This is a genomic window from Nostoc sp. ChiQUE02 (assembly GCF_034531305.2).
Classification (GTDB): Bacteria; Cyanobacteriota; Cyanobacteriia; order Cyanobacteriales; family Nostocaceae; genus Nostoc.
Genome location: NZ_JAVRBN020000006.1, coordinates 173,015 through 287,710, shown reverse-complemented (window position 1 = coordinate 287,710; position 114,696 = coordinate 173,015). Strand labels below are relative to the sequence as shown.

The 114,696-nt window shown below is 41.8% G+C and carries 123 protein-coding genes, 1 tRNA gene and 2 pseudogenes (2 of these 126 only partly in view); 71 read left to right on the top strand and 55 right to left on the bottom strand.

The window, feature by feature from the left end:
- A protein-coding gene (locus RM347_RS09250; protein WP_322719810.1) for a VOC family protein crosses the window boundary here: on the top strand, positions 1-68 show its final stretch. Its footprint begins 400 nt before the window's first position; 68 of the gene's 468 nt are visible here — the last part of the coding sequence; the start codon falls outside the window, past its left edge; its stop codon occupies positions 66-68.
- A gap of 28 nt (positions 69-96) precedes the next feature.
- The gene (locus RM347_RS09245) at positions 97-393 is read left to right on the top strand and encodes a hypothetical protein (RefSeq protein WP_322719811.1); all 297 of its coding nucleotides are present in this window, start codon (positions 97-99) and stop codon (positions 391-393) included.
- A gap of 92 nt (positions 394-485) precedes the next feature.
- Here the strand turns inward: RM347_RS09245 and RM347_RS09240 are convergent, their stop codons facing one another.
- Together RM347_RS09240 and RM347_RS09235 are read right to left on the bottom strand one after the other, a co-directional pair.
- Positions 486-1,166, bottom strand: coding sequence for a Uma2 family endonuclease (locus RM347_RS09240; RefSeq protein ID WP_322719812.1), 681 nt, complete (start codon positions 1,164-1,166; stop codon positions 486-488).
- Positions 1,167-1,230: 64 nt separating this feature from the next.
- On the bottom strand, positions 1,231-1,977 hold the full coding sequence (locus tag RM347_RS09235; RefSeq protein ID WP_322719813.1) for a class I SAM-dependent methyltransferase: 747 nt from the start codon (positions 1,975-1,977) through the stop codon (positions 1,231-1,233).
- Positions 1,978-1,983: 6 nt separating this feature from the next.
- Between RM347_RS09235 and RM347_RS09230 the strand changes: the two genes are divergently transcribed.
- On the top strand, positions 1,984-2,802 hold the full coding sequence (locus RM347_RS09230) for a class I SAM-dependent methyltransferase (protein ID WP_322719814.1): 819 nt from the start codon (positions 1,984-1,986) through the stop codon (positions 2,800-2,802).
- Positions 2,803-2,974: 172 nt separating this feature from the next.
- Positions 2,975-5,239 (top strand): cation:proton antiporter, encoded by a 2,265-nt coding sequence (locus tag RM347_RS09225; protein WP_322719815.1) that lies wholly within the window; start codon positions 2,975-2,977, stop codon positions 5,237-5,239.
- Positions 5,240-5,488: 249 nt separating this feature from the next.
- Here the strand turns inward: RM347_RS09225 and RM347_RS09220 are convergent, their stop codons facing one another.
- The 6 genes from RM347_RS09220 to RM347_RS09195 form a co-directional block, all read right to left on the bottom strand.
- Positions 5,489-6,925 carry a TolC family protein gene (locus tag RM347_RS09220; RefSeq protein WP_322719816.1) on the bottom strand — a complete coding sequence of 479 codons (1,437 nt, stop codon included), beginning with the start codon at positions 6,923-6,925 and terminating at the stop codon, positions 5,489-5,491.
- A gap of 117 nt (positions 6,926-7,042) precedes the next feature.
- Entirely contained in the window at positions 7,043-7,714 is a 672-nt protein-coding gene (locus RM347_RS09215) for an ABC transporter ATP-binding protein (RefSeq protein WP_322719817.1), read from the bottom strand.
- A gap of 30 nt (positions 7,715-7,744) precedes the next feature.
- Complete coding sequence (locus RM347_RS09210; protein ID WP_322720061.1) at positions 7,745-9,016, bottom strand: ABC transporter permease; 1,272 nt, start codon at positions 9,014-9,016, stop codon at positions 7,745-7,747.
- 31 nt (positions 9,017-9,047) lie between these two features.
- Positions 9,048-10,634, bottom strand: a complete 1,587-nt coding sequence (locus RM347_RS09205) for an efflux RND transporter periplasmic adaptor subunit (protein WP_322719818.1) — start codon at positions 10,632-10,634, stop codon at positions 9,048-9,050.
- A gap of 97 nt (positions 10,635-10,731) precedes the next feature.
- Entirely contained in the window at positions 10,732-11,280 is a 549-nt protein-coding gene (locus RM347_RS09200) for a hypothetical protein (protein WP_322719819.1), read from the bottom strand.
- Positions 11,281-11,793: 513 nt separating this feature from the next.
- Positions 11,794-12,420: a TetR/AcrR family transcriptional regulator gene (locus tag RM347_RS09195; protein ID WP_322719820.1), complete on the bottom strand. Its 627-nt coding sequence runs from the start codon at positions 12,418-12,420 to the stop codon at positions 11,794-11,796.
- Between the two features lie 145 nt (positions 12,421-12,565).
- Here RM347_RS09195 and RM347_RS09190 point away from each other — a divergent pair, with 145 nt between their 5' ends.
- Positions 12,566-13,474, top strand: coding sequence for a tetratricopeptide repeat protein (locus RM347_RS09190; protein WP_322719821.1), 909 nt, complete (start codon positions 12,566-12,568; stop codon positions 13,472-13,474).
- A gap of 325 nt (positions 13,475-13,799) precedes the next feature.
- On the opposite strand, the gene RM347_RS09185 is transcribed toward RM347_RS09190, so the two are convergent.
- Positions 13,800-14,198 (bottom strand): response regulator, encoded by a 399-nt coding sequence (locus tag RM347_RS09185; protein ID WP_069073372.1) that lies wholly within the window; start codon positions 14,196-14,198, stop codon positions 13,800-13,802.
- Between the two features lie 282 nt (positions 14,199-14,480).
- On the opposite strand from RM347_RS09185, the gene gyrA reads away from it, so the two are divergent.
- The 4 genes from gyrA (at position 14,481) to RM347_RS09165 (ending at position 18,143) form a co-directional block, all read left to right on the top strand.
- Positions 14,481-17,033 (top strand): DNA gyrase subunit A, encoded by a 2,553-nt coding sequence (gene gyrA / locus RM347_RS09180; RefSeq protein WP_322719822.1) that lies wholly within the window; start codon positions 14,481-14,483, stop codon positions 17,031-17,033.
- A gap of 17 nt (positions 17,034-17,050) precedes the next feature.
- On the top strand, positions 17,051-17,317 hold the full coding sequence (locus RM347_RS09175) for a hypothetical protein (protein ID WP_428850534.1): 267 nt from the start codon (positions 17,051-17,053) through the stop codon (positions 17,315-17,317).
- Between the two features lie 154 nt (positions 17,318-17,471).
- Complete coding sequence (locus RM347_RS09170) at positions 17,472-17,624, top strand: hypothetical protein (protein ID WP_416211920.1); 153 nt, start codon at positions 17,472-17,474, stop codon at positions 17,622-17,624.
- A gap of 333 nt (positions 17,625-17,957) precedes the next feature.
- The gene (locus tag RM347_RS09165; protein WP_322719824.1) at positions 17,958-18,143 is read left to right on the top strand and encodes a chlorophyll a/b-binding protein; all 186 of its coding nucleotides are present in this window, start codon (positions 17,958-17,960) and stop codon (positions 18,141-18,143) included.
- 137 nt (positions 18,144-18,280) lie between these two features.
- On the opposite strand, the gene rpoD is transcribed toward RM347_RS09165, so the two are convergent.
- The gene (gene rpoD / locus RM347_RS09160) at positions 18,281-19,450 is read right to left on the bottom strand and encodes an RNA polymerase sigma factor RpoD (protein WP_322719825.1); all 1,170 of its coding nucleotides are present in this window, start codon (positions 19,448-19,450) and stop codon (positions 18,281-18,283) included.
- An 837-nt stretch (positions 19,451-20,287) separates the two neighbouring features.
- Between rpoD and RM347_RS09155 the strand changes: the two genes are divergently transcribed.
- Positions 20,288-20,524, top strand: coding sequence for a hypothetical protein (locus RM347_RS09155; protein WP_322719826.1), 237 nt, complete (start codon positions 20,288-20,290; stop codon positions 20,522-20,524).
- A 566-nt stretch (positions 20,525-21,090) separates the two neighbouring features.
- Here RM347_RS09155 and RM347_RS09150 read toward each other — a convergent pair.
- Positions 21,091-21,738: a fasciclin domain-containing protein gene (locus tag RM347_RS09150; RefSeq protein ID WP_322719827.1), complete on the bottom strand. Its 648-nt coding sequence runs from the start codon at positions 21,736-21,738 to the stop codon at positions 21,091-21,093.
- A 290-nt stretch (positions 21,739-22,028) separates the two neighbouring features.
- Positions 22,029-23,966 (bottom strand): DNA topoisomerase (ATP-hydrolyzing) subunit B, encoded by a 1,938-nt coding sequence (gyrB, locus tag RM347_RS09145; protein ID WP_322719828.1) that lies wholly within the window; start codon positions 23,964-23,966, stop codon positions 22,029-22,031.
- A gap of 250 nt (positions 23,967-24,216) precedes the next feature.
- On the opposite strand from gyrB, the gene miaA reads away from it, so the two are divergent.
- Positions 24,217-25,119 carry a tRNA (adenosine(37)-N6)-dimethylallyltransferase MiaA gene (gene miaA / locus RM347_RS09140; RefSeq protein ID WP_322719829.1) on the top strand — a complete coding sequence of 301 codons (903 nt, stop codon included), beginning with the start codon at positions 24,217-24,219 and terminating at the stop codon, positions 25,117-25,119.
- 59 nt (positions 25,120-25,178) lie between these two features.
- On the opposite strand, the pseudogene RM347_RS09135 reads toward miaA, so the two are convergent.
- A pseudogene (locus RM347_RS09135) lies at positions 25,179-25,646 on the bottom strand (Uma2 family endonuclease); the annotation flags it as partial.
- A gap of 514 nt (positions 25,647-26,160) precedes the next feature.
- On the opposite strand from RM347_RS09135, the gene glcD reads away from it, so the two are divergent.
- The 6 genes from glcD to RM347_RS09105 all read left to right on the top strand — a co-directional run bounded on the left by glcD (position 26,161) and on the right by RM347_RS09105 (position 32,930).
- The gene (gene glcD, locus RM347_RS09130) at positions 26,161-27,633 is read left to right on the top strand and encodes a glycolate oxidase subunit GlcD (RefSeq protein WP_322719830.1); all 1,473 of its coding nucleotides are present in this window, start codon (positions 26,161-26,163) and stop codon (positions 27,631-27,633) included.
- A 333-nt stretch (positions 27,634-27,966) separates the two neighbouring features.
- The gene (locus tag RM347_RS09125; RefSeq protein ID WP_322719831.1) at positions 27,967-29,205 is read left to right on the top strand and encodes a glycoside hydrolase family 10 protein; all 1,239 of its coding nucleotides are present in this window, start codon (positions 27,967-27,969) and stop codon (positions 29,203-29,205) included.
- Entirely contained in the window at positions 29,205-29,768 is a 564-nt protein-coding gene (locus RM347_RS09120) for a hypothetical protein (protein ID WP_322719832.1), read from the top strand. Before RM347_RS09125 ends, RM347_RS09120 begins: the two co-directional genes overlap by 1 nt.
- 334 nt (positions 29,769-30,102) lie before the next feature.
- Positions 30,103-32,352, top strand: a complete 2,250-nt coding sequence (locus RM347_RS09115; RefSeq protein WP_322719833.1) for a sensor histidine kinase — start codon at positions 30,103-30,105, stop codon at positions 32,350-32,352.
- A gap of 63 nt (positions 32,353-32,415) precedes the next feature.
- Positions 32,416-32,487 (top strand) — tRNA-Lys (locus RM347_RS09110).
- Positions 32,488-32,702: 215 nt separating this feature from the next.
- Entirely contained in the window at positions 32,703-32,930 is a 228-nt protein-coding gene (locus RM347_RS09105; protein WP_322719834.1) for a hypothetical protein, read from the top strand.
- 92 nt (positions 32,931-33,022) lie between these two features.
- On the opposite strand, the gene RM347_RS09100 is transcribed toward RM347_RS09105, so the two are convergent.
- From RM347_RS09100 to RM347_RS09045, 12 genes are all read right to left on the bottom strand, one after another.
- Positions 33,023-33,187, bottom strand: a complete 165-nt coding sequence (locus tag RM347_RS09100; protein WP_322719835.1) for a hypothetical protein — start codon at positions 33,185-33,187, stop codon at positions 33,023-33,025.
- A gap of 94 nt (positions 33,188-33,281) precedes the next feature.
- On the bottom strand, positions 33,282-33,716 hold the full coding sequence (locus RM347_RS09095) for a hypothetical protein (RefSeq protein WP_322719836.1): 435 nt from the start codon (positions 33,714-33,716) through the stop codon (positions 33,282-33,284).
- A complete protein-coding gene (locus RM347_RS09090) occupies positions 33,717-34,082 on the bottom strand; it encodes a hypothetical protein (protein WP_322719837.1) in 366 nt (121 codons plus the stop codon).
- Positions 34,075-34,437, bottom strand: a complete 363-nt coding sequence (locus tag RM347_RS09085; RefSeq protein ID WP_322719838.1) for a hypothetical protein — start codon at positions 34,435-34,437, stop codon at positions 34,075-34,077. Before RM347_RS09085 ends, RM347_RS09090 begins: the two co-directional genes overlap by 8 nt.
- A gap of 1 nt (position 34,438) precedes the next feature.
- Positions 34,439-34,801, bottom strand: coding sequence for a hypothetical protein (locus RM347_RS09080; protein WP_322719839.1), 363 nt, complete (start codon positions 34,799-34,801; stop codon positions 34,439-34,441).
- A 3-nt stretch (positions 34,802-34,804) separates the two neighbouring features.
- Positions 34,805-35,164 carry a hypothetical protein gene (locus tag RM347_RS09075; RefSeq protein ID WP_322719840.1) on the bottom strand — a complete coding sequence of 120 codons (360 nt, stop codon included), beginning with the start codon at positions 35,162-35,164 and terminating at the stop codon, positions 34,805-34,807.
- A gap of 127 nt (positions 35,165-35,291) precedes the next feature.
- Positions 35,292-36,152, bottom strand: coding sequence for a hypothetical protein (locus RM347_RS09070; RefSeq protein ID WP_322719841.1), 861 nt, complete (start codon positions 36,150-36,152; stop codon positions 35,292-35,294).
- A 5-nt stretch (positions 36,153-36,157) separates the two neighbouring features.
- A complete protein-coding gene (locus RM347_RS09065) occupies positions 36,158-38,704 on the bottom strand; it encodes a hypothetical protein (RefSeq protein ID WP_322719842.1) in 2,547 nt (848 codons plus the stop codon).
- Positions 38,694-39,278 carry a hypothetical protein gene (locus RM347_RS09060; RefSeq protein WP_322719843.1) on the bottom strand — a complete coding sequence of 195 codons (585 nt, stop codon included), beginning with the start codon at positions 39,276-39,278 and terminating at the stop codon, positions 38,694-38,696. The genes RM347_RS09065 and RM347_RS09060 overlap by 11 nt, the downstream gene beginning before the upstream one ends.
- Positions 39,279-39,287: 9 nt before the next feature.
- Complete coding sequence (locus RM347_RS09055; RefSeq protein WP_322719844.1) at positions 39,288-40,091, bottom strand: LamG-like jellyroll fold domain-containing protein; 804 nt, start codon at positions 40,089-40,091, stop codon at positions 39,288-39,290.
- Complete coding sequence (locus RM347_RS09050; protein WP_322719845.1) at positions 40,075-40,440, bottom strand: hypothetical protein; 366 nt, start codon at positions 40,438-40,440, stop codon at positions 40,075-40,077. The genes RM347_RS09055 and RM347_RS09050 overlap by 17 nt, the downstream gene beginning before the upstream one ends.
- Positions 40,440-40,772 carry a hypothetical protein gene (locus RM347_RS09045; protein WP_322719846.1) on the bottom strand — a complete coding sequence of 111 codons (333 nt, stop codon included), beginning with the start codon at positions 40,770-40,772 and terminating at the stop codon, positions 40,440-40,442. The genes RM347_RS09050 and RM347_RS09045 overlap by 1 nt, the downstream gene beginning before the upstream one ends.
- 214 nt (positions 40,773-40,986) lie before the next feature.
- On the opposite strand from RM347_RS09045, the gene RM347_RS09040 reads away from it, so the two are divergent.
- The 3 genes from RM347_RS09040 (at position 40,987) to RM347_RS09030 (ending at position 42,581) form a co-directional block, all read left to right on the top strand.
- The gene (locus tag RM347_RS09040; RefSeq protein WP_322719847.1) at positions 40,987-41,592 is read left to right on the top strand and encodes a tyrosine-type recombinase/integrase; all 606 of its coding nucleotides are present in this window, start codon (positions 40,987-40,989) and stop codon (positions 41,590-41,592) included.
- A 294-nt stretch (positions 41,593-41,886) separates the two neighbouring features.
- Positions 41,887-42,246, top strand: a complete 360-nt coding sequence (locus RM347_RS09035) for a hypothetical protein (RefSeq protein ID WP_322719848.1) — start codon at positions 41,887-41,889, stop codon at positions 42,244-42,246.
- On the top strand, positions 42,246-42,581 hold the full coding sequence (locus tag RM347_RS09030; protein ID WP_322719849.1) for a hypothetical protein: 336 nt from the start codon (positions 42,246-42,248) through the stop codon (positions 42,579-42,581). The genes RM347_RS09035 and RM347_RS09030 overlap by 1 nt, the downstream gene beginning before the upstream one ends.
- 284 nt (positions 42,582-42,865) lie before the next feature.
- Here RM347_RS09030 and RM347_RS09025 read toward each other — a convergent pair whose 3' ends face one another.
- The 3 genes from RM347_RS09025 to RM347_RS09015 all read right to left on the bottom strand — a co-directional run bounded on the left by RM347_RS09025 (position 42,866) and on the right by RM347_RS09015 (position 45,377).
- Entirely contained in the window at positions 42,866-44,530 is a 1,665-nt protein-coding gene (locus RM347_RS09025; protein ID WP_428850533.1) for a DnaB-like helicase N-terminal domain-containing protein, read from the bottom strand.
- Positions 44,531-44,745: 215 nt separating this feature from the next.
- Complete coding sequence (locus RM347_RS09020) at positions 44,746-45,060, bottom strand: hypothetical protein (protein WP_322719851.1); 315 nt, start codon at positions 45,058-45,060, stop codon at positions 44,746-44,748.
- A gap of 92 nt (positions 45,061-45,152) precedes the next feature.
- Complete coding sequence (locus RM347_RS09015; RefSeq protein WP_322719852.1) at positions 45,153-45,377, bottom strand: hypothetical protein; 225 nt, start codon at positions 45,375-45,377, stop codon at positions 45,153-45,155.
- 51 nt (positions 45,378-45,428) lie between these two features.
- On the opposite strand from RM347_RS09015, the gene RM347_RS09010 reads away from it, so the two are divergent.
- Positions 45,429-45,791: a KGK domain-containing protein gene (locus tag RM347_RS09010; RefSeq protein ID WP_322719853.1), complete on the top strand. Its 363-nt coding sequence runs from the start codon at positions 45,429-45,431 to the stop codon at positions 45,789-45,791.
- Positions 45,792-45,877: 86 nt separating this feature from the next.
- Here the strand turns inward: RM347_RS09010 and RM347_RS09005 are convergent, their stop codons facing one another.
- A complete protein-coding gene (locus RM347_RS09005; protein WP_322719854.1) occupies positions 45,878-46,267 on the bottom strand; it encodes a hypothetical protein in 390 nt (129 codons plus the stop codon).
- Between the two features lie 237 nt (positions 46,268-46,504).
- On the opposite strand from RM347_RS09005, the gene RM347_RS09000 reads away from it, so the two are divergent.
- The 12 genes from RM347_RS09000 to RM347_RS08945 all read left to right on the top strand — a co-directional run bounded on the left by RM347_RS09000 (position 46,505) and on the right by RM347_RS08945 (position 51,830).
- The gene (locus tag RM347_RS09000; protein ID WP_322719855.1) at positions 46,505-46,690 is read left to right on the top strand and encodes a peptide ABC transporter substrate-binding protein; all 186 of its coding nucleotides are present in this window, start codon (positions 46,505-46,507) and stop codon (positions 46,688-46,690) included.
- Between the two features lie 193 nt (positions 46,691-46,883).
- Positions 46,884-47,144 carry a hypothetical protein gene (locus RM347_RS08995; protein WP_322719856.1) on the top strand — a complete coding sequence of 87 codons (261 nt, stop codon included), beginning with the start codon at positions 46,884-46,886 and terminating at the stop codon, positions 47,142-47,144.
- Complete coding sequence (locus tag RM347_RS08990; RefSeq protein ID WP_322719857.1) at positions 47,119-47,589, top strand: hypothetical protein; 471 nt, start codon at positions 47,119-47,121, stop codon at positions 47,587-47,589. The genes RM347_RS08995 and RM347_RS08990 overlap by 26 nt, the downstream gene beginning before the upstream one ends.
- On the top strand, positions 47,576-47,827 hold the full coding sequence (locus RM347_RS08985; protein ID WP_322719858.1) for a hypothetical protein: 252 nt from the start codon (positions 47,576-47,578) through the stop codon (positions 47,825-47,827). The genes RM347_RS08990 and RM347_RS08985 overlap by 14 nt, the downstream gene beginning before the upstream one ends.
- A 9-nt stretch (positions 47,828-47,836) precedes the next feature.
- Positions 47,837-48,349, top strand: a complete 513-nt coding sequence (locus RM347_RS08980) for a hypothetical protein (protein WP_322719859.1) — start codon at positions 47,837-47,839, stop codon at positions 48,347-48,349.
- Positions 48,349-48,621, top strand: coding sequence for a hypothetical protein (locus RM347_RS08975; RefSeq protein ID WP_322719860.1), 273 nt, complete (start codon positions 48,349-48,351; stop codon positions 48,619-48,621). The genes RM347_RS08980 and RM347_RS08975 overlap by 1 nt, the downstream gene beginning before the upstream one ends.
- Positions 48,603-49,142: a hypothetical protein gene (locus RM347_RS08970; protein ID WP_322719861.1), complete on the top strand. Its 540-nt coding sequence runs from the start codon at positions 48,603-48,605 to the stop codon at positions 49,140-49,142. The genes RM347_RS08975 and RM347_RS08970 overlap by 19 nt, the downstream gene beginning before the upstream one ends.
- Positions 49,132-49,335 carry a hypothetical protein gene (locus RM347_RS08965; RefSeq protein ID WP_322719862.1) on the top strand — a complete coding sequence of 68 codons (204 nt, stop codon included), beginning with the start codon at positions 49,132-49,134 and terminating at the stop codon, positions 49,333-49,335. The genes RM347_RS08970 and RM347_RS08965 overlap by 11 nt, the downstream gene beginning before the upstream one ends.
- A gap of 76 nt (positions 49,336-49,411) precedes the next feature.
- Positions 49,412-49,867, top strand: a complete 456-nt coding sequence (locus tag RM347_RS08960) for a hypothetical protein (RefSeq protein ID WP_322719863.1) — start codon at positions 49,412-49,414, stop codon at positions 49,865-49,867.
- Positions 49,864-50,364 carry a hypothetical protein gene (locus tag RM347_RS08955; protein ID WP_322719864.1) on the top strand — a complete coding sequence of 167 codons (501 nt, stop codon included), beginning with the start codon at positions 49,864-49,866 and terminating at the stop codon, positions 50,362-50,364. Before RM347_RS08960 ends, RM347_RS08955 begins: the two co-directional genes overlap by 4 nt.
- Positions 50,365-50,371: 7 nt before the next feature.
- On the top strand, positions 50,372-50,584 hold the full coding sequence (locus RM347_RS08950) for a hypothetical protein (protein WP_322719865.1): 213 nt from the start codon (positions 50,372-50,374) through the stop codon (positions 50,582-50,584).
- A 136-nt stretch (positions 50,585-50,720) separates the two neighbouring features.
- A complete protein-coding gene (locus RM347_RS08945; protein WP_322719866.1) occupies positions 50,721-51,830 on the top strand; it encodes a site-specific integrase in 1,110 nt (369 codons plus the stop codon).
- Positions 51,831-52,286: 456 nt separating this feature from the next.
- Here the strand turns inward: RM347_RS08945 and RM347_RS08940 are convergent, their stop codons facing one another.
- Entirely contained in the window at positions 52,287-52,481 is a 195-nt protein-coding gene (locus RM347_RS08940; RefSeq protein ID WP_322719867.1) for a DUF2795 domain-containing protein, read from the bottom strand.
- A gap of 831 nt (positions 52,482-53,312) precedes the next feature.
- On the opposite strand from RM347_RS08940, the gene RM347_RS08935 reads away from it, so the two are divergent.
- Entirely contained in the window at positions 53,313-53,762 is a 450-nt protein-coding gene (locus RM347_RS08935; RefSeq protein ID WP_322719868.1) for a hypothetical protein, read from the top strand.
- A 218-nt stretch (positions 53,763-53,980) separates the two neighbouring features.
- On the opposite strand, the gene RM347_RS08930 is transcribed toward RM347_RS08935, so the two are convergent.
- The 3 genes from RM347_RS08930 to RM347_RS08920 form a co-directional block, all read right to left on the bottom strand.
- Positions 53,981-54,169 carry a hypothetical protein gene (locus RM347_RS08930; protein ID WP_322719869.1) on the bottom strand — a complete coding sequence of 63 codons (189 nt, stop codon included), beginning with the start codon at positions 54,167-54,169 and terminating at the stop codon, positions 53,981-53,983.
- A gap of 76 nt (positions 54,170-54,245) precedes the next feature.
- Positions 54,246-54,740 carry a hypothetical protein gene (locus RM347_RS08925; protein WP_322719870.1) on the bottom strand — a complete coding sequence of 165 codons (495 nt, stop codon included), beginning with the start codon at positions 54,738-54,740 and terminating at the stop codon, positions 54,246-54,248.
- Between the two features lie 4 nt (positions 54,741-54,744).
- Positions 54,745-55,098, bottom strand: coding sequence for a PadR family transcriptional regulator (locus RM347_RS08920; RefSeq protein ID WP_322719871.1), 354 nt, complete (start codon positions 55,096-55,098; stop codon positions 54,745-54,747).
- Positions 55,099-55,337: 239 nt separating this feature from the next.
- Here RM347_RS08920 and RM347_RS08915 point away from each other — a divergent pair, with 239 nt between their 5' ends.
- On the top strand, positions 55,338-55,475 hold the full coding sequence (locus tag RM347_RS08915) for a hypothetical protein (protein ID WP_322719872.1): 138 nt from the start codon (positions 55,338-55,340) through the stop codon (positions 55,473-55,475).
- A gap of 299 nt (positions 55,476-55,774) precedes the next feature.
- Here RM347_RS08915 and RM347_RS08910 read toward each other — a convergent pair whose 3' ends face one another.
- The 3 genes from RM347_RS08910 to RM347_RS08900 all read right to left on the bottom strand — a co-directional run bounded on the left by RM347_RS08910 (position 55,775) and on the right by RM347_RS08900 (position 60,433).
- Positions 55,775-57,664, bottom strand: coding sequence for a transketolase (locus RM347_RS08910; protein WP_322719873.1), 1,890 nt, complete (start codon positions 57,662-57,664; stop codon positions 55,775-55,777).
- A gap of 557 nt (positions 57,665-58,221) precedes the next feature.
- Positions 58,222-58,692: a GNAT family N-acetyltransferase gene (locus RM347_RS08905; protein ID WP_322720062.1), complete on the bottom strand. Its 471-nt coding sequence runs from the start codon at positions 58,690-58,692 to the stop codon at positions 58,222-58,224.
- Positions 58,693-59,086: 394 nt separating this feature from the next.
- Positions 59,087-60,433, bottom strand: a complete 1,347-nt coding sequence (locus tag RM347_RS08900; protein WP_322719874.1) for an erythromycin esterase family protein — start codon at positions 60,431-60,433, stop codon at positions 59,087-59,089.
- 604 nt (positions 60,434-61,037) lie between these two features.
- On the opposite strand from RM347_RS08900, the gene RM347_RS08895 reads away from it, so the two are divergent.
- The 7 genes from RM347_RS08895 (at position 61,038) to RM347_RS08865 (ending at position 67,133) form a co-directional block, all read left to right on the top strand.
- Positions 61,038-61,544 carry a hypothetical protein gene (locus tag RM347_RS08895; RefSeq protein ID WP_322719875.1) on the top strand — a complete coding sequence of 169 codons (507 nt, stop codon included), beginning with the start codon at positions 61,038-61,040 and terminating at the stop codon, positions 61,542-61,544.
- A 227-nt stretch (positions 61,545-61,771) separates the two neighbouring features.
- On the top strand, positions 61,772-62,098 hold the full coding sequence (locus tag RM347_RS08890) for a DUF6464 family protein (RefSeq protein ID WP_322719876.1): 327 nt from the start codon (positions 61,772-61,774) through the stop codon (positions 62,096-62,098).
- Between the two features lie 248 nt (positions 62,099-62,346).
- Positions 62,347-63,603: an ABC transporter substrate-binding protein gene (locus tag RM347_RS08885; protein WP_322719877.1), complete on the top strand. Its 1,257-nt coding sequence runs from the start codon at positions 62,347-62,349 to the stop codon at positions 63,601-63,603.
- 7 nt (positions 63,604-63,610) lie between these two features.
- Entirely contained in the window at positions 63,611-64,561 is a 951-nt protein-coding gene (locus RM347_RS08880) for a branched-chain amino acid ABC transporter permease (protein WP_322719878.1), read from the top strand.
- 14 nt (positions 64,562-64,575) lie between these two features.
- Positions 64,576-65,178, top strand: coding sequence for a Uma2 family endonuclease (locus tag RM347_RS08875; RefSeq protein ID WP_322719879.1), 603 nt, complete (start codon positions 64,576-64,578; stop codon positions 65,176-65,178).
- 49 nt (positions 65,179-65,227) lie between these two features.
- Positions 65,228-66,151, top strand: coding sequence for a branched-chain amino acid ABC transporter permease (locus tag RM347_RS08870; protein ID WP_322719880.1), 924 nt, complete (start codon positions 65,228-65,230; stop codon positions 66,149-66,151).
- 187 nt (positions 66,152-66,338) lie between these two features.
- Positions 66,339-67,133 (top strand): ABC transporter ATP-binding protein, encoded by a 795-nt coding sequence (locus RM347_RS08865; protein ID WP_322719881.1) that lies wholly within the window; start codon positions 66,339-66,341, stop codon positions 67,131-67,133.
- A gap of 2 nt (positions 67,134-67,135) precedes the next feature.
- Here RM347_RS08865 and RM347_RS08860 read toward each other — a convergent pair whose 3' ends face one another.
- Complete coding sequence (locus tag RM347_RS08860) at positions 67,136-67,975, bottom strand: Rpn family recombination-promoting nuclease/putative transposase (RefSeq protein ID WP_322719882.1); 840 nt, start codon at positions 67,973-67,975, stop codon at positions 67,136-67,138.
- 176 nt (positions 67,976-68,151) lie between these two features.
- Here RM347_RS08860 and RM347_RS08855 point away from each other — a divergent pair, with 176 nt between their 5' ends.
- From RM347_RS08855 to RM347_RS08805, 11 genes are all read left to right on the top strand, one after another.
- Positions 68,152-68,883 carry an ABC transporter ATP-binding protein gene (locus RM347_RS08855; protein ID WP_118169733.1) on the top strand — a complete coding sequence of 244 codons (732 nt, stop codon included), beginning with the start codon at positions 68,152-68,154 and terminating at the stop codon, positions 68,881-68,883.
- A gap of 33 nt (positions 68,884-68,916) precedes the next feature.
- On the top strand, positions 68,917-69,480 hold the full coding sequence (locus RM347_RS08850; RefSeq protein WP_322719883.1) for a Uma2 family endonuclease: 564 nt from the start codon (positions 68,917-68,919) through the stop codon (positions 69,478-69,480).
- Positions 69,481-69,786: 306 nt separating this feature from the next.
- On the top strand, positions 69,787-70,134 hold the full coding sequence (locus RM347_RS08845) for a DUF1493 family protein (protein WP_322719884.1): 348 nt from the start codon (positions 69,787-69,789) through the stop codon (positions 70,132-70,134).
- 165 nt (positions 70,135-70,299) lie between these two features.
- Positions 70,300-70,947: a histidine phosphatase family protein gene (locus RM347_RS08840; protein WP_322719885.1), complete on the top strand. Its 648-nt coding sequence runs from the start codon at positions 70,300-70,302 to the stop codon at positions 70,945-70,947.
- Between the two features lie 84 nt (positions 70,948-71,031).
- Positions 71,032-72,057 carry a glucokinase gene (locus RM347_RS08835; RefSeq protein ID WP_322719886.1) on the top strand — a complete coding sequence of 342 codons (1,026 nt, stop codon included), beginning with the start codon at positions 71,032-71,034 and terminating at the stop codon, positions 72,055-72,057.
- A 45-nt stretch (positions 72,058-72,102) separates the two neighbouring features.
- Positions 72,103-72,705 carry a hypothetical protein gene (locus tag RM347_RS08830; protein ID WP_322719887.1) on the top strand — a complete coding sequence of 201 codons (603 nt, stop codon included), beginning with the start codon at positions 72,103-72,105 and terminating at the stop codon, positions 72,703-72,705.
- Between the two features lie 180 nt (positions 72,706-72,885).
- Complete coding sequence (locus RM347_RS08825) at positions 72,886-73,527, top strand: Uma2 family endonuclease (protein WP_322719888.1); 642 nt, start codon at positions 72,886-72,888, stop codon at positions 73,525-73,527.
- Positions 73,528-73,923: 396 nt separating this feature from the next.
- Positions 73,924-75,393 (top strand): efflux RND transporter periplasmic adaptor subunit, encoded by a 1,470-nt coding sequence (locus RM347_RS08820; RefSeq protein ID WP_322719889.1) that lies wholly within the window; start codon positions 73,924-73,926, stop codon positions 75,391-75,393.
- Positions 75,394-75,403: 10 nt separating this feature from the next.
- Positions 75,404-76,621, top strand: coding sequence for an ABC transporter permease (locus tag RM347_RS08815; protein WP_322719890.1), 1,218 nt, complete (start codon positions 75,404-75,406; stop codon positions 76,619-76,621).
- Between the two features lie 354 nt (positions 76,622-76,975).
- The gene (locus RM347_RS08810; RefSeq protein WP_322719891.1) at positions 76,976-77,239 is read left to right on the top strand and encodes a hypothetical protein; all 264 of its coding nucleotides are present in this window, start codon (positions 76,976-76,978) and stop codon (positions 77,237-77,239) included.
- 91 nt (positions 77,240-77,330) lie between these two features.
- Entirely contained in the window at positions 77,331-78,095 is a 765-nt protein-coding gene (locus tag RM347_RS08805; RefSeq protein ID WP_322719892.1) for an ABC transporter ATP-binding protein, read from the top strand.
- Between the two features lie 64 nt (positions 78,096-78,159).
- Here RM347_RS08805 and RM347_RS08800 read toward each other — a convergent pair whose 3' ends face one another.
- A complete protein-coding gene (locus tag RM347_RS08800) occupies positions 78,160-78,690 on the bottom strand; it encodes an orange carotenoid protein N-terminal domain-containing protein (RefSeq protein WP_322719893.1) in 531 nt (176 codons plus the stop codon).
- A gap of 222 nt (positions 78,691-78,912) precedes the next feature.
- Between RM347_RS08800 and RM347_RS08795 the strand changes: the two genes are divergently transcribed.
- Positions 78,913-79,287: a hypothetical protein gene (locus RM347_RS08795; protein WP_322719894.1), complete on the top strand. Its 375-nt coding sequence runs from the start codon at positions 78,913-78,915 to the stop codon at positions 79,285-79,287.
- Positions 79,288-79,404: 117 nt separating this feature from the next.
- Here the strand turns inward: RM347_RS08795 and RM347_RS08790 are convergent, their stop codons facing one another.
- A complete protein-coding gene (locus RM347_RS08790) occupies positions 79,405-80,040 on the bottom strand; it encodes an HAD-IA family hydrolase (protein ID WP_322719895.1) in 636 nt (211 codons plus the stop codon).
- Positions 80,015-80,988 (bottom strand): annotated as a pseudogene (gene queG, locus RM347_RS08785) (tRNA epoxyqueuosine(34) reductase QueG). The gene RM347_RS08790 and the pseudogene queG overlap by 26 nt, the downstream one beginning before the upstream one ends.
- Positions 80,989-81,451: 463 nt before the next feature.
- Between queG and RM347_RS08780 the strand changes: the two are divergent.
- Entirely contained in the window at positions 81,452-81,883 is a 432-nt protein-coding gene (locus RM347_RS08780; RefSeq protein ID WP_322719896.1) for a ketosteroid isomerase family protein, read from the top strand.
- A 102-nt stretch (positions 81,884-81,985) separates the two neighbouring features.
- On the opposite strand, the gene RM347_RS08775 is transcribed toward RM347_RS08780, so the two are convergent.
- The 3 genes from RM347_RS08775 to RM347_RS08765 all read right to left on the bottom strand — a co-directional run bounded on the left by RM347_RS08775 (position 81,986) and on the right by RM347_RS08765 (position 84,971).
- Entirely contained in the window at positions 81,986-82,411 is a 426-nt protein-coding gene (locus tag RM347_RS08775) for an ATP-binding protein (RefSeq protein ID WP_322719897.1), read from the bottom strand.
- 3 nt (positions 82,412-82,414) lie between these two features.
- Positions 82,415-84,088: a SpoIIE family protein phosphatase gene (locus RM347_RS08770; RefSeq protein WP_322719898.1), complete on the bottom strand. Its 1,674-nt coding sequence runs from the start codon at positions 84,086-84,088 to the stop codon at positions 82,415-82,417.
- Positions 84,089-84,251: 163 nt separating this feature from the next.
- A complete protein-coding gene (locus RM347_RS08765; RefSeq protein ID WP_322719899.1) occupies positions 84,252-84,971 on the bottom strand; it encodes a response regulator transcription factor in 720 nt (239 codons plus the stop codon).
- 330 nt (positions 84,972-85,301) lie between these two features.
- Here RM347_RS08765 and RM347_RS08760 point away from each other — a divergent pair, with 330 nt between their 5' ends.
- Positions 85,302-86,057, top strand: coding sequence for a WecB/TagA/CpsF family glycosyltransferase (locus tag RM347_RS08760; RefSeq protein ID WP_322719900.1), 756 nt, complete (start codon positions 85,302-85,304; stop codon positions 86,055-86,057).
- A 193-nt stretch (positions 86,058-86,250) separates the two neighbouring features.
- The gene (gene ftsE, locus RM347_RS08755) at positions 86,251-86,997 is read left to right on the top strand and encodes a cell division ATP-binding protein FtsE (protein WP_322719901.1); all 747 of its coding nucleotides are present in this window, start codon (positions 86,251-86,253) and stop codon (positions 86,995-86,997) included.
- 119 nt (positions 86,998-87,116) lie between these two features.
- Here the strand turns inward: ftsE and RM347_RS08750 are convergent, their stop codons facing one another.
- The 3 genes from RM347_RS08750 to RM347_RS08740 all read right to left on the bottom strand — a co-directional run bounded on the left by RM347_RS08750 (position 87,117) and on the right by RM347_RS08740 (position 89,944).
- Positions 87,117-88,277: an acyltransferase family protein gene (locus RM347_RS08750; RefSeq protein WP_322719902.1), complete on the bottom strand. Its 1,161-nt coding sequence runs from the start codon at positions 88,275-88,277 to the stop codon at positions 87,117-87,119.
- A 122-nt stretch (positions 88,278-88,399) separates the two neighbouring features.
- Positions 88,400-89,173 carry an armadillo-type fold-containing protein gene (locus RM347_RS08745; protein WP_322719903.1) on the bottom strand — a complete coding sequence of 258 codons (774 nt, stop codon included), beginning with the start codon at positions 89,171-89,173 and terminating at the stop codon, positions 88,400-88,402.
- A 186-nt stretch (positions 89,174-89,359) separates the two neighbouring features.
- Entirely contained in the window at positions 89,360-89,944 is a 585-nt protein-coding gene (locus RM347_RS08740) for a hypothetical protein (RefSeq protein ID WP_322719904.1), read from the bottom strand.
- A gap of 510 nt (positions 89,945-90,454) precedes the next feature.
- Here RM347_RS08740 and RM347_RS08735 point away from each other — a divergent pair.
- Positions 90,455-91,351, top strand: coding sequence for an alpha/beta fold hydrolase (locus tag RM347_RS08735; protein WP_322719905.1), 897 nt, complete (start codon positions 90,455-90,457; stop codon positions 91,349-91,351).
- A 174-nt stretch (positions 91,352-91,525) separates the two neighbouring features.
- On the opposite strand, the gene RM347_RS08730 is transcribed toward RM347_RS08735, so the two are convergent.
- On the bottom strand, positions 91,526-92,059 hold the full coding sequence (locus RM347_RS08730; protein ID WP_322719906.1) for a DUF4330 domain-containing protein: 534 nt from the start codon (positions 92,057-92,059) through the stop codon (positions 91,526-91,528).
- Between the two features lie 393 nt (positions 92,060-92,452).
- Here RM347_RS08730 and RM347_RS08725 point away from each other — a divergent pair, with 393 nt between their 5' ends.
- The gene (locus tag RM347_RS08725) at positions 92,453-93,316 is read left to right on the top strand and encodes a M48 family metallopeptidase (protein ID WP_322719907.1); all 864 of its coding nucleotides are present in this window, start codon (positions 92,453-92,455) and stop codon (positions 93,314-93,316) included.
- Positions 93,317-93,410: 94 nt separating this feature from the next.
- On the opposite strand, the gene RM347_RS08720 is transcribed toward RM347_RS08725, so the two are convergent.
- Positions 93,411-94,166 carry a metallophosphoesterase family protein gene (locus RM347_RS08720; RefSeq protein ID WP_322719908.1) on the bottom strand — a complete coding sequence of 252 codons (756 nt, stop codon included), beginning with the start codon at positions 94,164-94,166 and terminating at the stop codon, positions 93,411-93,413.
- 295 nt (positions 94,167-94,461) lie between these two features.
- Between RM347_RS08720 and RM347_RS08715 the strand changes: the two genes are divergently transcribed.
- On the top strand, positions 94,462-94,746 hold the full coding sequence (locus RM347_RS08715) for a DUF2470 domain-containing protein (RefSeq protein ID WP_322719909.1): 285 nt from the start codon (positions 94,462-94,464) through the stop codon (positions 94,744-94,746).
- A 428-nt stretch (positions 94,747-95,174) separates the two neighbouring features.
- Here RM347_RS08715 and RM347_RS08710 read toward each other — a convergent pair whose 3' ends face one another.
- The 5 genes from RM347_RS08710 to pheT form a co-directional block, all read right to left on the bottom strand.
- Positions 95,175-95,534 (bottom strand): type II toxin-antitoxin system PemK/MazF family toxin, encoded by a 360-nt coding sequence (locus RM347_RS08710; protein WP_322719910.1) that lies wholly within the window; start codon positions 95,532-95,534, stop codon positions 95,175-95,177.
- Positions 95,521-95,751, bottom strand: coding sequence for a type II toxin-antitoxin system MazE family antitoxin (mazE, locus tag RM347_RS08705; protein ID WP_322719911.1), 231 nt, complete (start codon positions 95,749-95,751; stop codon positions 95,521-95,523). Before mazE ends, RM347_RS08710 begins: the two co-directional genes overlap by 14 nt.
- Before the next feature lie 194 nt (positions 95,752-95,945).
- On the bottom strand, positions 95,946-96,740 hold the full coding sequence (locus RM347_RS08700; RefSeq protein WP_322719912.1) for a Tab2/Atab2 family RNA-binding protein: 795 nt from the start codon (positions 96,738-96,740) through the stop codon (positions 95,946-95,948).
- 68 nt (positions 96,741-96,808) lie between these two features.
- A complete protein-coding gene (locus RM347_RS08695) occupies positions 96,809-97,078 on the bottom strand; it encodes a YciI family protein (RefSeq protein ID WP_322719913.1) in 270 nt (89 codons plus the stop codon).
- A gap of 114 nt (positions 97,079-97,192) precedes the next feature.
- Positions 97,193-99,655 carry a phenylalanine--tRNA ligase subunit beta gene (gene pheT / locus RM347_RS08690; protein WP_322719914.1) on the bottom strand — a complete coding sequence of 821 codons (2,463 nt, stop codon included), beginning with the start codon at positions 99,653-99,655 and terminating at the stop codon, positions 97,193-97,195.
- 261 nt (positions 99,656-99,916) lie between these two features.
- Here pheT and RM347_RS08685 point away from each other — a divergent pair, with 261 nt between their 5' ends.
- Positions 99,917-100,594, top strand: coding sequence for a leucine-rich repeat domain-containing protein (locus tag RM347_RS08685; protein WP_322719915.1), 678 nt, complete (start codon positions 99,917-99,919; stop codon positions 100,592-100,594).
- A 238-nt stretch (positions 100,595-100,832) separates the two neighbouring features.
- Here the strand turns inward: RM347_RS08685 and RM347_RS08680 are convergent, their stop codons facing one another.
- Positions 100,833-102,239: a response regulator gene (locus RM347_RS08680; protein ID WP_322719916.1), complete on the bottom strand. Its 1,407-nt coding sequence runs from the start codon at positions 102,237-102,239 to the stop codon at positions 100,833-100,835.
- A 756-nt stretch (positions 102,240-102,995) separates the two neighbouring features.
- On the opposite strand from RM347_RS08680, the gene RM347_RS08675 reads away from it, so the two are divergent.
- Genes RM347_RS08675 through RM347_RS08665 form a run of 3 tightly spaced genes read left to right on the top strand, consistent with a single transcriptional unit; the run spans position 102,996 to position 106,728 of the window.
- Positions 102,996-103,670, top strand: coding sequence for a vWA domain-containing protein (locus RM347_RS08675; protein ID WP_322719917.1), 675 nt, complete (start codon positions 102,996-102,998; stop codon positions 103,668-103,670).
- 49 nt (positions 103,671-103,719) lie between these two features.
- The gene (locus tag RM347_RS08670; RefSeq protein WP_322719918.1) at positions 103,720-104,502 is read left to right on the top strand and encodes a PP2C family serine/threonine-protein phosphatase; all 783 of its coding nucleotides are present in this window, start codon (positions 103,720-103,722) and stop codon (positions 104,500-104,502) included.
- Positions 104,503-104,559: 57 nt separating this feature from the next.
- Positions 104,560-106,728, top strand: a complete 2,169-nt coding sequence (locus RM347_RS08665; protein ID WP_322719919.1) for a tetratricopeptide repeat protein — start codon at positions 104,560-104,562, stop codon at positions 106,726-106,728.
- A gap of 175 nt (positions 106,729-106,903) precedes the next feature.
- Here the strand turns inward: RM347_RS08665 and RM347_RS08660 are convergent, their stop codons facing one another.
- Positions 106,904-107,128: a hypothetical protein gene (locus RM347_RS08660; protein WP_322719920.1), complete on the bottom strand. Its 225-nt coding sequence runs from the start codon at positions 107,126-107,128 to the stop codon at positions 106,904-106,906.
- A 122-nt stretch (positions 107,129-107,250) separates the two neighbouring features.
- Between RM347_RS08660 and rfbF the strand changes: the two genes are divergently transcribed.
- The 7 genes from rfbF to RM347_RS08625 all read left to right on the top strand — a co-directional run.
- On the top strand, positions 107,251-108,024 hold the full coding sequence (gene rfbF / locus RM347_RS08655; RefSeq protein WP_069071195.1) for a glucose-1-phosphate cytidylyltransferase: 774 nt from the start codon (positions 107,251-107,253) through the stop codon (positions 108,022-108,024).
- 88 nt (positions 108,025-108,112) lie between these two features.
- A complete protein-coding gene (lhgO, locus tag RM347_RS08650; protein WP_322719921.1) occupies positions 108,113-109,327 on the top strand; it encodes an L-2-hydroxyglutarate oxidase in 1,215 nt (404 codons plus the stop codon).
- Between the two features lie 446 nt (positions 109,328-109,773).
- Positions 109,774-110,802 carry an NAD-dependent epimerase/dehydratase family protein gene (locus RM347_RS08645; RefSeq protein WP_322719922.1) on the top strand — a complete coding sequence of 343 codons (1,029 nt, stop codon included), beginning with the start codon at positions 109,774-109,776 and terminating at the stop codon, positions 110,800-110,802.
- 193 nt (positions 110,803-110,995) lie between these two features.
- Positions 110,996-112,264 carry a class I SAM-dependent methyltransferase gene (locus RM347_RS08640; RefSeq protein ID WP_322719923.1) on the top strand — a complete coding sequence of 423 codons (1,269 nt, stop codon included), beginning with the start codon at positions 110,996-110,998 and terminating at the stop codon, positions 112,262-112,264.
- A gap of 156 nt (positions 112,265-112,420) precedes the next feature.
- Positions 112,421-113,374 carry a glycosyltransferase family 2 protein gene (locus RM347_RS08635; protein WP_322719924.1) on the top strand — a complete coding sequence of 318 codons (954 nt, stop codon included), beginning with the start codon at positions 112,421-112,423 and terminating at the stop codon, positions 113,372-113,374.
- Positions 113,375-113,459: 85 nt separating this feature from the next.
- On the top strand, positions 113,460-114,467 hold the full coding sequence (locus tag RM347_RS08630) for a glycosyltransferase family 2 protein (RefSeq protein WP_322719925.1): 1,008 nt from the start codon (positions 113,460-113,462) through the stop codon (positions 114,465-114,467).
- A 50-nt stretch (positions 114,468-114,517) separates the two neighbouring features.
- On the top strand, positions 114,518-114,696 hold the beginning of the coding sequence (locus RM347_RS08625) for a phytanoyl-CoA dioxygenase (protein WP_322719926.1). 673 nt of this gene lie beyond the right edge of the window; 179 of the gene's 852 nt are visible here — the first part of the coding sequence; it begins with the start codon at positions 114,518-114,520; its stop codon lies beyond the right edge, outside the window.

The window sequence follows — 114,696 nt, the reverse complement described above, 5'->3', positions numbered from 1 at the left end:
GAGGAGTGTATTTTTACGATCCAGATGGCTTTATGATTGAAATTCGTTGCGATCCAGAAGCTAGTTAACTTAGGGGTAATAACAAAAGTATCTACTATGGCTGCAAATCTCACGCAAATCTTTAAAGTAATTGAAGATACTATCACAAAACCGCCAATTCCACACGAACCATACAAGCAATCATTGAAAGCCTGGGCAATGTATTGTCTGCGAGACAAAGGTTTTATAGTCGCTTATGCTCAAAATGCCGACTTTGCCATTGAAAGAAAACGTGAAGAAAAGCTATATTTCAAAGTTGCAAACAGCCCCGATGATTTAGATAATTCTCTTAACTGGATTGTTTGGGATAGTGTCACCAAAAGCGCCAGTCTCATTCCCCAAAAAATAGACTGATGCCAAAATAGTCATCAAATGTTTTCCTGATTCTTTAACTATTCGGACTCCTGTTAGCGCAGCAAGGCGTAGCCCATTCTGACTTCTGAATTCTAACTAGACAACTGCTGCACAAATACTTGATGTTCTGGTGAATTTAATCCCAACTGTAATACAGCCAATACTTGTTGCATATTGCCAACAATTAAATCGGACATTGACAACCACAAACCAGGAAATACTTGACTTTTGATAATTCCATCTGCGTCCACTTCTAAGGATATATATTCTCCTTGTTGCAGGCTAAACCAATCTAATTTGCTTTCAAATATTTGCCAAACAATATATTCTTTTACTCCATTACGACCATAGACTTTTTTCTTGTCATGTAAATCAATAGCAACGCTGCTAGCTGCTATCTCTATTACCAGTTCTGGCGCACCTTCGATGTAATCATCACCACTCAAACGAGATTGTCCTTGAGCTATTGGTGTGATTAATAGCACTCCATCTGGTTGCGGTTCATTATCTCGATCTAAGCGGACTGTTGGCTCAATTCCCAATCTCACACCAGGGGTTGATGCTTCATAAACTCCCAACCAAGTGATTGTATGACCATGTGGTTCAGCATGACTTTCAAAGCGTAATGGGGATGCCAAGTATACAACTCCTTCAATTAATTCTGCCTTTTGATGACGAGGCATTGCTTGATAGCGTCGCTCAAATTCGTAGCGAGTGAGGCGATCGCCATTCTCTAAAGGAGGAATTCGCTGCTTGAATGATAGGTTGACCATGATTTTCTGCTCTGGCAAGGAGTCTTACTTTAGCTTGGCACAGATTTTTATTGTGATATACTGCCTAAGCCCGATGGGGTTTCTCAAACACCATTAAATGCTGTTGAGGTAACAAGTTTTTGGTTTCGCGCCAAACCAAACCAACAGCTTGCATTTCTTTACGCACTTGCTTTTGAGTCATCTTGTGTAGACCTTTAATCATAATAAAAGGATTTTCACCCCGGTACTCAACCAGCACCACCTTACCACCTGGTTTAAGTGCTTTCACAATTCCTTGCATCACTTCTTGGGGATACTCAAGTTCATGATAAGCATCTACCATCAACGCCAAATTGATACTTTCAGATGATAAGTTAGGGTCGCTAAGAGTTGCCAAAACAGGCTCAACATTGGTGATATTTTTCTCTTTTTTGAACAAATCAATGATTTCTAACATTTCTGGCTGAACATCTACAGCTAACACCTTACCTGCTGTTAATAATGGTGCAATGCGAAAGCTCAAGTAACCTGTACCAGCACCAATATCTGCTACTACATCGTTAGGTTTGAGATTGAGAGCGTTGACTACCTTACTTGGCTGTTCCTCTCCCTCTCGACTTGGACGTTCTAGCCAGCCAGCGCCAGTGTATCCCATAACTTTGGCGATTTCGCGCCCCATGTAATATTTGCCGATACCATCTGGACTGTGGATTATGCGTTGTTCGTAAACAGTGGTGGATGAAGACGCGGCTTGTGCTGTCAGGGTTGGGTTCAGCAGCGAACAACTCAAGATCGCAACAAGAGTTACTATAAAGTGGAGAAAATTTGACATTTGGTTATGACTGATTGGGATAGTTATAAGCAGCAACTAAAAGAATTTTATGGTAGTAGAACGACTTATGACCATGAGAAAGGTACTCGCCATCCACTAGAAGCCAAGCTTCTACTTGAATTTGTTCCACTACATTCGGGACAGAAAATTCTTGATGTGGCGACTGGAACAGGTTTAGTTGCGATACCCGCAGCTGAAAAAGTTGGTTCAGATGGCTCCGTTATTGGGATTGACATGACCCCTGGAATGTTGCATCAAGCAAGACTTAAGATTGCAGCAGCAAAATTAAAAAATATTGAGTTAATTGAGGCAAATGCAGAATATTTCAACTTTAATGAGAGTAGTTTTGATGTTGTCTTTTGCTGTGAGGCAATTGTACTTTTTCCTGATATCCTTGCTATTTTGCAAAAGTGGTATAACTTGTTGAAACCCGGAGGATTTGTGGCATTCACTTGTCCTCCCGAAACGGCTTTTATGGCATCTCTCCAGCAGAGGATCTGCGCTAGAGTTTTGGGAGTTTTGCTACCACATATCCTTGAACCACTTGGGACTCCAGAAAAATGTCGGAATTTGCTCAATCAGGCAGGTTTTAGAGATATCGAAATTAAGATTGAACCATCAGGACGTTATCGCCCTCTTAGGGATAACAGATTATCTGAGATAGCAATCAATATAAATTTTAAAGGTAATCCCCTGTTGTCAAAATTATCACCAGAACAATTAAATCAGTTACAAGTTGAGTACAAAGCAGAAATTGAGAAACTAGCAACCGATCAAGGTATTTGGGAAGACACTACAAAATTTTTTGTTCGCGCTCGAAAATAAGTTGATGAGCTTTGTTTCTGACCTGACAACTTAGGGCGATCGCACATGATCATCTTACGATTAATAATGACAATGACAGTTTAATCTCCTAGACCGATGTGCAAGTAAACATTTTCAGGATTTACTTGAACAGCCCCTTTAAAAATTTGTAATCCAACCTTTGGACGCTTATATGCAAAACCTGTCCCTAATATTAGTGCCTGTACTCGCTGCACAGAAAGCAGCAGGTGACGGTTTAATTAAACCTCTCGGTCATCATGAGCTGCTGTTGGTGCTGGTGCAACTGTCACTATTGCTTCTGGTAGCGCGGGGATTAGGTGAGTTGATGCGCCGGATTAATCTACCACCTGTTGTTGGAGAATTACTGGCGGGTGTGCTGCTTGGCCCTTCTCTATTTGGTTTGATCCTTCCAGACTTACAGGCGCACATCTTTCCCAAAAGTCAAGAACAGTCTAATCTACTTTCGGTGATTTCCTGGTTAGGCGTGTTATTTTTGCTGATTGTGACTGGGTTGGAGACGGATCTCAAGCTGATTCTTCGTAAGGGTAAAACGGCTCTGCTGATTTCACTGGGCGGGATTATTATCCCGTTTATCACCGGATTTGGATTGGGGTGGCTATTGCCAGATAGTTTTTTAGCCGACCCAGAAAAGCGACTAGTATTCAGTCTATTCATCGCCACAGCAATGAGTATTTCGGCAGTCCCAGTGATTGCTAAGGTGCTGATGGACTTAAATCTGATTCGCCGTGACATTGGTCAAGTTACCTTAGCCGCTGGCATGACTGACGACACCATCGGCTGGATTTTACTTTCTGTGGTTTCAGGTTTAGCTAGTAGCGGCAAATTTGACTTTGGGACAATTTTCCATTCCGTGAGTGCAGCGGTATTGTTTCTAGCGATCGCCTTTACAATTGGGCGTACCATTGTAGACCAGATTTTGCGCTGGGTTGATGACTACGTTGGTGGAATCGCCGCTAGTATGTCGGTTGTGCTAATTCTTTCGCTCTCGGCAGCAGCACTTACCCACGCATTAGGTCTAGAAGCAGCATTAGGTGCTTTTGTGCTGGGGATTTTGGCAGGTCAATCCCGCCGCTTTAGCAATGAAGCTGGACACATGCTAGAAGTCTTCACAGCAGCCTTTCTAGCGCCAATTTTCTTTGCTTCAGCTGGCTTGAAAGTTAATTTACTAGCTCTGTTAGTCCCCCAGACGTTGATATTTGGCTTGATTGTGCTCGCTGTCGCCTGTGTTGGCAAATTTACAGGTGCTTACCTTGGTTCTCGTGTGGGCGGTTTGAGTCATTGGGAAGGTTTAGCGATGGGTTCTGGGATGAATGCTCGCGGGGCGATGGAAATTGTCGTTGCCACCATTGGTTTATCTTTGGGAGTGCTGAATCCCCAGATGTACTCGATTATTGTCATGGTGGCGATCGTCACTTCCTTAATGGCTCCACCCCTGCTGCGCTGGACTTTATCAAAAGTAGTTATGGGTGAAGAGGAAGCTCGACGTTTGGAACAAGAAGAACAGGATAGCCGCAGCTTTATCAAGCAGATTCACCGGGTCTTAATACCCACTAGTGGTGGCCCCAACATCCAACTGGCGGCGCAACTAGTCGGTTACATGGCTCACCAAAACTCGATAGAAGTTACATCTTTATATGCTCTGAGTGATAAGCAACCTCAAAGCAGAGCACGCCGGATGGCGGCAACCCAGGTTAAAGATACCGCTGCCGAGCAAGCTCTGGCTTCTGTTGCTGAGGAAATGCAGCTACCTGCTGATACCACCCTGCAAACAAAAACGGAGTCTGGGCGGAATAAAGCGGAGGTAATTCTGAATGAAGCGAACAAAAACTATGACTTGATCGTACTGGGAGCTTCTGAACAGATAAGCCCCCAGAAAGCATTGTTCAATTTGCTTGTTGATCGGGTTGTCCAAGAAGCGCCTTGTGCAACAATGGTGGTGAAGTCGCACTTACCCCAACCCAAAGGTGAGATTTGCAAAATCGCTCAACAACAGCTGAACAAGATTTTGGTGCCAACAGTGGGGACAGAATATAGCAAAAATGCTGTAGAAATGGCAAGTACGATCGCTGCTCAAACAGGCGCATTAGTGATGATCGTTAACGTGATTAATTTGCCACAGGTTGAGTATATTCTTTACGAACAGCGATCGCTAGCTCCAGTCAGGGAAATTGCCCGCGATTTACTCGAACAGCAAGCAGAAATTGGCCGCAATCTGGGTGCTGATGTTAAAACCTATATTCTTCAAGGAACCAGCCCAGAAAGGGAAATCCTCAAGTTTGCCCAAACCAAGGAAGCTGACCTAATTATTCTAGGGAGTAGTATCCGAATGGTTACGGGTCGCGTTTTCTTCGGTCACAGAGTGGATGCAATTCTGAGTAAGGCTCATTGCCCAGTAGCGGTAATTACTACACCATAGTTGTTCTCAGCTTAGATACATTTAGTTTGCTTGAATCTAAGTATACTCACATAGATTACCAATCTCAGGATCTAAGCAAACTTTTCTTTAATAATTTCACCTTAGGGACTTCCAGAAAATAAAGTATCCAATTTACTCAGATAATATTTTTCTTTCTCCCCCTTCCCCCTGCTCCCGTTCGGCTACGCTCACGGCAAGCCTGCCCCCCTGCCTACACAGCGATAGGATATTTTTTTAGTTAGAAGTCTCTTAGCGCGAAGCCCTGGAAGTGACTGATCTTTGCAAATTAGCTAGAGCGCGGTTGTAATCCAGAATAGCTGTAACTCGATTACCTTCTGCTCTTGTCAGGTCATTTTCAGCAGAAATCACCTCTGTTTGAGTGCCCACACCAGCTTGAAACCTCAGCCTTGCTAAATTCAGAGCTTCCCTGGCTTGATTTAAAGCCACACTGGAAGTCTGCACATTATTTAAATTGGATTGCAATTGAGAATAGTACTGTTCTACATCAAAGCGAATCAGGTCGCGTTGGCTACCAAATTGAGACTCTGCGATCGCAATATTAGCTCTCGACTGAGCCGCCCTTGCTCTTGCTGCTCCCCCATCAAACAAAGTGAGATTTCCTTGGAGTCCCACTGAATAGCCATCAGTAATGCTGACGCCATCATCATACCGATCTAGCAGGTTGTAGTTGCCTACCAAACTAATTTGCGGCCCTAACTGTGAAAGTGCTTGTCGTCGCTGTTGTTCACTAATGTTACGTTGTGCTAATTGCTGTTGCAGTTCTGGACGATTTTGAAACGCTTGGACAATACTTTGTTCTACCGTCTGCGGCCAAAGACCCGCTAATTGGACTGGATCTGCGGCACTGATATCAACTGACTGCGACAAACTTAACGAAGTGGCAAGCTGACGACGGGCAATTTGCTGCTGCGAGATCGCATTAGTCAGTTGTTGTTGGGCATTTGCTAAATTCACCTGAGCTTGCAACACATCAAACCGCGTACCCACTCCAGCCTGTTCTCTGGCTTGAGTATCCCGCAAACTAGCTTGGGCATTCTCCACAGCAGCTCGATTAATTCTTACTTGTTCATCTGCTTGTTGCAAATCGTAGTATTGAGTCGTGGCATTCAACCTAATTGTCAAAGACTGATTTTCAACATTCAATTCATCCACACGTAGTTGTTCTTGGGCAGCTTGGATTGTCGCTTGTCGATTACCGGAGGTATAGAGGTCGTAATTCAGTTGTGCTGAACCATTAAAAGAGGTGCTGGCTTGAGATGAATTGCTAGTAAAACCATTACCACTATTAGTCACACTACTGTTGATTCCCAAAGTAGGAAACAAGGCAGCTTGAGACTCGCGTAGCGCCGAGCGGCTGCGTTCTAGCTGTAATATGGCTACCTGTAAATCTCGATTGTTGCGTTGTGCTAGTTCCAAAACTTGTGCCAAACTGATTGGCACAGTTCCCTGAATCTTTACTTCCTCCGGTTTGGTAGGAAATTGCAGAGGATTGGCACTGGGGTTGAGGTAATCGGGAACCTTTACAGGGCTTGAGGGATTCTGCGGTTTTGGGGGAGTTGCTGCACTTGCTGCATTTGGAAAAAGAATAGCGATGCCTGACGGCAAGGCTACCACCAACGCTACGGCAACCCAGGTACAATGCACGAATAATAAGCTGAAATTCATAATCTAGATGTAGTCATTAATTAGGTTTTTTTGAGGATACAATCAAAAGTTTTCATTTTGATTAACCTACAGAGATTTAAAGCTTAAATTCCCCCTCTAAAGGTTGATATTAACAAATTAGCCTACAATCAAACCATCCTGAACTCGAATAATCCTTTTGGTTTGAGCTGCGATATCTGGTTCATGAGTAACAATCACAATCGTGATTCCTTGGTCATTAAGTTCAGTCAGCAAACTCATCACCTCATGAGAAGTTTCAGTATCTAAAGCTCCTGTTGGCTCATCTGCCAAAACTAATGCAGGTCGGTTGACCAAAGCACGAGCGATCGCTACCCGTTGTTGTTGTCCGCCAGAAAGTTGACTAGGACGGTTAGCTATGCGTCCCCCTAGTCCTACTTTTTCCAAAGCTTCTAATGCCCTTTGACGGCGTTTTGGCTTGGGTAAATTGGCATAAACCATTGGCAACATGACGTTTTCTAAGGCTGTTGCCCGCGCCAATAGGTTAAATTGTTGGAACACAAAACCTATTCTTTGGTTGCGGATATAGGCTAATTCATCATCATCAAAAGTCGTCAGGTTTCTGCCTTCAAAAATATAGTCACCAGTTGTGGGACGATCCAGACATCCCAAAATATTCATGAGCGTGGATTTACCCGAACCTGACGCACCCATAATCGAGACATATTCCCCTTCCTCAATGGAAAGTTCAATTCCCTTGAGTATTGGAACGCTAACTTCTCCTAAGTGGTAAGTTTTAGTAATGGATTCCATCCAAATCATTGTTGGCATATAAATTACGAATTACAAATTACGAATTATTTAGTCACTACGTAAAGCGGTGATTGGATCTAATTTGGCAGCGTTCCGTGCTGGAATTACTCCAGCGATTAAGCCAACGGTTAACGAGAGTCCAAAGCCAGCAATGATCGATAAGAAAGAAATTACAAATGGAAATTTAAAAATGTTTGCAGATACAAATGCTATTAAGATGCCAGTCGCCATACCAATACCTCCACCAGCAATGGAAATCACGATCGCTTCGGCTAAAAATTGATTCAGGATTGCAGAGTTGGTAGCTCCTACGGCTTTGCGAATCCCGATTTCCCGCGTCCGCTCGACAACGGAAACTAGCATAATGTTGGCAATACCAATTCCACCAACCACCAGAGAAATTCCAGCGATTGCTACTACCATTACTGTAAATAAACCCACAACACTAGTGAAGGTACTAACAATATCAGCTTGATTAGTTAGTCGAAAATCATCAGCTTGCGGCGGATAAATGTTGTGACGCAGCCGTAAGAGATTGGTGACTTGAAACTGAGCAGCTTCTAACTGCTCTTGATTAGCGCCTTTAACTAAAATTCCATTTACAGAAACGCCTACTAGGGCATTGTTCCCAACTAGTCTCTTCGACATACTAGTGAGAGGAATGAAAACCTGGTCATCTCGATCCATCGGCCCCTGAGAACCTTTAGGTTCCATCACCCCAATCACTTCGTAAGCCTCCCCCTGAATACGAATTCTCTCGCCGATCGGATTTACACCCTGTCCAAAGAGGGTTTTTTGAACTGTGGGGCCAAGAATAGCTACCTGTGCGACAATATCCAGTTCTTCTTGAGTAAAATACCTCCCTTGTTGGGGATGGGTATTTCTAACTTCTGGGTAATTTAAATCTGTGCCATAAATGGTTGTTGAGGTGTTCTGTCCTGCATATACAACTTGGGCAGTTCGTTGGAGATAAGCAGAAACCATCTGTGCTGATGGCGCTTGTGTAGCGATCGCCTTTGCATCTTCCCAGGTCAAGGTGCTGCTAGAACCTACTCCTTGACGGACATTCCCGCTTCTTGCCGCACCCGCCAAAATTTGGATTACATCTGTACCCAATGCTTGTATCTGTTGCTCAACCCCCTTTTGCACTCCCTGACCGACAGAAGTAATGGCAATGACTGAGGAAATCCCAATAATCACACCCAACATAGTTAGACCTGTGCGTAATTTGTTACTCCACAAAGTCTCTGCCGCCATTGTCAAGATTTCCAACAACGGTACTGTGCGGGTATTCTTAGCTTTGTAAAAGCCCTTAAACATCTTAAACATAAGGTTTTATTTAAAACTAACTTTAAGGGGAACCGCCGGAAGAACCACCGCCTGAACGACTTCCTCCTGTGCCTGCTCCTCTTCCTCCTCCTGCTCCGCCTCCTCCTAGACCAGGAAAAACTCCTCCTCTTGGTGTTGATTGCGGACGTGACCCTGGTGGGAAACTGAGCAATACCCTTTCGTCTCCTGTCAATCCAGACTTAACTTCGGTAAAGTTATTCGCGGTGACGCCGGTCTCAATGGGAGTAAACACAGGTCTGTTATTATTTCCTGCCACAAACACACCTGTGGCATTTTCTTGGCGCACCACCGAAGCCGTTGGCACTACTAGAACATTTTCAACTTGACCGACTTGAAAATCTATTTCCGCATTCATCCCAGATCGCAGTAGCCTTTGAGGGTCTGAAAGTGAGACTCTCACTTCAAAACTGGTGACGTTTTGCTCTACTATTGCTTGGGCAGCAATTTGGCTCACTTTACCTTCAAAGGTTTTTCCTGGGTAGGCATCTGCCTTAATTGAGACTTTTTGACCAAGGCGGATTTTGGAAATATTTGTTTCCGCTAAATTTGCGACAACTTCATTTGTTGAAGCTAGAGACAAGATTGAAGAAGAAGAAGAAGAAGCTACTTCACTACTGGCAGTTGTAGGTGTCACGAAAGCGCCTGGATCGGCATACTTCTTTGTCACCACACCATCAAAAGGTGCGCGAATGATCGTGTCATTGATTTCGGCTTGGATATTTTGCAGTGAGCCACGAGCAGATGTTACCTGGGCGCGGGCTGCGTCAATATCTTCTTGGCGCGTTCCGGCTTTTACAAGTGCCAGAGCTTGCTGTCTCTGCTTCACGACAGATCGTGCTTGCTCAATATCTTCTGGACGTGACCCAGCTTTTTGCAGAGCCAGTGCTTGCTGTGCTTCATTTACATTAGCTTGGGCGCTATCGCGATTAGAACGGTTTTGATTAAGAGTCTGAAGGGAAATACCGCCTGCATTGTAAAGTTGCTGATTACGAACAAAATCATCTTCTGCTTGGCGAAGGGCGGCTTGAGCGCTTTGCAAGCGTGCCTGTGCTTGAGCAATATCTTGAGAGCGATTGCCGGCTTGTACCTTTTGCAAATTCGCCTCGGCTTCGTCTAATGCTCCCTGTGCTTGAGCAATATCTTGAGGGCGATTACCTGCGATCGCCTTTTGCAGATTCGCCTCGGTTTGTGCCAATTGTCCTTGAGCAGAGGTGAGTTGCCCCCGCAGGTTGGAATCATCCATGTAAGCGACAATCTGTCCTTGTTTGACGAGATCGCCTTCCTTCGCCAGCAGTGTTTTCAAGATGCCGGAATTTTTCGGGCTGAGGTTGATTGACCGCTCAGGTTTCACCGTTCCGTTCGCTGAAACTGTGATTGTTAAACTCTGCCTTTCTACAGGCTTTGTCAGCACCCGACGTTTGGCTTCTTGACGCGGAGCTACCGTTACTTGGTAATAAACGGCGTAGCCAATTCCACCCAAAAGGCAAAGAGCAATTAGCCAAGACAGCCAATTACGTCTCCCCTTTTTTTTCTTTACCTCTGGAACTAAAACTGATGAATCTACGGTTTTTTGTGTATCAATTTTCATATAACTTAGTTTAAAAAGAACGGCTACCGAGCTAGTTATTCACGGCTAATATAGCCTGGTAGCCCTATACCAACAATGATTTTGAGTTTTTAGTGTTTTAAAGGTTTATTTGCAGTACCAATCCACTAGGAAGTCTGAAGTAATCATCACGCACTCTAACTAATCTCCCAGCAGGAACAATTTCTTGATTGGGAAGAAGAATATCCCCATTGGGAAGCCTGAAGTAACCTTGATTACGTAGTCTGACTATGGATCTAGCAGGAATAATTTGCCCATTGGGATATCTGATGTCACCATTACCAAGTCTGACTACTCTGCTATTGAATTGGTTGTCACGGTTCCAATTACCCTGATCTCTACGGTTTCTGACTTCTACAGGATAGGCTCTGCCATCGCGGTTCCAATTATCCCGATCTCTAGGGTTTCTGACTTCTACAGGATAGGATCTGCCGTCACGGTTCCAATTACCCCTGTCTCCAGGGTTTCTGCCTTCTCTATAGTTGCGTCTGCCGTCGCGATCCCAATCTTGATTGTTCTCACCAACAACGTAGACTTTCGTCTGGGCACTTGCAGGGGCAGTCAAGAGAGTAGGAACAACGATCAGAGCAGCAGCTAAGACTATTGATATACGGTTTGCTTTCAACATGGAATTAACTCCTTCATTTCTCTTAGCTAAACTTACTCAAACTTGTAGTTATAACTATCTTTTGAAAAGACTTTCGAGAGTTGTTTTTGTTTTGACATCAAGGTGTTTAATATTTACCTCATCGTATAAATTCATACATAATAATTATTGATCAAAACGTCCAAACCGATGTATGACCAAAGTCACTAGTAATTCCAGACTGATGTATGACCAAAGTCACCAATTTTTTTTAATAGGGAATGGAGAGTGGGTATTGGGTATTGGAAAATTAAGATCCTAATCTCTAACTCTTATAAAACTCTGATTTGATTTGTGAAAACATACTCAGATCGAAAATCCCGTTTTATCAGGGTTTTAAGTGAATTCTAGTAATAAAATTACCATAGCAGTTGGTTGAGCGAAGTCGAAACCAACTGAGTGGTCGAGAGTTGAGCGAACTTGTACTGAGCGACTTGTGCCGAGTCTGTCCTGAGCGAAGTCGTTGGCGCAGCCTCTCCAAGAGTTGTGTCCCTATTAATCCTGCCTTGGTGCAATTCCTTGCCAGACAATATCCACAAGACTCTGGACAAATGATGATACTTCTGTAGCACAATCTCCAGAATTTAATGGTAATTCGGTAGTTGATACACTGACTTGAGACGATATCTGCTCTAAAAAAACGTAGTTCATCAGCGATCCTAGTAAAATATGAGCCACTGTCTGGGGATCAGAAGGGCGAAGCCGATCTTGGTTGATCTCACGCTCTAGGAAAGCAGTCAGTACTTTGACATCTCCTATGGGTCTTGGTTCTTTACCTCCAAGTTCTGGGAGCGCATTACCTCGCGATCGCAACATCATGATCAGAGGCAGCACCTCACGATAGAATTCCATAATCTGGAGACAGACCTTGATGAGATTTTCTTTGAGATTTCCTTTGCCACAAAGAGATTCCAACTCGCTCACCCAGAGGGGTTTTTCTGGAATTCCCATCGCTGCCAAAAATAATTCTTCTTTCGTTGAGAATCGCTTGAAAACAGAAGCTTCAGAAATACCAGCCTGTTGAGCAATTTCTAAGGTTGAAGCACCAAATCCTTGTTGTAGGAAAACTTGACGAGCCGCTTCTAAGATTTGCTGATTGGTGATTCTGGGTGTACGAGCCATAAATAAGTAAGTAGTTACTTATTAATATATTGCTCTTATTATGGGGATGTCAAGAACTAATGAAGTAAGATTTTGCTGCCGTCAAGAGCGGAGATCGTTTAAGCTAGCTGAAAGATTCTTTGATTAGTGGCTTAGAGGCGGTAATGTGCCTAAACATGTTAGTTTGATTTCTTTTCTAATGGTCTGTAGTTTGTGGAGTATGCCAAAAGCCGCTAACGCGCAGGCATTAATACCCCATACATTGCAACTAGATGGGACAAAGTTAGAGAAGCAGGGGTTGAGCTTGGCACAAGAGGCGGCTCAACTCGCTCAGTTTCAACAGATTGAATTAGCTATGCCAAGAGCGCGGCTGGCTAGTCAACTCGCTCCTGGGAATGATAAAGTGTGGTTGCTGTTAGGTGGATTGCAACTGCAAACCAAAGAGTTTGACGGGGCGATCGCTAGCCTGAAAAAAGCACAATCTATCAACCCCAAAAATGGTGATATTTTGTTTGCTTTAGGTTCAGCTAATTTTCAGCAGAAAAATTACCAAGCATCTGTTGTCAATTACCAAGATGGTTTGAAGTTAAAACCCAACGATCCAGAAGGGTTGTTTAATTTGGGTAATGCTTACTATCTACTGGGTCGATTGCCAGATGCGATCGCCCAGTACGATAAAGCCGTCTCTCAAGATAAAAAATTCTGGCCAGCGCTCAACAATATTGGCTTAATCAACTACGAACAGGGTAATATACCCGAAGCGATTAAGCGATGGCAATCTGCTGTAACCCTTGATAAGCAAGCCGCAGAACCTTTATTGGCCTTGGCTGTGGCGCTGTATACTAAAGGCGATGCCTCCGGCGAGCTACGCTTACGGCAACAAGGACTAACCTTGGGAGAAGCTGCACTCCGTATCGATTCGCGCTATGCTAATTTGGATTTCCTCAAAGAAAATCTCTGGGGCGATCGCTTACTGTCTGATACGAAAAAATTCCTAGAATTACCCCGTATTCAAGCAGCTCTACAGCAACGAGAAAACTCATCGTCAGCCCCTGGACAGCAGCCTACTCAATAGGAGTGGGGGGCAGAGGGGCAGAGGGGCCAGGGGAGGCAGGGGAAGCAGGGGGGTGAGAAGAACCAATACCCAATACCCTGCGATGCACTGAGTTTTGACTGTGCTCAACTACCGCTTGTTGTACCACTTGCCTACGGCACGCTACGCGAACGTGGAAGCAAGCTACGCAGAGCGTCTCCAAGAGTTGTGTCCCCATTCCCTCTCCTATCACCACTTGCCTTACAGTACCTTTTCGTAGTACATATATACTATCTAAATACAGGAACTATTCGCCCAAAAACATTGGCGGGCGAGTATTCCTGAAATAAGTCGTTAATTCTCAGTGTTAATCTGTGGGTAAAAGTGCGATGATTTGGTCAACAAACTGTTGATGGTCAACAACTGGCTTAGAAATGTAGCCATCAGCACCGCTTTGCTTGAGAAAGTTCTCGCGATCGCCTTCCATAGCATGTGCTGTCACCAAAATAACAGGTAAGTTCGCTGTTTTTGGATCGGATTTTAACATTTGTGTAATCTTGATTCCATCAACGGACTTACCTTGGTAAACACTTCTGGACAGAGAAACATCCATCAAAATCAGGTCGGCTTCTCCTGATTGGGCAATTTTTATGACTTCTTCGACATTTTCAGTGTGTTTCACACCCAAGCCGCCACGCTTGGACAAAATTTTGGAAAAAACACGAGCATTAATTAGATCGTCTTCGACAATTAAAACAGTTTTCATGAGAATTTTAGTTATAGAGGTGAGGAGATTCAAGAATTCCAGAATTCAAAATTAAGAAATGCAATCATGTAAGTATGATGGCTACTAAGTTTATGTAGATTATACTCGTGTGCATCCTTTTTAATAGTCAATTGCATCCTCATCATCAAGGATGATACTACTGCTTTTTCTTGTGTGACTATCAAAATTTTGTTATGAATCTCATTTCATCCGTTATGCTGTGGTTGCCGCAGTGTTGAGTTCCATCGGCTTTTGTGTAGTTAAATTTCAGGGAAAAAACTCATGGCAAAACAGTTAAACCTTCTCTCAACGGGACAGGTAATTACAACAGCCCTGCATACCGAGATGCAACGGTCTTATCTAGAATATGCCATGAGCGTAATTGTCGGGCGAGCGCTACCAGACGTGCGTGATGGCTTAAAACCAGTGCATCGTCGCATTTTGTATGCAATGCACGAACTCGGTTTGATACCAGATAGACCCTATCGAAAATGTGCTCGTGTAGTGGGTGATGTGTTGGGTAAATACCATCCCCACGGCGATCAATCAGTTTATGATGCCTTAGTAAGGCTGGTACAGGATTTTTCTAGCCGCTATCCCTTGCTGGCAGGACACGGTAACTTTGGCAGTGTCGATAATGACCCTCCAGCAGCGATGCGCTACACAGAAACGCGCCTCGCACCCATCAGTCATGAGGGAATGCTGACAGACATTGGTGAAGAAACTGTGGAATTTATCGGTAACTTCGATAATTCCCAGCAAGAACCAACGGTGCTACCTGCTCAGTTGCCGTTTCTGTTGCTTAATGGCTGTTCTGGTATTGCCGTGGGAATGGCAACGAATGTTCCACCGCACAACTTGGGGGAAGTGGTCGATGGGTTAATTGCCTTAATCGACAACCCAGATTTGCCAGATGAAAAATTATTTGAGTTAATTCCAGGGCCAGACTTTCCCACTGGTGGAGAAATAGTTGGTGAGGCGGGAATTCGGGAAGCGTACACCACAGGTAAAGGTGGAATTTTGCTGCGGGGAGTCGCGACTCTGGAGGAAATTCCAGCCACTAGGGGAAGCAAGCGACGGACGGCAATTATCATTACAGAATTGCCTTATCAAGTGAATAAGGCTGCCTGGATTGAGAAGGTAGCGGACTTAGTAAATCAAGGTCGTTTGCAAGGAATTTCTGATCTTCGGGATGAAAGCGATCGCGAAGGGATGCGGGTGGTAATTGAACTCAAGCGCGATACCAATCCCCAAGAAGTTCTCCAGCATTTATATCACCAAACTGCTTTGCAAATGACTTTTGGGGCGATTCTCCTTGCAATAGTGAATGGACAACCCCGCCAGTTAAGTTTGCGTCAACTTTTGCAGGAGTTTTTGAGTTTCCGAGAAGAGACGCTGAACCGTCGCTACAATTACGAGTTGGGAAAGGCTCAAAGTCGTGTGCATTTGGTGGAAGGTTTACTCAATGCACTATCTAATTTGGATCGGGTAATTGAAATTTTGCGTCAAGCTCCCGATGGAAGTACGGCAAAAATAAACCTTTGTAGCCAACTGGATTTGAGTGAGGTACAAGGAGATGCAATTCTGGCTATGCCCTTGCGCCGCCTCACCAGTTTAGAACAGCAAAATTTGCAGCAGGAATTTGAGCAGCTAAGTGAACAAATTAGATTGTTGGAGCTATTACTGAGCGATCGCCGGGAATTATTGAAGGCGCTGAAAAAAGATTTGCGATCGCTCAAACGCAAGTACAACGATTCCCGACGGACAAAAATTGGACAGGAGCAAAAGTCTAGGGTAGAGGAGCAGAAGTCTAGAGCAGAGGGGCAGAGGAGCAGAGGGGCAGAGGAGGAAGAGGAACTTAAATCTTCTGAACCAGCAGAGGAAGCGGTTTTAGAATTTACCCAACGGGGTTATGTCCGCCGCACCCAGCCATCTGGGAGAAAGTCAAAAGGTGAAAATGGTCTGCACGATAATGACTTCATTATCCAAACTGTGTTGACCGACACCGAGAAAGACTTGCTAATACTAACTGGTGGCGGCAAAGTCTATCCGGTGAAGGTAGGAGAAATTCCCCCAACTACTGGACGTTCTCCACGGGGAAAACCTTTGATTACTATGCTCAGTAGTACTGCTCAAGGTGCTCAAGAAGCTGTGGTCAGCCGCTTTTTGCTGCCGGAAAATCTCGAAACCAGGCAGATGATTCTCTTAACAAAACAAGGACGAATTAAGCGTTTGTCTTTGGGAGAATTTACTAACCTGACTCGGCGCGGAATCACGATTTTGAAGCTCAAAGACGATGATGAATTGTCATTTACCCAGTTCACCACGCCAGGGGAGCATCTGATTTTAGCTAGTTCAGGTGGGCGAGTGTTGCGCTTTGCAGTCAATGATGAACAATTACCGGTCATGGGACGCACAGCGATGGGTTTACAAGCATTTCGGTTATTGAGAAATCAGGAAATGGTTGGCTGTGTCACTGTCGGTAAAGATGATCAACTGCTGTTAGTTACTCAAGAAGGATATGCCAAGCGGATGGCTGCGAGTCAGTTAAGAGCGGCTAATCGCGGCGATTTAGGCACACAGGCGCTAAAATTTGCCAGTAAAACTGACAAATTAGCTGGTATGGTCATAGCGATGCCTTCTCTACGAGACGCTACGCGAACGGCGGGCTACGCCAACGCATCTGGCGAGGTAGCTTTAGTGACGAATAAAGAGCGGGTAGTGCGGATACCTGTGGAAACAGTGCCGCTCTTAGGTAGGGATGTCAAAGGTGAAAGCATCCTCCAACTTAACCGCGATGAAAAAATCATCACCGTGGCGGAAGTGCGAGCTTAATCAGGGTGATATTCAACTTGCGAGAAGCCAACTTGCAGGACTTAGAGGCGCTGATCCAACTGCGTCTCGAACTCCTGCGTGAAGCTGGCGAAATTAAAGGTGACTCTGATACCGCAAACCTAGCCGAAGCAACTCGAAAGTATCTTGGCGAAAAAATGCCGCAGGGTGAGTTTTTAGCTTGGGTCGCTGAAGTTGATAGTCAAATTGTTGCCACTAGCGGCTTGGTATTTTTTCAACGGCCCCCTTACAACAGCAATCTCTCAGGCTTAGGGACTTTCAACTAAAAAAATATCCTATTGCTGTGGAGGCAGGGGGGCAGGGAGCAGGGGGAGAAAGAAAAATCTTATCTGAGTAAATTTGGATAATTTATTTTCTGGAAGTCCCTTAGAAGTATACGTTATGAACGTTTATACAATTCCGATGTGACGAGGCCAGGGAATTGCTACAGCACTCTTAAAGGAAATTATCAGTTTTGTCAGAGCAACTGAGGCAAAACGCCTCTGGCTTCACGCCACTGAGGATGGTAAACGTATCTATGAGAAGCTTAGTTTTGTCTCAACTTCAAAAGAAATGGAAATTATCTGGTACTAACCTAAGTTTTTTGACTCCAAATATCTCCATAAATTATCAATAATTTTTAATTTAAAAATAACAAACTCTATATAAAATCAAGCAATGCAAATTATTATTTGCAAATTAATATCAATAAGCTATATTGTTTATGATAGTAAAAGTCAACCCAACATTTCTTCTGCCTCAGTAAATCTAACTGAAGGCTGATGTTTTAATCTGTATAAATAGCTATCTCTATTTATGTCAAGGTATAGAAACAAAACTATAAAAAATGTTGCCTTTATAAAAATATTTGTTATATTAATTTACATAAGGCAATAAAGCTTAAAAATTAAGTTTGGAGTCCCAACCATGACAAATGCAACCACAACAAAAGTTACTACTCCTGTAATTGAAGATCGCAACGCTTGGCGTTGGGGCTTTACCCCACAAGCTGAAATTTGGAACGGTCGCTTGGCAATGATTGGTTTTTCAGCAGCCATTTTGGTTGAGGTTTTTTCTGGTCAAGGCTTCCTACATTTTTGGGGCATCCTATAAGTTTTAATATCTAAGATGACCTATAAATAAAAAAACCTGGAGTGCTAATTCACTACCAGGCTTTTTATTGTTTTGTCATTAGTCAGTTGTCATTTGTTCTTTGTTTATTTACTAATAACCAATGACTAATGACTAATTTACCGAATATATTCCTTGAGAACGCTGTTGCGATTTGGATGGCGTAACTTGCGGAGTGCTTTTGCCTCAATTTGACGAATCCGTTCGCGGGTAACGTTGAAAATCTGTCCGATTTCCTCAAGGGTTTTCATCCGACCATCATCCAAGCCGTAACGCAGTCTGAGAACATCCCGTTCACGAGGGCTGAGACTATCGAGGACTTTTTCGAGGTCTTCACGCAGAAGATTTTTGGAAACTTGGTCTTCTGGTGTCTCACCATCGGATTCAATAAAATCGCCCAATCGAGAATCTTCTTCTTTACCAATTGGCGTTTCTAGTGAAATAGGTAACTGGGCGGATTTAGCAATAAACCGCAACTTCTCAATGGTCATTTCCATGCGAGTAGCGATTTCTTCTTCAGTGGGTTTGCGACCCATTTCTTGAGATAGTAACTTGGTAGTTTTCTTAATCCGAGAAATGGTTTCGTAAAGGTGAACTGGAAGACGAATTGTGCGGGATTGATTTGCGATCGCACGGGTGATTGCTTGACGAATCCACCATGTAGCGTATGTAGAAAACTTATAACCTTTTTCGTGGTCAAACTTTTCAGCGGCACGAATCAAACCGAGACTGCCTTCCTGAATTAAGTCCTGGAACGACAAACCACGATTCATGTATTTCTTAGCAATTGAAACTACAAGACGGAGGTTAGATTGCACCATCTTGTCTTTCGCCCGACGACCAACATGGAGGCGATAACGAAAGGCTGGTAGTGGCAGTTGTACTGCTTCTGCCCATTCGCTATCTCGAGGATCGCGATCTAATTGCTCACAGAGTCTTTCACGTACTCTCTCTAATTCCAGCAAATCGGCTATTTTCCGCGCCAATTCAATTTCTTCGTCTGCCCGCAACAGACGAATTCTACCAATTTCTTGCAAGTAAAGCCGAATTGAATCTTCGGTATAGTGCTTTTTCTTGCTTTGTGTCCGACGACGCGATTTAGCGGCTTTTCCAGACTTTGCGTCGTCCTCATCAGACTGAGGCTCTAAAAATTCCTCGTCACCTTCATCGATGATCAGCAAGTCCTCTTCATCGTCTATTAAGAGTTCTTCTAACTCGAGCTCAGGCTGATTCATTATTTCTAGGTCAGGCTGATATATGCTTTCGAGTACGTTGTTAGCCTGGTTCATGCCGCGTTCCTCATGCTCCTTGCAGAATCAATTACTCAAGATGTGTTTACTGCTCTTTTAAACGAGCTAGTTGTCAACCGAAAATAAAATTTTTGGCAGATTTGCCAGAGATATTTTCGGACGTTTTATACCTCCGAACGGAGGTTTTTTTACTTTAGTTTAAGCAATTACTAAAGGTGACTTGCTCACTTTAGTAAATGTTATATGTGTTGCTATCACATATTGCTTTCAACTAACTGGTCAAAAAAAAGACTCACCTTTATCAAAAAATTTGCCACTCTATAAAAATGAATTCAGACTGTTGGCAGATTTTCCTATAAAGACTCTTCCGATTGTAGCCTGTTTCACAGAAATTGCACTCTTTTTGTGTATTAATCAGGAACTCATTAAGCAACTGTTAGCTACTTTCACCAAAAAGACATTAAAAACGGGAGTTCTACCCTGAAATTTTTTCTCTACTTTTCGGAATAGCAGTGACGCTCTTATTACATTACGAAGTAAGTACGCTTGCTTTTGCCGAATTTCATGTATTTTACACAACATTAGTTACTTACAAAGAGTGCACTTTATGTTAACTCAGAGGATTCGTCTTAATCTAGCCATTTTTACATTTCCTTCATAAATTACGCATTCCTTAGACTAAAGCGGGTCTTGACCTTGGGTAAATACAACAAGGGTGGTGCTTACCTTAAAGCAGTTAAACTTCTGCGTACTCATTACCTTAACTGAGGAGTTGAGGCTGTGGCAGAATCGACCTGATCGGAGATCAATTTAGGTTTAACTAATTCGGTCTTATTCACACGTTAGCGCAATGTGGCGATTTCAGCCCTATGAAACTTGACAAACTCTTCTTATTGTATCCAAGGATATTTTAATCAATTCAAAAATGATTTGTCTTGCGAACTCGCCAATATAGTCCTAATCTTCAGCAAAAGTACATTAGATATATACGATACAATAGCGATCGCCACGACACTACATGAAGATATTAACAAGTTTTCAGCCAGATGGTGTGTGCTGCCAACAGCCATTACCTGGAACACAGAGAAACCAGAATCTTGGCTGATAATTTAGTTACAAAGCTTTTTTGCGTAAAGTAATTGTAAATTACAATACTTTTGTTTCGGTAATTTTCTGTCATCTTATGATGATAAATCCTCAAAATACTTATTAATTGCTGTTTGATAGATGATATTCAGTTGTTTTCTTAAAGCATAACAAATGTGTTTCTAGCTGGTGGGCGAAATTAATCAGCGAGTCAGAGCAAAGAGTATTATCTGGACTAAGTTTCCAATAAAGTTGGTAGTGTTGCTAACACTCGAATATTTCTGGTCTGGAAAATATTGACAATAAGCAAATTATATGGTTTTTGCTAACTGATAAATTTAGAATTTTTGTAGTTATTGTAGTGCTGACTGCCTACTTGTGTGACAAGTCAAGCTAAATTTTTTTTAATTGATTGTTAGCGTCTAGTTCAAATTTAGGGTGGCTTTTAAACCTACCCCTAGTACTCGACAAACCCAAAAATGAACGGTGAAGGCAAGCAGGGGAAGAAAAGAACTTGATTTTCTTACCATAAACCCCGCAAAGTTTCTTTGGTGGACTACTAGCGAAAAGTGGAAACTATGAGCTTTGTCAAACTACCGTGGTGTTGGAGTGGTGTTGAGACTTGTAGGAAAATTAGGTGGTAGAAGTACCTGGTCGACTATATGAACAATGCCGTTGCTAGCTGGGATATCTGGCTGAGTCACTTTAGCATTATTGACTGTGATTGAGTTGCTGGCACGATCAACCGTGATTTTAACGGGACTACCCTCAACTGTTTTAACTTGTCCAGATGTCAATTGCTGGGAGGTAATTCCCCCAGGTATAGCGTGGTAAGCCAGAAGCCTGACTAATTGTTGTTTGTTTGCTGGCTGTAAGAGTTGGTCTAGAGTAGCTTTTGGTAAAGCAGAGAAAGCGGCGTCAGTAGGTGCAAATACTGTGTAAGGTCCTGGTGCAGTCAATTGTTCAGTTAAACCTGCGGCTTGCACTGCTCGGATAAGAGTTTTAAACTGTCCTTGACTAGCTGCTGACTTTGCCAGTTCTGCTAAATTTTCGGTAGCAATGGTGCTATTAGGGGTTGGCGTAACGGGAGGAACAGTTGTTATGGGGGTTTGGGCAACGGGAGGGACAGTTGCGGTGGGAGTTTCTGTGACAGGTTGAGCGCAGGCAGACAGAGCAACCAAGCTACTTATGCCAATAATATTGAACAATGCTTTTCCTACTATGCTTTTGCCCAGTTTCATAGCTTTGTGTGGAATCCAGTTAAATGGAGTTATTGACAATAATTAATGAATTTATGGATATAGTCACTCATCTAACGACAGAGTTTGTAGGATGAAAAATATTGATACCAAAGATTGATAAATTTTCTAGTTTATCATCAGCCAAAAGAGGTACTTTTTACAATTTTGATAGAAAGTCTTTACCCAAAGTCTGTTCCAGGAATTCACGCAATACTTCAAAGCCAAAGATCCCCGATTTCTCAAGGAAATCGGGGATCTTGTTTTTAAAGAATGATTTAGGACTGGTGATATTAGATATCTAGATCGGTGAAGTTGAGTTTAGAACCATAGGTTTCGATGAATTCTCGTCTGGGTGCGACCCGATCGCCCATTAAAATTGTAAAGATACGATCAGCTTCGGCAGCGTCCTCAATTTCGACTTGCTTCATTTTGCGGGTTTCTGGGTTCATTGTGGTGTCCCAGAGTTGTTGTGGCATCATTTCACCCAAACCTTTGAAGCGTTGGATGGTATAGTTGGCGTTAGCAGGGAATTTGGCGATCGCTTGATTTTTTTCGCGATCGCTATAGCAGTATTCATGATTACGTCCCCGTTCTACTTTAAACAGTGGGGGACAAGCAATATAAATAAAGCCCTGTTCGATGAGTGCTCGCTGATATCGATAGAAGAATGTTAACAACAAAGTCCGGATGTGCGCTCCATCTACGTCAGCGTCCGTCATAATAACTATGCGGTGATAACGTAGTTGGGTGGAATCGAATTCATCACCTTTGACACCTAAACCAAGTGCTGTAATTAACGCTTGAACTTCGTTATTTTTATAGATTTTGGCGTCGTCGGTTTTTTCAATGTTAAGAATTTTACCACGTAGAGGCAAGATAGCTTGAGTGCGGCGATCGCGTCCTTGTTTTGCACTCCCACCGGCTGAGTCCCCTTCCACGATGAATATCTCAGATTCGCTAGGATCGCGAGAACTACAATCTGCCAATTTACCAGGTAATGGCGAAGATTCTAGTACGGATTTGCGCCGAACTAATTCTCGTGCATGACGCGCTGCTTCTGCGGCTTTGAAAGCTTGGATAGCTTTATCTAAAATTGAGTCTGCTATAGCAGGATGAAATTCTAGGTATTCGGTGAGGACTTCTCCTACCAAAGAATCAACAATTCCCCGAACTTCGGTGTTACCGAGTTTGGTTTTGGTTTGTCCTTCAAATTCTGGGTCGGGGACTTTAACGGAAATTACCGCAGTCAAACCTTCTCGGACGTGTTCGCCACTGAGGTTAGGTTCATTCTCTTTAATTTTATTGCGCTTGCGGGCGATCGCATTTAATGTCCGAGTCAGAACCGCCTTCAAGCCTTCTAAGTGCGTACCACCATCTACGGTACGAATATTGTTAGCAAAACCCAGCACATTATCCGTGTAAGCATCAGTACACCATTGTAAGGAAACTTCCACTTGTACATTGTTTCGTTCCCCCTGCACATAGATAATTTCTTCATGCAGTGGTTGCTTCTCACGGTTCATGTAAGCAATGTACTCTTTGATCCCACCCTTGTACTCGTAGGTTTCTATCTTGGGTGTATCGCTTTTTAGTAGTTCTAAACGGTGGTCAGTAAAGGTAATTTTGACACCTGCATTCAGATACGCTAATTCCCGTAGGCGACCTGATAAAGTAATGTAATCAAACTCAATGCTAGTAGTGAATATTTGGGTATCTGGCTTAAAAGTAACAGAAGTTCCAGTTCTAGCTTCTTTGTAAGGCTTGACTTGCAGATCGCTAACTGGGACACCACGTTCATAGCGCTGAAGATGAACCTTTTTATCTCGCCAAACCGTAACTTCTACAACCTCAGATAGGGCATTAACAACAGAAATACCAACCCCGTGCAATCCTCCAGAAACTTTGTAACCACCACCGCCAAACTTACCACCAGCGTGCAGTACCGTCATTACGGTTTCCAAAGCCGATTTCCCGGTACGCGAGTGAGTATCGACGGGAATACCGCGACCATCATCTGTTACAGTCACGGAACCATCAGCGTTGATATCCACTTCTATATGAGTGCAATGACCCGCCAAAGCCTCATCGATTGAATTGTCCACCACCTCGTAAACTAAATGGTGGAGTCCTCGTGGCCCAGTGGTACCGATGTACATTCCTGGTCTTTTGCGGACGGCTTCCAGACCTTCCAGAACTTGAATCTGATCGGCACTGTAACTGCTCGTCATGTAAACTCTCCTGATGCGTGGGGTTAAAATCGCCTAAAGGCAAATAAAAGTAAAAACACTCCAAAATTGTAACACAAAAGCCTTGCTGGCGTCTGTAGGGCATTTTCAAGAGAAGTTTATACTGGGGTTGCAGTACCGTAGAAGAGGGGCAAGGAGAGTAGAGGGAGCAGAGGAGGCAGGGGAGGCAGGGGAGGCAGGGGAAGAATTTCTAAATTTTGACAAATGACAAATGATAAATGACCAATGACCAATGACTAAATTGATTGTAATTTGTGGGGCGACGGCAACAGGGAAGTCGGGTTTGGCTTTGGCTTTGGCAATGCGGTTGGGTTCTGTAATTCTTAGTGCTGATTCTCGTCAAGTTTATCGTGAGTTTGATATTGGGACAGCGAAACCAACTGTAGCTGAACAAAAATTGGTGCCGCACTATCTAATAGATATCTGCGATCCAACAGACATGATGACAGTAGCAGACTATCAGGAGCAAACACAAGCCTTAATTGCTTCTGTTGATGTTACACCACTGTTGCTAGTTGGTGGCACTGGTTTATATATCCGTTCTATTGTCCAAGGGATGAAAATTCCGAAAGTTGCACCACAACCAGAATTGCGATCGCAGCTTGAGTCTCTCGGTCAGCCACAGCTCTACGCAATTTTACAACAAGTTGATCCAGTTGCCGCACAAAAGATTCATGCCAATGATTCAGTGCGGACTTTACGAGCATTAGAGGTATTTTACGTCACTGGATATCCAATTTCACAACAGCAAGGCGAGAATCCACCAAATTATCCGATTTTGCAAATTGGTTTAGATTGCGATGTTGAAAAGTTAGGTGCTCGGATTAAACAGCGTACTGAACAAATGATAGCAAATGGTTTGGTCATGGAGGTGGAGTATCTTTGTCAAAAATATGGCGCTGACTTGTCTTTGTTGAACACTTTGGGGTATCAAGAAATTAAACAATATTTAGCAGGGGATATTTCCTTAGATGAGGCGAAAGAATTAACAATTTTGCATACCCGACAATTTGCCAAGCGACAACGCACTTGGTTTCGAGCGTATCCACAAATTGAATGGTTTAATGCCGATGATCCTGATTTATTAGAGAAGGTTTGGCATCGGATAAATGAGTTTATAAGTTGCACAAGTTAATGATATTTTCTTACTCACACAAAGACGCAAAGTTTTTTTGCGTCTTTACAGCAAGTATCCTATAGAGTGTCGGGATCTACGCCCATAGCACGCAGCCTTTCTGTTAGCAATTGGGTGCGTTGTTCTGCTTGTTCGGCGCGTTGTCGTTCCTGTTCGGCACGTTGTCGTTCCTGTTCGGCGCGTTCATCTCCAGTCGATAAAACATTACCATCTTGGTAGCACCAGCGTAACCAAGTATCTTTTCTATCTTCAAATTTACCTTCCCACAAAGTTACGCCTAAACCAACTTGTTCTAACCAATTTTCTGAAATTTCAAAGTAGCGCCTTCCTCTAAGTTCATAAACGCGTAGTAGTTTTTCTCCTAATTGCTGATTCTGGTCATATACGATGTAGTAACTAGCCCGCATTTGTTCATAAATTTTCAGCTTTTTGCCAAGTTCATCACCTTCTTTATTAGACACAATTTCGAGGACAACTTCTGGAGGTTTGCCAAAACGCCAAACCATATAACAAGGATTTTGTTTTTTGTTTTTCCCAGCAATTTTGAGAACCAATAGTTTCGTAAGAGTATGGTTTTTTTGTAAATATATTCACTATATTATCGTGAGTGACAGGATAAATTGTACTTGAGTTCCCCTTAATTTCTCGGAGACACTCAAGTTTATGCTTCTTACTGCTGAATCAGTACACCATAAGCTGGGTTTGGCTGAGAGCCTTATCAAAGTTTGTCTGAAGAGGATAAGCTAGCAATTAACATGATGTTAAGTTTTATTAACGTTTAACCCAACCTGTGTACGAGAAGTGTGATACCCAGAAAGAGTTAAACTTCGTTCATCATCCCTGCTTTAATCTAATCAGGCGATCGCATTTAACTCTACATCAAATGCGTAGACGCATTAGCGAAGTGGTAGCGACGAAGGAGCGTCAGCGGCTTGTCGTCAGACATCGCCTTTTACTCACTTTTGACTGCTATTCTTGCAACAATAGTAATTACAGCTATACTAACCAGCCTGCAATATCTACCTTGAACTTTAAAAAACTATGCTTACGCAAGATAAAAAACAACGCAACTGGAAACCCATTATCAAAGCATTCGAGGCTGTCCTTGGAAAAAATGGTGTGGTGCAACGCCGCGAAGAACTCATTACCTATGAATGCGATGGTTTAACCGGTTATCGCCAACGTCCATCTGTGGTGGTATTACCCAGAACTACAGAACAAGTTGCGGAAATTGTGAAGATATGTAACCAATACTCTATCCCCTTCATAGCACGCGGTTCAGGCACTGGTCTATCTGGCGGCGCTTTACCAGTAGAAGATTCTGTTTTAATTGTCACTTCATTAATGCGGCAAATCCTTAACATTGATTTGGAAAATCAGCGGACAGTTGTACAACCAGGAGTGATTAATAGTTGGGTAACACAAGCTGTTAGTGGTGCTGGTTTTTACTACGCTCCTGACCCTTCCAGTCAAATTATCTGCTCTATTGGGGGCAACATTGCTGAAAATTCTGGTGGTGTACATTGTCTCAAATACGGTGTTACTACTAACCACGTTTTAGGATTAAAAATTGTCACGCCAGAAGGGGAAATTATCGATTTAGGTGGACAAATTCCAGAAATGCCTGGCTATGATTTAACAGGTGTGTTTGTCGGTTCTGAAGGCACTTTAGGAATTGCCACAGAAATTACTTTGCGAATTCTCAAAAGTGCAGAATCAATTTGTGTGCTGTTGGCAGATTTTACTAGCATTGAAGCTGCTGGAGCAACTGTTTCTGACATCATCAGCGCCGGAATTATTCCTGGTGGTATGGAAATGATGGATAACTTCAGCATCAATGCAGTTGAAGATGTTGTAGCAACTAATTGTTATCCTCGTGATGCTACTGCTATTTTACTAATAGAAATTGACGGTTTAGAAGTTGAAGTTGCAGGTAATAAGCAGCGAGTTACCGAAATTTGTAAAAAGAATGGTGCTCGTAATGTCACTTCTGCTACTGATCCAGAAACTAGATTGAAATTATGGAAAGGGCGCAAAGCCGCTTTTGCTGCGGCTGGGCATTTAAGTCCAGATTATTATGTACAAGATGGTGTAATTCCCCGGACTCAGTTGCCTTATGTTTTGCACGAGATTGAAACATTAAGTAAACAATATGGTTATCGGGTTGCTAATGTATTTCATGCTGGCGATGGCAATCTTCATCCGCTAATTCTTTATGATAATTCTGTGTCTGGAGCATTAGAGCAAGTAGAAGAAATGGGTGGAAAAATTCTCAAACTTTGTGTTCAAGTCGGTGGTAGTATTTCTGGCGAACATGGCATCGGTGCAGAGAAAAGGTGCTATATGCCACAGATGTTTAGCCAAGTTGATTTAGAAACTATGCAATGGGTGCGGCAAGTTTTTAATCCTAAAGGGTTAGCAAATCCTGAAAAGATATTCCCCACACCACGGACTTGTGGTGAAGCAGCAAATGCATCGGCACTCAAGCAATTTGAAGGTGTAGAAAGGTTTTAATAGTTAAGAGTTTCCTCTAGTTTTCTGCTCTGCCAGGGAATGCATTTATAGGAGGCTCTGCCTCAAGTTAGTATAAAAGGCAGAGCCTCAATGAGGGTCATTCCCAGCCTGAGACTGGGAACGAGAGTTTGAGGGGTGCGCCTAATATAGGGAAACCATGCATATCATGATTTCTTGTATTTCACAGAATTAAAAATAGTGAGAATTTTCCACTAAGGGATATTTATTAATTTACACCTTGGCATCAAATCATGATTTTTTTATATAATCCGGAGGATTACAACTTTATTTTGTAGTTATATATATTCCGATCGCACTAGGTCAAGCTTACAAATGAATCGGGTTGCTCGCCGTTGTGTTTCTTACTTGCTGTGTTTGGGATTAGTAGTCACTTTAACAGTTTTTTTACCATCATTACTGCCAGTTTATTCCCAAAAAACAAGTCCTTTAACTACAGAAGTTCGCGGCGTTTGGCTCACTAATGTTGCTAGTGGTGTACTATTTGTCCCTTGGGGTATTAACCGTGCTCTAAATCAATTATCGGCTCTCAACTTTAATACTATTTATCCTGTAGTTTGGAACCGAGGACATACTTTTTATAAGAGTGCTGTAGCTAAAATGACTACAGGCTCGGAAACTCAACCTTTGCTTAACTTCATGCATGGTGGACAGGATGTTTTAGCAAAGATAGTAACACTTGCTAAAAATAAAGATTTGAGAGTCATTCCCTGGTTTGAATACGGGTTTATGACGCCGCACTATTCACAATTAGCAAGGCGTTATCCTGACTGGTTGACAATTGGGCAAGAAGGTATAAAGTCTACTCAAGATGCCCCACCAGAAGAAATCGACAATATTTTAGTAACTAAGGTGGCTTGGTTAAATCCTTTACATCCGCAAGTGCAAGAGTTTATCCAGGAGCTAATTTTAGAAGTAGTCAGAGATTATGATGTGGATGGTATTCAGCTTGACGACCATTTTGGGATGCCTGTACAGTTTGGCTACGATCGCTTCACTATTGAACTCTACCAACAAGAGCATCAAGGCAAAAGTCCCCCAACCGATCCTTTTAACTCAGAATGGATGCGTTGGCGGGCAGACAAAATTACTGATTTTATGGCAGAAATCTATCAAGCTGTCAAGGCGGTTAAACCCAAAGTTAGAATATCTTTGTCTCCTAACTATCAAGCTTTTGCCTACAAATACTATTTGCAAGACTGGGAAAATTGGGTAAAAAAAGGTTTAGTTAATGAGTTAATTTTGCAGGTGTATCGAAATGACAAAAAGTCTTTTATCACTCAACTAGAACAACCATCTATAAAATTGGCTCAAAGTCTAATTCCTGTAGGTATTGGTATATCAACGGGAACGGTGCGTAATCCTGTAAAAATGGCACAAATTAGAGAACAAGTTCAGGTTGTGCGCGATCGCAATTTTGATGGGATCTCCTTTTTCTACTGGGAGAGTCTGTGGGGTTACATTGTACCGGAATCACCTCAACAGCGACGCAAAGCTTTTTTTGAGATGTTTAATGCTAGAACTGTCAGACTATTACAACCAAAGAAACTTTGATGCCATTCGCGCCTGAAAATACTAGATTTGGCTTTACATTGCTGTGGACTTTAGCTACTTTCGGCGGTTTTTTATTAAGTTTACTCTTAATTGAAGTCGGCGAAAAGCCAGATATTGGGGTAGTAGAGGCCGCTATCGGCGGATTTGCGATCGCACTTCCTCAAGGTTGTCTTCTCAAACAACCTGTATTTTGTATCAGGTGGATTTTGTCAAGTCTTTTGGGTTGGAGTATTATCACCGCGATCGGTATTGGTGCCGTGGGTTGGATTGTACCTAGCACTGAGATTCTTCCCCTGAGAATTTTGTCTGGGGCGGTTTATGGTGCGCTTGGCGGCTTGGGAATTGGATTAGCACAATGGTTAGCAATTCCCCAGCCTGTAGCGTGGCGCTGGATATTTGTCTCTGGGGCAAGTTGGGCTATTGCTGTCCCCGTCGGTTCTGCTGTGGGGATGATCTGGCGGCGCTTAACGCAGTTGTTTTTAGGCGAAGTCATGGGATTAGCCATCACTTGGCTGCTGGTTGGTATCCTCACAGGAATGAATGCTCACAAATTGCGCTCGTAATTTTCCACTCCCATTATTAAGAATAATAAATTTAATTGATTTATACTGAAGTTTACACTTAGATATATGCAACAATCTTAAAAAACTGTTAAAAATCTAAATTTCAGTAAGTTTGCCCTAACCTGCAAATGTATTTTCGCCTTCACAAAGCAGGATTTGTTAAGCTGACTCCTACTTAGCTTTCCTAGATTTCTGATCAGAAGTAGAGAAAGATCCAAATTTCGATGAGCAACGGCTGACAATACTTTGCTATAGGCGCTAAAGTGCATCTACTACAAGCTTAACTACAAGAGAGCGCCTAGAAGAGTCAGTAATACCAGACAGGGACTCTCGCATGAATATAAATCCAGCAGAATCAACTATAGAGTTGACAAAATTATCACCACCTCAGATTCTCTTCGGCACAGAAGTAGATGATAAAAGTAGTAGCGAGCAGTTTCTACTGAGCATGTACGATTCTGTGCAGGCATCAATATTTGTAGTTGATGTTCTGGAGGATGGAGATTTTCGATATGTGGCACTTAATCCCACTCATGAGCGGTGGATAGGCATTCGCTCAGATGATCTCCGGGGCAAAAAACCAGAGGATATTCTCTCCCCCATCGATGCTGCCAAGGTGCGTCAACATTATGCTGACTGTGTGCACTTCGGCACAACTATTTCTTACGAACAATGTTTGCAATTCCAGGGAGTTCCCACTTGGTGGAGTACGACTCTCACTCCAGTAAAGGATGCTGGCTCCAGGATTTATCGACTGATTGGTACTAGTAGCAATATCACTCCTGTGAAGCAAGCAGAACAAGCGATCAGATTCCAGGCTGAACGGGAGCAACTGTTAGAAGCGATCGCTGGACGGATTCACCAATCTGTAGAATTTGAGACAATTCTGCATCAGACAACAATTGAACTGCGGCAGTTTCTGAATTGCGATCGCGTCCTAATTTATCGCTTCGAGGCTGATGGGAGTGGAGTAATTATTGCCGAATCAACTGTAGCTGCTGGCGATCCACTTTTGGGAAAAAACATCACCGATCCCTGTTTCAGTGGGAAACATCGAGAACACTACGGCCGAGGTTGCATTCAAGTTGTCGAAGATATTTATGCAGCCGGGTTGCATCCTTGCCATATAGATTTTCTTGCATCTTTGCAGATAAGAGCCAATCTAGTCGTGCCGATTTTCAAAGAGCAAGATATGTGGGGACTGTTGATTGCCCAGCATTGCCACCAATCGCGTCAATGGCAACAAACAGAAACGGACTTACTCAAACAGTTGGCAACTCAAATCGGCATTGCTGCTGGGCAGACAGAACTTCGTCAGCAGATCAAGGATCTCAAAGAAAAGTTAGAGTTGCAGAAGCAGAAGCACAAAAATCAGTTGCAGCAGGTGCGAAACTTTGAAGCCTTGGTGCGACGCATGACAGAACAAATCCGCGACAGTCTGGATGAAACTCAGGTGTTGCAGACACTCACCCAGGAATTAGCAGAGTTACTGAACCTCGATCGTTGCCAAATTGAACTCTATAGCACCTGCCAAACCCTGGTAACTATTACCTACGAGTACACCACTAACTTACCGCAGTGTCAGGGATTGACCAGAAAGATCGCAGACCGTCTTGAAGTTTATCAGCCGCTGTTGCAAAAACAACCATTGCAATTTTTGGAAATTGTGCCGGGATGGCAACCAAAGTTGTTGGTTATGTCCCAGATGGCTTGTCCAATTTTTGATACTCAAGGGATTTTGGGAAACATTTGGTTGACAAGACCGACACAAGAGGCCTTTGATGAATTTGAAATTGAGCTAGTGCAGCAAGTAGCAAATGAATGTGCGATCGCCATTCGTCAAGCCCAGCTTTACAAACAAAATCAGGCACAGGTAAAAGAACTAGAAAAATGCGATCGGCTAAAAAACCAATTTCTCAGAACTCTGTCCCAGGAACTGCGGACTCCAATAACTAGCATCAGCCTTGCAGTCCAAACCCTCGAAAGTGTCCTCACACCAGCAGAAATATCAGATATAGAAATAGTTCCGCAACTCTTGCAGATTCTGCATAACGAGTGTGGGCGAGAAAGCAAGTTAATTAACGATCTACTCACACTCACATATCTCGAAGCCGAACCCGAACCCCCAACTTTGATTGCCATTGACTTTCAAAGCTGGCTTCATCCCATTATTGAGTCTTTTCGAGACCTCACCAACTGCCAGCGACAGCAGTTAAACCTGAGTGTTGATCATGCGCTGCCGCCTTTGGAGACAGATATCACCGATTTGGAGCGGATTGTCACCGAACTGCTCAATCATGCCTGCAAATACACCCCAGCAGGTGAATCTATTACAGTTTATGCTCACCTGATAGGGGATGCAGTAGAGCTTAATATTACCAATTCGGGAATAGAGCTTACCAGCAATGAACTGTCACGGATTTTTGAGCCTTTCTATCACCTTTCCAAACACGATCCTTGGAAACATAGCGGCACTGGACTGGAATTGGCATTAGTGCAAAAAATGGTCAGACATTTAGGCGGCTCAATTTATGTACAGAGTGCAGCAGGTCAAACTACCTTCACCGTCAAATTCCCCTTTTAATTCGTTTTTTGGGCGCGGTACTAGCTAAATTGTCAGAAGTTGTGCTATGATTGTTTTTCGTGTGGGTGACTAGCTCAACGGTAGAGCAGTAGACTCTTAATCTATTGGTTGCGGGTTCAAATCCCTCGTCACCCACTACTTCCAGCCCTTCAGAAAACCCCTTGACTAATTCTTGACTAAATTGAGTTTGCGGCAACCTCTCAAAGCCTCATCACTCAAGGATAAACGCCAGTAAAGCTTTGACTAATTTAAATAAAAACGCCTATCGCCCAGTGGAATGTCTAGCGTGTCCACTGGGCGCTTAAAATAAGGCTTTTAGCGACAATGAGACGAAAAGGGAATTTTGAGCAATGAATGACAAGTTAAAAGCAGCATCAGAAATATTAGAAATGTTGGGCTATGCTGCTCCACATTCTGAAGAAGATTGTGAAAAGATAATTAACTTTAGGGAAGAATATTTTTGCAAAAACGAAATTTCATCGATTGAGTCAGCAAAAGTTCGGGCTGAACACGGGACGCTTGGCTTGTTTGCAGGGCTTCAGAAAATTGCAAACGAATTAAAAGCTAAAGCCAAGTAACGAAATGGAGATTATGTGCCCTGACAGGGGCGGAAGGCAAGCCTTTGCATTTATCAGGGCAATCTCATTATACGAAATGGAAATATTTCGTCTTACTTGCGTTTCTTTCTCTTAGGATTGGTCAAATCTAAATTTAAAAAATCTTTCATATCTTCTGGGAGCGCTTGCATAATAAAGTAAATTCCAAAGCCGACAATCGCAATTACTATTACTGGTAAAAAAACCTGAAAAATTAAAGTTACAGTTGAAGCATCCATAGGAGTGATTTAGTCGTTCACTCTAAAGTGCGAAAATTCCCTTGATTAAGCATCAGGGAATTTTCGTAAATTACTAGAGTGAATCCCCAGTAAGTTATTCTTCAGGTTGGGTATTCTCTTCGTATTCGCGCATCTTAAAGTCAGTGTTTTTTTGCATGTAACGCTGAATATCGCGAGTATAAAACAGAAGCCGTTTAAACTTGTGGTTGATTTTCTGGTCTAATTGCCCCATAACCATCTGTACGACATCCTTTCGATTGACGTACTCTTGGAGATGCAAATCAAGTCTTTTATCCAAGTCTCTAATTTGTTCCGCGTTGCTGGCATAACCTTTTAAGGCTTCTTCAATCTGAGTAATTGAAGAAGAAATCCGATTCATTTTACTAATGACATTAATAGCAACGCCTGCCAGCATACAAGCACTAACAAGAATACCCAAAAATATACCTGTAGTCTCAAGAGTAATTACTATGCCTGGGGAGCCGTTAGGCGAGTTAATAACACCTATGCTTAATTGATTGGTTTTCATTTACTGAAAAGATTCTAATTTTAAGCTCCACTGAGCAAAATTTTGATTAGGTGTAAAAGGTAAATATCTAGATGCTCTAATAACTGCCGCAGTTCTAATTAAATACCCTTGATTTTTTAAATCTACCGGGACACTGAACTGATAAATAGTTACAACATCACGTACCCGAATATAGTAATTAGGTGAAGCGCTATTGTCTGCATAGAAAAATCGCAGATACGCGGCGCTTTTAAACTTCCATTTTTCCCAATCATCAAGGTTTTGAATAGAAGTTGTGATCCGAAAAGTATCTGCTATAACGTCATTTGGGAACAACTGCCAACTATTGCTAACAGTTAATTCCCCATTCAAGTACCAATTAGCCACGAGAGACAACGCGAAGAGAAAAACCAACACTTTGAATAGTGCCACTACCGCCGCCAGTAATACTGTAAGGATCTCCCTTAAGAGCATCCAAAATCGTAGTTAGCTTTGCGCTAGTACATAGCAACTTTAACCGACTGGGTTTCCCAGCCGAAGTTTTAGTGATAGCAGTTACTCTTCGCAGTATTCCTTTTCTCAAAAGGTTCTTCACTGGATAATCTGGTAAATCTTGATCAGCGTCTCCAGCAGCTGCGATTCCCGTTTCTGTAGCGATTGACCCATCATACAAACCAGCCGGGGCACGAAAAGCATATTTAGCTGTGCCAACAGTTGCAACGAATTTATCTAACTTAGCCATTTTATCCTCTAGAAATTTGTCTCATACGTTGATTAAGTGCTTTGATCTGGCCAGAAGATCCATTAGTAATAGAGAAACTTTTTCCTAATGCAGTGCTTAAGATGTTGGGAAAAACTAACCTATTACAAAGTAAGTCGAGTGAACGCCTTTTCCCAGTTATCAAAACGGTGGCATTAATCCGAATTAATACACCTGAGTGCAAAAGATTTTTTACTAGAACTTCTGGCTGATCCAATTCATTGTCTGCCGCTGGATAAATACCAGTAACACCGCTACCGATGCTGTAATAAAGCCCAGCCGTTGATTTAAAGTAGAGCTTGTCAAATGCCGCATCGGTAATAAAATACTTTTGCAGTCTAGCCATACATTACCCTAGTTGAATTTGTGTCGGGTAATAAGCTGTTTTGATTTTGAAATTGTTGAAAGTAGAACCGACTAAAGACGCACGAGCTTGCATAGCTTTGTCGCCAGCAACAATTAATGTTGCTGTTTTACGCTTAGTATTTGCACCAATATATGAGACTTTGATTTTGCGGATTAATCCATCGGCTACTGCGCGGCCAACCGTTGTACTTGGTACGCCTGCGGGTGGGTCACCTGTCAGCTTTACAACACCCAATGCAGCACTAAACGAGCCATAAACATCTGGCAGAACCAGTAAAACCCTATTTTCTCCCGTGCCAACTACATGAGGCACATTTTCAACGCCTGCGATTCGTGAAGCCATAAACTCAACTCAAATTACTTTCTATTGCGAGCTAGTTTATAACTAGCACGGCTTTAAATAGGTTCCGTACTCCGGAAACCTATTAGGTTTCCCTGTGTTCTGGAATTAGATTTATAGATAATTTTGTTTATGTAATCAGTGCTGTGTGTCGATTAGTATTATCAACTAGAAAAATTGGGGAAGCGATACCGCCGAAGCTAACGTAAGCGTGACGAAATCTTAAGTTAGCAACTGGTCTGTAAGCACGTTTTTTATAAGAGGTTCCCAGTATAACCTCAGTGCCGCTTGAGCCTTGAATTGTGCTGTCTTTCTCTGGGGTTCCAACATTGATTTTATTAACATCAAACGGTCGGTCAATCACATTACACAATTTGTGATAAAGTGTATTTGCTTGACTACTAGAACTTACTAGCCAATAGTTACCTTTTGGAAAGCCATTAGCAGGATCTGTATAGCTGACTAAAACTTTGCCACAGGTATAAGTAATCCCTTTGCTACCCTCCATAAACGAAGTTTTAATTTCTCTAGCAATTTCTAATAAATTGGCTTTAGTAACGGCTGGTAGCGATTCACCTGCTTTAGATGCATAGCGAGTTAGTCTGCACGTTTTTTCATGGTCGATTTGTTTTGCATTTGCTGGGACGGCTTGAGAGTCTTGGGAAAAATATAAATGCAATTGTGGATGATTTGAAACAGGCAGCACAATATCAGAACTGCTGCCGTAATATATCATTAAATCCTTTTTCGACTGACCGAGTAAATCGAAAAAGAATGACATTCTGAGAGCCATCATTGAATAGCTATCATCATCTTTTATGGTGCAAGCCACACGCATGCTACTACGTTTATCAGCAATATTAGGTAGCCAGTCACCATCATGATCTGAAAAATATCGCCGTACTCTGCGATTAAATTCTGCCGTGTATTGGCCTTGTAAATGTTCCCAAGGGTCGAAACCATCCGGTAGGGCGTTAGTTGGCCCAGGCATACGCGTTACTCTCCCGCATCAAAAATCTCTTCAATAATTACTTCAAACCCTTGGCTAGCCGAGAAACTAGCCTCAAATTGTGCTTTAAGTGGGGCATTGTCTTCTATTTCTATCCCCTTTTCTCGCTCGGTTCCATCTGGGTTTTTATCGCCTTTTAACGCTGCTTTTTGCTCTGTAAGCGCTTCATCAATTTGGACTTTAGCCTGCACAATATCTACAGGTATTTGGGTAACCATTTGTACAGTGCTTGCCCCTTGTTGGGCATTTTGAAGGAAGCTGAAAAACTTATTATGAAAGTTCGGCTGTGGATTAAAGAATTGATAGGCTTTCTCTCCAACTACACCAAAGGTTCTCAATGCGTTTGCTAATTTACTAGTTGTCCCGCCAATTACTTCTAAAGCATTTGTAATGACAGCAACGGCATTAGTAAGGCTGTTAAATACGTTTGTCGTAGATTGATAAATGCGATTTGCCAGTTGCCAATTAATAGTTAAAGTAGTGTAATTTTCCTCTCCAATAATACTTTTAATCATTGATTCAAAAGTTTTACCAATAATAGCGCCAACATCAAAACCCTCACCTTCAGAGTTTTTAATTCCAATTACAGATAAAACATTATTAATTGCGCCCAATAATGTTTGCCCAATATCGTTACTGAGCATCGCGGCATTATGGATCGTGGATGCCAGAATCATGATATTCATTACTCTGTCAATTACTGCCCAATTAATAAAGCCGAGCAATCGAGTACCGATAATAGTTACTGATGCCGCTAACGATGCAAATTGACTTGTTACAAATGCCGTCAATGTGCCTACAAGTCCTGTAGTTGTTGCGTTTACATCAGCGCGGGTAACAACGTGTTGCACGTTGCTATTCGCTCGTGTGGCGCTACCCTCAACGCCTACTTGTCCGCGTGTTTGGGTGTGCTGGGCTGCAATAAAAGCTTTTAGTCCTGCTAAATCACCGGGGTTCACGTCTATACCGTCCCTTCCATCTTTACCGTTTAAACCGGGAATACCTTGCTCACCTCTCCTACCTGGAAGGCCCGAGATACCAGGAAACCCGCGCTCACCACGTTGCCCCGGCAATTGAATGACCGTCGTCACTCCATTTATGCCGGGCCTGCCGTCAACTCCGTTTCTACCGTCTCTACCCGGTAAGCCTTGTAATCCTCTCAGCCCTTTAAAAGCTTGATATAGTGACAATGCAGTGAGAGCAACGCCAAGCGCTTCTAGTGCCTTGTTGAATGCCTCACCCGCTCGACCTTGAGCATTATTAGCTGCTCTTGTCGCCTCGTTTGCCTTTGTAGTCGTTTGATTTGCAATAACCGTTGCTTCATTCGCTTTGGCAAATGCAGTTGTGGCGTTGTCGTTGGCTTGCCTTGCGTTACGTACTGCCCCGTCAGCTGTAAGTTTAGCTTGACTTGCGGTCGATTGTGCTACCTGGGCTGTACTTGATGCCCCGCTTGCCGTAATTTGTGCAGACTGGGCTAGCGATACCCCACGCAATCCGATTGTCCTTGCGTCGTAGGCAACGCTTAACACGGAGGATATAGACGCTTCGTTTCGTGCCACTCTATCGCGTAAGCCCAGTAATCGCCCAAGAATACCTGATAACTCAGCACCGAGCGATAAAACACTATTTTCTAGCGCATCAATTCTTGCGCCGAGTACTTCCAAAACTGCCAATCCTTCCAACAATACAAAAATCGTAGAAATGACATTAAAAATCTGGAGTACCTGACTTGCTAGCCTACCCGTAGCGGCTAGTGCATTCTTGGATATCCCTACTGCCTCAGCAGCCCTTACTAACGCATTTCCGACGACTGTTTCTACCTTCGCTATTGCGTTACCGAAAGCATTTATCTTGCTACCGATACCATTTACTACTCCCTTTAAGCCACTTACAGCGCCAGACGCTTCTATTGCCTCTTTTGATGCCTTAGCAGCGTTAGAGATTGCTGTACCTGCTGTACCCTTTGCTTGATTTGCTAAACCTTTCGCTAAATCTGACTCCCTTCTAGCGATTTCAGCGATATCCTTAGCTGTCTTAGCATTCGCCGACGCCCTAGTGGTCTGTGCTTCCAATAGCGCTGCTTTTTGCTCCGCAAATTTAGCTTTATCAAATGCATTATTACCAATACTCTTGGCTTCACCTGCCGAGCGTGTAGCACCCTGCCCGGTTCGTTCTGCTACGTCTGCTGTACTTTGTGCCCTCCTAGCAACGTTCATTGCATCGGCTGCATCTCGTTTAGCTCGTAACGTCTCATTCGTCGTGTTTAATGCTTCGGTCTGGGCGTTATTTGCGACCGTCTCAATCTTGAATGTTTTTGCTAGTGCTTCTCTTGCTTTTTCGATACCACTATTTATTTGTGGTTGGAGTTTATTGATAACGACTGTTCCACCTGCCGCGACTGCTGTAGCGATATCTGGCTGTATGGCTGAACGAGTAGCTTGTATGATGCGATTTTCATCCACTGGGCGAAGCCGTGCTACTTCCGCCCGTAATAAAGCTAATTCCCTTGCTAATTGCTCACAATCACTTGCCATTTAACGACCTCATTTGATTAGTTATGGCGTGCAATTGTCGCAATGTATTGTTGCAGTCGTTGCAACAATATCCTGGATATCCATCACTTTTGCATTCGCAAAAACCTTCTGGACAATGTTCTTTGATACATTTCACTTCAAAGGTTAGTGGACATTCACCGGAGTCCTTAAAGATGAGTTTGCCTTGGATATCCCGAACTCGAATAAAACAGACATCGGCAATATAAGAGATATCAAAAAGCATATCCCCAGTATTATCGCCGTAAACACTATCATAATTTGCATTCCATTGGTTATCATTGATTACGCTATTAGCTATTACATAATCACAAGGTAATTCCGTGTCAGGGCGATCGCCAATTTGACGAAATCTTCCAGTGCAACTAATTTGGGTAATATCTCCCGGCGCTGTATATGCAATAGCGGCAGAACCATCACTTACAATCTGTTTCTTGCCAATGCTGTCTACTATGACATCAAGAGGCAGTATACCTTCAATCATTTTTGATCGCTGTACGCCGTCCCCGAAGGTGTAAGTAATTAATGCTTTTGTATCATCTGTGGTGCAGTACATAAGTAAATATCATTCCAGGAATGGTAAAGTAGGAACTTTTACAGAAAACGATTTGATTCTTACACCAGCAATATATGCTCCAGACAAGGCTGGAATTCCATTGGAGTATCCGATGGAGATAACTGGATTGGAAGTAAATTTCGGTTGATTTGTGATGGTCGCTATACTTTGACAAACTCCGTTGAGAAACAGATATATTCCGTTACCATTCCGCGCCATTGCTACATGGTTCCACGCGTCAAAATTTGCCGAATTTATTGAATAGCAAGACACTTCAACACTTTGACTCCCGCTATAAACTTGTGCATAGAATTGTTTAAAAATACCATTATTGTTATAGCCGCTTCTCATTAGCCCTAGCGTGATATCGAGGCTACTACTCTTCAGATTAATAAAGGTTGCATATGTGTTATTCGTGGCGTAAGAGCTTGGTAGCCACACGAAGGATTCAAGCAACCAATCAGCATTTATTTGGAAATCATTACTAGCACTATATTGCAGATAGCTACTGCCTGGGAAATACAGGCTGCTACCTCCGGAATAAGGACTTTTATCTGCACTAATCGACGGAGAACCAACAGAAGTATAAGCATGACCTTTTAAATCAACAAAGTCAGCCTGGTAATTGGCTATCAATATCGTGTTTGCCTTTAGTAGCCCTCCTCCGCCTTCAATGCTTGCGGATATGCCAGAAAATAAATTCTGTTTCGTAATTTTGTATGTCGTACCCGTGTTTGAGTCGTCTCCGATAAAAAAATCAGCATCACCTGCCTCTGTTTTCTCGACAGATAAATTTCTAATCTTCGTACTCATAGCCTGATACCTCAAAGCGTTGTATTACTACCTGCTTAACTTCCGCAAATTCCGTCTCAGATGTAGCTGTGTAAAAAGGCTTCCAAACAAACATCTTTAAGAACTCAAATACATCAGAATTATCGAAGGATAAAGTATCGCCACCGATATCAATCTTGTCGTCGTCATCTGTTACGATTTCGCCCTGAAAACTACTAAGAGCTTGCAAACAGATTGCTATTAAAAGTTGCTCGGCGCGATTGTTAAGGGAAGGTGTTAAGCTAGGGAGACTAGATTTCGATATCACCAAGGAATCTATGTCTTGTGTGGCATTAACGCCGAAAATACTCTCTAGCGATAGCCTGTACATTAGTAATCGTCTGGGTCGATAGTTGTGCTACCAGCAGACTTTTGCATACTCACAGTAATGTCATCCTGTCGGTACGTAACGTTGTTGCGGATTATGAACGATGGCACGTATCCATCTGCAATAGAAATATTTTGATCGGCGTTGGATTCTAGGGCGGTTGCAGTTAGGTAATCTTTTGCTTTTAAAACAAGAGCGACAAATAAAGATTCAGCAGTATTATTTCCACTTGCAGTTAAGCCTACAGTTGCTAGTGCTGATTTTTGAATTGTCAAGGTATTAGCATCTTGAGTTGCACCTGCTCCAAAAATTTGTGCGAGAGTTGGTTCTGCCATACAACGAATTAATAAAGTGAATAAATCTGTTGTATGACTGATTCAAAAAATCGTAAATGTTCCACTTTTATGTAAAAGCAGCACAATTGCTGAGGACGTAGAACCCTTGCTGTGAATAGTATTAAGCCAGATTTAGCTGTTAGCTAAAAATAGAAATGTTCCGGTTTAGCCATTGGGAGCGGTTAAACCGGAACAGTTAATAAGAGAAGGTATTATGAAAAATGATAGAGAAGGTCAAGCCGCTGTTTTGACTAATGAGGATTGCTCGAAAATTCGCACCAAAATTAGGAGTCGCAAATACAAATTACTTTTTGACTTGGCTTGGTACACAGGTGAGCGATGGGGTGCTTTGGTTCAGCTGCGAGTAGCCGATGTTTACACTGATGATGGCACTCCAAGGGAGTATATCAATTTTCGAGCCAGAACGCGCAAGGCTAAACCAAACAGCAAAAGTAAGACCCAAAATCCAGCTAAACGCAAGAACCGACAAGTGCCAGTACATCCAGTTCTTAAGGAGATATTGCTTGCATACAAGCCAGAGTCAGATTCTCTGTACATGTTTCCCGCTCGCGAAGGTGACAAACCGATTACCTTGAGGTGGGCAGATGCCATTTTACGCGCTGCGGTTGACAAAGCTGGATTATCTGCCAAAGGCATCTCGACTCATTCCACCCGCCGGAGTTTTATTACCAATTTGGCGAACAAGGGTATCAACTTGGCGATGATTAAAAAAATTACTGGTCACACCGATTTGAAAGTACTTTCGGCGTACATCGAGGTCAGCGACCAGGACGTTAAAAACGCGATCGCAACTCTATGATCAGCAAACTCCTATTCCTGCAAATCGAAATCTTCCTTGAGTCCTTTGAGGCTGGGAAATATAACCATCCACTCTTTCTAGCTATGGCTCTAGAGTGTTTGGCGAATCAGGCGTGGGATGAAGTTGACCGACTCTACCCAAATTTGTGACAAACCACAGCTAGATGGATAGGCTGTATGTGCCGATAACACAAATGGGATTTACCCGCGATCGCACTTTGGCTTATGAGCGCGATCGCATTTTTTATGCCTTTGTGATACATTGACGTGTCACACGTCAATACAGGCTTTTGAAATGAACAAAGGCGGACACACTACCGGCACTTGGGGAAGCGGTAGTAGCTGGCAAAGTGGCCCCACAAAAACAATTCGAGTTCCAATCGCTCTGGAAGCTGAAATTATGGAATATGCCAGAGCAATAGACAGTGGTATTGACGTGTCACACGTCAATACAGCAGAAGTAATCTTAAAGGCGATTGAGAAATATATCGAATTTAGGCAGCAGCACCATCACCCAAATCAGCACTCTAGCAAGCCAGAAATTAGCAGTCGCCCTTGGGACGAGCTGCGGCGCTTCCAGAAACTTGTGCAGGAGAATCCAGCCACTTTGGACATCGTGAGCGATACTTGTCGATCGCACTCCGCAGGATTATAATGTCAGACTTTTACCAGTTGGTGGGGGAAGTAAGCTTTCGCAAGTCGTTTCTTGCGATCGTCAGATTTGAGCCAGATGCCATCGGCTCTAATGGTGGTGATGGTTGCAAAGGTTTCTTTGTGCTTGCCAACCCGAATCACTACTCTGTCTCCAATCCTAAAATCACTCCTGGGGGATTGCTCACAGCATTGCAAGTCGGTGAAGGTCAGACTGAATCGGCCTCTTCCTTGGACATTGCAGCTAGCCTCAGAGAACTCATCAAAAATTTGGAATACTTTTACCTCTCGCTGAAAAGACGCGCTCCAGTAGGTGGCTTTCTCCTCAATCAGGGGTAAGGGTAAAGGATCACCCCCCGGATCACCCTGGGGAAAACTGCCAGAGTTGTTATCTAGCAAGGCTTTTGCGGCATTTTCACAAGATTGTATAGTTTCGCACATGATCAGGGAAGGATCACCCCCCGGATCACCTCCAGAATTGTTATCTGGTAGGGTGTTCAAGCAAAGGTGATCCTGATCCTCGGAAATTAAAGTTTTCAAAATTTCTGGACTTGGACTTTTTTGGAAATTCTCAGAAGCACTCTGAGGATCACCTTTGGCTATACTGCTTACTGTATCTAGGTTTAAGGGGTGATCCTGGGGGTGATCCTGGGGTGATCCTCGTAGACCAAGTAGTAGGTGTTAGGTTTTCCCGGCTGGCGGTTTACGCTCACCAGTCCATCGGCTGCTAATTCTGCTAGGTAGCGGCGGGCGTAGCTTTTAGAGGCCCCTAGCCTATGGGCAATTTCCTCTGAGGTGAAACCGATGTTTCTGTTGTCAGCCAGTAGCTCTAAGGTGCTTTCCTTCGCTGACTGACCAGCTCCGTTGGGTTGTTCTACCTCCTCTCCCAAGAAGGTAAAGCCTAAATCTTCTGGGTTAAACATCAAGCGGTATTTCTTACCAGAAGACCTGGAGCGTGATTTATTGATTTCCAGGATGCGATCGTTGGGCGTTGCTGTTTGGCTAGTGTCTTTGGTCAGTTGCCAGACTTCGCTGACTGCGTTGCGTATTGCTGTCGTACCACGAACGCCACCTTCCTTATTTGTGTGGTGAATAATGACAAAGGTGGTTTTGTATTGGCTGGCTAATCCAGTTAACTCCAGGATTGGGCGGGCGTATTCCATCTCCGACTCTTTGTAGACTGAGTAGCGGTTGGCGGTTGAAAGGGAGTCGATAAAAACTAACTCCGGCTGAAATTCTTTCAAGTCATGCAACAAAGTGGGTATATTCTCGCCGCTCCAACCAAAGCGCACTCTCACATATTTGCTAATATCCTCTTCTGAGTAACCCAGGATTTCTAAAGCTTCAAACATATCACCGGGGCTTTCATCACCCTGGTAGTAAAGTATTTTTCTCTTCTGCCCCGTGGTATTAAACTGACCAAATTCAGAACCTTGAATCAATACTTTACCTATTCCATAGGCAAACTTGGTTTTACCAATTCCACCATCGGCGGCCAAGAGAATGGTTGTATTTTTAGGAACAAGACCATTCATCAACCATTCTCTGACGGTGGAACCTGCTAGTTCTTTTAACTCTTCGTAGGTGAGTAAATTGCTACACTGTTCAGTCAAACTTTTGAGGTAAAGAAGTTCCAGTAATTTCATAGAAAGTTGGCTCTCTTCAGCCAAATCTTTCAGTTTTAATAGTCTCAGGGTTGGTTGTTCACAAGTGGTGTAAATTTCAGTTAATTCATTCAGTAATCGGTCATGTATCAAACGCTGACTTTCTTCTTTTGTTTGATAAGAAGGTGTATCAATTATTGATTTTACTTTGTTAGAAAGTAGGTAGATCATTTCGGATATATCTATATCTGTTGAATGTCCTAATTTTCTAATCTCTTCGCTTACTTTGATCACATCACGCCTAATTGCTGCATCAATTACTAGTTTAGCCATGTGGTCGATATTGATAGCGGTAACACTCGCACCTACTACACTTGCAAGTTTAGCTCTACCACCTATTCTGGTTAAGATATCGTGATTTTTTAACCAGCTAGTAACACTCAATAAATCTGTTCCTTCCCCTTTTTTGGAAAGTCTCAAGCAAGCTTGATAAATGTCTTTGTGCGCTCTGATGTAAAAGTGTTCTGGTCTTAATGTGTCTTTAACTCGATTAATCGCATTTGGGTCTTTAAGAATACCACCTATTATTTCTTCTTCTGCTTCTATCTCAAATGGTGGTAACTCGTTTATGTTTGGCTCAAAGCTAGGTTGCTCTTGGGGAAAGGGGTAAATACCTTGTGTCATCTCTCTGTCCCCCGATTAGCTAGCTTTGAATTATTTGATGTGGTAGAATACAGGGAAATAGCGGTTTCTTGACCGCTTAAACTTATTAAGTATTTGTTCATTTTTTACTCAATCTTTTTGGTAATTGATTCACTAATCTCTAAATTAGTGAGTTTTTTTTTGCGTGTGATAAGTTGCTTAGTTCCTATTCAAACATTGCCACCAATTGCCATAATTTAAAATCCACCTCCTGACTCAAACCACCTTTTATCCAGTGCATCAACCAGCTCTGACCATCCCTTGAGTGGCATTCTGTTGGGATAACCATATTTTTGGAATGTGCCAATTATTTGGGGGTCTTTCCAGTCGATAGCCAGAATTCCCATGATGTGTTGACATTCCCAATAGGCATGGACAAGTTTTGTTAGATGGACAATGTATTTGTGAGAAAGTCCTGAGATGTCAGAGATAGGACGGTTTGTTTTGATGGCAGATTCCTGGAAGAATTTTTGAATTCGTGGATGCTGCCACGTCCACCCCAGGCGGGTCATCTCAGTTTCTAGTTAGGTGATTGCTGTTTGATTTGTCATTGGTCATTGGTCATTGGTCATCAGTGATTAGTTCGTGGCGATCGCACTTCCAATCACGCAGCAGTGAAGTCAACGTAATACTCAGTCCCAACAGAGAATTGAGCCGATGCCGCAGGGTTGGTGATTTGGAGTGTAATGTTACCGGCTGGTGTCGCTTGCCAGAAAGTTAGGTTTTCTGCATTAGGTGGGTTGCTGGTTACTGGGGTGAGGATAACTGTTGCTGTCTGGGTTTCGTGGTTGAGAGTATTTTGCTGACAGGTGAATTTGGCTCTGATCATTGGTTTTATTCCTTGGTGGTCTGTGGGAAAGATTAGGGAAGGCGGATCGAGTTGGCGCTTGATCCGCCATTTTGTTTATCAAAAGAAAAAATCGAAATGAGTGCTTTTGAATTAAATAACGAAGATGTTTTGTTGATGTATACAAGTGAGAGCTTTACAAAAGACAGAACATCGAGGGCCGGGGATATGTTGGAAGATGTCAAGGATTTTTTCTATTCTTGTAATTTGCCGCATAAAGGGTGGATAGATGGTGGTGTCGAGTGTGAGGTTTTACAGACATCTGGTGGAGGTTGGCAGAAAGGGAAAGTAAAACTTTCTATTCGCATTGAGTTTGTTCCTGATGAGCCAGAAGTACTTCAGCAAAGCGCTTCTATAGTTCCCGGCGAGCCGATGCCGCAATTAGACACCGAATAATCGTACATTCGTGGCGATCACACTCCGGTTTGAAGTGAGCGCAATACGCCACGAATAAAGCCGTCTACCAAAATAGGTAAACGGCTTTATTCTTGATTTTCAGGTTTCTGATTAGAAACTAAATCGTATATTTCTTGCTTCAACTCTTGAACTGCTTGTTTAAAGACTTCCTTCTGCTTCTTGGTTTCAAACAAGCGAGATTCCAGGTGCTGCTGTTGATCGTCAACGTAATGAAGATAAGCGTTCTCGATAAATTCGAGACGCTCTAGGACTTTGCCAGAAGTAGTTTGTCCTCGTTCACTGGTTGACCTAGCAAAATTCTGCCCTGAGCTATGTGTCGCAATAAATCCGATCTGGTCATCCCCATCGACTGAGCTATTATGTCCATGCTTGACCAGTCTTGCGGACTCATCCGTACATTGACTGTTTTTTCGTCTCCCACTAATTTCTTTGGTCTTGCCATTATTCTGAGTCACTTGAACGATAGCCTCATTTTATCTTTGCAAAACTTGTTTTGTATAGACAAAACTGTTGACAGGTTTTGTCTTTGCATTATACTAGCATTAGTTTAGCAAAGACGAAACTTTGCAACACAACATCGCTCCCCAACGCCTAACCCTTTGCGTTGCAACCGGAGCAAGCACCCGCGCCTCGACCTTGCGCGGAAACACCCTGTACCTGATGCCGAATGACTAATAAGCAATCAAAAACTAATGGAGGAACTAACACCAAAGCAACTACTTCAGGCGAGAGATTGGATTAAAGATTGCTGTCCCTGGGGTGATCTACAGGAAGACCAAGTTGACGATTTATCCGACGATGACGTGACAGCAGGGATTGAAAGGCATTTCAAGGGAGGAATCAGCGAATTTAAAAAGACTGTGCCGACTGAAGAGTAGAAAGGAGTACTTAGCCTCCATCCATGCTGAATGTTTCTTTTGTAACTGTTCACAAGCCGTAAGTCGTAGCGTCGCAGGGTGACAGTAAATGCTTTAAAGCAAAAAGGCGATCGCACCTTACAAAGCGATCGCCGATGTTAAACGGATTTAATACTACGGAGATTGTACTATGCCCAAACCACTTGGTTATTACGTGGACTTCTCACCAGGTGATGAGTCAGTCTTAGACGAACTGCGCGATATGTTCGGCGAGTATCTGGAGAAACTGACCACCAAAGAGAAATTCTTTTTGATTGCGGCTATCGCCGCCCAGCAGTCCCACGACTTAAAAGGAATGATTTCACCAGCAGTTCATGCTGCCAGTGGTGGGATTCTCTGCGACAAGGACAAGACCGACTTAACAGGATTACTAGCAGCCTTAATTGACTATGCAAAGCCTGTACACCACTCCTGACGCATCGCGGGAAACGGGGATACCCGAAAGCACTATTCGTTCATGGATGCGCCGTCATCCTGAAGTGTTCCAGTTCAATGTTCACGTTGTCGCCGATGAAAATGGGGTCAAGCTGTGGACACAAGCAGGAATTGAACTGTTGCACAGCCGACGTGCAACGAAAACTGCAACTGAGGACGATGCAGAAAATGATGCAGAATCCGACGCACCCGATTTACTTGAAGCGCTTCTTGAGCGAGATTCACAGCAACTTGCAGAGCAATACTGGCGATTGCTAGCAGGAAGAACGGTGCAACGGATCAAACAGATGCGGGACAATCCCACACCTAAACAACGCCAAATAGTACAGTTGTCAGTCCAATCTGCACTCAACGCCGGAACAGAGCATCTACTCTTACCCACATATCAGCCGATGTTGCTAGAGGGAGGAGATGAAACAGACTAAACGCCAAGTCACCAGCAAGGTTGTACCATTCACTGGCGAATTTTACCCAGATGTACCGGAACCCATACCAGCCGGGAATAACATTGCTGGGTTTTTAGTCATCGTTGCAGCTGCGCTCATCGCCGGCTTAAGCATGGGTGCAATATCCACTTACCAGAGTGCGGATCAAGTGCAACTGCGTGAGATGAAAGCCCAAAGTCAACAGTTAGAACAAGTTAAAAACCAAGTTTGCAAATAGGAGTAAACAATGGGAATCCTTGCACGTATTACCAGTGCTGCAAAATCCAGCAGCAACAGTAATGAATCATCGCTCTCTACAGGGGGCCACGGCATAGATAAAAATCGGGTGCTGGCTCCAACAGATCCAAACGTAATTAACCCAGTGAACGCGGGAAGTTGGGAGACTGTAAGAACTGCACCAGTAAATCATACACCACGGTACTTTAACAAAGCTGAGGCTGATGCACTTAAACAGGTTGCGAACCAGAAGAGAGAAGAAGCGCGTCAGGCTAAACGCGCCTATAAATCTCTCAAAAAATTGGAAGAGTCGGACGCACAGGTACACACAGCCCATCGTAGCTATATAAAAGGAGTTGCTGACAACGAACTGACTAAAAAACGTGCTGATGCTTCCACAGCAAGGCATTTACACACCTTGCGACCTGAGTATGCACGGCTAGGCTTTGGTCTAGACAATGCTGAGAACAAAGCACAGCAACGCATTGAAGAACTCAAAGCCAAAATCAAGGAAAAATACTAATGGCAAAGGCGGTACACCTGGGGGCTTGGTTCCTTCTGGGGTGTATCGCCTCTAGCTCATTAGCTTGGCTAGGGGCGCTGCATCCTGCTTTGTTTCGGGTAATGTGGGTTGTCTACATTATGTGTGGCGTTGCGTTAGCGCTTGCACTTCTTGCCGACGATGCGGTGAGAGCGTTTCTCAAGCTATCGGAACCAGATTATTATGCCTTGCTGATTGCGATCGCAGTTTCGATTGTTCTGGGAGGAATGCTGTCATGGCTGATAGGTGGTTAAAAACCAACTGTTTGCTGGCTAGCGCTGCGGCTTTTTGGCTAGCTGCACTTTCTCCACTGCCCCAAATTGGCAAGGGAATCAGCTATAGCTTGGCACTTGTTGCATCAGTGCAACTAGTCCAGGAGTCACGGCGACTCATAGCGCAAGATGCGCGCCGTGCAGCCCTAACAGTGATGAACCAAGAACTTGAACAAGTAGAAATTGGGCTACACACCCAACAGCAAGAGCAAGCGCTCTATGAAATGTATGGCGCTGCACCAACTTACCCGCCGGAAGTAAAGGAGGAGCTAACCACTAGCCTAGAACACTTATATAGAGAACCGAGCGCGGATCGTAGCGGTGAAACTTCCGCTTCCACTTCCGACAATAAAGCCTTCTACTTAGCCGTTATAGGTCTGTTGGAAGTCAAGGGCGAAACTTATGTCATTGAGCAAATTTTGAAAATGGGCGGCCGTCGCTGGGAAGAAGGCAAGCGCCGATTACAACAAATTCTAGATGAGGGACAACAAAATGAGTGGTAATTTCAAAGTCACCATACCTAACGCCAGCAAGATGATGAACGTAAATGAAAGCTTTGAAATGAGCAAGGATGAATTAGAAGCGCACTTCCCTAAAGAGATAAAAATTCTTGAAAACTCTCCTTGCAGCGCTGTCAGCATCGCCTATCAAAATGGCGATGGCTCAATAATTATCGAAAAGCCTAAGACCAGATAATTTAATTGCGATCGCGCTTTTGCGAGGAGTGCGATCGCTGTTCATCTACCAATGTCAAAAATATCACACAACTGTTATGGGAGCTATTGACAAAGGAAAGGAAATTATCAAGGAGGCAATTCGAGCGACTCAAGCGGGTTTCGTGGCTCGAATTCCGGTTGAAGATCAAGCCAATTTAGCTGTATTTCAGCAAGCATTGAGAGCGGCAGATGTTCAGCGAATGCTTGTACAGAAAAATGTGTCAGTTGAGTTCTACATTCCAGAACCGCCAATTGAACAAGGTAAAAAATGGATGCTGAAATTTATCAATGAAGCTCCAGCAGATATCCGTGAAATTGTTTTTCCGTACCGCTCGCGTGACTGCGCTGATGCACAAGCCGCCTTGGAATCGCCTGAAGTACAAGCAGCCTTAACTCGTCGTGGCATAACAGCCTCAATACAGCGAATTGATGATAAACCATCAATTGTTATTGCCAGCATTGACCAAGTGGTAAGCGGTGAACTTGACAGATATTTGAGGGAGCGGGAATGAATATGACAGATAATTCATCATTCAATCAAGAGGAATCTGATAGATATGAAGCTGCTTTTAAACGGCTTAGTAATACAAATACCATTCCTCTACTAATTTCTGAACAAGCTGCTTTTATGCTAATTGCTCAACTTCAATTAGCATTTCGGCATCCAAATAATATTGGTGCAAGTAGGGATGTAGTAAGAAAATCAATTCAGCCAATAGTTGATTACTTTACTGGTGATGTTAGAGAAATCTTAGAAAGAGGTTTTCATCCAGAATTTGACATAGACACTACACCACAACCAGATCCAGATTGGGATTATCACGAAACCTGGCAATTATTACACACTATCAAAAATAAAATTGATGCCGGAATAAAGTTTATTTCTGGTGAAGAACTAGCAGGCAACACAACTGATGAAAAGCTCAAACAAATACTGGAGCCAGCTTTAGAGCAACTAGAAGAAGTTATCGAAAATCACTTAACAAATTATTCAGATGACGATGAGTAAGCCATTGATGAATGAGTCCGTTATTTTACCCAAGGATTTATATGTTTTAAACACTTTAGCAATGGGAGTAGCTATACAACTTCTTGCCAAAGTAACTGGGGAAACTATAGAAGACTGGAAAGCGTATGTAGGGGCAAAAGCTAGCGAACAATACCGTGAATTATCTACTGAAAGAATTCAAGAAATAGTTAAGTCTCTGGATGACGAAATAACCGCCTGAATGCAATTGCAATAAGGCTACCTGACACAGTAGCCATCATTGCATAAATTTTTGATTTATACCAAGTGATTTTATCCCAACAGAAGTAAGTATTCATTTTGGGATGAATTTCTCATGCAAATAAAAGTACTTTCTCATGAAAAATATTGAACACCGAATTAATGAGGCGAACGGACGACTCCGTAATTACGGTATTAGTATTGAACAAATCGGAGCCAGACTCTATTTGCGGGCAATGCTTCCCGCAAAACCACAATCAGTAAAAGATGCCTGGCATCAACAAAAAATAAATATCACTGTTGCCAACCTCGACGGAGTAAAGCTTGCTGAGAAGGAAGGCAAGCTGCTCAGACTTAAGCTTGATACTAAAACCTTTGATTGGAGCGATTATTTAAAATCAGAAACACAGAATAGTAAAGTGAAAACTATCGGTGAATTAATTCAAGAATTTGAAAAAGATTATTTTGAAAGAAGGCAACGTAACTTTAAAACAGAAAGTACATGGAAGGTTGAATATCAGACAGTTTTTAAAACATTGCCTCAACACGAAATACTTAATGCTGAAGTACTAAAGCAAGCCATTTTAACAACCACGCCAGACACTAGAACCCGGAAACGATTTTGTCTGACACTGCGATTATTGGCTAAATTTGCTGACCTTGATTTTAATCCTAATTCTTATTCAGGAAGCTATGGCTATAGAAGCAGGCAGATCCGCAGTCTGCCAACGGACAAATTAATTCTTGAGTGCCATTCAAATCTAAGCGATCCGAAGTGGCAGTGGATATTTGGAATGCTTGCCACTTACGGATTGAGAAATCATGAAGTATTTTTCTTAGATTTAGAGCAGCTACGAGCAGGTAATAAAATTATTACCGTCCTCGCTGGCAAGACTGGCTACAGAAAAATCTGGCCTTTCCATCCAGAGTGGTTTGACTCATTTGGCTTGCCTAATGTCAAAATCCCAGAGATCAACTTAAACCGAAATAATTCTGCAATTGGCAGAACCGTTACTCAAAGATTTAGACGAAATGATGATTTACCATTTAGGGTTTACGATCTTCGCCATGCTTGGGCTATTCGCACTCTAGAGTATGGAATTGATATAACCCTGGCAGCCCAGCAGATGGGGCACAGCCTGTCGGTTCACAGTAACCTCTACCACGCATGGATCAACGCCGAGCATCATCAAAGAGCTTTTGACTTGGCGATAAATAAAAGCGATCGCCCTGTTCCACCAGAATGATGAATTTATAATTTCTAATCTTGAATCAACCAGCAGCTAGTTGCTGGCTTTTTGCGTTGCGATTGTAATGAGACGGTGACTCTTAATCTATTGGTTGCGGGTTCAAATCCCTCGTCACCCATCCTTTCCAGCCCTCCACAATTTACCCTTGCCTAAATTGAGCAAGTACCATCGTCTCAAAGCCGCTATTTTTGGGGATAAAGACCACTAAAGCTTTGACTAAATTTAACCAAAAATTCCCTCTTACCTCTTAGCAGTCCAGTGGACGGTTAGAATGTGACAAAAACTGACTTTTGTCTCTATATAAATTATTAAATTAAGAATATTATGTTTTTAAGCAATCTATTAAATAATAAAGTAAGTAAAATAGGATATCTTTTTACCGAATAAGGGTTATGCCCTATTTTATTGGGATAAAGATATTTAACAATTTGTGTTACTTGTTTCGATAATTATTTATTCACTTTCACTTAAAGCTTGGCTAATGTCAGCTAAAGTTTCATACTGTTTTAAAGGCAACTGCTTTAATGCTCGTAGAACAACCTCGTCAATACCTTTTTCTTCAGCATATTTAAGCAAGTCTTGTTTGCTGAGTGGATAAGTAACTTCATCCAAATTTTTCTGTAACTGTACTAAGTTAACTGTAGTCATAATGATTCTCTTTAATATCTAAATTTGCGTATTTAACATCAGAAACGTAAAATCTAGCCAAATATTGGTTTTTACAACAATCAGAACATTAACTCACAAGTAAAACTTCAAGGTCTGTTATTTCTAGCTTGAGGTATACGCTGTGAAAATTTATTCCTCTTAAGTAAGATATTAAAACCAATTATAGTAAATTTAAATACATCCTCTTTTCCAGATACTGGTAGTATAATTTTGATTTATCTAACTTTTTTACTAAGACTTTTAGGACTAATTACTATTTGCCCGGCTCCATAGCACGTAGAGCAATCACCTATAGAAAAATTAGCTAAATCAAAAAGTGGTTATATCACCCAGAGTGAATTCCCAGAAATGACTCAACCAAGTATTTGCCTTTGGTGCGGACGGCAGATTAGTAAATTCCCAGTGGAAGAAGAAATTATTACTACTGCGTAGAACATGCACCAAAGTATGGTTTCTGTTACGGCTGTGGTTATTTCTGGTCTGGTGTTGAGCACTTTGATTTCGCTACTGCTTGGGGTGGGATTGAAGGACTTTGTGAAAATTGTGATACAGAATTTCGCGCTAATTTAGGCGAATTTGATGACGATTACGATTCTGAAGAAGAATTTTATAGTCGCTACGCTTATTGGGGTTAATTGCGATCGCACTCTCTAAAGTTGGTAATAGATTTATAGCAGTTCAATAGTTTCAGTAGCTCCTCATCTCCTATATGCTGTATCTAAAAGGTTATTGATATTAAATATTTTCACTTACTTATAACTCTAATAAACTCTGCTAAAAAGGGTAAAGGTAATTTATTAACTCATACTCATGATGACACAAATTTTACCTGAAAAATACCAGTATCCTTCCACCAATATTTGGTTCTATGGAAATACTGAACCCGCTAATTTAGTCAACCTTTCCCGAATACTTGAATTGTTGCCAAGTTGGCATGAAAAAAGTGTTGTAATGCGTTCCATCACTGCTATCAGTTCCGATTATGAAATAGAATCATATTCAGTGATACCGTGGCAAGTAACTGAGGAAAATCCTATTGAGATATTTCAAATCAAGAATCTGAAAATTCTTGAGAACTCTCTGACTTTTGATGGTTTTCAACAAATACACACTATTAAAATTAAAGCTGTAGATTTTGATCAAGTTAAAAATCAATTTTTGATTTATCTAGCCGACATTGTAAAAACTGAAGAATTTCATACGCCACCTAGAAAATATCTTACTGAAAATATATATAGGTATATTTTCACACTTAAATAACTTGGGTTATAAGTCTATAAATGCAATCGCCTACGACAGGTGAGTATGCGATCGCACTTACTAAACCTGGTAACAAGTATCTAAATATTCATGCTACGCTGATTGAACCTTAACCCTAATAGTTGACGTTAAGTGGCAACCAAATATTAGCGCACACGACACTATGCTTGCACACCCATACCGCAGGTTCGGGAGAGTGAAAGGAGGGATCGTATTGGTTACAGTAACCCTAAATCTTGAAGAATTTTAACCAGAGAGAGAACAATAGACACAACAGAACCTACATCTTTCACAACTTCAAGCAATTTTCGCCAATCCCAAGGAGTCTTTTGCTTGTCAAGGTTTTCATCAGCATTTTCAGACTCGGTTGAGCTATGGACTAATCCGTTTAAAATGGAATTAAGCACAATTTAAACTCCAATACTTGTGTTTTTACTAGCAATCTTTGGTTGAGTACCAGTCAATCAAAGACTATTAATCTGCTTAACTTTGCTTTTTTTTGGGAAGCCATGTATTTTCTACCTTGATTTGCAGGTAGGCATTAAGCAGTCCTAACAAGTGGAATCCAGTCATAATCTTGATCCAAAGTTCAGATTTACCCTTTTCCAGCCATCCACAACGTAAGGCTTCTAGTTCTCCACGCCATTCTTCTAAAAGGATTTTAGATAGCCAACCTTTTATATGGCTTTTTTGTTTGATTTCTACTAGCGACCTATATAACTTTGCCAACTTCCATTGCTCTAGCTGCCTCTGCTCCAGATCTAGCCTCAGCAGGTGCAGCTCTAGCTGCCTCTGCTCCAGATCCAGCCGCTCTTGCTCTATCCGCTTTATCCGCTCCTCCAGCCCCAGGCCTTTCACCTCCATCAACCGATGCCACCGCTCCTGCTCCAGCCGCTCCAGCCGCTCCAGGTACTTCCTCTGATTTAAAAAGAGTATTTTTTTGACTACCGTTCTGCAAAAAGTTTTTAGATACTCCATTGACTCAAGCTCCTGCCAAACCAGCTTGACCTGTCATTGAACGCATCTTTAATTGGTCACGATAGTTTTGCACTTCTCTCAGTACTGCCTGCCCTGAACCAGTTATTATGTAGTACTTACGACGCGCACCTCCTGTTTCATCTTGATCACTTCCCCATTTCCACGAAACTAACCCTTTTTTTTCAAGCCTATTCAACGTGGGATACAAACTACCAAATCCAATGGATATTGGTCTACCTTGATTTAACCCATCCAAGATTTCAAGACCATACATTTTTTGAGTTCCCATGAGAGTTAAGATATCTTCCTCTAAAGCAGAAAGCCTAATTCCATCTGTTTCATCGCGAACGTTGCTCATAAGTCTTTTTTCAATTACTACTAACTAATATACTAATAGATAAACATATAAGTGTATATATGTAAAGAGACAGTTCAAAATACTCAATAATTCAAACTTAAGTCTACAAGTGTGATCCCCTACGATGGGCGGGTACGCCATCGCACTTACTAAACCTCCTACCAAGCTTAGGGCGAAAGTATAATCAGCATAGGGAATGAGGAGAAAAACTACACTCCTCTGATAAGTAAAACCAATACATGCAACGTGAAAGCCGCTTGAATTCATCAGCAAGCGGCTTTTTCATTGATAAGTTGGGCTTAATTGGTGTGGTTGTGAGCCGGCAAGTATCAGGCAGGTACGCAATTGCAGTGGTTGTGGGGATTGTGGGACAATAAATGGATTTTGGGGTGTGGGTTTAATCTTGGTGGTTGGGTCAAGCTCAACTTGGTGGTTTAACTTTGGGTTTTGCTGGTAAAAACAGATGATTTTTCACAATAAAATTAGTAAGCCCTCTCTAGGGGGGTATAGAAACACAAAAAGCTTGAAACCTTTGCAAAATAAGGATTATTTATTATGTTTACGTCTACCCAAAAATGCAAAAAACCTATGGACGTTAACTCTAGTCTAATCACCTGAGCCGATTTCATCGCGGTCTAAGGATGAGTCTATTAAACAAAATCCATTATTTGACAGCTCATACCCTTACTGGCTGTCTGACTTGCGATTTCACCGCTTCAACAATGGCATCAGCATCAATTTTGGCAGCATGGAGGAGTTCTTCTGGAGTGCCGGAACCTAGCATATCAAGCACTGCCAACTTAATTAGCCGCAGTTGCGGTCCATTGTAAGTAGGGATACTACTAGTATCAGCAAAGGCATCAAGCACCGCTGCGCCTAATCCGCCTTCTGGCCAGTGGTCTTCAACGACGACTAAATTACCCTTGGTATCGCGTGCAGCTTGATGAATTGTCTGTACATCAATAGGTTTGACAGAGTAGGCATCTATGACGCGCACCGTGATGCCTTCGTTTTTAAGGCGATCGCTAGCTTTAAGGGCTTCATGTAATGTAATCCCAGCCGCAATCACAGTGGCTTGATCTCGCTCAGAACTAAGGATTACTTTGCTACCACCAATGGGAAATTCTTCATCAGAGCCATAAATTACAGGTGTGCTTTCTCTGGTGGTACGGAGGTAAACAACGCCATTGCGATCGCTCATCTGCGCCACTAATTTAACCGTCTGATTGGCATCACTGGGATACAGTACAGTACTACTCCATACTGCTCGGAAGGCTGCTAAGTCTTCCAGTGCCATCTGTGAAGGGCCATCTTGACCAATGGATACGCCAGCATGGGAACCTACTAATTTAATGTTGGCGCGAGAGATAGCCGCCATTCGGACAAAGTCATAACCTCTACTCAAGAAGGCGGCGAAGCTGGAAGCAAAGGGTTTGTATTTTCGTACCTGCAAACCCACCGCTGCTGCAATCATTTGTTGTTCAGCAATGTACATCTCAAAGTAGCGTTCAGGATAGGCTTCAGCAAAATCTTCAGCATAAGTGGAATTACTTACCTCAGCATCCAGGACAACTACATCGGGTTGAGCGGCTCCCAATGCAACTAAAGCGTCACCATAGGCTCGACGTGTTGCGACTTTTGTACCTTTGTTGTAGGTGGGAAGTTGCAGTGGTTGAGGATTACCTGTTGTAGCGGGTTGACCTTGTTCTTCGGGTTTGTTTACTTGAATTCTGATGTTGCGTTCACCACCTAACTCTGCGATCGCCTCTTTTTCAGCATCGGGTTTGAGTGCTTTGCCATGCCAACCACCTAAATCTTCCAAAGAAGCGACACCTTTACCTTTCTTAGTGCGGGCGATAATTACCGTGGGGCGATCGTTGATGCTCAAGGCAGCACTAAAGGCTTGGTCAATCTCTGTCAAGTCGTGACCCTCAATTTCAATTGCTTGCCAGCCAAAAGCTCTCGCACGCGCAGCATAGGCTTGTGTATTCCAACCCAGTTCAGTCTGACCCCGCTGGCCTAGTCGATTGACATCGATAATGGCAATCAAGTTGTCTAGGCTGTAGTGTGAGGCATGATCAAAAGCTTCCCATACAGACCCCTCAGATGTTTCGCTATCACCCAGCAACACCCAGACATGGTATGGAAGTTGATCTAGATATTTACCTGCTAGAGCCACCCCCACACCTATTGGTAATCCTTGTCCCAATGAGCCAGTTGCCACATCAACCCAAGGTAAAACTGGTGTAGGATGTCCTTCTAGACGACTGCCAATTTTCCGCAGTGACAATAACTCCTCGTCAGTAATTACCCCCGCTGCTTTATACATCGCATAGAGCAGCGGTGCAGCATGTCCTTTAGAGAGAAGGAAGCGATCGTTATTAGGGTTATGTGGATTATCAAAGTCGTACCGGAGATATTTGGAGAGTAAAACCGCCATTAGATCAGCGGGTGACATTGACGAGGTAGGATGACCTGAACCAGCAACGGTTGTAGCGCGAATACTATCGATACGCAACTGTTGTGCCAGTTCATGCCATTGGTGTAGTTGCTCCTGTGTAGCCATAGTAGTATTCCTAAATGAAAATCAAGGGTATTGCAGCGAATCCTTTGTCTAATCACTCATATTTTGGCTAGATTTGGCTATTTTCTCGAAAGAAATTGCCAATACGTTCTAGGTAAAGAGAAAGATTATTCTTTTTGAATTTGACTTTGTTATAGGTCAATACAGTTCAGTTAACCTTTTAATATTTTGAACATCCCCCAACTTCCCTTAAAAATGGGGGTTTTAACCCTCTTTTACCCCGTTTTTAAGGGGGTCGCCATAGGCGGGGGGATCTCAACCCCAGCGTATTGTGTTATGGGTAGTGTCTTTTCTAACCAGAACCAGACAAAAATCTAACTAATCTTGTTCAGAGATTTTTTCAATCTCTCTGGGTTTACTTTAGATAGTAGAAGTTACAGTCGCTTCTTTCTAATGGAATAACTCAGGTTTATCTCTTAAGGTATACAAGACTAATTACACTGAATTAAATATTTTTTTTATTGATAAATAAAAAAATCGATATCAAAGCGAGGAAAAAATCGTCTTTGGTTGAAATTCATGTTTAAAATCAAACTTATTTAATAATCGGCTAAATATTTTTCCATAACAAAATTTATCAGATTTTGCCCTCTACGTTCCACCTCTTGTTGTTTCACAACCACAAAATTCTGGCTTTCAAAAAAAGGTTTAGCTGTAATACTGGCTTCTGTAAATAACTTTTCAATACCTAAAAATTTTGCTTTTGTTTCAAGCTGTTCTAATATTTTCTTCCCAATCCCTTTTCTTTGAAAATCTTTATGGCAGTAAAAACGGTCAATATGACCATTAGGCTCTAGTTCACCAAAACCAATAATTTTTCCCTGCTCCTCTGCTACATAAGTAAACTTACTTCCTAATCCTTTAATCCATACGTCAATATCCATATTTGCTGGTGCCCATGCATCTACTTGTTCTTCTGGATAATCATGAATATTCACCTCATGAACAGTGTCGTAGAACAATTTCATAATTTCTTCTGTATCAGCTGTTTCGTATATTCTTAATCTCATAAGAAAGGTAATTAATGGCAAATAATTCTACTATAAATATTATCAGCGCTGGTGAGACTACTTCAACTTACGAGCGCAGCCCTTTCCGTTTATATAGCAGAATTCAGGAGGAAAAAGGCTTATTATCTAGCTTGTAAACTAAAATACTTATACCTCAATACAGTTCAGTTAAGAAAAATTGTAGGTTGGGTTGCGCTTTGCTTAACCCAACCTACACAGTTTAAGATTTTTGGCGCTCACTGAACCGTATTGACTTATACCTCACTAAATAGTAAGCCAGTGTATAACGCAACGGAAAATGGGCTATCCCCAGAATGGTGTAATAGTCCTTTAAATATCTTGCCGTTAACATACCTGATCTTTTAATCAACAATTTAAAACTCCCAACTTGTGACTAGACAGCAAAGGGAAAAGTCTCTGGTGCTTCTTCCATATCCGAGTCGGGAGTGCGGTCTAGAGGTTGCACCCCCTTTGTATCATCTATGTGGATTACCGCATCAAATTGGTCTGGGAGACGAGCATAAAAGTAGTGACTGATGCGCTCAGTTTCTGGTTGGTAAATGACGCCGATCGCTCTTTCTAATTGTGGTTCTCTAAGTCCTGCAATTGCTGAATTGTTATCCCTTAGCAGTAGTAAAAATTGGGGCAATCCAGTCTGATGGAATAGGGCTTCATAGCTTCCTGCTAAGGCAGGACGAACTAGCTTGAGTTCAGCAGTTCCTCCCCAATTAGAAGCAGCGGTCACCGTACCTGTATAAGTAGTAAAGCCAATTAGCACCGCATCATCACCATAGCGATCGCGCACTAATTGACCCACATTTACTTCACCCATTACGTTCATATCAGTTGCCCGTGCGTCTCCTAGATGAGAGTTGTGTTCCCAGACAACCACTTTGCTTGGTTTTCCCTGTTGCTCATTTTGAGCAACTAGCTGCTCTAAGGTTTCTGCCATGTGGCGATCGCGAATATTCCAGGAAGACACCCGTCCCTGAAACATTGAACGGTAGTACGCCTCGGCATTTTTCACCAGCCGAGCGTTTTGCAGGGCATAGAATAACTCATCTGCTGCTCCCTGTCCGTCTTTTTGGATATACTCAGCAGCCCGACGTTGCAGTTCCTCTAGTACATTAACCACCTCTTCTTCACAGGATTTGGTTAGTCCAAAGCTAGTAGCATAGCCATAAGTCTGGGCATCTTCACCCAAATGCTCAAAACATGAGTAGCGATAACGGGCACGTTGGGCAGCTTCGGGATCAACTTTATCCAAGTAGTCGAGAACTGCTTCTATAGAGGTATACATGCTGTAAAGGTCTAGCCCATAAAAGCCAACTTTAACGGCATTCTTGGGGAGAGCATCATTATATTCACGCAGCCAGCTTACAAAATTTAGCACATCCGTGTTGCGCCACATCCAGGAGGGGAAACGTTGGAAACCGCAGAGTGCTTCCGCAGGTGTGGGATCTCCACTCACGCCCTGCACATAGCGATTCACACGATAGGCATCTGGCCAGTCTGCTTCAACTGCTACGGCTGTAAAACCCTTCTCTTGAATTAGTCGCTTAGTAATCTCAGCCCTTTGCTCATAAAACTCATGTGTTCCGTGGGTGGCTTCGCCAATTAGGACGAGACGGGCATTGCCAATTAAGTTCATCAATGGGTCGTAGTCTGCGGCTGCACCTGTCATTCGGTATGCAGACTCACCCACCGCATCGACTAGATTAGTTATCGTTGCGTTTACCATAGTTCGGAAGTAGTGATCAGATAATTAGTAATTCGTAGTACCACTACGCAGAAGCAAGCTACGTAATTCATAATTCAATTCTTTAACTACGAATTACGTTGATGGGTTCTTGATTCCAGATCGCCTCACAAGCCAGGGTTGATCCGGTTTTCTACCTATTCGATAAATTTTTAGCCTACTAAACTCAGCTTAAAAATCTCACACATCTCTTCCATCTGGCTAATGGCGCATGATGCCTGAGGCATCGATCTCTCTATGGGAGGAGCAATACATCGTAGAGGTGTAGAGCTTTCCCGGATTTCTCACCACATCTCTCAAAACCTTGTGCTCTTGAGCAGGGGAGCAGAGGAGAGTTCAAATACCAAGTTCTTTACCCTCTGCACCTCTGACCTCAAGCTTGTGAGAAATGCGGGCTTTGTACCCCTACCAATAACTGTGGAGTTAGTTAGTGAAAGTATACTTTTGTTACTAATTAACATCGTGATATTTGCTTAGTTGCTGGTTTTCCTCAGATTAAACCTCATATACACAATTTATATAGTACAAATATACTATTTTGCTGCTAAAATGCCTTAAAAGTCAGCTAGCCAAGCTTTGAGGTAGTATGAAAAAAATCCAAGACACGGACAAAAAGCCCATTTTGCTGAAAGTTTCGCTGTTGCAGCCTACATCTGTAACTACTGCCATAGTGCCACTGCAACCCCAGGATGAAAAAATCATTAGTGAACGGGAGCGTTTGATCGCACAAGTCGAACGCGTCAATCAGATGGCAGGAGAGTTAGAAGCAGCGATATTAGAGTTGAAAGCGATCGCTAACACACTTAATACTCAAAGACAGTACCCACTTTTGAACAAAGAGCTAGGCAAAAATATTTGTCAGTATTTGGCAGTTAGTGTCCCTTGGGTGAAACGAAAGCCAGATGAATCATTTATTTTGACGACGCGAAGAGTTGATTTATTCCGAGCCGAAAGGGAAGCGGCACTGCTAGCACAGCAACTTCGTCATCAAACCAAAAAAAGATTAGCATCGCAGAGACACAGAAAAAATAAGAGTGGGGCTGAAGCTGACACAAAATGCTTCTTTAAAAAAGTATTAGTCAACAAATCTTAAAATTATCAACATTCAACGGCAGCTCACCCCTGAGGTTGTAACAGTTATGCTGATTGAAGTGGCAGAAGGAACTTCTTCCTCAAAATTGCTAGATCCCACACTGCCATTGCTAATTGCCACCAACTGTGGTTTCAATTAGGCAAAGCTGCCCTAAAATTTGCACTTCCGTAAAATCAGAGTGCAAGATCGGGGACAATCAATCAGCGCACAGAAGAGGTAAAAAGAAGGTGTTAAAGACACTTTTAGTGATTGCCGTTGGTTTTTTACCGTCCCTGATTTCCCTATGGGTGATCCGCAAAACCCATGCGCGGTCACGCTTACGGCTCAGACAAGCAGCGATGAATTTTCCAGCAGTGCCGGGACGGCAAAACGTTAGACCGATTGAAGGCGATCGCTATTATTTAGAAGGGGTGGGTTACCTAATTGGCGACATCAGCTGCAAATTTAATGCCCGATCTGGCTACATCCGCTGTGCTGTCAATCCCGACGGCCCATGTAACGGTTGTCGCCACTACGAACCGAAGGGATTAGCTGGGAGTGAAAAAAGGCTTTAAGAGTCATTACTTAGTACTCAACTGAACTGAAAAAGCGACTTCATAGCACATTCCCAAATAGAACCGGGGAATGATAAAATCACTAATAATTATAATAATTTGTATTTACAAATACTTTGAATATTTGTCTTTGCATGGTGAAATAAGAATGATTTAATAGAATTCGTGCAAAACTGTAAATCTGCGTAATTTTGTTTGCAGATTATTAGATTTTGGCGAATATCTAATAACTACATGATTATCTAACGATGAACAACGCGATCGCTCGGACAACAGCATTATTATCAACTTGCGCTTTGCTATTAGCAGGCTGTGGTGGCGGCGGTGGCCCTGTGACTGTGACAAATTCTCCAAATACTACCAGAAATAACACTACAACCGACACCACCGCTACAACGAGTACATCGTCGGGTGCTATTCCCATCGGTATTGCCGTTGCTCAAACTAGCAACGTGGCATTACTAGGTCAAGAGCAAGTCGCTGGAGCCAAACTTGCCGAGAAGTATTTCAATAGTAAAGGTGGTGTCAACGGGACTCCAATTAAATTGGTGTTTCAAGATACTAGCGGTGATGAAGCCGGGACAATTAACGCTTTTCAAACTTTAATTAATAAAGATAAAGTTATTGGGATTGTCGGCCCAACTTTGTCACAGCAAGCTTTTAGCGCTGATCCGATTGCCGAACGTGCAAAAGTACCAATTATTGGGCCATCGAATACTGCTAAAAACATTCCCGAAATTGGTGATTACGTTGCTCGTGTTTCTGCACCAGTTTCTGTTGTCGCACCTAATTCGGTGAAAGCTGCACTGAAGCAAAATCCCCAACTTAAAAAAGTTGCAGTTTTCTATGCTCAAAATGATGCATTTAGCAAATCAGAAACGGAGATTTTTCAGCAAACGGTTAAGGATCAAGGTCTGGAATTAGTAACAGTACAAAAATTCCAAACTAGTGATACAGATTTTCAAAGCCAAGCTACCAATGCGATTAATCTCAAACCAGATTTGGTCATTATTTCTGGCTTGGCTGCTGATGGGGGTAATTTAGTCCGACAATTGCGAGAACTGGGTTATAAAGGTTTAATTGTTGGTGGAAATGGTCTAAATACATCGAATCTATTGTCAGTTTGTAAAGCACTTTGTGATGGCGTGTTGATTGCTCAAGCCTACAGTCCAGAACATCCAGGTGAAATTAATGCAGCATTTCGCAAAGCCTATACTGACGAATATAATAAAGAGCCACCCCAATTTAGCGCCCAAGCTTTTGCAGCAGTGCAGGTTTATGTCGAAGCACTCCAAGCTTTAGATAAAAAGAGCAAAGTCAACAAATTACAGCTACCAGAATTGCGGACACAGTTAAATAAACAGATACTTATCGGAACATACAATACGCCACTGGGCGAAATTGGTTTTACTCCCATAGGTGAAGTTGTTCAAAAAGATTTCTATGTAGCCCAAATCAAGATGGTAAAAGATGGAAACCAGGGTAAATTCACATTTCTAAAATAGTTGCTAGATGAATACCAATCTATTTTTGCAGCAATTATTAAATGGGTTATCCATCGGTAGTGTCTATGCAATTTTTGCTTTAGGATATACCTTGGTTTATTCCATTTTGGGCATCATTAATTTAGCTCATGGTGCGATTTTTACCTTGGGTGCATATTTCACTTATGCACTCATGGGTGGTAACTTTGGATTTAATGGCTTGTTGGCTAATGCAGCCCTGCCGATAAAATTACCATTTGCTATAGCCTTGATTTTAGGAAGTAGCTTGGCGGGATTGGTAGGGGTAGTGATGGAACGAGTTGCTTTTCAACCTCTGCGCCGTCAAGGATCTGATCCTTTACTAACTGTTGTTTCCAGTTTGGGGGTAGCAGTCGTAATTGTGAACTTAATCCAGTATTTAGTAGGCGCAGAAAGTTACACTTACCCAGCAAATACTTACGGTAATTTGCCACCTGCGATTAACTTTGGTAGTTCAGAAAACCCAATTCCTATTCGTAGCGTCCAGGTGGTGATTTTTGCTGTATCAGTTGTGATTGTGGCAATTCTTACCTATTTTATCAATCGAACTAAATATGGTAAAGCAATGCAAGCGATCGCAGAAGATCCAACTACAGCTAGTTTGTTAGGAATTAATAGCGATCGCTTTATCATCCTAACATTCTTCATCAGCAGTTTTTTAGCAGGATTAGCAGGAACTTTAGTCGCCTCTAGTGTTAGTATTGCTGGGCCATATTTCGGCATTGCTTTTGGCTTGCGGGGTTTAGCGGTAATTGTCTTAGGTGGTTTAGGTAGTATTCCCGGTGCAGTGGTGGGAGGCTTAGTTATTGGATTAGTCGAGGCATTTGTTCCTGCCGAATTCTCTGGATATAAAGACGCAGTAGCCTTTGGAATTTTGTTTATCATGCTATTAGTTAGACCCCAAGGTTTACTGGGACGGCGGTTTATTCAGAAAGTTTAAAGAGACGCAGCGCCATGAAAACATACACCAAACAGAAGTTAACTTTTGATCAATTTTTAGAACAGTGTCCAGAGGAAGGTTTATATGAACTTGTGGATGGGGAAATTGTAGAAGTGCGTGCAACCAGAAATCATGATGATGTCGCCAATTTTATATTGTTTGGTTTCAATGATGAAATTAGGCGACTAAACCTAAATTATGTAGTTAATAACACAGCAGTCTTTAAAACTATAACTGCTAATGGCATAGAACAAGGACGCAAGCCTGATGTAAGTGTCATAGATAAAGATAAATGGCGCTCCAATCGTTCTGCTTATGCTGCACTTGAAGAACCTATTCAATTAGCTGTAGAGGTGACATCAACTAATTGGGAAGATGACTACATTGATAAATTGGATGAATATCAACGTTTAGGTATTACAGAATATTGGATTGTAGATTATTTGGCAATTGGACTAAGAGAGTATTTAGGAAATCCAAAAGTTCCGGCTGTATTTGTTTTTCTATTAGATGCTGAGGGAAAATACCAACGGACACTGTTTAGAGGTTCAGAACGGATTGTGTCACGAACTTTTCCTGAACTAGCGCTGACAGCAGAGCAAGTATTAACAGCTTAATGGGTGATAAAAGCGATAGTTTGTTTAAGCTTAATCAAAATTTTTTAAAATGGCTGATTTTTTCGCTACTTATGGTTCTCTAATTGTCTCTATGGTATTGGGGGCGCTACTAGGGTTATCGCTTTACTTACCGCTCATGACAGGACAATTGTCTTTAGCTAGTCCAGGGTTTTATGCTTTAGGTGGGTATATTGCAGCGATTTTATCCACAAAAGTTTTGACATCTAGCAGTAGTTTCTTTCCCATCCCATTGTTGTTATTGGAGATGTTAATTGCTGGTGTAATTTCTGGCTTATTGGGTGTAATAGTGGGAATTCCGGCGTTGAGATTACGAGGAATTTATTTAGCGATCGCTACTATTGCTTTTGTGGAAGTTTTGCGCGTAATGTCCCTCAATCTGGATATTACAGGCGGTGCTGTTGGCATTTTTGGCATTCCTCAACCTTTTCAAACGCAAATTGAATATTTATGGATTGCTTTGCCCTTACTATTAATTAGTATGGTGCTGCTTTATCGTTTAGAACGCATCCGTGCCGGAAGGGCTTTTATCGCTATCCGCGAAGATGAATTAGCTGCGGGTGCAATGGGAATCGATCCCACTTATTACAAAGTTTTGGCGTTTACACTAGGGGCTATACTTGCAGGGGTTGTAGGTGCAATTAGCGCTCACTTCCTTAATACTTGGAATGCTCGTCAAGGTACTTTTGATTCCAGTATTATATATTTAACTTTTGTTTTGATTGGTGGTTCAAGAACTTTTTTAGGACCTGTAGTCGGAGGTATGGTATTTACAGCCTTACCAGAGATTTTGCGAAGCCTCGCTGATACTGGTGGTTTACCTAATTGGTTAGCACAGTTTTTGCGAGATGGTAGATTAATTATTTTTGGCTTACTAATAGTAATAGGTACAATCTTTTTTCCCCAAGGGTTAATTACTCCAGATATTTTTCAAAGACGTAAAATTCAAAAATGAACTATTCATAATAATATGCAAAAATATTCAGATGATGTCTGGGCAATTAAACATAATACCCGGAACCCCACCCCGCCAAAGCTGCGCTTTAGCTCCCTGCCCCTAATCCCCAGAGCAGGCCCCGAGTTCCCCGCAGGCGGGGAGGGGTTGGGGGTGGGGTTCTTTTGTTATGGGTAATTTGGCAGACATGATATCATACGTAACTCCAGCAGTTAACAGCAGTATTGTCTTAGAAGCAAGAGCATTGACTCGTCGATTTGGTGGTTTGGTGGCGGTAAATAATGTATCTTTTAGTGTAAATAAACATGAGATTTTTGGACTGATTGGCCCTAATGGTGCTGGCAAAACAACACTGTTTAATTTAATTACTGCCTTTATTCCACCTTCTAGCGGTCAATTAATTTATCAAGGTGCAAAACTTTCTCAACTGCGTCCTCATCAAATTGCTGCTTTAGGTATCGCCCGTACCTTCCAAAATATCCGTTTATTTGGTGAATTATCAGCGTTAGAAAATGTGATAATCGGCCGACATTTACACACTAAAAGTAATATGATCGCAGGAGTTTTGGGATTACCACCAGCGCCTAGTGAAGAACTGAAAACTAAGCAGAAAGCTTTATATCTATTGGATTTGGTGGGATTAAGCGATCGCGCTGACGAAAAAGCCAAAAACTTTGCCTACGGCGATCAGCGTCGCTTAGAAATTGCCCGCGCTTTAGCATTAAAACCGCAAGTCTTACTTCTCGATGAACCGGCTGCGGGGATGAACCCCAACGAAAAGCAGCAACTCAGTGAATTTATCCGTAGCCTGCGCGATCGCTTCAATTTGACGATTATCCTTATAGAACACCATGTACCATTGGTTATGGGTTTGTGCGATCGCATTGCCGTGTTAGATTTTGGTCAATTAATTGCATTAGGTGAACCAGCAGTTGTCAGAAATGATCCGGCTGTAATTGAAGCTTATTTGGGAAATGAATGAATTTATGTAGACATAATTACTACAAATTCGTCTAAAGAACTCACAGCGATCGCACTATCCATCAAAGTTTCTAATTTTTCCACACTTTCGCCCTCAAGCCTTACTTCCACTTCATGAGGAATTTCGCCAAAGCGTTGTTCCAACACCCGGATTAGCTGCCGTCGCGCACCCTGCTGAATACCTCTTTGCTCAATTTCTTGATACCAAGGCGATTCTCGCAATACTGCCATATCCCACCTCATGATTTGTTGCACTAAAGGCGTGTCCAACACAAAGCTAGCAAAAAATGCCAGCAATGATTCTAATTGGTTCAACTGTGCATCTGCTCGTAGCGCCTGTAGTGCGCGTTGCACAACTGATATCTCTCCACCTCCTCGCAGGATTGGCACAAAGGGTAACAACGATGGTAGTGGTTGCTCAAACACTATCTCAGCATCGATTTCCCATAAATTGATCGTGCGATAATCTTGGATGGCACGTAATCCCAAAAATTCCTGCTCGTAACTACTGACAATCGTTAAGGTGGATGGGGGCGGTAAAATATTGATCAGTACTGGGTAAGTTGGCAATCGGTAGCGTTCTTGTGCCAAGGCAGCATAGGCTCTCATCCGTAGAGGCATCTGTGTTGTGTAACGCAACTGTAGTTCATTAAGTACCAAAAAATCTCCGTGAGTGGCACTGTATGCCTTCACCAACACATCTGTTTCGCGGCTAATCCAGTGAAACTCAGAGCCAAGAATTTCTTTCGCCACGACTTCAGGACGCTGTGTCACCCATTTTACCCATGCATCAGGAGCTAAATTAATTAGTCGTTTGCTACCAATATCTGCTGCTTTTGCCACAGGACGCTTGTTATCTTTATCAGTAATTAATGGTACATCATAAAGATTGCGGTATCATGGCGTTGGTTTGAAGTTTCAGCAATGTCTACGAAGGGGTACGCCTACGCACTGTTTTAAGAAATGTATGATTGATGTATGTTAGGTTTTGAATCAACATTTCTGGATGTAAACCGCCGATGAAAGCCGATAGTAAGCCAAACTATACAATTTTAGAAGTTCAAGAACTTGATGTTAATTATGGCGGTATCCAAGCTCTTAAAAAGATTAATTTAATTATTCAAAAAGGCGAGGTAGTTACTCTAATTGGTGCTAATGGTGCTGGTAAAACTACCACACTCCGCGCCATATCTAAAGTAGTTAATCCTAAAAGTGGCGTAATTATTTATAATGGACATAATATTAACCGCCGCCAAACTCATGAAGTTGTACAACTTGGTATCGCCCATTGTCCTGAAGGACGTAGAGTATTAGCGCGGCAAACAGTATTTGATAATTTACTTTTGGGTGCTTATATTCGCTCCAATCAAGCTGAGGTAAAAGCAGATATTCAGCGACAATTTGAGCTATTTCCCCGTTTGTCACAAAGACGCAATCAACTGGCAGGAACTCTCAGTGGTGGTGAACAACAAATGTTAGCGATCGCTCGTGCTGTAATGAGTAAACCACAACTCTTACTTTTAGACGAGCCTAGCTTAGGTTTAGCACCTGCGATCGTCCGGGAAATCTTCTCTATTATTGAAAATCTCCGGGCTACAGGTGTGACTATTCTGTTAGTTGAACAAAACGCTAACCTCGCGCTGCAAATTGCCGATCGCGGTTATGTTCTAGAAGCTGGTTCTATAACTTTAACAGGTGCAGCATCAGAATTGATTAGTGATGAGCGAGTTAAAAAAGCTTATTTAGGGTAATTAATTAAATGAAAATTTGGGAGGTACAAGCGGATGGTAAAATCACCAACTAAACCCCTAACTTTAGAAGAGTTTTTAAAACTACCAGAAACAAAACCTAGCTCAGAATACATTAACAGTCAAATTATTCAAAAGCCAATGCCTCAAGGAAAACATAGTAAATTACAGGGTAAGTTAGTCACAGGTATAAACGAGGTAGTTGAGAATCGAAAAATTGCCCTTGCTTTTCCAGAACTGCGGTGTACTTTTGGCGGACGTTCAATTGTCCCTGATGTAGCTGTGTTTGCTTGGGAACGGATTCCCATAGATGAACGTGGAGATGTGGCAAATGTTTTTCACACGTATCCAGACTGGACGATTGAGATTCTCTCGCCGGATCAAAGCCAGACTAAAGTAACCGGAAATATTCTACATTGTTTAAAACATGGTAGTGGCTTCGGTTGGCTGATCGATCCAGATGAGCGTTCTGTTTTAGTTTATCCACCAAAGCAGCAACCAGAACTTTTACAAGAAGAACAAGAAATATTACCAGTTCCCGATTTAGTCAGCGGCTTTCAGTTAACTGTAGGGCAATTATTTGGATGGTTGAAATTGTAAGCAATTATATAAATTCCTATATATAGCAGTCCTAAATCTTTTGTGAAAATTATATCTCTCTCTTTTATTTCTTCCCTTTGCGTCCTTAGCGTCCTTCCCTTCGGGACGCTTCGCGAACGCGGTTCGTTTTCAAATTTTATATTTTTCACGAATCAAATAGGATTGCTATAGCTTTGGGAAAACTAAAGGGATGCTTACAATAACCCTATCTTGGTACCAGACTATAGACGCTTAACCAGTATTTTCTGGTAACAATTCCTTTGTTGATAGGATTGTTACTACTGGAGTTTATCGCCTAAAAAGTTTATGTCATTTACAGATAAATTTAACCAACTTGCAGCAATCCTTTCTAATGAACTGGGTGTGCAAACAAAAGATATTACTCTTAATACACGGCTTCGGGAAGACCTCAAAATAGATGGTGATGATGTTGATGAACTATTTTGTAAAATTACTGAACAGTTTGGCATAGATTGGCAGGGGTTTATTTTTTACCGCTACTTCCGTGAAGAACCACATTTATTTTCTTTACTTTTTGAGTGTTACTATCGCAAACGTCACGGCATACTCAAAACAATTACCGTCAGCCATCTACTATCAGTTATTGAGTCTGGAGTTTGGTTTGAACCGTCCCAATCTGATACTTACATTTGAGTTCATTACACAATCTTAACTAATTTATACCTATAAGTTTTCCTGATCGTTAGTATTATTAAATATTATTACGATTTTTGTCATATATTAATATTTGCAGCCCTCCTTGCAGATATCTATATATTTGTTTAGCGGCGAATTCTATTCACCGGAATAATTAAACCCATGAGTCAAATAGTCTGGATCGCAAGACACGCTAACCGCCTCGATTTCGTAAACCCTGATTGGTTTCTCACCGCCGAACGACGCTACGATCCACCCTTGTCTGATGATGGTATGGTGCAGGCACAACAGTTAGCTAGACGATTGAAAAAAGAAAAGATAGCCCATATTTTCGCTTCTCCTTTTCTGCGAACTGTACAAACGGCAAACGCAGTTGCAGAAATGCTCAACTTGCCGATCAAACTCGAAACAGGTTTGAGTGAATGGCTAAACCCAGTTTGGATGACAGAAGAACCCGAAAGACTCTCAACTCCAGTATTAGCAGAGTTATTCCCTAGAATTGACACCAGCTATACTTCGCGCATCGCCGCTAAATATCCTGAAACTCACGAAAAAGTGCGAGAACGTTCTGGGCAAACTGCTAGATGTTTAGCTACTGAGTTCTTCCCAAAAGATATCCTGCTAGTAGCACATGGCGCATCGGTGTTAGGGGGAGCAATGGGGCTAGTGGGGGAAATTGCCAAAACAGAAGTTAAAGCTTCTTTATGTTCGCTGGTAAAAGTGGTACGCCAAGAACCAGAATGGTTATTAGAACTAACGGGAGATACTTCCCATTTAACCCACATAGAAGAAGTTATTCGATTTGCTTAAACCTCTGATAGGGATTTGTGTTCATGACTTCTGCTAGGTTGGGTATATCCTACAAAAAAAGTAATTAATTCACGAATAAGTTCTATGACTTTATTACTAGCAGGAGATATCGGCGGTACGAAAACTATTCTGCGATTGGTTGAAACATCAGATTCACCAGCTTTACATACTATTTATCAGGAAACTTATCACAGTGCTGATTTTCCCGATTTAGTACCGATAGTGCAGGATTTTTTGGTCAAAGCTAACACACCAATACCACAAAAGGCTTGTTTTGCGATCGCAGGTCCCATTGTCAAAAATACTGCCAAACTGACCAATTTAGCCTGGTACCTAGATACCGAACGTTTAGAACAAGAATTGGGTATTCCACATATTTCTTTGATTAACGACTTCGCCGCCATTGGCTATGGCATTTCAGGTTTACAAAAACAAGACTTGCACCCGTTACAAGCTGGCATATTTCAACCCGAAGCCCCCGTTGCCATTATTGGTGCTGGTACTGGCTTAGGACAAGGATTTTTAATTAAACAGGGAAACTACTATCAAGTCTTTCCCTCAGAAGGTGGACATGCTGACTTTGCCCCTCGAAACGAGATCGAGTTTCAACTGTTGAAATACCTGCTGGGTAAACATGATATCCAGCGCATTTCTGTAGAACGCGTGGTTTCTGGAATGGGAATTGTGGCGATTTACCAATTTTTGCGCGATCGCAAATTTGCTACCGAATCACCAGATATTGCCCAAGTCGTCAGAACTTGGGAACAAGAAGCGGGACAGGAAGAGAAAAGTGTCGATCCTGGCGCTGTCATTGGTACATCTGCACTAGAAAAACGCGATCGCCTCTGTGAACAAACTTTGCAATTATTTATAGAGGCTTACGGTGCAGAAGCGGGGAATCTCGCCCTAAAACTCCTACCTTACGGTGGTTTATACATTGCTGGTGGGATTGCGCCCAAAATCCTGCCCTTAATCCAAAACAGCGGTTTCTTATTAAATTTCACCCAAAAAGGTAGGATGCGCTCTCTCCTAGAAGAGATACCCGTGTATATTATTCTCAACCCGCAAGTCGGCCTAATTGGTGCTGCTTTATGTGCTGCTAGGTTATAACAGCTAGCATCATCAGTGAGATCAGCATCTCAAAAGGCAAAAAATATGACAATTAAAGGTCTGTTGCCATTAATCGCCGTCACCCTTGTCTGTGGTGGCTCTGTTCTCGTGGAAGCGCGTCAACCCAAACCTCCGGTAGCTCTTGTCAAACCAAAGGTTTCTCAACCCGTGCAGCCAAAATGGAAGTTATACACTGCTCCAGATGGGCGCTTTACTATTTTGATGCCAGGAAGCCCCAACAGAACTACCCAATACCAAAAAACTTACATGGGGGAAATTAACTTAGAAATATTTGTTGCTCAACCACCAAAGCAGCAAGTAGCTTATGTAGTTGCTTACAATGATTTTCCTTATAGTTACGGTCAAATAACTGATCCCCAAGCTGTACTTAATAATGCACGGGATATGGCTCTCAAGACTACGAAGAGTAATTTAATTAGTCAACGAAACATTCGTAGTTCCAATAATCATCCTGGCAAAGAAATTGAGTACATCAATTCTGGAGGGAAAATCACTAAAAGTAGAATGTATGTTGCCGAAGGAAGACTATATCAAGTAATGGCAATAACTACAAAAAAACAGCAGAAGATATTAGCTAAAACCATTACGGGATATTTAAATTCCTTCCATGTAGTTTTGAAAAAATGAAATAACTAAAACTTTTACAGATGAGCTTTGCAATTAATTTGATCGCAACGCTTCGACAAAATTCAAGACCAGTGTGGTATTTTGCAGTTATTGGATATCAGCCGTCCCGTTGCGATCGATGACATATATTGGAAAATGAAACTTGTACGATCGTTGTTAAAGTTCCTCTTTCGCAATATTATGAGCGAATTACAGACCCAACTAGCAACCGATACCTGGATAGCAGCAACTTGGGATGAATATATCCAAATAATTGAAAATCCTGCATACGAAAAAGCCAAGGGCTACTACCACAATGGACAGATGAGGATTGAAATGCCGCCAATCGGGAATGACCATGCCAGCGACCATACAATTATTATCTTTGCTGTTAACTTGTTTGCCAGTATCAAAGGCATTGCTTTAAATGGTAAGGATAATTGTACATATCGGAAAACAGGTTTTAATGAAGCTCAACCTGATGTGTCTTATTATATTGGCGAGAATGCTGATGTCATTCCCTACGGCACTTCTATCATTAATCTAGATATCTATCCACCACCAGATTTAGTTATTGAAGTAGCTAATACCTCACTTGCTGACGATCAAGGTGAAAAACGACTTTTATACGAAGATTTAGGAGTGAAAGAATACTGGATTTTAAATGTCCAGAATGTCCAAGTTATGGCTTTTGCTATTGAAAACCAAGGTAGTAGGCGGATTACGGAATCTCAGGTATTACCAGGATTAGCTATTTCTTTATTAAACGATGCATTACGCCGAACTCGTCAAATAAATCAAAGTCAAGTTGGTGCTTGGTTATTAACCCAATTTCAGCAATAATTACAAACTGCTTTGCTGTAGGGAATGGGGAGTAAGGAAAAAGCAAAAGATACAGAGCAACTAAAGCCCGATCGCACTATAGCAATCTTATTTGATTTGTGAGAATTGCAAGCCGTAGATTCCCAGCTTCTCCAAAAAGTCGGGGATCTTGTTTCTCACGAATAGTTCAGGATTGCACTAATACACTGTGGCTAAAGTCACCCATTCAGGTGAAGTCATACAGACTACTACCGCCTAGTATGAAGGAACATTAAGAAACGATGAAGCGAATTATGCGTCTAGTTATTACTTGACTCATAAAAATTTAATATCAAAGCTTTAACAACTCCGTATTATCTATTTGCCCTCTAACTAAAGGCTACTTTATATATAACAAGATTTACAGGCTTATCTAATATGGCTACGCATATAGAAATTCCAGTTATTGGCAAAGTTAAGTATCCATTACGCTGGCTGATGGGGCTGATGGCAGGAAGTGCTTTGCTTGTGGGTACAGTAACAACCTACACTTTGGTTAATCAAGGGGCAAATAAGGAAGATATTGCTCAATTAACTGTGCCAGTAGCAGCGCAAAACGTTACTTTGCGGATTACAGCTAGTGGCAAAGTCGTGCCAGTTCAGAGTGTAAATATTAGTCCGAAGAACCCTGGAGTGCTGTCGCAATTATATGTGGAACAAGGCGATCGCATTCAAAGAGGGCAAATTCTCGCCCGCATGGATAGTGCCAGCATTGAAGCACAAAAAAGTCAGTCTCTTGCCAACTTAGCGCAAAGTCAAGCACAGTTAGCCCAAGCCCTTGCTGGTAATCGTCCTCAAGAAATTGCTCAAGCTAGGGCCCGTTTAGCCCAAGCTCAAGCCCAGTTAACTCAAGCCCGGGCTGGTAATCGTCCCCAAGAGATTGCTCAATCTCAATCTCAAGTTGATGCGGCTCAAGCAAAAGTTAATTACACCAGTGAACAGGTAAAGCGTTACCAATACCTATATCAAGAGGGAGCAGAGAAAAAACAATTACTCGATCAAGCCATCAGCGAAGACAAAAGTGCTAGAGCCAGTTTAGAAGAAGCTAAAAAACGATTGTCGTTAGTCCAAAGTGGCACTCGGACTGAGGAAATCGCCCAACGCCAAGCAGCTGTGAATGAAGCACGAGCAGCATTGATACTGTTGGAAGATGGCACTCGTTCTGAGGAAATTGCTCAACGCCAAGCAGCTGTTGCATCCGCTGAGGCTCAGTTGAAGGGTGTGCAAGTGCAGTTAGATGAGACTATTATTCGCGCTCCTCTTTCAGGAATTGTGACTCAAAAGTATGCCGATCCAGGGGCATTTGTCACACCCACAACTTCTGCTTCTACTAGTGCATCGGCAACTTCTAGTTCAATTGTCGCCGTAGCACGTGGTTTAGAAATATTAGCTCAAGTTCCAGAAGCCGATATTGGCAGAATTAAACCGGGACAGCAGGTGGAAATTGTCGCTGATGCTTATCCTGATCAAGTCTTTAAAGGTCATGTGCGCCTGATTGCTCCCGAAGCAGTGGTGGAACAAGGTGTAACATCTTTCCAGGTGCGGGTTGCTCTTGATACTGGCACAGATAAACTGCGTTCTGGCTTAAATGTGGATCTGACTTTCCTGGGCGATCGCGTTAATAATGCTTTAGTACTACCAACGGTGTCAATCGTCACCGAAAAGGGTCAAACTGGCGTACTTGTGCCAGATGCAAACAATAAACCCCAGTTCCGCGAAGTTACAGTTGGTGCACAAATCCAAAACCAAACTCAGATTTTAGGGGGAGTTAAAGAAGGCGATCGCGTTTTTGTGAACCCACCCAAAGATTACAAAATCGAAAAGGCAAAAGAACAGAATAATTCGTAATTATTAAGAAATGAATTTTTTAGAAAGTGTCCAAATGGCCGGGAAAACCCTGCTGTCAAATAAGTTGCGTAGCGCCCTGACGATGCTGGGTATAGTTATTGGTAATGCCTCAGTAATTGCCATGATTGGCATTGGTGAAGGAGGGCAAAAATACGTTAATAAACAGCTGGAGTCACTAGGGCCAAATGTGCTATTTGTACTGCCGGGTAATCAAGAAACTCAGCGGATCTCCTTTGAAGTGCCAAAAACTCTGGTGTTACAAGATGCGGAAGCGATCGCTTCTCAAGTACCAACTGTAGTGGGAGTTGCGCCAGAGTTAAATAGAAGACAGGTAGTTATATACCGCAATAGAAACACCGATGTCAACATCATTGGCACAACTCCCAGCTTTCTATCTGTGCGGGATTTTGAGACTGCTAAAGGTAGGTTTTTCTCTGAGGTAGACATCAAGCGAAGTAACCAAGTCGTTGTGTTAGGTGGAGACTTGGCAGAAAAACTATTCGGTAATAGTAACCCCATAGGTCAACAATTACGAGTTGGAAATACCAGCTTTCAAGTCATTGGAACGTTAACAGCCAAAGGTTCCAGCGTGGGAGCAGATTATGATGATGCTGCTTTAATACCGATTACAACTTCAGCAAACCGACTTGTGGGAAAGAATTCTCCCTATGGTATTGCTTTAGATTATCTTGTCGCTGCCGCTCGTGATTCCGAGAGCGTCGATGCAGCAGAGTTTCAAATTGCTAATTTGCTGCGTCTACGCCACAAAATTAATGGTGAAGATGACTTTACCCTCCGCACTCAAAAAGATGCTTTGCAAACTGTTGGTCAAATTACAGGTGCATTGACAATTATGCTAGCAGCGATCGCCGGGATATCTTTGTTTGTCGGCGGCATTGGCATTATGAATATTATGCTTGTCTCTGTCACCGAACGCACCCAAGAAATCGGATTGCGAAAAGCGATCGGGGCAACTGAGCAAGATATTTTGCTACAGTTCATCATTGAGGCAGTAATAGTTTCCGCAGCAGGCGGTCTAGTTGGGACTGCGGTTGGTATCAGTGGCATTCTATTAGTAGGAGCCTTGACTCCTCTAGAAGCGAGTCTTTCTCCTGTAGCAATTAGTATGGCAGTTGGTGTCTCTGGGGGTATTGGTTTATTCTTTGGCGTTGTTCCTGCACGTCGCGCTGCTAAACTCGACCCGATTGTGGCTTTGAGAAGTGCTTAGTGAATTGAGAGTAACCAGCTAGCAAACTCAGCGGGGTAGTGTTCGGCAAGGTATTTGCAGGTATTATCGTAGGCCGAGGCGTAGACGCTTTGCGGCTTGCCGTTAGGCATCGCTTACTACGTGACTATGCGGAAACGCTTCTTTACAAGACGGTACGCGTAGGTAACATTACAACGTTGGTCATCAACATTGCAACATGAAGGAGTAACATTACAACGTTGGTTATCAACATTGCAACATTAAGGAGAAACATTACAACGTTGGTTATCAACATTACAACATTGCTCACTAACATTGCGCGGCTCGCCAACAAGTCATAATAGAGAAGGTGTTACATGATACTTACACCTGACTATGAACGAACAGCGCCTGCAAGTTTATTACCAGCTAATCAAAAGTCTGCTAAATTCCCCTGATGGGGAAGAACCGGAGATATTAGCAGCTAATACAGAATTGCTAGATGCTCGTTTCTTGCAGGTGTTGGCAGCAGTAGCAAATCATTTTGCACAGCAGGGAGAAGAAAATACTGCAAACTGGTTGAGAAACCTAGCAACACAACTCACCCCAGAAGATAACGAGCGTAGACGCATTAGCGAAGCGGTAGCGACGTTCGCGTAGCGTCTCGCAGAGAAGGAGCGTCAGCAGCGTCAGCAGCTTGTCGTAAGACATCGCTATAATTGCGTCTCTAACAACTAATGACCAAATTCTTATGTCAAACACTATTTCAATTACCGATTCTCTAATTCCTAATCCCGTCCCGAAATCAACTATTATTCGGTTAGAAAATATATATAAAGTCTATGGCAGCGGTGAAACCGAAGTCAAAGCACTCAACGATGTGAATTTAACTATCCATGAGGGCGAATATTGTTCAATTATGGGGCCTTCTGGGTCAGGTAAATCTACAGCCATGAATATTATCGGCTGTCTAGACCGACCCACAGGCGGACATTATTACTTAGATAATATTGATGTGGCGCAAATGGACGATCGCTCTTTGGCACACATCCGTAATAAAAAGCTGGGGTTTGTCTTCCAACAATTCCACTTATTGCCCCAGCTAACAGCCCTAGAAAATGTCATGCTGCCAATGGTGTATGCTAGTGTGAATCCAAAAGAAAGAAGCGATCGCGCTACAGTTGCACTGACACGAGTCGGTTTAGCAAATCGCCTTAATAACAAACCAACTCAACTATCTGGTGGACAACAACAAAGAGTAGCGATCGCTCGTGCGATCGTCAATCGTCCTGTGGTACTCTTAGCTGATGAACCCACAGGCGCACTTGATTCGCGCACAACCCAAGAAGTCTTAGATATTTTTGGCGAACTTAACGCTAGTGGAATCACCGTTGTCATGGTAACTCATGAGCCAGAAGTTGCTCGTCAAACCCAGCGCATCGTTTGGTTCCGTGATGGTCAGGTGGTACACTCCAACCTAACTCCATCTGACTTGAATCAGTTAGCTGTCTCATAGATTATTAAAGTCCGCCTTCGCGGACTTTGTTTGTGTAGCCGCGACTTCTAGTCGCCAGCGCTGATTACAAACTTGAGGTTTTGCCAGTTTCTGCTTGCGTTGCGATCGGCTTAACATCGGTGTAACCCACTTCACCAGCTATTGTCCGAAATACCGAAATTTGCTCGTCAAAATCTAGTTTTTCAATCTGGGAAACCAGATCGTTAATTGCCTTAGTTGGTTCGTAGCTAGCTGGTAAGTCAACCACCGTATCCCCCATAGCTACTGCCCAAGCATACCAAACTAACAGCTGGTTGTTTTCTTTTATCGCCCCATAAGCACGGGAATATTCTGTATCTTTGCGGTTAACTATATCCCGCATAATATCTAGTTGCTGCTCATCTGATAATTCAAAATAGTCTTTTAGCAGAAGTGGTGCTAACTCTGGTTCGGCAGCAGCGGGAGCCGCTGGCGTGATAGAATCACCCATTTTTTTATAAACCAAATAGAACCAAGCTAATTTTGCATCAGTATCTAAATTATTAAACGCATCCACCAATTTTTGAGATTCATTGCTCTGGGCTTGAGAAATAGTTTTATCGTAACTTGCAGTCATAATTTTATTTCCAAAGAAATTTTACAGGCTAAACTAAGGCTTACCAAAGTTTGAGCATCAAATTCTACTATCGAGAGAAAGAGTTATATTAATGGCAAATTGCAGTTTTAATCTACCTTTTAATAGAGGTAAAAGTCTCTCCCAAGGGAGCATGAAAAGAGTTAATTACTTTGCTATGATTTCTCAAGTAAACAATAAAAAATTTAATCTAAGGTTTTAATTATGCCTGATGAAGTAAAGCCCAATGTTAATGAAGCTCCCACCCATGATGCCCAATTAGCTGCCGAAAGCATAGCTAGTGGTGAAGAAAAAGCGCCAAACGTCGATTTTGATGCTGATTATGCAACTGCACAACAATTCAGCGTTAGTGAAGTTGACCGCACAGGTAAAGGTGCAGCAGCAGCCGAAACAGCGACTGCACCTAAATATCAAACCTCTAAACCACAAGAGACAAAAACACAAGCGCAGTCAACAGGTAATCCTGATGATTATGCAGAGTTAGCCAAGGAAGTTGGGAATTCTAAGACTGAGGGTGTAACTAGTGTCAGTGATGATCTAGTCGAACAAGCTTTGGAAAAGGGTGAACGGAAAAATTAAGTTTTCCTGGTATCTTACTATTTTGTAGGGTGGGTATTGATATATATGGCCCACCCTACTATTTTTGTCATTTGTCAATAGTTAAGATTTTCCTATCGACTTTTGACTATTGATTAATTAACGACCATTCATCACTTCTAGTAGTTCGCTAGGCCGCTGAATTAAATAATCTGGATTTTGCTTGGCTAGTACTTCTGGTGAGTTAAAACCCCAAGTCACTGCAATCACTTGGATATTTGCTTTCTTTGATGCTTCTATATCTCTGGTTTCATCTCCGACATAAATAACTTCTTGAGGTTTGAGTTGTTTTTGTCTCAATACATTATTGATTATCGTTGTTTTACCAAAAATCGTAATTCCTGAATATATAAAATCAAATAGGTGATTTAAATCATTGATTGTCAGAAACTCCGTAACATTATCTTTAGAATTGGAAGTAATAATACCCAGTTTGTACCCTTGATTTTGGAGTTCTATTAATGCTTCTTTAATTCCCGGAATTGGCTTTAATTCTGGGATTTTGTTCTTTAATTCCCCTTTAACTTTTTTAACTAGGAAAGGGATCTTAAATAGAGAAACTCCTGAGTACTTAATGATTTCTCTAGATGTTAAGTTTTTAAGGAAGGCTAATTGGTCTGGACTTATATGTCTATAACCAAAATCTACTGCTAGACGATTAGCAATACTTACAAGGGCATCAACTGTATCAGCAATTGTGCCATCAAAATCAAAAATAATTACTTTCGGGGTCATTCTTTGCCGGGATGCGTCAAGATTAGCTAGGGCGTTGCGTCGTAACATTTCTGGCTTAATCCGCCGCAAGGCAGATGCTGGAAATCGTTTATCCCACTCCTGATCTGAGATTTGGGCTAATTCTAGCAGGTGAGGAGCAATATTCCCAGGATAAGGCTGAAACTCTGCAATATCAGTTGTTTGGGCAAAACGTTGATTCCAAGGACAAACATCTTGGCAAATATCGCAACCAGCAACCCAGCCTTGCAAATGAGGTGTGACTGTCTCTGGCAATTTCTCTGCCCGATTTTCAATTGTATGATAAGCAATGCAGCGATTAGCATCCACGACAAAAGGCTGAGTAATTGCACCTGTAGGACAAGCCTGAAGACAACGAGTACAGCTACCGCAGTGTTCTGTATGGGGGCGATCGCTCTCTAGATCCAAATTGGTCAACACTTCTCCCAAAAATACCCAGGAGCCATATTCTCGTGTAATCACATTACCATTTTTGGCAATCCAACCAATTCCGGCAAGTTGAGCCAACACTTTATCTTGCACCGGACCAGTGTCTGCATAATAACGAGTTCGTACGCCTGCATCAAGTGATTCTAGCCATGTAGATAGCTGCTTGAGTTTTTTATGCATCACCTTGTGATAATCCCTTCCCCAGCCATAGCGGGAAATTTTGGCGTATTCCTCGCCTTTGGGACGTTGATGTGGTGTGTAGTAATTCAGTGCCACACACACTAGCGATCGCGCTTCTGGCATCACTAAGCGGATATCCTGACGTTTTGGGTTAGCCATCCATTCCATATCGGCGTGATAACCCAGTTCAATCCATGCTTGCAACCTCTGCGCTTCTGTGGCATCTACCCTATCTACAGCAGCAATTCCAACTTTGTGAAAGCCCAACTCGCTGGCTTTTTCTTTCACCACACTGCTGCTTGTTACGGAATACTGATTCATTTTTTTATCTGCTTTTTGCCTAACTAAAGGCATGTTAATTCTACATTACTTAGTCAATACATTTAATGAAGATTTGTTACTTAGTATACATATAAGTTTTATTTATAACCGAATGTGCTACCTCTTTGATCCTGGATAAGCTTAATTTTTTTCTTTTTAAAGAGAGTTAGAGAGAATCAAGTCTTAACCCAAGTGTATTGATTTATAGTCTGGAAACTAATTCTTTAGAAGATGCTAATTCAGGTTTGTCCAATTACAGCAGATTTTAATTCGGTGAAGTACATAACCTAAGTCTCCTAACCAGACATCAAGCTTGTTTTACTTCTGACTTCTAAATTCTGCTGTAAAACTTCCATCGTCAGGGAGATTTTTATAGATATAACAATCTATCTCAAAAGCAGCTTTCTTTTTATCTACTTTTGTATTGAAATTAATATTTAGTTAGCATAATACAGACGATTCTATGACCTCTGCTGAATTTATATCCCCATCGCAGTTGAAAGAAGAATTCCAGATTGAGGGAATTACAGAACCAAGTGTACTGCGCTATTTTGAAACCTTAAATGCAGGAGACTTTGAGGCAACTGCTGCCTTATTTGCGGTAGATGGTGTGATGCGTCCACCATTTGAATCTGATATTGTGGGGACAGAGGCGATCGCAGCCTACTTAAAACAAGAAGGTCAACATATTAAAGCTTACCCCAACACAGGAATAGCCGAGACTTTAGAAAACGCTACGATCCAAGTCCAGGTTACAGGCAAAGCCCAAACTTCGTGGTGTAGTGTGAATGTCTTGTGGTTATTTATCCTCAACCAAGAACGGCAAATTTTTTATACTAGAATCAAACTTTTAGCTTCTCCCCAAGAATTACTTTCTTTACGTCGTGAAAAGTAGCAAATAACTATAATGGCTTAGGCAATGTTTGATATACTTAAAACCAAATCTAGGCATTGAAAATTCCTATAAACAGATGACTGGAAAAATAGTAATTTTTGTCTATTGGACTAATTCGGGTAAAGTAGCTTCTAACTTGAGACAGTTGGCACCATCAACCTGCAACTGGTAATCTACCTTATCCATGAGACGATTCATAATCAGCCAACCATAACCACCTTCTTGTTTTTCCAGCGGGTTTGGAGCGTAGTAGTTAGACATATCAAAGCCTTCGCCGTAGTCCCAAACTTCTAGGGCAAGATCCCGATCTTTCACTTCCAAACGTAGTAAAATCGGTAAATTTGGTTTGTCCTTGTGGGCATGACGGACTGCATTTGAGTAAGCTTCTACTAAAGCCAGTCTCAAACGACTTGATTGCCGCGACCAATCCACAGATTCTCCTAGCTGGATTTTCAAACATCCCAGCAACCAGTTTTCTACAATATTAAGAAAATTCAAATCACTTGGTACATGAAGCTCACTTTTCATGACTTACAAAATCTCCAGCGAAAGTATAGTTTGATCGTCTTCTTGAACGTGATTATCTGCCTGGATGCGAGCTAGTAAATGATTAAGAGAAAGTGGTTTTTGCTCTTGTTGTAAGAGTTGCCAAAGACCATCTTGATTCAGCATAGAACGGTTCACTGGCTCAACCCCAGGCACTGTTTTTGCTGCTAAATCAGGATCATTTGATACCATTGCTTCTGTAATTCCATCGCTGGCTAGTAACAATGTGTCTCCAGCAGCGAGAACCAAGCGACCAGACTGTGCCTGCCACTTAGGCAAAATCCCCAAAGGAACGCTGCGGACTTTGAGGTAATTGGGATTGTCGGCTAAAGTCGAACAGCGTGACCATAATAGTGGATAGATATGACCGGCATTAGTGTAGACGAGTTCCTTAGTGCTAGGGGTATAACAGGCTAACACAAGAGTAATGAAATAATTATTGCTAATTAAATCTTCACTTAGAGCGTGGTTGAGGTTCTGCATGACCACATTCGGCTCGGCTGGCGCTTCTTGAGACAATTCTCGGCGCAAAACTGAAATAATACTAGCCATAAATAAAGCAGCTGGGACGCCCTTGCCAGAAACGTCACCCACTGCCAACCACAAGTCGCCTTTGGGATGAACAAACACTTCAAAAAAATCGCCTCCTACTTCCCGCGCGGGATAGCAGCAGGCTTGCACCTTCACACCTTTAATGTCAGGTAAACTTTGGCGTAGCAAGTTGTATTGAATTTGACGAGCCACCTCCAACTCAGTGTGAATCTGCTGTTGCTTTTCTTGAAGGCGCTGGTAGAGTTTTGCTTGAGAGAGGGCTAAGGCTGCTTGTTCGGCAACACCTGCAATCAGTTGGATGTCTTCGTCTTCCCAGGGGCGATCGCTTCCCCATTGATGGAGGGCCAACACAGCCAACAGGTGCTGCTGATAGCTCAGTGGCACAACTAGATGGTGACAAGGATTACCGTTATATACATCTTGAGCAAGTTGATAATGACGAGTTTCCAGCACTTTTTCGATTAAAATACTGGGATCGAAGAAGCAATCTGATACCTGGGATTGAGGATCGCGGTAAAAAAACTGGTCTTGTGTCAGGCGATCGCCCTCTACTGGTTTGAGTAAGCAACTGGTAGCTTCAAATGTTTGTCCAATAGTTGCTACAATCTTTTGCAGCATACTGTCGTAGTCTAAAGATTCCCGAATTGCCGTTGTTACAGCATTAAACAAAGATTCTCGCCGTAGGGCCCGACGCAACTCTTGCGTGCGCTTCTTAACTAGGCGATATGTATCAGTGGCTTGCTCAACTAACGCTCTCAGCCGATCCGGATTCCAGGGCTTGGTAATGTACTTGAATACCTGACCGGAGTTAATCGCATCCACCAAATCTTCGACATCAGTAAAACCAGTTAACAAAATCCGAATCGTGTCTGGAAAGCGTTCTACGGTGCGACTAAAAAATTCAGTGCCATTCATTTCTGGCATTCTTTGGTCAGAAATAATCACCGCCATTTCGCCAAATTGATCCAAGATTTCCAGAGCACCAAAGGCATGATTGGCTTTATATACTTGAAAATCTCGCCTAAAAGTGCGGTAGAGTAAGTCTAAGTTATCTGGCTCATCATCTACCACCATGAGCTTAAGTTTGTCCACCCCGATCTCAGCCATATTTGACTTTAGTTTTCACATATTTGAATGGCGAGATAGTGTGATGTTTATCCCACCTGATAAGTAACAGAAAATTAGAGAAGCTATTCACTTTGAAAATATCACTTTTTCAAAGTTGTGAGTTTCCCTAGATCGTCCTCAATTGCTCTACACAAAGTTAAATTTATCCAACTAACCCAGAACGCAAGGCGCGGACTGCTGCTTGGGTACGGTCATCGGCACATAGCTTATTCAAAATATTCCGAACGTGAGTTTTAACAGTCCCTACAGTGATGTAAAGTCTTTCTGCAATTACTGCATTACTACAACCTTCGACAATCAACTGTAACACTTCCAATTCCCTTTCTGTCAGGGTATAAGGTTGAATTTCTTCCAGATTCTCAAAAGAATCAGGGTTAGAAGCAATTGTCTTAGTATCGACAAAAGCCGATTCCAACTTTTGGGGATTTTGTTGCGCTTGTTGTAATACAATCCGAGCGATCGCCGGATCGATCCAAGCGTTGCCATTGTAAGTTACTCGTACTGCTTCCAGCAAATTATCAAATTTGATATCCTTCATACAGTAAGAGTCTGCGCCAGCGGCAAAAGCTGCCAACACCGCTTCTTTGTTATCCCGCAGCGTCAAAATTAACACCTTTGTAACTAGCTGCTGCCCATTAGTAGTAGATTTTACCTCCCGTGTTAACTCAATGCCATCCTTATCTGGTAAACCAATATCTACAATGGCAATATCTGGTTGTAGCATTTTTAACATTTTTAACCCCTCAACAGCATTGGCAGCTTCACCTACAACTTCAATTTCATCCTTCTGCTGTAGTGCCGTCCTAATACCTACACGAGTTAGGTCATGATCTTCAATCAGAGCGATACGAATTTTACTCATAGCCAACTTCAGCCCGTTACACTACCTTAACCATAAAGTCGAGTTTCGTGACATACTCCCACACTAACTGCCAGCAGTATAGTGGGGACTTCTGTTCCCGGAACCAGAGTTGCGAGTTGAGCGTTTTATACTGAGTGAATATTACACTTTAACAATAAGATTTGGACTGTTTCAGTCCCAGTACAAGCGCCCAAAACTAATTAGTTTAATTATGCTTTCTATTGTTGCAGGGCAAGGGGGTATATCTGTTGCCTAAGTTCTAATATAAAAAAATTTGATAAACTTAACATTCAAGCAAAATCTGGTGTGAGGGTTACTCAAGAATAGGCTATGTCTAACGGTAATCAAGGATTTTCAGTGTTGGGAATACCAGTTCATGTGATGACTAACTATCCAGGCTGGTTGTTAGAATGCCTGCACGCAGGCAAGGGAACTCATGTTGTAACGCTCAATGCAGAAATGACTATGCAGGCAGAGCGAAATCAATTATTAGCTCAGGTCATTAAAAATGCTGAACTCGTGATTCCAGATGGAGCCGGGGTTGTTCTGTATTTGCGGTGGCTGTTATGGCAAAAAGTGCAGCGTTTTCCGGGGATTGAACTAGCAGAAAAACTTTTGCAAGAACTTGGGGAACAGAAGACAGGGACAAAGATATTTTTTTATGGAGGAGCGCCCGGAGTAGCTGCAAAAGCAGCAGATTTTTGGCAGCAGCAAATTCCAGATTTGTGTATAGCAGGCACTCACTCAGGCTACCATTCTCCAGAAGAAGAAGCACAATTGCGAGAAACTCTTGCTCAATTGCAGCCACAAGTAATTTTTGTTGGTTTGGGAGTGCCACGTCAAGAGTTATGGATTGCCGAAAACCGCCATTTGTGTCCTCAAGCAATTTGGATTGGCGTCGGTGGCAGTTTTGATATTTGGTCGGGAACTAAAACTCGTGCTCCCGCCTGGTTAGGAAATAATAATTTGGAATGGTTATATCGGCTTTATCAAGAACCTTGGCGTTGGCGACGGATGTTGGCTTTGCCAGAGTTTGCTGTGAAAGCTTTTGTTTATCGTTTGACAGCAAGGGGTGCAATTAGTTGAGAGTGGAGAGACGCGATTAATCGCGTCTGTACTGAGTGTTATTACTTAGTTAGTATTAAGTCTTTAAAAAATTTTAAATTTTCTTTGTTGAATTTTAAATTCCCAGGCGAAACCTGGGAATCCTTATTTTTGAGAGGAATGTCACATCTAAGCAGGCAAACAGTTTGGTTGTGGGTATGAGGAAAATTTAACAATGCCAGTATTAACAACTCAAGTTAAGAAAGACAAATCCTTTCATAGAGAGGACTGTGAAACTCAACAGCACGGTAGCAATACGACTGCAAAGGTGCAATTGCAATCTGTAACTAAGACCTATGCTAACGGCTCTCACGCCTTGTTAAATGCGAACCTTGAGGTAAAAAAGGGAGAATTTCTGTTTATCACAGGGCCAAGTGGTTCTGGTAAATCAACACTCTTGAAACTACTGTATGGTCAGGAGTTACCCACACAGGGAGAAGTAATTGTTGACGAATGTAATGTAGCGGGTTTACAGGGCGATCGCTTGTCATTATTGCGGCGACGGATTGGCATTGTGTTTCAAGACTACAAACTGATTACCCAACGAACAGTAGCGGAAAATGTGACTTTTGTGCTGCAAGCTCAGGGGTATACCCGTAAAGAAATTCAACGACGCCTAGAACCCACTTTAAAGCTGGTGGGTTTGCTGAGTAAAGCTGACTGTTTTCCAGATCAATTGTCTGGGGGAGAGCAACAGCGGGTGAGTATTGCCCGTGCGATCGTTGGTACACCACCGCTGCTGTTGGCGGATGAGCCTACTGGAAATCTCGATCCAGATAATTCCTGGCAAGTAATCCAGATTCTTCAGAAGTTAAATTCCTTTGGGGCTACGGTAATTGTTACCACCCACGATGAACAATTGGTACGGCGGTGCAATCATCCGGTAGTGCAAGTTCGCAATGGACGGCTGTCTCGAAAATAAGCTTTTGCAAATGACAAATATAGCGGTTCCCGTATGGATAATGTATAAAAAGAAATAATTAACCACAAATAAACAGCGACTAATGCTCATCTATTTTGTCTTGTTTCCCTGCGGATAAATTATTTCAACAACATAGAAAGCAAATTCGAGTGATTCTGACCACATCTGGTTTTTGTAATGATTCTAGAAATGATTTCTTTCTGTAGATAAGTGACTGCGATCGCTCCTAGAGTTATGACTGAAAAGGCAATCATAAAGTGACTGGCAAATTTTGGTAAATATACAACCAGGGTTTGCCAATAATAAACAAAGAATATATGCCATAAATATATCCATAAAGAGGAGGAACTGACAAAAACAATTCCCCTGAGCAAGACATGATTATTGTTAGATAAATTATACTTACAACAAATTAAATCTACTCCAGAAAAAGCAAACAAAGACATAAAAATACCATAGGAAACAAAGTAGATTCTGGCTGGATACTTAAAATCTTGGATAGATATAAAATGTCCTAGACTACGGTAATAGAAAGTAGCTAATAACAAGAATATACCCAAAAAAAATCCAGAAATAAATAATATGTTTTTGAATCTCAGTTTGGGTAATACTATGCCCAAACCAAATAAACACCCGTAAGGAATAAGATAAAATAAATAATCATCAATCAATTGTGTAATAATTGTACTGGGTAAGTTCAAATGCTTAATTTCAATAAATAATCTTTCGTATCCCAGATAGATGAAAAATAGGAGAGCTAAAAATCTATTTTCAGACTTACATAATTTGTATAAGTTCAATAAAGGATTCGCAAAAATAGCAACAAGAATAAATACACGAATAATCCAGACATATCCAATTCCTTTTAATAATAGAAATGTTTCAATTATTCTTGAATAAGAAAATGGATAAGGTTTAACCAGCAAAAGAAATATCAGATAAGCCGAAATGAAGAAAAAAGTCAAAAATAACCATACCGGCACAATCAAACGAGGCAATCTTTTTTGCAAATAATTCAAAAAAGATATTTTTTTATTGTTAGCTGAATAGTAATATAATGTTCCTGATGTAATAACCATCAGAGGTACATCAAAAAGTCTGATATCAAATAAAATATTATTTTCAGGTCTTACATGGGCGATAATAATACAAACTAGTCCAATGGTTTTTAAGATATCAAATCTAATATCTCGCTCTTTATCTAAAGTTTTTTCTATCCTATTTATTACTGGCTGCACAAAAGTAACCTCCCTTTTTTCCTGTTCCCAGTTTCCAGCCACACAAGTAAATTCAGCGATCAAATAGGATCGCTATAGTTTGACGTACTATATATGTATGGAATAACCATATATATTTACACGTTGCCAATGGCAGTCTACTCGACGCCAAAAGCTAGAAGCAACTAGTTGACGTGGTGTTTGACTTTTGCAGATACGGGTACAAAAGTTGTTGCTGTTTTGAGGGGTAACATTTGTAGGCGATCGCAGGCTTGTAAACTCTTAAAAGCTGCCTCTCGAACCACAACTTCTTCCTCTCGACTGAGTAGAAGTTGCAAGCATTCGACAACATCTTGCTGCACTGAAGAATCAACTCGTTTACGGCTGATGAATTTAGTTAGTTGATGTAGGGCAATCAACCGCTTCAATGGATCTTTCTCTGTTAAATTGATCAATAACTGATCGAGGTGGTCTTCTTCTCGATTTTCATAGAAGTTGACAATTTGCCATACCAATAAAATTAAAGTTAATAGGGTTCCTACACCTTGCACAATCGCACCAGCGGCAATCCAGGGACTGTGAGAGTCAACCCAAATTGCCGCTGCCATGTAAGTGCTGACAGTAGCAAGACCACCACTGACGACTGCTAAGGCTAACCGACGATTTGAACTGTTTAAGAACTTACGTATTTTAGACCAGCCCAATTGCCAGTCCCACTCCTGCATTGAGTAAACTAATACCATTACTCCAATGCCGATTAAGAGAGCCAATAGCAGTTTCCAGTTCCACAACAACATAGCAATGACGATTGTCAGGAACCCAAGAAAGCCCCCAGGCCCAGAGAAGCGCTTAAATGTTTGCTGCTTGATGGCTCCCTTTGTCTTGAATTTTGGAAGCGACCAGTTCCAGTTGGGGATCTGGTTGATCAATTGCTGCCAAGAAGACCAAGCCTGTGCCACAGTGTTTACCTACTTGATTATAAAATTACCTATTGTAAAAGTTTTACTAGGAATGGAGAAAGGATGAAGGCCCAAACCATAAGGTGCCCGGTTTTATGGACGCATAGTAGACTAGTACAGCACGGCGCAAATTAAGATACCATTTTCAATGGCTCAGAGCAAGGGCATCTTGTACGTAAGTCTTAGTTAAAGACAAAAACGAAAGTTATCAAGGGTGAATTGACCATCAAAAGCACAGAAAGTAACGCTGTAGATGTTATTCACACTTATAGATAATAAGGTATTGGGGGAAATTGCCGAGTCTGAATTGGCAAGATTAGAGCCTGGTAGTGCAGTTTGAGCGAGTAGTTGCCGATCGCGATCGTAGGCGGAAAACACTAGCCGTTGCGAACTAGTGACAAAGGCGCTAACCGAGTTAACCGGACGCAAGAAAGTAGCTTCTAAAAATCCGCTTTTGGGCGCTCCCATTAAGACTGTTAGCCCTGAATAGGTTGGAAATGCTGGATTTGATGGCTGTATTGCTAGGGAATTGTGAAAAATGACTCCCCAGCGTTCATATTGGCGCTCTACTGCTTCAAAACACTTCAAGCCTTCTAAGTCTAAACAAATACAACTAGGTACAGTCACACTGGCAGCGTCAATAGCTGGCTCCACCTGACCCCGCCAAGCTGAGGCTTTAATTTCATTTTGTATATTAAACTTGTCAAGCGCAAATATAGCGTCTTCAATCGTTGGTAGTTTATTTGATTGAAGAGTAGCCTGCTTTACCATGACATCCCGCCTTACCATTACTTAGATAATAATCAGATTACTTATACATCAGAGGCTATATTCTCTACATATAGAAGTAGAATTAATAGCTTATTAAAATAAGCGTTTTAACTATTTTTGACGCTCAAATTTATTTATGGGTTTTTTGATAGATTACCATAAAAACTTATGCTGGATTCACGCTTGAGTGATACTGGCTACCATGAAAAACCCTTATAAAACAGTAATTACAACGTTAAGTTACTTTTTATTATGAAAAAAAATCACCAAATCTTTACAAGTAATGTAGTAATTTTATATCTACTTAATCTGACGATAGCGAGAAGTCCTAGAGTGATTGGTTCGCTGATAATAACTAATTAAGTGGGGAGTTGGAACTAAACACGTAAGCATCTAGGGTTACTTAAAGACGACGCAAGGATGCGGAGAAATTATTAAATACTCTCACCGTGTCTCAGGTCTCTTCTTTGACTTATAGCAACTAATCACTACAGTCAATAAAAAATACTTATGTTTCAACCACTAGGATTTGAACAACGCTCCATAAATACCTCACTAGGTAGAATGGTATACTATACTACCGCTGGTTCACCTTGGCAAGACGATGTGACTGCCAAAGATGATCGGGAAACTTTAGTGTTCCTGCACGGCTTTGGTGGTGGATCTTCTGCTTATGAGTGGTCGAAAGTTTATCCGGCTTTTGCCGCTGAATATCGGGTAATTGCGCCAGATTTGATCGGTTGGGGTAGGTCTGAGCATCCAGCACGGAGTTATAAGATTGAAGATTATTTGACAACTATTCGGGAGTTTTTCGAGCAGACTTGTACTGAACCAGTAACAGCGATCGCTTCTTCTCTAACCGCAGCATTTACAATTCGGGTAGCAGCAGATCATCCTGATTTATTCAAGTCTTTAATTCTTACCACCCCCGCCGGACTTTCCGACTTTGGTGAAAACTACTCCCGTAGTTTTTTTGCCCAGTTAGTTAGCGTTCCCATTGTTGATCGTTTACTTTACAGTAGTGGAGTTGCTACTAGTGGTGGTATTCGCGGCTTCCTAGAACAACGGCAATTTGCTCAATCCAATCGAGTGTACCAGGAAATTGTAGATGCTTATCTACAATCAGCCCAACAGCCTAATGCTGAGTATGCAGCACTGTCTTTTGTCCGCGGCGATTTATGCTTTGATTTATCCCTTTACATTCAACAGTTGACCACTCCCACTGCGATTATTTGGGGACAAAAGTCAGAATTTACAGGCCCCTCAATTGGTCGCCGCCTTGCCGAAATCAATCCCCAAGCGATCCGATTTTTTCAGCAGTTGGAAAATGTCGGGTTAACACCACAGCTAGAATTACCAGCAGTGACAATTGGGTTAATTCGCCGATTTTTGCCTTTGCTTAATTAATACGATCAAAACTGCCCCCGTGGTTCTGGGGCATCATATATAGCAATCCTGAATCATTCATAAGAGACAAGATCCCCGACTTCTTTAATTTTATAAGTCAGGGATCTACGGGTTGCAATTCTCACAAATCAAATAGGATTGATCTAGTAAATATTATCAACAAAAGCGACAATACTATTTGTCTTTTAATCTGATATCAATGACAGTTGCATTGAAGTTGTAGTTAAAGCCTTCTAGCTCAAATGGCATCCCAATTTTCACTTTACTATTACCCAGAACTGGCCCACTTTCAGTGACTTGGGCTTTGCCATCTAAAGTTAAAAGCAAATCTGTACTGAAATTGTTGCTCTTTGGATCTGGCAATTCTTTAACCGTACCATCAGGTTGGAAAACATTGACTGTTCTAGGTAGCTGTTGAATAGATTTAATTTCAATCTGTCCGTAGGGTTGATTGCGGATAATCACATTAGTTTTCCCGCCTTTTTTTAAACCATTGTCGATTAATTTTTCTGGGTCACGTACATTCAAACCACGAACTACTAAGTCTACTTCTATGGGTACTGTTTTTGCACCAACTTGGGCAACAGAACCAGAAGTGCCAGGAAAGACAAAGATGCCAAATATAACTAGCAGAATTACTAGCCCAGCACCTAAATCTAGGAGGTTGATTTTGCCAAACAAGCGACCTTTTGAATCTAAAATAGCCATAAAAAGTTTTCCGAGGTGATAGCGAAGTAATTGATTGTAGCAAGAAGGTTTTCAATGGGAACGGCAATTTTCCCTATTTGGTAATAACTCAAAGCATTCGGGGGTTGCAGTTATGCGACAGTTTATCACGAGTTCGTAAGTTCCAAGGAGCGGCAGCTAACCCTCAAACTTTTACCTATTAAGACTGACGCAGCTTGAAAGTGTAATCTAGTGTTCAAGCCTATCTCTAGAGGGAATCTTTAGCCTCCCGCAGTTCGGTAGATTTGCGTAAGGGTTATCTGTGTAACAACTCCTTTGGTCTTGAGTTAAGAATGCAACTTAGAATACTCTAAATCCGTCCCATAATTTGTCTCATCATTTTATGTTTTCCAGAAATAATCTTCAGAGCGTATTATGTTCAATTGGAAAGGTTTTGTTGCAAATTACCGTGTGTGGCGGCGTCGCTGGTTTTATCCTCTAATTTCGGTGGTAGTCGCCCTGAGTCTGTGTCTGAGTACACCCATGCCTGGAAGAACTTTAGACTTCTTGCCTCTTATATTGCAAGGAGTCCAGGTACTTCAGCTTTCTAATATATCCGATCGCCAGGAAACTGATATTGGTAAGCAGATTAATCAGGAAATACTGGGAAGTAAAGTCCGACTTTACCGGAATTCTGAAGTTAATCGCTATGTAGAACAAATTGGTCGGCGTTTAGCAGCTAATAGCGATCGCCCCAATCTTCCCTTTACCTTCCAAATAGTTGAAGATGACGCTATTAATGCCTTTGCCACTTTAGGAGGTTATGTATATGTCCACACGGGTTTGCTGAAAGCTGCCGATAATGAAGCGGAACTCGCAAGTGTCATCGCCCATGAAATTGGTCACATTGGGGGGAGACACCTGGTTAAACAAATGCGGCAAAAAGCGATCGCTAGTGGTTTAGCAACAGCAACTGGTTTAGATCGCAATACAGCCGTAAATATTGGTGTAGAACTTGCCTTGAATCGTCCCCGCAGTCGTCAAGATGAATATGATGCCGACCAAAGAGGGTTAAGAACTTTGACACGCGCTGGTTATGCCCAGTCTGGGATGGTTTCTTTTATGCAAAAGCTGCTGAAAAAGGGTGGTTCTGTGCCAACATTTTTGAGTACACACCCCGGAACTAGCGATCGCATTGATGGTCTCAAACGTGCAATTAGCTCTCAACCAAGTAATGGGACTTATGGCTTAGATAGTGCTAGTTATAGAGCGAATATTCGACCATTAGCGAAGTCTTGAGCGCATTGGGCGGTTATTCTTTCTCCCCCTGCTTCCTCTGCTCCCCCTGCTCCCTGCCCCTCATCTTCCCACTCCCTCTCATCTCGAATATTGCTCAATTCCGATTGCGGCGATCAACTTTGATTTTGGCTGGATCGACGGTAATTACAACCTCTTCTAAAGGTAGGGAACGGATATAGTTTTTAAAGATGTTAACTTGATAAACCAAGTGATTTGTGACATCCAGTCCAGTCAACCAGCCACTCCGGGGATGATAAGCGCCAGTATCTATGTCTAGCCATCCCTGTCCTTGCGCCAGCTTACCAGGAGAAACACCCGGTAGGGTAAAGGTAATGGTGTGACCGATAATAATTTGTTTATCTGGGAAGTAGGGTTTTTCAATGCTGTGAAATTCCTCTCGTATCCAGCACAGTTGATCGGCAGTTTGTTCTGTCACCGACTTGGAAGGGTCAACACCAGCATGAGTTAACCAAATATCCCCCAAGTCAAGGTATGTAGGCAAAGCTTTTAACCAATCCAGATGGTCGTCAGGAATGGGAGCCTCTTGGTAACTGGCCACAGTAGCTTGCCCTCCACCATACAGCCATGCTTGCATCGTCGAGGAGGAAATCCTTTCATTGGTCAGAATGTTTAATAACATCTGCTCATGATTTCCCAGCAAACATGAGTAGTTATTTCGCTTGACAAAATTAACTACTTGTGCACTATGAGGCCCACGATCAATTAAGTCTCCCAGAAAATAGACTTGATCCTCTGATGTGGGGGCGATCGCCTCCAACAATGTCATTAAACCTTCATAGTGTCCATGCACATCCCCAATTACAATTCGTCTGGGGCTAGTTTCGCTCATTGTCTCTTAGCTGCAATAGTTTTGGCTAATACTTCTGCTACAGTTTAAGCTGTCTGCTTTCCGCAATGAAAGGTAAAAATACTGGATAAGTTTTATTTTAATTTAATTCTTGTGCAAGGAATAAGCTTAACTTATCAAATATATACAACAGCAGTTATTTTTCAGGGATCACTTATAATAACGATGGTCTAAGTCTAAGACTAATGCTTTTTCTGCTAATTTGAAATATCAGCAAATTTTATCTACTTAGCTTAGAATTTAAACTCTTACCGTATCGATCACTTTTAATCTCACAATGTCTAAGGATTTCTCTGCTGAAATTAGTTCGCGCATCTGCAACCATATGAATGAAGATCATGCTGATGCCATAATTCTTTATGCTAAAGCTTTTGGTGGTGTAACAGATGCGATCGCAGCCGAAATGCTGTCAATTGATGCACAGGGTATGAATTTAACAGCGCAAGTGAATGGGGAAGCTGTACCAGTTCGCATTCAGTTTGATCATGTTTTGGCAGATGCGGAAGATGCCCATCAAACTCTGATTGCGATGGTGAAGCAGGCGCGGGTGAAGACTAAGTAGAAATCGCTTCAACTTAGATCCAATATTGTTTTGTGTATTGATTTTCTCAAAACTCTAATTATTGAGAGTGTCAAATATTACTTATGTTTGACATAAATGAGTAGCTGTACTGGGGTTGTGATAGCGTATTGTAATACGCTGCAACAATCTTGATTTTCTCAAGCAATCGTACTGATGAGTGAGCGATCGCTGACTGATTGCTTTAACTGCTAGCGGCTTTGTCTCAGCTACTCAATTGAATGACATACTTACTATGCTGAATGCAAATTATACTTCATTCTAATGATGATAAGGCTTACCATCAACTAGGAAATTCTGTGAGTATTAATGTAGTCAAAGCTGTAGCTCAAGAAGTGATTATAAAAACCTTATACTCTACTCAAGAAAGAATAAATAAATCTGGGCATTCACTTTATTTCCTAACACCCCTAAACCACAAATCCTAGAACTACATTTAAAGCTGTATGAATAAGTTCCCAGTATTCTGACTCCAGCACACCTACCAAACCCAAAATACGACTATTGTCAACAGCACGAATTTGCCCAACATCAATAAAACGGTCTTGATCTAGTCCATTATTTGGTGTTGCTTTTACATTAACAACGTAGGGGGCTTGTTTACTTCCGGGTCGAAATGGCATCACAATTGTCAGCAACCCATACTGATTCATGATGTCATTTTGCACAATCAAGCAAGCGCGGATTTTTTTTGCTTCAGCCCCCATTGTTGGCTCAAGATTCACCCAACGTATTTCTCCTCGCCGATAAGTTAAATTACTCCCTGGCATTTATGCCATCTCCAACAACGCTATCCCAAGCAGCAATTTCAGCTTGATACTCTGCATCTTCAGCATCCTGCTTGAGGGCTGCAATCATTTCTGCTGCCAAAATTTGGCGACGGTGTTCTGCTAGCAGTGTATTAATGTATGCACTACGATTTCCCTGTGCATACTGATCTACAAATTGCAGAATGTCTTCTTCTAAGGTAATTGTGACTTTGAGCATCTATAATTAATTTTTAGTATTACTATTTAGTATGATTTTATCATCATACTAAAATTTGCTAAACTTATACACCTGACCTAATATAGGCAAATTACAATAAAGCGTAGACACATAGTGCCTTGCAGTCAGACATCGCTTTAGTCTATTTTTTTAGCTATAGAAATTAAGCGGACAAATATTTTTGGCAATCAATATCAATCTTCTGCCCGCAACAACCAAAAGCCGCTATAAGTTATACCAGAATCATCAGGTTGAACTAACAAAAAATGCAATCCTCGGCAATGCTTTTTGCGTTGTTCAAATGCTTGGGCTGCTGTTGTAACTTCTGGATCTTCAAAAGTGGCAACAATCCACCTATCTACTAAGCCAGCTTCTAATACTAAGCCGTCTGGTGCGCCAGAAATATAGTTTAACGCCACACAACGGGCTTGCTGCAACCACCGTGCTAGGCGCATCGATTGCCGTCCACCATAAATTACCACACCTGGGACGGGCACTGTTGACGCTAAACCCAAATTGATGGGTTTGAGATGTTCTGGGATGTGCAAAATGGGAATGGGGCGATCGCTAAATCTCGTTTCTACATCACTAGCAGCTAGAGTCGCAAAACGCCATTGTTCTCCCCAAAGGTTTTCTGGTAATGGTGCTGGAGGTGGTTTATCCAGGGTTGAGGGATATTGCTTTTCTTGTAACCACTGCTTCAACGCCAAAGTGTGACGAGTAGGTTCGACATTTATACTTAAATTGCGTCCTGCCGCCTCAATTAAACTTAGAGACTGAGGCCGAAACACCTGAATCACATCTGGCAATTTTTCACCTGCGGCTAGCTCAAGTTGAGCAGCAACCCAACTCGAATTCGCTGCCGACTGGGGACAGCTAGCCTCATACTCAAAGCTGCGAGTTGCATCACAAATCAACAACTCCCATAAAATTTGTCCAGACGCATCTTGTGAGGGACGACGATAAAAATCAACTTGCCAAATTTTCATTATGTGGGGAGTGAGGAGGCAGGGGAAGCAGGGAAGAAATAACTAATGCCCAATGACTAATGACTAATTCAAAAAGCCTGAATCCATTCTTTGACAGAATACTCAGTCCAGATGCCATTTTTCCAGTAAGGATCATTTTCAATTAACTGGCGCACAGTGGCTTCGTCTTCGGCTTCGTAAATGCCAAAAACTTTTGTGACATCCTTGGTAGGACCAATAGTAATCAGCACACCGGATTCTTTCTGTTTTTCTAATCCGTCTAAATGAGCTTGACGGTGGGGGGCACGTTTTTCGAGAACCTCTTCGCAGTAACTTCCCCAGACTACATATTTAGGCATGGTTAATCAATTAAAAATTTAAAATCTTAGTTTACAGGGTACAGGGTAAAGGGTACAGAGGAGAGTTTTTCTTTGCTGTGCCCTGCCACCTGTAACCTTTTCCCTTCTTTACTCCTAACTTCTCAGATTTACGCCGAATTTTTCCACCAAGGCTTCGCGGACTTTATTGTGTACTGGTTCGACTTCAGCCTCAGTAAGAGTACGATCGCTAGCCCGATAAACTAAGCGAAATGCTAAACTCCGCTGTCCTTCGGGGACATTTTCGCCCCGATATTCATCAAATAATTCCACTGATTCGAGTAAATCTTTACTTGCTTTGGTAATTACTTTTTGAATTTCGGTAACTGAGATTTTCACGGGTGCGAAAAAGGCGATGTCGCGATCGCTAGCTGGATATGTAGAATAAGGCTGGAATGTTGGGACGAGAATTTCATCTTGTCCTAGCGAATCTAAAAGCACATCTAGATCCAACTGGAAAACATATACGGAATCAGGTAAACCTTTTTCTCGTCGCAGTTGGGGATGGAGTTGTCCAAAAATACCCAGTCTGTTACCCCGAATCCACAGGGAAGCGGTGCGTCCTGGATGTAAGCGATGATCTCGACAATCGGGTTGAAATTCTACCTGCAAGGCAAGTTGCCGAAATACACTTTCTAAAATACCTTTGGCTTCAAACCAGGTGATGGGTTCTTCGCGTCCACTTTTTGACCATTTACCAACGGTGCGATCGCCTCCCACAATCCCCGCAAGGGCTTCTGTTTCTTGCAAACCGTCTTCTTCTCGCCAGAAAATTTGCCCGATTTCAAAGCCGTTCAAGGCACCATTACCCTGCTCTAAATTGTATTGAAAGGCATCAATCAGCCCAGATAACAAATCGTTTCGCAGCGCTGAATATTCGACAAATAAGGGGTTTGACAGCACTATCTGTCTGTCTTCTCCTGGTTTGACTAAAGAATAGTGGATTAATTCTGTCAATCCTTCAGCCCGCAGGAAAGCTCGTAATTTGCGAATCAATTCCTCATCTAAAGGCAGGTAACCAGCTTCCGCTTTTTCTGGTAAGGTATCACAGAATTTGTTGTAGCCATAGAGACGGGCAATTTCTTCAATTAAATCAATTTCTCGCTCTAAATCGCGGTAACGATAGGGTGGGACAGAAACTGACCATCTGGGTTGATGGGTGCTATCTTCTCCTGGAACATCGCCTGAAGGAGTCAATTTACATCCCAATGCAGTCAGGATGCGCTCAACATCTTGTTCTTGGAGTTCACCTATGTCCTCTCCCAAATCGATTGGCCCCAGTATCTGATTAACTCGGTCTAAACGCAGGGCGATGGAACGACTCCAAGTAGACGGGTCGGGGCGGGTGTCGGCAATTTCCTGCTGGACAAGAATTCCACTAGCTAATTCGCTAATTAAGGATAAGGCGCGGCGATTAGCTATTTCCAACTCAGCCCGGTTAACTCCCCGTTCATATCTACCAGAAGCCTCACTTCTTAACCCAACACTCCGGGAAGAACGGCGAATTGCCACAGAATCAAATAAAGCTGCTTCTAAAACTAGGCTTTGAGTCCCTTCATGGACTTCTGTTTCTTCCCCACCCATGACTCCCGCCAGTGCAACGGGTTTTTCGTTAGCGGTAATTAACAAATTTTGGGATGCTAAGGTGCGAGTTTGTCCATCCAGGGTTTTGAGGGATTCTCCAGCAGTGGCGAAGCGAACGCCGATGGTTAAATTTTCGCTACTTGCCACAGATTGTAGGCGATCGCGGTCAAAGGCGTGTAGTGGTTGTCCCCATTCCAACAAAACGTAGTTAGTAATATCCACGACATTACTAATGGGACGTACTCCAGCAGCCCGCAAACGCTGTTGCAACCATTCGGGAGATGAAGCAATTTTGACCTGTTCAATTACCGTACCAATGTATGCAGGACAAGCTTGGGTATCAGCAATTTTTAAAGCTAAATTTCTGGCACTATTGGTAATAGAGACTTCACCAGGTTCAGGAATACTCAACTTTCCACCAGTTAAAGCTGCTACTTCTCTGGCGACACCTACCATACTCAGAGCATCAGCGCGGTTGGCAGTTGCAGTAAGGTCTAAAATTACATCATCTAAACCCAACAACGGACGCACATCACTACCCAATGGTAAATTTTCCTGGGTAAAAATATGAATTCCGTCTACATCGGTGGGCAAACCGAGTTCCTTTAAAGAACAAATCATGCCCTGAGATGGGACACCACGTAGTTTTGCAGGTTTAATTTTTAAATCGATGTTGGGTAAGTAAGTACCCGTAGTTGCCACTGGTACATAGATATCTGCCTTCACATTGGCAGCACCACAGACAATATTTAAAGTCTCACCTGCACCGATATCCACTTGGCAAACACTTAATTTATCGGCGTTGGGATGGGGTTGACGCTCAAGCACTTTCCCGATAACAACGCCATTTGCCCAAGTGCGGCGGTCTTCAATCTCTTCAACCTCAAACCCTGCCATTGTCAGGGTTTCGGCTAATTCTTCTGGACTAAGTTTTATCTCTACTAGTTCGCGCAGCCAATTTAGAGAAATACGCATGGAGTGTGCTTGTTTTAGGAATCGTCTTTTGTTCTCATTTTAGGGTGCCTGCTAGCGATCGATGGCTACTCGTCCCGCCAGGCGTACCCTTTCACTTGAACAATCCTACTACGTTAGACTGGCAGAACAATATCGCTTTTTTGCTTTATCTTTACATTTTGTGCGATCGCCTGTAGTAAGTCGTTGCACGTCTACGTTAAAAAATTATGTAGCTTGTGAATGCAGGTCACTTTGTTCCACCTAAATCTACGGAGAATTTTTATGAGTTCTTTTCACACTCTAGAACTAAAAGAAGTTGAGCAAATTATTGAAAACTATAGAATAAAATCTGGTCATTTGACAGAACTTACAATTTGCGATTATCGTCAACTTGAGTATCTACCTGAAAGTATCGGCAATCTTACAAGTTTAACCGCTCTATATATTTGTGATTGTTGGAGACTTAAAGAACTACCAGAAACTATCGGCAAGTTGAAATATCTTAAAAAACTAAAAATTTGGGGTTGTATAAGCGATCTTAATCATTTTGATAAACTTCCTGATACTATTGGACAACTTAAATCCTTGACCTACCTTGAAATTCACGGAACTGCGCTACAATCATTACCTGATACAATTGGTAATCTCGATAACCTGAAATATTTAGACATTAGTGGAAATTGGGAATTCCACCAATTACCTGATACAATTGGTAATTTGAAAAAATTAAAAACTCTTTCTATTACAGGAAATGAAAAATTAACATCTTTACCAGAAAGTATGGGTGAATTGGAAAGTCTTGAAGAGCTATATATAAGTAGCAACGCTTTAGAATATTTACCAGAAAGCATTGGTAGGTTACAAAGTATTCAATACATAGATGCTCATGAAAATTTTTTCCGCTCCTTGCCAGAAAGCATTTGCAATTTAAAACTGCTCAAGGATAATATATATAAATAATAATCCCAAATATTGAAATGCTAATTCTGGCATTACCACATCAGTAATAATTGCATCCAAATGGTTATTTATTGCTTTGCTCATGCCATCTTTAGCATCATAAGCTTTAATCACCGTGTATCCACTGTCTCTTAAAAAACTATTGATTAATTCCTATTGAGAAGGAGTATCTTCAACAACTAAAACTGTAGCCATATTTATCCTCAATAGCTCAGAATAATTATATTTTGTGGTTAATTTAAGTCAAATGCATGAAGACTATTTTCAGTAGTTCGGCGCGAGTAAACGGTTTAGTCAGATATCCAGATGCACCGACCAATTTCGCTTTTACTTTGTCTACAATTCCTTTACTGCCAGTAACAAAAATGATCGGAGTATTTTGAAATATTGAATTATTTCGTATAATTCGACACAATTCATAACCATCGATTCCTAGCATATTTAAATCCAGCAAAATTAAGTCTGGTTTGTGCCTTATAATTGACAAAACGGCTTTTACTGGATCGTTGATAGTCACTACAGAAAAATTTTCATTTTCTAAGAAATGGCTAATTTCTTTGAGAATTGTAGGGCTATCATCTACAGAAACGATTTTGTGAACTTTTTGTGCCGTTATAGTAGCAGGCGTTACTCTTTGGGAAGCAGGATTTATGTTATTTGATATTGTTGGTTCCTGAAATTTCTCTTTTGGAGGAGTAGAAATCTGTGGTAATCGCTGAACAGGAGCTATATTCTCTTCAGAAATATTTGGGTAAGAGTTGACGGTGGTGCTTAGTTCTTCTTTGGTGTCAACTAACTCTGGAAGTAATTTTGAGAAAAGCGTAGGCGTAGCCCGTCGTAGACATCGCTCTTCAAAAATCTTTGGTAATTTATCAAATGGTGGATCGGGTTCATGCAAGATAATCGCACCCTTAAGGATGTAAGGGTATAAATTGCGAGCCAGTTGGATTTCATCTTGATTCAAAATTGCTGCCAGATGACACAGGCTAAAACCCTTCATCCAATTCGTTAAATCTGGCTGGAGGTTTGGTAAATCTTGGTTCTCCAGTTTGCTGTTAACCAACAGATATGGACGTTGATATGGAGAAGAAATTTGGGGAACAAAATCCTGCCAATTCTGTAATCTTACTTGGCAACGTTCTAAAATTTTTTCTACATCTAGCCTGCAAATTTTTGGCATTCTATCAAGTGGTTCTGTTAATTCATAAGTCCCTTCTTTGATGAGTAAAAATGATTCAATCACCTCTTTAACTAATTCTTGAACCAGCACTGCTGCTTGTGTTGAATGTAGATGTTGTTGACTAATAAGCCAAGATATAGCCTGATACTCAGGAGGGTGGCTTCTCGAATTGCTGTCATTTTCGATTAACTGACTGTGTGAATCAGGTTCAAACATTAGTCGTACTTGTACACGAACCTCACTAGTTAAGAGTGGAATTTGGTAGCTGAGGCGTCGCAAATGGCGTTCTAGTCGATCAAAGGGTTCCACTGAATGAGTAGCGTAAGTTATTTTACCCTGCTCTAAGTAAATCGTCCAAATAACTGAGTTACTCAATGCTTGTAAACAAGTACTGTCGGAGCAATTGGATAACTGTCTTAACAAACTTAGAGGACGTAGTTTGGTGAATGCACCTGAGTTATTCATATTTTTCAAGTTTTTTTTGCGGAATCAACAAGCGAACATTTGTAGATTGAAAATATTAGCTATGAAGTATTTTATTTTTTGTAAGATTTCTCTACGGACAACTTATTTCTTTTAAAATATTATGTATATATATTAAAATTTATAAGTTTTATAAACTGCTTGTTACATTTGGTACTTTTAACTTAATTTATCTCAAAAAACAATTAGGTGGGTATGAATAAAGGTAAACACTTATCATAGATAGACTAACAGTAGATGTTAGTTGCTTCTAAGCTCTACTTACTACCGACAACTCGTGGATGAAGAGCTTAATAATGACGTTTATTCATACCCACTCACTTAACGAGCCAAATTTGATTCCAAGTTCGCACAGTTACACTGGTATACTTCTAAAGTTAATGATCTTAATTATGGTTAATTATTTTTCGATAAAGAAACGATTCTTCTACATACAATCTTTAAAAAGTTATCTAGGAAAGTTTACGTATTTATTGTACTGTAGGTTTAATGGATATAAATTTTTGGTAGATACATTACAACAGCTAATGCTGGGTTTTGATAAACTCTTTTTTGCTAAACTAAGCTGTACTCAAGTTCATCTTAAATATATAGAGAACTTCATGAAAATAATTTGTTTAATAAATATTAGAGCATCTACCACTAGATACTATATTCTGTAGTCGCCTCGGCGACTGGAATTATATACTCTGAGCAAAGGGAAATAAAGCTTTGAACTTTAACATAACACAAAAAGTTATGCATGATACATTAAGACTTGATGAAGTAGTAGAATTTGCTGAGAACCCGGAACCACGTTGTCCTTGTGTACTGTTACTAGACACATCTGGGTCGATGCAAGGAGATCCGATTGAGGCTTTAAATCAGGGTTTACTGAGTTTGAAGGATGAATTAGTCAAAAATTCCTTAGCCGCAAGACGGGTAGAAGTGGCGATCGTAACTTTTGATAGTAATATCAATGTAGTACAAGACTTTGTGACTGCCGATCAATTCAATCCGCCTATTTTGACAGCACAGGGCTTGACTACCATGGGTGCAGGAATTCATAAAGCTTTGGACATAATTCAAGAGCGGAAATCTCAGTACCGTGCCAATGGGATTGCTTACTATCGTCCTTGGGTATTTATGATTACCGATGGAGAACCACAAGGCGAGTTAGAGCATGTGGTGGAGCAAGCAGCCCAGCGCTTACAGGGAGATGAAGCGAATAAGCGTGTAGCATTTTTTACAGTTGGTGTAGAAAATGCGAATATGACGCGTTTAAATCAAATAACTGTGCGTACTCCTCTGAAGCTTAAAGGATTGAATTTTATCGAGATGTTTGTCTGGCTGTCAACGAGTATGTCAGCTGTTTCTCATTCACAAGTAGACGAACAGGTAGCACTACCGCCGATTGGTTGGGGGACTGTTTAATTAAAAATTGCAGCTTGATGTTTATACAGCTAGCTGCTGGAAAAAATTTATGAACATATCAAAACAGATTGCTCAATGGCGGATTGTGGCTGCGTCTGTATGTGGTACAAGTCACTTAAAAAACAAGCAGTTATGCCAGGATGCTCATCACTGGCAGATATTGTCAGATAATGTTTTAGTGGCAGCGGCAGCAGATGGCGCGGGTTCTGCAAGTCTTGGGAAAGTGGGAGCGATGATTGCTGTAGAGACAGCAATAGAAAATATTTCAACCATTGGACTGACCCGAAAAAGTTTGACTGATGATGCGTTGGTGCGATCGCTCTTAAATGATGCCATACTAGCCGCCAAAAAAGCTGTGGAGGATGAGGCGGGGACTTGTGACAAACAGCCTCAAGATTTAGCAACTACCTTAATTGTGATGGTTGCTACACCAGAAGTTGTAGCTGTGGTGCAAATAGGCGATGGTTTGGCAGTGGCAAAAGATGGCATGGGCAACCTCCTCGCACTGACTATGCCTGACAGCGGGGAATACATTAACGAAACCACTTTTTTGACTTCTCCTACTGCTTTAGATACAGCGCAAATGAGAGTCTGGCGCACAGACATAGTAAATGTTGGTATCATTACTGACGGACTACAAATGCTGGCTTTGAATATGGTTGTTGGCGAACCTCACAAACCATTCTTTTTTCCGCTGTTTGAATTCGTAGCCAATACCGAGGATAAGACTGTAGCGAAGGAGCAGTTAGTAAAATTTTTACGCTCAGAGCGGATTACACAACGCACTGACGATGATTTGACACTCATTATAGCTGCATTCAACAACTCATAAGCAATAAATCTACAGGTTTCACATCTTACAATAACTCCCGTTAGCGGTAATTTCATTATGCAGGTACTACGTTGTTCCCCGAAAAAAGAAATCCTCAGCCTCAATGTCAGTTTGGGGCGTGGCGGTGAAGCTTGTGTTTATGCAGTGCCATCCGATAACAACTTGGTGGCAAAGATTTACCACAAGCCAACGACTGCTCATGCTGATAAACTCCAGGCGATGCTTGCCAACCCGCCAGAAAACCCTACGGCGAGTTTAGGGCATATCTCTATCGCTTGGCCAGAGGATTTATTACGGGCGGCAGATGGCAAAAATAGCATCCTGGGCTTTTTGATGCCACGCATCCAGGGGATGCGTCCAATCATCGACTTTTACAACCCCAGAACCCGTCGCCAGCACTGCCCTCTATTCAACTATCAGTACCTGCTCCGCACGGCTCGTAACTTGGCGGCGGCTTTTGCAGCTTTGCACGCTAGTGGATATTGTATTGGTGATGTGAACGAGTCAAATATCCTTGTCAGTGACACAGCACTGGTGACTTTGATAGACACAGACTCTTTCCAAGTACTTGACCCCAACAGCAATGTTGTTTACCGCTGCCCAGTGGGTAAACCAGAGTTTACTCCACCAGAACTACAGAATAAAACTTTTGCCCAACACGATCGCGAAATCTCTCACGATTTATTTGGGTTAGCGGTGCTGCTATTTCAACTCTTAATGGAAGGCACCCACCCATTTTCGGGGATTTTTCAAGGTGCTATTGAGCCACCACCCTACGAAGCCCGCATTGCATCCGGTCATTTCACTTACAGCCAAAAGCGGTACGTACCCTACCTACCAACACCCATTGCACCCCCCTGGGAAATTCTTCATCCCAGCCTACAAGAACTATTTATCCGTTGTTTTGAAGAGGGTCACAACAACCCACTGCTGCGCCCCAGTGCCCAGACTTGGCTCTCAGCAATCGCTGAAGCCGAAGATTCCCTGATTACCTGCACAACAAATCCCCAGCATCGCTACAATAACCACATGCGTAGCTGTCCGTGGTGTGAACGGACTGTGCGATTAGGCGGACGCGACCCCTTCCCATCACATCGGGCTATAGAAGCTAGAGAACATCTACAACCGCGAATCAAACCAAGAAAGCACTACACCCAGACACCGCGTTTTCCACAGCGGGCCACGTCATCGCACTTAAGTAATTACTGGCAGCCAGTAATGACTCCCAGTCGTTCATCTTATAAACCTTCCAAAAAGTCAAAGTTATACCCAATCATTTGTTGCTTGTTGGGTTTTGGTTTATTGGGATATGCGGACGTAATGATCAAATTTACTCAGCCGTTGGTTTCCCAAAATGCTTACACCCAACAAACATTGAAGTCTCGCCAGACAAATAACAAACTCAGCTTCGCTGATTACTATCAGCAAGGTTATACCGCTTACAAAGAGCGAGACTATGAAAAAGCAATTGTCAACTTTACTGAAGCAATTGAACAAGAACCTACACATGCCAGAGCGATTGTAAATCGTGGCAATGCCCGCTATAACCTGAAAGATTACGAAGGAGCAGTTACAGATTATAGCAAAGCTCTCAAAATCAAACCCAATCAAATCAAAGCTCTGGTGAATCGGGGTAATGCCCGTTATATGCTCGCCGAATATAGCAACGATCCTGATACAGAGTATAATCTAGCGATCGCTGATTATAATCGGGCCATCGGTCTGGATAATAATGAAATTGAAGCTTATATCAGACGGGGGATTGTCCGCGCCCAAATGGCTAAATACAGCGGTGAATCTCAACAAGAGTACAAAAGAGCGATCAAAGATTTTACTCAGGCAATAAAACTTAATATATCCAAAGCAGAAGCTTACTTTCAGCGGGGTGTTGTTTATTATCAAATTGCTCAATATAGCAGCAATTATGAGCAAGAATATAATCAAGCGATCGCTGACTTTAACCATGCATTAACTATTAGCCCTAAACTAGCAAAAGCGTATCTCAAACGAGGTATGGTTCGCTATGAACTGGCACAATATGGCGGTAGTGAATCTAACAAAAACCAGACGAAAGCTGTCGAAGATATACAGGCATCTGCCAAAATCTTTCTTGAGCAAGATGATATGGATAATTATCAGCAAGCACTCAGTAACATGTGCGTAGTCATAGAAAACAAATGTGACCCTTTATTCCAAGGATCAAGTAATGTGGAAAAAACTAACTAGAAACAAGTAAGTTTTGTTACTAGCAAATTATAGGTTTTGATTGGAAAAATCAAGGCTTACTAGGGTTAGCTGGTGCTAATCCTAGTTTTTTATAGGTAACATTTTTATTTAATTAAGTAATTTATTTTCGTGTTTATAGATATTCATAGAGCTTTTATATAGAAAAGATTTTAATTTATACTTCCTTCATAATTTTGCCGGAAATTACAGTTAGATTATTGACGGAGAAAAAGAAATCAGAAATAAATTTTTCTCCATCTAAGTGCATCCTCTTCATATCGATAAAGTCAACCAATTTTGGATTTTGAATTTTGGATTTTGGATTAAAAGAGTTTTTTGGTACATGCCCCGCTATAAAAGTGGGGGGAACAGACCTACTCATAGGCTCGTGACGTTCCACGACTAATCCCAAAGACGCTCTCTACGAGACGCTGCGCGACCGCAGACTCACTAACGCAAATCCAAAATCTAAAATTGGCACGGTCAAATAATCATATCCCTACAAATCTCCGAGGTAATTGCATGAAAGCGGTGATTTTGGCTGGAGGGCTTGGTACACGCCTCAGTGAAGAAACTAGTATCAGACCCAAGCCGATGGTTGAGATTGGTGGTAAGCCAATTCTCTGGCACATAATGAAAACTTACTCAGCCCACGGCATTAATGACTTCATCATTTGTTGTGGTTACAAAGGTTACATAATTAAAGAGTATTTTGCTAACTACTTCTTACACATGTCAGATGTAACCTTTGACATGCGATTTAACCAGATGAATGTGCATTCTGGTTATGCTGAACCCTGGCGTGTCACCTTAGTAAATACGGGTGATAATACAATGACAGGCGGACGCTTAAAACGAATCAGCGAACATCTTGGTAATGAGACTTTTTGCTTTACTTACGGTGATGGTGTAAGTAATATTAATATTACAGAGCTAGTTAAGTTTCATAAAGAACAAAATAGCTTAGGAACACTCACAGCCGTTCAACCAGCCGGACGTTTTGGCGCTATTTCTTTAGGATATGAGCAAACCAAAATTACCAGCTTTCGGGAAAAACCTGAAGGTGATGGAGCTTGGATTAATGGCGGTTATTTTGTGTTAGAACCAGAAGTAATCAACTTAATTGCTGATGACTCTACGGTGTGGGAGCAAGAGCCATTAGAAAAGCTAGCTGATATGGAACAGCTATCTGCTTTCAAGCATGATGGATTTTGGCAACCGATGGATACTTTACGTGATAAAAACTATCTCGAAGGGCTGTGGAAGAACAATCAAGCTCCTTGGAAGGTATGGTAAGAGAAGAGTTAGGAGTTATGAGTTTTAACTCCCCACTTTTCACTTCTGACTTTATAGATTTACTGTAATTTCAAGTAGAATAATACTAATGTATGATTTTGCGATTATAGGTGGGGGAATAGTTGGACTCTCTACAGCGTTAGCTTTAGGAAAACGCTATCCCAATGCGCGTATTTTAGTACTAGAAAAAGAGAGCCAATGGGCATTTCACCAAACTGGCAATAATAGCGGGGTGATTCATTCTGGTATCTACTACAAACCAGGAAGTTTCAAAGCTAAATTTTGTCGTGACGGTTCTCGCTCAATGGTAGAATTCTGCCAAGAGCATGGAATTGAGCATGAAGTTTGTGGTAAGGTAATTGTTGCAACTGAAGAACAAGAACTACCACGCTTAGAAAATCTCTACAAACGCGGCTTAGATAATGGCATAGAAGTTAAGAGAATTAGCCCCGAAGAAGTTAGGGAAATTGAACCTCATGTGAGATGTGTAGGTGGACTTCGGGTATTCTCAACTGGTATTGTTAATTACAAGCAAGTTTGTTTAAAATATGCCCAGCTAATTCAACAGCAGGGTGGGGATTTACGCCTCAATACAAAAGTTCTGAAAATCTCCCCAAGTGGTAGAAATCAGGTACTGCAAACAAACAACGGTAGCTTTGAAACCCGCTTTGTAATTAATTGTACTGGATTGCATAGCGATCGCACCGCCAAATTAGGTCAAGTTGAACCCCAAGCAAAAATTGTCCCATTTCGGGGAGAATACTACGAACTTACCCCAGAAAAACGCTATCTGGTCAAGACACTAATTTATCCAGTTCCCAATCCAGATTTTCCGTTCCTGGGTGTCCACTTTACTCGGATGATTGATGGTAGCGTCCATGCAGGGCCAAATGCGGTTCTATCGCTCAAACGCGAAGGTTACAAAAAAACCGACTTTGACTTACGGGATTTTCTGGAAGTCATCACCTATCCTGGTTTCTGGAAATTAGCAGCAAAACACGCTGATGAAGGCATCCAAGAAATCATTCGTTCCTTTAGTAAAGCAGCCTTCACCAGAAGTTTGCAAAAACTAATTCCCGAAGTCCAAGCAGAAGACTTAGTTCCCACCCATGCAGGAGTCCGCGCTCAAGCCTTAATGAATGATGGCAAGCTTGTAGACGACTTTTTGATTGTTTCCGGTCAAAACTCCATTCATGTTTGCAATGCTCCTTCTCCTGCGGCCACATCTTCTCTAGAAATTGGCAAAGCGCTTGTGGCAGAAATTCCCCAACTTTCGCATCTAGATAGTGTAGTAACTGCATAGATAGCATAGTTATTACTTCCGGGGCTGCTGAATTAAGGGATGAATACTTGTATGGTAGGCATCTTTGCCTGCCTGAAAATACAAGGGACGGGTAGGATACCCATCCCACAAGAAGAAAAAAGTGTAGTGCATCAATTAAGAACCGCTATAGATGCTACCCAATTGGTAAGCCTGCAAAGGTTTTAGTAACTACGTAATGATTGTTAGTCAAGTCATATATAGTGCTTCTGGGTTGAGTCCAATGACCTAACCCCCAACCCCTTCCCTACAAGGGAAGGGGAGCAAGATTCAAAGCCTCTCTCCTAAAAGGAGAGAGGTCGATATTGCATACAAACGAAAAACACTATAGCGGTTCGCTTTTAAATGCAACACGCTGTAGAGTCGCATAGCTGTGCGCCCCTAATAAACGAAGAATTTAACTCATCAATACAAAGGCATTAACCACAATGAAAATATTAGTAACTGGAACAGAAGGCTATTTAGGTTCGTTATTACCGCCTCTGCTAATTGAACGGGGACATGAAGTTATCGGTCTAGATACCGGCTTCTATAAAGTTGGTTGGCTATACAACGCTAGTGGGATAACGCCCAAAACCCTCAACAAAGATATCCGCAATATCACCCCTGATGATTTGGAAGGTGTTGAAGCAATAGTTCACATGGCAGAACTCTCCAACGACCCAGCCGGACAATTGGCACCCAATATTACCTACGAAATTAATCATGTAGGTTCAGTTCGTCTGGCTAGTCTGGCTAAAGCTATGGGTGTGCGTCGCTTCGTATATATGTCTTCATGCAGCGTCTACGGTGTTGCTACCGCAGGTGATGTCACAGAAGAATCCCCAATTAATCCCCAAACAGCCTACGCAGAGTGCAAAACTTTCGTAGAAAGAGATGTCAGACCACTCGCTGATGATGACTTCTCACCCACCTTTATGCGGAATGCTACAGCCTTTGGTGCTTCTCCCAGGATGCGCTTTGATATTGTTTTAAACAACTTAGCAGGGTTGGCTTGGACTAGCAAACAAATCAAAATGACTAGTGATGGTACACCTTGGCGGCCATTAGTCCATGCATTAGATATTTGCAAAGCAATAGTCTGCACCTTAGAAGCACCACGAGACATTGTACATAACCAAATCTTCAACGTGGGAGATACAGCGAATAACTATCGCGTTAAAGAAATCGCAGAAATTATTGCTGATGTTTTCCCAGATTGTAAATTATCCTTTGGTGACAACGGTTCAGATAACCGCAGCTATCGGGTATCCTTCGAGAAAATCAACACAATTCTACCCGGATTTAAATGTGATTGGAATGCTCGACTTGGTGCCCAGCAGCTATTTGATTTATTCAGTCAAATACACATGGCTGAAGATACGTTTTTGTTTAGAGGATTTACCCGCTTAAAACAGCTAGAGTATCTAATTCGTACCGAGCAAATTGACAAAGATTTCTTCTGGAATAAAAAGTAGCTATTAGCTATTAGTGTGTAAATAATTTAATTGTAGAAATTGTTCGTAGTTTATGCTTTAAAACTAAAGTACAAACTACGAACCGCTTAAATCAAAAATTACACACTGAGAATATCAATATTTCCGAAGCTAATAATAGCTAGTCGGACTTATTTCATCTATAAAATTATTTGCAATCAGTGAGTTGAAATTTATGGCGATCGCAAAATGCCGTTTTAGTGGTCAACCCCTGCACCAAACCTTTATTGATCTAGGAATGTCACCTTTAGCCAATGCTTATCTTAGAGCAGAGCAGCTAAATAATGCCGAAAAATTTTATCCTCTTCATGCTTATGTCTCTGAAGACACTCTTTTAGTTCAATTAGAACAATTTGAAACTCCAGATCATATTTTTAGTGACTATGCTTACTTTTCTTCATACTCGGTAAGTTGGCTAAAACATGCCAAGGCTTACACGGATATGATGGTAGAAAAGTTTGGCTTTAATCATCATAATCAAGTTATTGAAATTGCCAGTAACGACGGCTACCTACTGCAATATTTTTTAGAAAAGGGAATCCCCGTTTTAGGAATAGAACCAGCAGCAAATATAGCCAAGGTTGCTGAAGACAGAGGTATTCCTAGTATCAACAAGTTTTTTGGAATTGAAACTGCCAAAGAACTCGTGATACAAGGAAAACTAGCTGACCTTTTAATCGGCAATAATGTTTTAGCTCATGTACCGGATCTAAACGATTTCATCGCTGGGATAAAACTCATCCTCAAACCGAATGGGATTTTGACGATGGAGTTTCCTCACATTTTACAACTCATTCAAGAAAATCAGTTTGATACGATTTATCATGAGCATTTTTCTTACTTTTCATTCCTCACTATCGAGAAAATCTTTGCCGCGCACAACTTGCAGCTTTTTGATGTAGAAGAATTATCAACTCATGGCGGTTCACTAAGAATTTATGCCAAACATGACTACGCTGATAATCACAGTATCAGCGACCGAGTTAGCCATTTGAAAGCAAAAGAAATTGCCGCTAGATTGCATCAGATAGAAACCTACATTACATTTGCCGAAAAAGTCAAAGAAACAAAGCACAAGCTATTAAATTTCCTTTTGACGGCTAAAGCAGATGGTAAATCAATCGCTGGTTATGGCGCACCAGCTAAAGGCAATACATTGCTCAATTACTGTGGTATTGGTAAAGATTTTATCGATTACACAGTCGATTGCAATCCTTACAAGCAGGGTTTATTTTTACCTGGAACTCATATTCCCATCTTTGAACCAGATAAAATCCGCGAAACCAAACCAGATTATGTCCTAATTTTGCCTTGGAATCTCAAAGAAGAAATCATGGAACAAATGGCATTTATTGGCGATTGGGGTGGACAGTTTGTAGTGCCAATTCCTGAAGTAAAAATTTATCCATGCCCTGTTCCGGATAGGGTTTTAATAGCGTCGTAATTACTAATTACAAGTAGAAATAACGCCTTTTATTATTTTAAATAAGTAATTTAAAGGCGTATAATTATCAAGGTTTTACCATCAAAAAACTAGAAAGCAGCTTTTTCATTACTAAGCTGCTGTTAGTACCTACTTAACTACAGACTTGAGCTTAATATGAATAAATTGCTGACTATCGCCATTCCAACATTCAATCGTGCCCAGCTTTTAGATAAACAACTTACTTGGTTAGCTAAATCTATTAAAGGGTTTGAGTCTGACTGTGAAATCTTTATTTCTGATAATTGCTCTACAGATAATACCCAAGAAGTAATTAAAAAGTGGCAGACAGTTCTTAGTAATGTAAGATTTACGTCAAATAAAAATAGTGAAAATATAGGCGTAATGGCTAATATTGCTTGTTGCTTAAAAGCACCAACCAGTAAATATGTTTGGACAATTGGTGATGATGATCCAATTCAGGATAACACCCTAGATTATGTGTTAAAAACATTGAAAAATAATTCAGACTTAGCATTAATGTTTTTAAACTTCTCTGGTCGCCAAAAACGAACAGGTCAACTTGTTGTAGAACGCTGGTTGAATAGTGATAACGATGAGCTAAGAGTGGATGGTAAAACTGTATTTCAAAGTTATTTGAACGAAAATTTTGGTGGTGTACTTTTTATATCAGCAGCAATTTATCGCACAAATCTAGTGCAAGAAGCTTTAAAAAAGTGGCCATCTGCTACTAGCAATTGGGCATCTCAAGCATATTGGACTGCCTTTTGTGCTGCTCATGGAAGTGTCATTGTCACTAAAGACACTTATTTAGAATGTACTATGGGCGCTAGTCTTTTGGATCTCGATCCAACATGGAACTTTAGAATGCGATATGCGTACATACCTGAAGTTTATATAAAACTACTAAAGGTAGGATATCCTCATAAATTTTGTCAGGAAATGATTTGGCAGAATTTCCAGCAAAAAAATGATTTGAAAATTTTATTAGGTGCTTTAAAACGTTGGCCTTTCTTAACAATAAAGATATTTATTCCTTATCTACGTTTGTTAAGCATATCAGCTTGGGCAATTCTTTTTCCACCCAAGCAGCTAAACACTAGCCTGTAATTTAATGTGTTAATTACCAAACTATTGTTAATAGTAACTATTGGCAATAGCCACTCATATACCAATTTAATTACTATTTTATACCATGCGTAAATTACTGACCATTGCTATCCCGACTTATAATCGTGCTGAATTACTTGATAAACAGTTAGCATGGCTAGCTCAAGCTATCAAAGGTTTTGAAGATAATTGTGAAATTTTAGTTTCTGATAATTGTTCAACAGACAATACTCAAAATGTGATCAAAAAATGGCAAACAATACTTAGCGATATTACATTTAAATCAAATAAAAATCCTAAGAATTTAGGCGTAGTGAAAAATATTATGTATTGCCTAAGTTATACAACAACAAAATATGTTTGGACAATTGGTGATGATGACCCAATTCAAGATAGAGCTATTGCTTATGTGATTAAGAAACTCAAGCAACATGAAGATTTATCATTATTGTTCCTCAACTTTTCCGGTCGGAACCAAATTACTGGTGAACCAGTTCATCCACCCACAATTGTTGGTAATCGCTGGTTTGATATTGATAATGAAGATGGTGATGGTGATGGTAAAGCTATATTTGAACACTGTTTCTCAAAAAGTGTTGGTGCAGTTATTTTTCTGACTGCTACAGTCTACCGCACTGATTTAGTGAAACGCGCTCTACAAAATTGGCAAGATGCTGAGAATAACTGGATATCTTTAGCGTATTTAGCGGGGTATTGTGCTGCTAATGGCAGTGTAATTGTCACTAAAGAGACTTATTTGGAATGTATTGTTGGTGTGAGTTATTGGCAGAAAGAACCAAAGTCCGCACTGTTAATGCAATACAAACACATACCGGAAGTGATTTTGAAATTAGAGAAGAGTGGATATTCTAAACAGTTTTGCAGGCGGATGCTTTTGCAGAACGGTAAAGAAGTTAACTTGAAAGTTTTCTTGGGTGCTTTAAGAAGATGGCCTATGTCCGCCATCAAGACAGTAATTCCATTTTTGGCTTTAGTTAGCTTGTGTGCTTTTGACGTGATGGTTTCTAAAGAATTTGGGTTAGCAGAATCAAGTGAAATATCTACTCAAGAAATCCGGAGTTATAAGCCATAAGCTACTAAATTACTGATAAATATACATCGAGACTAAAAGGGCTGTACAACATGTTTAGTGCAATTAAACACAAAATATCTACACTGTCTTCTGACTTTGAATATTACGTAGCTCGTTGGAAGCATAGCAGAAATCTGCCAGCATTGGAAGGACGCGATCGCAACATCCTTAATGCTCTCAAAAAAGATGGCGTTTGCGTCACAACACTGGCAGATTTAGGGTTAAATTC

Bases quoted from the DNA above. Each gene is read 5' to 3' on its own strand.
- RM347_RS09035 (WP_322719848.1), top strand. From the start codon at position 41,887: ATGAACAAAGGCGGACACACTACCGGCACTTGGGGAAGCGGTAGTAGC.
- RM347_RS08710 (WP_322719910.1), bottom strand. From the start codon at position 95,534: ATGCCAGGGAGTAATTTAACTTATCGGCGAGGAGAAATACGTTGGGTG.
- RM347_RS08910 (WP_322719873.1), bottom strand. From the start codon at position 57,664: ATGGCTACACAGGAGCAACTACACCAATGGCATGAACTGGCACAACAG.
- RM347_RS09215 (WP_322719817.1), bottom strand. From the start codon at position 7,714: ATGCCAACAATGATTTGGATGGAATCCATTACTAAAACTTACCACTTA.
- RM347_RS08725 (WP_322719907.1), top strand. From the start codon at position 92,453: ATGTTCAATTGGAAAGGTTTTGTTGCAAATTACCGTGTGTGGCGGCGT.
- RM347_RS09235 (WP_322719813.1), bottom strand. From the start codon at position 1,977: ATGTCAAATTTTCTCCACTTTATAGTAACTCTTGTTGCGATCTTGAGT.
- RM347_RS09065 (WP_322719842.1), bottom strand. From the start codon at position 38,704: ATGGCAAGTGATTGTGAGCAATTAGCAAGGGAATTAGCTTTATTACGG.
- RM347_RS09060 (WP_322719843.1), bottom strand. From the start codon at position 39,278: ATGTACTGCACCACAGATGATACAAAAGCATTAATTACTTACACCTTC.
- RM347_RS09245 (WP_322719811.1), top strand. From the start codon at position 97: ATGGCTGCAAATCTCACGCAAATCTTTAAAGTAATTGAAGATACTATC.
- RM347_RS09055 (WP_322719844.1), bottom strand. From the start codon at position 40,091: ATGAGTACGAAGATTAGAAATTTATCTGTCGAGAAAACAGAGGCAGGT.
- RM347_RS09040 (WP_322719847.1), top strand. From the start codon at position 40,987: ATGAAAAATGATAGAGAAGGTCAAGCCGCTGTTTTGACTAATGAGGAT.
- RM347_RS08915 (WP_322719872.1), top strand. From the start codon at position 55,338: ATGCAACGTGAAAGCCGCTTGAATTCATCAGCAAGCGGCTTTTTCATT.
- RM347_RS08780 (WP_322719896.1), top strand. From the start codon at position 81,452: ATGACCTCTGCTGAATTTATATCCCCATCGCAGTTGAAAGAAGAATTC.
- RM347_RS08675 (WP_322719917.1), top strand. From the start codon at position 102,996: ATGCATGATACATTAAGACTTGATGAAGTAGTAGAATTTGCTGAGAAC.
- RM347_RS08665 (WP_322719919.1), top strand. From the start codon at position 104,560: ATGCAGGTACTACGTTGTTCCCCGAAAAAAGAAATCCTCAGCCTCAAT.
- RM347_RS09230 (WP_322719814.1), top strand. From the start codon at position 1,984: ATGACTGATTGGGATAGTTATAAGCAGCAACTAAAAGAATTTTATGGT.
- glcD (WP_322719830.1), top strand. From the start codon at position 26,161: ATGCTTACGCAAGATAAAAAACAACGCAACTGGAAACCCATTATCAAA.
- RM347_RS08980 (WP_322719859.1), top strand. From the start codon at position 47,837: ATGGGAATCCTTGCACGTATTACCAGTGCTGCAAAATCCAGCAGCAAC.
- RM347_RS08900 (WP_322719874.1), bottom strand. From the start codon at position 60,433: ATGGTAAACGCAACGATAACTAATCTAGTCGATGCGGTGGGTGAGTCT.
- RM347_RS08920 (WP_322719871.1), bottom strand. From the start codon at position 55,098: ATGAGCAACGTTCGCGATGAAACAGATGGAATTAGGCTTTCTGCTTTA.
- RM347_RS08700 (WP_322719912.1), bottom strand. From the start codon at position 96,740: ATGAAAATTTGGCAAGTTGATTTTTATCGTCGTCCCTCACAAGATGCG.
- gyrA (WP_322719822.1), top strand. From the start codon at position 14,481: ATGGCAAAACAGTTAAACCTTCTCTCAACGGGACAGGTAATTACAACA.
- RM347_RS08950 (WP_322719865.1), top strand. From the start codon at position 50,372: ATGAATGAGTCCGTTATTTTACCCAAGGATTTATATGTTTTAAACACT.
- RM347_RS08850 (WP_322719883.1), top strand. From the start codon at position 68,917: ATGGTAAAATCACCAACTAAACCCCTAACTTTAGAAGAGTTTTTAAAA.
- RM347_RS08990 (WP_322719857.1), top strand. From the start codon at position 47,119: ATGCAAAGCCTGTACACCACTCCTGACGCATCGCGGGAAACGGGGATA.
- RM347_RS09125 (WP_322719831.1), top strand. From the start codon at position 27,967: ATGAATCGGGTTGCTCGCCGTTGTGTTTCTTACTTGCTGTGTTTGGGA.
- RM347_RS08895 (WP_322719875.1), top strand. From the start codon at position 61,038: ATGAAAAAAATCCAAGACACGGACAAAAAGCCCATTTTGCTGAAAGTT.
- RM347_RS09080 (WP_322719839.1), bottom strand. From the start codon at position 34,801: ATGGCTAGACTGCAAAAGTATTTTATTACCGATGCGGCATTTGACAAG.
- RM347_RS08795 (WP_322719894.1), top strand. From the start codon at position 78,913: ATGCCTGATGAAGTAAAGCCCAATGTTAATGAAGCTCCCACCCATGAT.
- RM347_RS08870 (WP_322719880.1), top strand. From the start codon at position 65,228: ATGGCTGATTTTTTCGCTACTTATGGTTCTCTAATTGTCTCTATGGTA.
- RM347_RS08760 (WP_322719900.1), top strand. From the start codon at position 85,302: ATGTCTAACGGTAATCAAGGATTTTCAGTGTTGGGAATACCAGTTCAT.
- RM347_RS08960 (WP_322719863.1), top strand. From the start codon at position 49,412: ATGGGAGCTATTGACAAAGGAAAGGAAATTATCAAGGAGGCAATTCGA.
- RM347_RS08940 (WP_322719867.1), bottom strand. From the start codon at position 52,481: ATGACTACAGTTAACTTAGTACAGTTACAGAAAAATTTGGATGAAGTT.
- RM347_RS09200 (WP_322719819.1), bottom strand. From the start codon at position 11,280: ATGTTGAAAGCAAACCGTATATCAATAGTCTTAGCTGCTGCTCTGATC.
- RM347_RS08800 (WP_322719893.1), bottom strand. From the start codon at position 78,690: ATGACTGCAAGTTACGATAAAACTATTTCTCAAGCCCAGAGCAATGAA.
- RM347_RS08845 (WP_322719884.1), top strand. From the start codon at position 69,787: ATGTCATTTACAGATAAATTTAACCAACTTGCAGCAATCCTTTCTAAT.
- RM347_RS08815 (WP_322719890.1), top strand. From the start codon at position 75,404: ATGAATTTTTTAGAAAGTGTCCAAATGGCCGGGAAAACCCTGCTGTCA.
- RM347_RS09185 (WP_069073372.1), bottom strand. From the start codon at position 14,198: ATGAAAACTGTTTTAATTGTCGAAGACGATCTAATTAATGCTCGTGTT.
- RM347_RS08975 (WP_322719860.1), top strand. From the start codon at position 48,349: ATGGCAAAGGCGGTACACCTGGGGGCTTGGTTCCTTCTGGGGTGTATC.
- RM347_RS08740 (WP_322719904.1), bottom strand. From the start codon at position 89,944: ATGGTAAAGCAGGCTACTCTTCAATCAAATAAACTACCAACGATTGAA.
- RM347_RS09115 (WP_322719833.1), top strand. From the start codon at position 30,103: ATGAATATAAATCCAGCAGAATCAACTATAGAGTTGACAAAATTATCA.
- RM347_RS09240 (WP_322719812.1), bottom strand. From the start codon at position 1,166: ATGGTCAACCTATCATTCAAGCAGCGAATTCCTCCTTTAGAGAATGGC.
- RM347_RS08735 (WP_322719905.1), top strand. From the start codon at position 90,455: ATGTTTCAACCACTAGGATTTGAACAACGCTCCATAAATACCTCACTA.
- RM347_RS08880 (WP_322719878.1), top strand. From the start codon at position 63,611: ATGAATACCAATCTATTTTTGCAGCAATTATTAAATGGGTTATCCATC.
- RM347_RS09205 (WP_322719818.1), bottom strand. From the start codon at position 10,634: ATGAAAATTGATACACAAAAAACCGTAGATTCATCAGTTTTAGTTCCA.
- RM347_RS08935 (WP_322719868.1), top strand. From the start codon at position 53,313: ATGATGACACAAATTTTACCTGAAAAATACCAGTATCCTTCCACCAAT.
- RM347_RS09105 (WP_322719834.1), top strand. From the start codon at position 32,703: ATGAATGACAAGTTAAAAGCAGCATCAGAAATATTAGAAATGTTGGGC.
- RM347_RS08875 (WP_322719879.1), top strand. From the start codon at position 64,576: ATGAAAACATACACCAAACAGAAGTTAACTTTTGATCAATTTTTAGAA.
- RM347_RS09030 (WP_322719849.1), top strand. From the start codon at position 42,246: ATGTCAGACTTTTACCAGTTGGTGGGGGAAGTAAGCTTTCGCAAGTCG.
- RM347_RS09025 (WP_428850533.1), bottom strand. From the start codon at position 44,530: ATGACACAAGGTATTTACCCCTTTCCCCAAGAGCAACCTAGCTTTGAG.
- RM347_RS09050 (WP_322719845.1), bottom strand. From the start codon at position 40,440: ATGTACAGGCTATCGCTAGAGAGTATTTTCGGCGTTAATGCCACACAA.
- RM347_RS09045 (WP_322719846.1), bottom strand. From the start codon at position 40,772: ATGGCAGAACCAACTCTCGCACAAATTTTTGGAGCAGGTGCAACTCAA.
- RM347_RS09195 (WP_322719820.1), bottom strand. From the start codon at position 12,420: ATGGCTCGTACACCCAGAATCACCAATCAGCAAATCTTAGAAGCGGCT.
- RM347_RS09075 (WP_322719840.1), bottom strand. From the start codon at position 35,164: ATGGCTTCACGAATCGCAGGCGTTGAAAATGTGCCTCATGTAGTTGGC.
- RM347_RS09220 (WP_322719816.1), bottom strand. From the start codon at position 6,925: ATGAATTTCAGCTTATTATTCGTGCATTGTACCTGGGTTGCCGTAGCG.
- RM347_RS09225 (WP_322719815.1), top strand. From the start codon at position 2,975: ATGCAAAACCTGTCCCTAATATTAGTGCCTGTACTCGCTGCACAGAAA.
- RM347_RS08925 (WP_322719870.1), bottom strand. From the start codon at position 54,740: ATGGAGTATCTAAAAACTTTTTGCAGAACGGTAGTCAAAAAAATACTC.
- RM347_RS08830 (WP_322719887.1), top strand. From the start codon at position 72,103: ATGACAATTAAAGGTCTGTTGCCATTAATCGCCGTCACCCTTGTCTGT.
- RM347_RS08865 (WP_322719881.1), top strand. From the start codon at position 66,339: ATGATATCATACGTAACTCCAGCAGTTAACAGCAGTATTGTCTTAGAA.
- RM347_RS08970 (WP_322719861.1), top strand. From the start codon at position 48,603: ATGGCTGATAGGTGGTTAAAAACCAACTGTTTGCTGGCTAGCGCTGCG.
- RM347_RS09100 (WP_322719835.1), bottom strand. From the start codon at position 33,187: ATGGATGCTTCAACTGTAACTTTAATTTTTCAGGTTTTTTTACCAGTA.
- mazE (WP_322719911.1), bottom strand. From the start codon at position 95,751: ATGCTCAAAGTCACAATTACCTTAGAAGAAGACATTCTGCAATTTGTA.
- rfbF (WP_069071195.1), top strand. From the start codon at position 107,251: ATGAAAGCGGTGATTTTGGCTGGAGGGCTTGGTACACGCCTCAGTGAA.
- RM347_RS08955 (WP_322719864.1), top strand. From the start codon at position 49,864: ATGAATATGACAGATAATTCATCATTCAATCAAGAGGAATCTGATAGA.
- RM347_RS08640 (WP_322719923.1), top strand. From the start codon at position 110,996: ATGGCGATCGCAAAATGCCGTTTTAGTGGTCAACCCCTGCACCAAACC.
- RM347_RS08840 (WP_322719885.1), top strand. From the start codon at position 70,300: ATGAGTCAAATAGTCTGGATCGCAAGACACGCTAACCGCCTCGATTTC.
- RM347_RS08965 (WP_322719862.1), top strand. From the start codon at position 49,132: ATGAGTGGTAATTTCAAAGTCACCATACCTAACGCCAGCAAGATGATG.
- RM347_RS08985 (WP_322719858.1), top strand. From the start codon at position 47,576: ATGAAACAGACTAAACGCCAAGTCACCAGCAAGGTTGTACCATTCACT.
- RM347_RS08695 (WP_322719913.1), bottom strand. From the start codon at position 97,078: ATGCCTAAATATGTAGTCTGGGGAAGTTACTGCGAAGAGGTTCTCGAA.
- rpoD (WP_322719825.1), bottom strand. From the start codon at position 19,450: ATGAACCAGGCTAACAACGTACTCGAAAGCATATATCAGCCTGACCTA.
- RM347_RS08720 (WP_322719908.1), bottom strand. From the start codon at position 94,166: ATGAGCGAAACTAGCCCCAGACGAATTGTAATTGGGGATGTGCATGGA.
- RM347_RS09210 (WP_322720061.1), bottom strand. From the start codon at position 9,016: ATGTTTAAGGGCTTTTACAAAGCTAAGAATACCCGCACAGTACCGTTG.
- RM347_RS09085 (WP_322719838.1), bottom strand. From the start codon at position 34,437: ATGGCTAAGTTAGATAAATTCGTTGCAACTGTTGGCACAGCTAAATAT.
- RM347_RS09165 (WP_322719824.1), top strand. From the start codon at position 17,958: ATGACAAATGCAACCACAACAAAAGTTACTACTCCTGTAATTGAAGAT.
- RM347_RS08645 (WP_322719922.1), top strand. From the start codon at position 109,774: ATGAAAATATTAGTAACTGGAACAGAAGGCTATTTAGGTTCGTTATTA.
- gyrB (WP_322719828.1), bottom strand. From the start codon at position 23,966: ATGACGAGCAGTTACAGTGCCGATCAGATTCAAGTTCTGGAAGGTCTG.
- RM347_RS08730 (WP_322719906.1), bottom strand. From the start codon at position 92,059: ATGGCTATTTTAGATTCAAAAGGTCGCTTGTTTGGCAAAATCAACCTC.
- RM347_RS08945 (WP_322719866.1), top strand. From the start codon at position 50,721: ATGAAAAATATTGAACACCGAATTAATGAGGCGAACGGACGACTCCGT.
- RM347_RS09020 (WP_322719851.1), bottom strand. From the start codon at position 45,060: ATGACCCGCCTGGGGTGGACGTGGCAGCATCCACGAATTCAAAAATTC.
- RM347_RS08685 (WP_322719915.1), top strand. From the start codon at position 99,917: ATGAGTTCTTTTCACACTCTAGAACTAAAAGAAGTTGAGCAAATTATT.
- RM347_RS08715 (WP_322719909.1), top strand. From the start codon at position 94,462: ATGTCTAAGGATTTCTCTGCTGAAATTAGTTCGCGCATCTGCAACCAT.
- RM347_RS08765 (WP_322719899.1), bottom strand. From the start codon at position 84,971: ATGAGTAAAATTCGTATCGCTCTGATTGAAGATCATGACCTAACTCGT.
- ftsE (WP_322719901.1), top strand. From the start codon at position 86,251: ATGCCAGTATTAACAACTCAAGTTAAGAAAGACAAATCCTTTCATAGA.
- RM347_RS08905 (WP_322720062.1), bottom strand. From the start codon at position 58,692: ATGAGATTAAGAATATACGAAACAGCTGATACAGAAGAAATTATGAAA.
- RM347_RS08820 (WP_322719889.1), top strand. From the start codon at position 73,924: ATGGCTACGCATATAGAAATTCCAGTTATTGGCAAAGTTAAGTATCCA.
- RM347_RS08885 (WP_322719877.1), top strand. From the start codon at position 62,347: ATGAACAACGCGATCGCTCGGACAACAGCATTATTATCAACTTGCGCT.
- lhgO (WP_322719921.1), top strand. From the start codon at position 108,113: ATGTATGATTTTGCGATTATAGGTGGGGGAATAGTTGGACTCTCTACA.
- RM347_RS08835 (WP_322719886.1), top strand. From the start codon at position 71,032: ATGACTTTATTACTAGCAGGAGATATCGGCGGTACGAAAACTATTCTG.
- RM347_RS08810 (WP_322719891.1), top strand. From the start codon at position 76,976: ATGAACGAACAGCGCCTGCAAGTTTATTACCAGCTAATCAAAAGTCTG.
- RM347_RS09000 (WP_322719855.1), top strand. From the start codon at position 46,505: ATGGAGGAACTAACACCAAAGCAACTACTTCAGGCGAGAGATTGGATT.
- RM347_RS08775 (WP_322719897.1), bottom strand. From the start codon at position 82,411: ATGAAAAGTGAGCTTCATGTACCAAGTGATTTGAATTTTCTTAATATT.
- RM347_RS08670 (WP_322719918.1), top strand. From the start codon at position 103,720: ATGAACATATCAAAACAGATTGCTCAATGGCGGATTGTGGCTGCGTCT.
- miaA (WP_322719829.1), top strand. From the start codon at position 24,217: ATGACTAAATTGATTGTAATTTGTGGGGCGACGGCAACAGGGAAGTCG.
- RM347_RS08825 (WP_322719888.1), top strand. From the start codon at position 72,886: ATGAGCGAATTACAGACCCAACTAGCAACCGATACCTGGATAGCAGCA.
- RM347_RS08630 (WP_322719925.1), top strand. From the start codon at position 113,460: ATGCGTAAATTACTGACCATTGCTATCCCGACTTATAATCGTGCTGAA.
- RM347_RS08770 (WP_322719898.1), bottom strand. From the start codon at position 84,088: ATGGCTGAGATCGGGGTGGACAAACTTAAGCTCATGGTGGTAGATGAT.
- RM347_RS09015 (WP_322719852.1), bottom strand. From the start codon at position 45,377: ATGATCAGAGCCAAATTCACCTGTCAGCAAAATACTCTCAACCACGAA.
- RM347_RS08680 (WP_322719916.1), bottom strand. From the start codon at position 102,239: ATGAATAACTCAGGTGCATTCACCAAACTACGTCCTCTAAGTTTGTTA.
- RM347_RS08805 (WP_322719892.1), top strand. From the start codon at position 77,331: ATGTCAAACACTATTTCAATTACCGATTCTCTAATTCCTAATCCCGTC.
- RM347_RS09095 (WP_322719836.1), bottom strand. From the start codon at position 33,716: ATGAAAACCAATCAATTAAGCATAGGTGTTATTAACTCGCCTAACGGC.
- RM347_RS09120 (WP_322719832.1), top strand. From the start codon at position 29,205: ATGCCATTCGCGCCTGAAAATACTAGATTTGGCTTTACATTGCTGTGG.
- RM347_RS09070 (WP_322719841.1), bottom strand. From the start codon at position 36,152: ATGCCTGGGCCAACTAACGCCCTACCGGATGGTTTCGACCCTTGGGAA.
- RM347_RS08855 (WP_118169733.1), top strand. From the start codon at position 68,152: ATGAAAGCCGATAGTAAGCCAAACTATACAATTTTAGAAGTTCAAGAA.
- RM347_RS08635 (WP_322719924.1), top strand. From the start codon at position 112,421: ATGAATAAATTGCTGACTATCGCCATTCCAACATTCAATCGTGCCCAG.
- RM347_RS08790 (WP_322719895.1), bottom strand. From the start codon at position 80,040: ATGACCCCGAAAGTAATTATTTTTGATTTTGATGGCACAATTGCTGAT.
- pheT (WP_322719914.1), bottom strand. From the start codon at position 99,655: ATGCGTATTTCTCTAAATTGGCTGCGCGAACTAGTAGAGATAAAACTT.
- RM347_RS09150 (WP_322719827.1), bottom strand. From the start codon at position 21,738: ATGAAACTGGGCAAAAGCATAGTAGGAAAAGCATTGTTCAATATTATT.